Here is an 89447-nt window from a genome sequence, read left to right as displayed (position 1 = left end):
CCCGACCTATTAACAACCACCCAACACGCTTACAGCCACAAGGCCAAACCCCCAACATAAACAACGCGTTTAGTTCCTATAGCCCGGTTTCTTTAATATTGCATGATCCATCAAGCAATGCCCCCCCCCCCCTGTATCAAATGCTCCTGGTTGTGGCAAATACGAGTAGTGGTAAATACGAGTATTGGGATGCCCAATCGATTAAATCGTGTTTAACTCTCCCGACTCGAGGCCTGGTGCTGCCGGTCTGTTTCGAATATTCCCATCCCTTGTGCGAGGTGGGATGATTACGCGGTTTTTCGTTCTGTGCCAGGAGGCACCTTCTGAGATTGCAGGAGGCGACAGACGGGTGCCTTGTCGAAGACACAAGGTTGTACTATTCAAATGGCCTATAGTTATAGGGTCGGCGAGAACCATAGACAACAGAGTCAGAACGAAGGAGTTAGACAGTGACGCGAAGGCAGCTAAATCACAGCGGCAGGGCAGAGTTCAGGGTGGATGAGGAGCAGGAGTCCACGCCCATTGACGATCGCCTCTTCGGATCCTTCGTGGAGCACCTGGGCAGGGGCATCTACTCTGGCATCTATGAGCCGGGGCATCCTACAGCAGACGAGCAGGGTTTCCGCCGGGACGTCATGGATCTGGTCAAGGAATTGGGCGTGACCACCATCCGATACCCGGGTGGCAACTTCGTCTCGGGCTACCGCTGGGAGGATGGCGTGGGACCGCGCGAAAGCCGTCCTCGTCGTCTCGACCTGGCCTGGCATTCCGGCGAAAGCAACGAGTTCGGCTTGCACGAGATGAGCGAATGGCTGGACAAGCTGGGCGGCAACGAGCTCATGGAGGCCGTCAACCTGGGCACCAGGGGCTTGCAGGAGGCCCTGGATCTGCTCGAATACTGCAATGTGCCATCGGGTACCGAGCTGTCTGAACGGCGGCGTGCCAACGGCCATGATCGCCCCTTCAACATCAGGATGTGGTGTCTGGGCAACGAGATGGACGGCGACTGGCAAATCGGCCACAAGAGTGCACAGGAATATGCGGATCTGGCCAACCGGACGGCTGTGGCCATGCGGATGATCGATCCGGACTTGGATCTGGTTGTATGCGGATCCTCTTCGCATACCATGCCCACTTTCGGTCTCTGGGAGCGTACCGTCCTGGAGCGTTGCTTCGAAAATGTGAACTTTCTCTCATGCCATGCCTATTACGCGCCCCGGGATGGAGATATGGCCAGCTTTCTGGCTTCTGGCGTGGACATGGACAGTTTCATCACCGATGTGGCGGCCATCATCGCCGCCTCGCGTGCCCGGCTGGGCAGTGACCATCAGGTTTACATCTCCTTCGACGAGTGGAATGTCTGGTACCAGGCTGCAGAGGCCAGCAGATCGCCCGAAGGCATCGACAATTGGCCTATAGGCGCGCCGCTCTTGGAGGATGTCTATTCGGTGGCAGATGCCGTGGTGGTGGGCGACCTGCTGATCACCCTGCTCCGGCATGCCGACGTCGTTCATGCGGCCAGCCTGGCCCAGCTGGTCAACGTCATTGCCCCCATCATGACTGAACCCGGCGGCCCGGCCTGGAGGCAGACCATTTTCTATCCCTTCGCCCTGACCGCCCGTTATGCACGAGGCGCCAGTGTACTCAAGAGCCTGCAAAGCGGAGATACCTATGAGACCTCGCGCTATGGCCAGGTGCCCATGACGGATTCAGTGGCCGTCAGAGGTGCCGACGGCTCCCTCAGTGTTTTCGCGGTCAACCGCAGCCTCGACAGTTCTGTTGATTTCAAAATCGCCCTGCCTGAACAGGATCGACATCGACAGGCCACGGTCAGCACCCTGCATGAGGACGACCCCTCGGCACGCAACACTCTTGAAGACCAGGAGCGGGTCGTCATGCATGCCCGGACAGATTTCAAGATGGATGAGGATGCCTTGAGCCTTCAGCTGCCTCCCGTCTCCTGGACGGTCATTCATCTGGCTTAAAAGGCCGCCAAAGGCATCTTGGCTCGGAACCCTATCCGCGGATTCTCAGGTAGGGTGCCTTTACGGTCTATCTGGATGTGGACGATTGCGTATTCGACCACATGCCTCCTTCCGTCTCGCGTGACTTTAGCCCCCGATCCATCATGATGATGGACGCTCAATCGGGCATCCACGATGACGGAATGAAGGTGCGACCATGGCCTCTGCGCGTGACCATAAGAACAAGGGCATCAGGCGGGTTACCGGCCGGATGCCCAACATGCCTTCCGGCTGCCGCCCCCCTTGGTTTCCCGGGACGCTGCTGGTGCTGATGCTGGCCCTGGGCCTGTCGGCTGCAGGGCCCACAGTGACCGTCACGGCTCAGCCTGCGCCGACCCTGCCTTCGGCTGCAGCTCCGGCGCAGAACGGTCGACTTACCTCATCGACCACAGCCTGCCGCCGGGGCTGGCTGTGGCCCCTTGAACCAAAGCCTGGAGGTAAGGCTGTCCCTCAGGCCATGCGTCTATTTGATCCTCCTGATCGTCCATGGCTGAGCGGGCATCGCGGGATAGATTTGGCGGCGGGGCAAGGCAGTGATATCCGTGCTCCGGCAGATGGCGTCATCGTCTTTGCAGGTTCCGTGGGAGGCAAGGATGTGGTCTCCATTCGTCACGGAAACCTGGTCTCCACTTACGAGCCTGCGCAGAGCTCTTTGCCGGTGGGAACCCGACTTCAGGCCGGCACAGTCTGGGGAAAGGTAGAGGGAGTCTCTGACCACTGTGCCCAGGAGTGTCTGCACTGGGGACTGAAAGACGATCAAGGCCTGTACCTGGATCCAGGCGCTAAAGTCGGAAATCATCGGATTCGTCTCAAACCTTTATAGAAGTGCCAGGGTCGTTCAGATGACGCGCGCGTCTGCAGATCGGGTATATCGCCAGCCCGGGGGAGCGGTTAGAATCGTTAAACATAACGCCGTTTCAGCAGGGAGTGGTCATGCAGAACATGCAGCAAGAATTCACGCGTCCGCTTGAGGAGCCAATAGATGCTGATGCAAGCGTCTTCTCACTGCTTGAGGACAGGGTGGAGCGCCTGGGCGACGATCCCTTGCTCGAGTACCGTAGCGGACGTGAGTGGAGCACCATCACGGCCCGTGAGTTCCGCGACCGTGTCGTCGCATTGGCCAAGGGGCTTATGGCCCGGGGGATAGGTCGGGGGGACTCGGTGGCCATCGTCTCGCACACCCGCTGGGAGTGGACTGCCTTGGACATGGCCATCCTGGCCATCGGAGCGGTGACGGTGCCGGTCTACGAGACGGACTCTCCCGACCAGATCCGGCGTATCTTCAACGACTCCCATGTGGGCTTGGCCTTTCTGGAGGATGACGACATGAGGGCCCGGGTGGACGCGGTTCGTTCCCAGTGCGCCTATCTGAACGACCTGTATGTGATCACCAGGGGAGCGCTGACCACCATGACCGCCTATGGACGGACGGTGGACCAGGCGGACTTCCAGGCCCGGGCCGACTCGGTGCAAGGTTCCGACCTGGCCACCATCGTCTACACTTCAGGCTCTACGGGCAAGCCCAAGGGCATAGAGCTCAGCCACAGCAACATCATCTTCACTGTGCGTTCAGGTGCCCAGGCGGTTCCTGACATCTGCCTGGGCGAGGGCAGGCGGCTTCTGCTCTGTCTGCCTCTGGCCCACGCCTTTGCCCGCTGTCTGCAGTTCTTCGCCATCGCCACGGATCTCACCCTGGGGCTTACCGGGTCCATCCGCAATCTGCTGCAGGACATGCAGACCTTCAAGCCCACCTTCATCCTGGCTGTGCCGCGAATCTTCGAGAAAATCTACAACGCCGCCTCCCAGCGGGCCGGAACAGGTGCCAGGGGCAGGATTTTCCTGGATGCTGCAGGAGTGGCCAGGCAGTGGTCCCGTCACCAGCAGACCGGAAGCCGGGTTCCCATGTCGCTGAGGACCAAGCACCTCATGTACACAGGTACCGTCTACGACCCCATCCTGGAGGCCTTGGGCGGCCGGGTCAAGTATGCCATTTCGGGCGGAGCTCCGCTTGACAGGGACATTGCGGACTTCTTCAATGGCATCGGCCTGCCTCTTCTGGAGGGCTATGGCATGACCGAGACCATGGGCCCGGTGACGGTCAACCCCACCAAGGGCTATCGGCTGGGCACCATCGGCCTGCCCATGCCCGGCATCACCGTGGGCATCGACCAGGAGGGCCAGCTGTGCGTCAAAGGCCCCGATGTCTGCATGGGGTATCACAACCATCCGGAAATCACCACGAGGCAGATTCGCGACGGCTGGCTGCTGACCGGCGATCTGGGCAGTCTGGACGAGGACGGGTTCGTTCGGTTGACCGGTCGACGCAAGGAGATCATCATCACTGCAGGAGGTAAGAACATCTCGCCCTCGCTGCTGGAAACAGCCGTTGAACGTTCGCCCATCATCAGCCACTGCATGGTCATCGGGGACCGCAGACCATTCATCTCGGCCCTGATTACCCTCAATCCCGAGGAAGTCGACCGCTGGCTGAGCGATCAGGGTGCTGAACCCCTGGAAGATATTGCTTCGGCCGGGGAGAACCCCATCATCCGCACTGAGGTCGACCATGCAGTGGACGCGGCCAACAGCCAGGTATCCCGGGCTGAAGGCATCCGCCGCTATCTGATTCTGGACCAGGACTTCACTCGTGAAAACGGTCTGCTCACCGCCTCATACAAGCCCCGCCGTCAGGAGGTTCTCAAGCGGTATGAGGACCGAATCGAGCAGGAGATCTATGCTCAAAGGCCCGCGTCGGCCGGCTTGATGTAGTCTGTATCAATCAGCGCCGCCTTGAGGTTGGAGGCCGAAACCGCAACCAAGGGTCTTGACAGGCGGCGCAGTTGCTTCCCGTCCTGGTTGACGGTCTGGATCGTATCCATGGCCGGCACCTTGCCCTGGCTGTTGAGGCCGACGCAGGCCTTGGCAATATCAGCCGCAAGCCCCAGCCTGTCCTCCAGCCCAGTCATCCACTGTCGTCCGTCAACGATTTGTGGGATGTTATCCACGTAGGCACCATATCCGCTGATGATTGGCCAGGCGGCGCGGTCGTCCGGGTGCGTGGATCCCTGGGTCTTGCCCGGGACCTGCTGTGAAGGGTTCGCCTCCGACCCTGTTTGATTTTGGGTTGTAGGGCTCTGGGCGGGTTTAGGCACGCGCTGCCGATGCAGATCCTTGCGGCCGGCCATTGATCCCACGATGCCGGATATGGAGATCTCCGGGTTGACATCCGCTGATGAACCCCTATATCCAAGATCACCAAGCTCTGAGACCACCCCGGAAACGATGAAATCGTTCATAGCCAAAATGCCGTCCACCTCGGTATGGGTCTTTGAGCCATCGTTCATGGCCAGGCGGGTCGCCAGCTCTTTGCCGGTAGCCGAAGCATCCTTGCCTGGGTCGAAGGCGACCGCCTGCCAGTCCTGCTCGGTGCTGTCTGCCTTCAGGAGTCCCGAGGGGCTGATAGCCCTCCCATCCTTGAAGTATGGCCCCAGCACCTGCCAGATTCCGGCAAAGGCCTGGGCAGGAAAGGAATTCTGCTCCTCTTGCTTGTCCCGTTCAGCCTGGCCGGCTTCAGTGTCCGTGTCATCAGAGGACTCATCAGAGGATGCATCGGCCGGGCGGTTCGGCAGCAGAATCTCGATGCGGCAGGGGTTGTCCTTGCTGGCCTTGTTCAGCTCCAGCTTGCTGGCCAGCTTGTCCGCCTGCATTTGACCAATGGCCCGTGCATCAGACAACTGTACGAACAGATCCGGCTGAATGCCCGGTACCTGGTTGGCCAGGAGCACCACATGCATGCCTGCTCCGGTGGCCAGACGCAGAGACGAAACCAGACGTGTGCGCGCCTTGTCTTTGGCATCGGCATCCAGTGATTTGCTGATATAGTCGCCATACTGGCGGGTAATGGAGTCCGGCGAGGTCATGGGCGCTACCACCAGCGTGGTCGGCGCTGAGGTCTTCCCGGCCTTGCGCTCCGAGAGGCGGTTGACCACGTAATCCTGCAGTTCCTTGCTTTGATCCTCCAGATTCCCGCTGGTATAGGTATCGATGCGCTTTCCGGAAAGATGCTCCTTGGTCAGTGCCGCCTTGATCTCAGGAACCAGGGCGGCCCACTTGTTGATGGGTGTGTGCTGGGAGAGGGTGATGCCGTCAGAAGGTGTGAAAATGGCTACCTGACCAGGTACCTCTGCAGCTGCCGTGGAGGTCGCCTGACTCTGCGGGGCGCTCGGGGACGGTTCCCCCTTGCCCAGTGCCGGACCGCAGGCACCAGTCGATGCCACCATGACCAGGCACGCCAGTAAAGCCAGCAAGCCGGACAAATGCCGTGCAAAGCCGGTCTTCTTCACATTCGCTCCTTCGTTCCGACAGAGCCCGACTCCGGTCGGGTCCCGACCAACCATTGTATTGGCTCTCGGTCAGGAGCGTACAGAACTTCCTTGCTTTTGCGCACAAGGTTCTCGCCAAGGGGCAGACGGTCAAGGCTGATCTGAGCAGAATGACCGCCTGTAATGGAAGGCGATGATGTCTTGTCTTGTTCTGCTAGTCTGCCTTGGCAGCAGCTGAAGCCATACGCTCGGCAAGGGCTTGGTCCAGGGCATCCATGAACCCTTCGGTGTCCAGCCAGGGCTGATCGGGACCAACCAGGCTGGCCAGGTCCTTGGTCATACGGCCGGAGCGCACGGTCTCGATGACCACAGACTCCAAAGTTTGTGCGAACCGGGCTACCTTGGGCGTGCCATCCAGCCGTGCCCGCTGCTTGAGTCCGCCGGTCCAGGCGAAAATAGATGCGACCGGGTTGGTGGAGGTGGTCTCGCCCTTGAGCCAGCGCCGGTAATGCCTGGTCACGGTCCCATGGGCGGCCTCGGCCTCTACCGTCTGCCCGTCTGCCGTCATCAGCATGGAGGTCATGAGGCCAAGGGAACCGAACCCTTGAGCTATTGCATCGGACTGGACATCGCCATCGTAGTTCTTGCAGGCCCAGACATAGCCGCCCTGCCACTTGAGCGAGGAGGCCACCATATCGTCAATCAGACGATGCTGGTAGGTCAGCCCCTCTTCCTCGAACCGACCCTGGTACTCCTGCTCGTAGACCTGGGCGAAAATATCCTTGAACCGTCCGTCGTAGGCCTTGAGGATGGTGTTCTTGGTGCTTAGGTAGACCGGATAGTGCCTCTGCAGGGCATAGTTGAAGCATGATCGGGCGAAGTCGCGGATGGAGTCGTCGAGGTTGAACTGAACCTGGGCCACGCCTGGTCCTGGGTAGGTGGTCACCTCTCGGGTCACCGGGTCGCTCCCGTCCTCAGGAGTAAAGACGACACTCAGCTTTCCAGGCTTGGGAACGGTGAAATCAGTGGCCTGGTATTGGTCACCGAAGGCGTGGCGGGCCACCACAATGGGCTTGGACCATCCTGGAACCAGTCGGGGGATGTTATCGATGACGATGGGCTCGCGGAAGATGGTTCCTCCAAGAATGTTGCGGATGGTGCCGTTGGGCGACTTCCACATGCGCTTAAGACCGAATTCCTTCACCCGGGCCTCGTCAGGGGTAATAGTGGCGCACTTGACACCCACATGCTCGCGCTGTATGGCTTGGGCCGCCTGTACGGTGACCTTGTCGTCGGTGGCGTCCCTGTTGCGGATGCCCAGGTCGTAATAGTCCAGGTCCACGTCCAGATAGGGCAGAATCAGCCGTTCCTTGATCATTTTCCAGATGACCCGGGTCATCTCGTCACCGTCGAGCTCGACGATGCGTCCCTTCACGGTGACTTTCTCCATGGCGGCCTCCTATCGGTCGGCGGGTCGGGGCCCGATCCTGCCCCGGTGCCGCAGTTGCGCTCGCGAACAGTTCTATCCCAAGTTTGTTACCCTCTGTTCCTATGCTCGTAACCCGCTCGTAGCACGCCAGAGCGTCATCATGAGGCGCTAGGCTGGCAGACATGACACAGGAAATCGAAATCGGCCTCGGCAAAAAGGCCACGGTGGCCTACACGCTCGATGATGTCTCCATACTCCCATCAAGAAGGACCAGGGATCCCCAGGATGTCTCCACGGCCTGGCAGGTGGATGCCTACGAGTTCGACCTGCCCCTACTGGCAGCGCCCATGGACTCGGTGACCAGCCCCGAGACGGCCATCGCCCTAGGACGGTTAGGCGGTTTGGGTGTGCTGGATTTGGAGGGACTGTGGACCCGATACGAGGATCCGCGTCCGCAGCTGGATCGGATAGCCAATGCCTCGCCGGAGCAGGCCACTGCGGTCATTCAGGAGGCCTACCGGGAGCCGGTCAAGGCGGAGTTGATCACCCGCCGTCTGCAGGAGATTCGCAAGGCCGGTGTCACGGTGGCTGGAGCCCTTTCCCCTCAGCGTACGCAGGAGTTCTACACCACGGTGGTCGATGCAGGTGTGGATCTCTTTGTGATCCGCGGCACGGCGGTGTCGGCTGAGCATGTCTCCACCAGACATGAGCCCCTGGATTTGAAGAAGTTCATCTACGACTTGGACGTTCCGGTCATCGTTGGCGGGGCCGCCACCTACCAGGCCGCCCTGCATCTGATGCGCACGGGGGCCGCCGGGGTGCTGGTCGGGTTCGGCGGGGGAGCATCCTCTACCGACTCCGCCACCATCGGAATTCAGGCCCCCATGGCCACGGCCATCTCGGATGTGGCCGAGGCGCGTCGTGACTACCTGGACGAGTCCGGTGGACGCTACGTTCAGGTCATCGCCGACGGTGAGACCGGCACCTCGGGTTCCTTTGTCAAGGCCTTGGCCATGGGGGCCGACGCTGTCATGCTGGGTACGCCACTGGCAAAGGCCACAGAGGCTCCCGGCCAGGGCATGCACTGGGGGGCCGAGGCCCATCATCCTGATCTGCCCAGGGGTCGCAGGGTCCAGGTCGGCCAGGTTGGAAGCCTTGAGCGCATACTCTTCGGCCCCAGCGATCGCACCGATGGCAGTCTGAATCTGATTGGGGCCCTGCGCCGGGCCATGGCTTCCACCGGCTACGTGGATGTCAAGAACTTCCAGAAGTGCCGTGTGGCAGTGACTCCTGCTCCTCGCTGCTAAACAAGACAGGGCATTCACAGTCCATTTATCCACAATCCGCATCAAGGCCGGTTCAGGTTGACCACATTCCCGAACCGGCCTTTACAATGCCTCAGCGCATTCATACTCTGGACGTAATCGTTGTCGTTGCGTCGTTTGCCCAGTGCACCTCGCCGGCATGGGAGGGGGAACAAGCACATAGAAGTGCGAGGTGAGAAGTATGACGGAGTATATGGATCTGACGCCGACTTGGGATCGGGATCGGACAATCGAGGATTCGACAGGGCAGGGGTTTGGCGGCTGGTGGCCGTCTACCTGTATGCAGGTGCCGCTGGGTCTTGGAAACATCAATTTGACAGTGCGAACCGTCAACTTCGTTCGGCCGGCGGATGCTGCTGGTCATAAGGGTCTGTCGGGGGATTTGAAGCGAATTCTTGTCAATCTGTGTGCGCTGGCATCCAGGGTCTTCGATGTGTTGCGGGGCCGCCTGCCGATGAAGAGCCTGGACCGTGTGCTCAACCGCGTTTGCATGGAACGGCTGGCTGTACTGGCCAGACTGATGCGTGATCAACATCTGGGTATGGTCCGCACGGCGGATCATGTCGGTATGGCCTACCTGCCGCTGATTCCTAAACTGGTCGAGCTCTACTGTGTGGACCGTGACCGGTACGAAACCACCATCGGATTCCTGGTCGGCGAGCGTACTGTGCTGACCAACCTGATCGTTGCAAGAAGCGGTTCGCGCTGGGTCTGTGTGCGCTTCGACATGGGCTAGGCGGCGGCTTTGGCGGGGTCGCCCATATGATGGTGGGTATGTTGCGTGAATATACGGTCGAGCTTCAACACCCGACGACGGACAAGGACACCATCTATTCGCTCCTGGCAAAACGCACCGCCCGCGATCCTGAGGAGCTGGTTGCCCAGTGGCAGGATCCCATGACCAGAAACTGGCACGATGTCAAGGCCGGGCAGATGTCCGCACGGGTTCGGGCTGTGGCCAAGGGCATGATGGCCCTGGGTGTGGAAAAAGGCAGCACCGTAGTCATCTACGCCTCCACCAGCTATGACTGGGGGGTCACGGACTTCGCCTGTGCCGCCATCGGAGCGGTTTCGGTGCCCATCTATGAGACCGACTCGCCCAGCCAGGCACAGAAGATCGTCCAGGACGTGGACTGTGTCCTGGCTTTCGCCGGAGATTCGGAGCATGCGCAGATTCTGGAGCAGGTCCGGGGGTCATCGCCAAAGCTCAAGTATGTCTTCAACTTCGAAGCAGGGGGCCTGAACGCAGTCAGCGAATTCGGCCAGGGGATCGACGACGAGCGCCTGGATGGGGCCATCGCCCAGGTCAAGGCTGACGACCTGGCCACCATCGTCTACACTTCGGGCTCCACCGGGGAGCCCAAGGGCGCCATGCTCTCCAACCGGAACTTCGTCCATATCGTCTTCGTGGGCTGGGACGTGCTCTACCACATGCTGGCAGCGCCCTCCCGCCTGATGCTCTTCCTGCCCCTGGCCCACTGCTTTGCCCGCTACATCCAGTACGTGGCCATCGGCGCCCAGGGCGTGGTCGGGTATGTTTCCAATGCCAAGCACCTGCTGACCGATCTGCGCACCTTCCGTCCCACCTATCTGTTGGGCGTGCCCCGTGTATTCGAGAAGGTCTATAACGCCGCCTCGCAGAAGGCCGGTACCGGCATGGCCGGCAAGGTCTTCGCCAAGGCCACCAGGCATTTCGTCAAGTGGTCCAAGGACGAGCAGGAAGGGCGTGGCCATTCGCCTCTGACCCGCCTGGCCCACGCCTTCTATACCAAGACCGTCGGCAACACGATCGAGTCCGCCCTGGGCTCCAACCTGAGCTACCTGGCCTGCGGCGGCGCGCCCATGAATGCCGACCTGGCCCACTTCTTCAACGGAATCGACGGGATCACCTTCATCCAGGGCTATGGGATGACCGAGACGGCGGCCCCATGCATCGTCAACTTCGAGGATGCCAACGAGGTGGGGTCGGTCGGCCGCCCAGGCTCGGGCATCACGGTCAGGTTGAGCGACGATGACGAGCTTCTGGTCAAGGGCCCCAGCGTTTTTATGGGCTATTACCATCAACCTGAGCTGGATGCCACCGTTCTCGATAAAGACGGCTGGCTGCACACCGGAGATCTGGCCCAGATCGACGACCAGGGCTTCGTCTTCATCACCGGCCGCAAGAAGGACGTCATCATCACCGCCGGCGGCAAGAACGTCAGCCCGGCGCCTTTGGAGGATGTCATCAGCACCTGCCCGATAGTCTCCCAGGCCGTTGTCGTGGGCGACGGCAGGCCGTTCGTGGGCGCCCTGGTCACCCTGGATGCCGGCATGTTGAAGTCCTGGCTGACCTCCCAGGGTCTGGACGCTGACATGAGCATGGAGCAGGCCAGTCATAACGAGGCCATCCATGCCTTCATCCAGCAGTATGTGGACAAGGCCAACTGCAATGTCTCGCGGGCCGAGTCAGTGCGCAAGTTCCTGGTGCTGGACAAGGACTTCAGCCAGGAGGACGGTACCCTGACCCCCAGCCTGAAGGTGGTGCGCCCCGAGGTGCTCCGCCAGTATGCCGAACTTGTGGACAAGGTCCTCTATGCGCCCAGGACGCCAGCCAAGCCGGCCGCCAAGGAGAACGACATCGTCAGCAGGGCACGGACCACCATGAGCGATTCCCTGGCCAGCATGACCGGACGCAAGCGGGATGGCCGCCAAGAGGAGGAAGCAGCCCCGGAGGACGAGAAGGACGGCCGCGACGGCCGGGATAACGAGGAGTAAGCAGTGGCGATTCGTACAATCAGAGTGGTTCCCGATCCGGTTTTGCGCACCCCCTGCGATCCTGTGACCAGCATCACCCCGGCTGTGCGCAGTCTGGTCCGTGACCTGGTCGACACCGTCGACGACCCTGGCAGGGCCGGCCTGTCGGCCAATCAAATAGGCGTGGGCCTGCGTGTTTTCTCGTACAACATCGGCGGCAAGGTGGGCTACATCATCAATCCGGTCATCGACAAGACCTCCGGCGAACAGTATGGCGAGGAGGGGTGCCTTTCCCTGCCCAACCTTTGGTATCCGACAAGGCGGGCCGACTACGCCCGAGCCCACGGGATCGACCTGGACGGCAAGACGGTGACTCTGGAAGGCCATGGCATCATGGGTCGGATGATTCAGCACGAGTGCGATCACCTGGACGGCCATGTCTATGTGGATCGGCTGGAGAGCGATGTCCGCCGCAAGGCCATGCAGCAGCTGAGATCAGCCAGGTAGGCAGAGGGCGAACACGGTACCCGAGGTCATTGGCCTCGGGTATCATAATAATCCGGCGTGTCAATGCGCAGGTCCGCTGTCACGGGTGGGCAGGCGCGCCAAGAGTATTCCCGAACACACGCCGCAAATTCGCGCCATGTCCGCGACGTCCTGTGTCGGTCGGCTCCCCGGAGTTGCACGCAGGTGCACATGGCCAGGCAATAACCGACAATGAAAGGTACGGACATGGCACAGATCACCATGAGCGAAATGCTGAAGGCCGGCGTCCACTTCGGACACCAGACCCGTCGTTGGAACCCCAAGATGAAGCAGTACATCCTGATGGAGCGCAACGGCATCCACATCATCAACCTCTTCAAGTCGCTCGGTCTGATCGACCAGGCCTATGACTTCATCAAGCAGACCGTGGCCCACAACGGCACCGTGCTCTTCGTGGGGACCAAAAAGCAGGCCCAGGAGGCCATCAAGGCACAGGCCACCCGGGTGAACATGCCCTACGTCTCCGAGCGCTGGCTGGGCGGCATGCTGACCAACTTCCAGACCGTGACCAAGCGGGTCGGCCGCTTGAAGGAGCTGGAGGAGATGGACTTCGACGACGTGCACGGCTCGGGGCTGACCAAGAAGGAGCTCCTGCTCCTGCGTCGCGAGAAGGACAAGCTGGAGCGTCAGCTGGGCGGCATCCGCAACATGAGCCGTACCCCTTCGGCCCTGTTCGTGGTCGACATCAACAAGGAGGCCCTGGCCGTCTCCGAGGCCAACAAGCTGGGTATCCCGGTCGTTGCCCTGGTGGACACCAACACGGATCCCGAGCTCGTCACCTACCCTATTCCCGCCAACGACGATGCCATTCGCGGCGTCGAGCTGCTGACCAGGCTGATGGCCGATGCCGTGGCCGACGGTCTGCTGGAGCGCTCCGGCAAGGCCGCCAAGACCGAGGAGGCCTCCGACCAGCCCATGGCCGAGTGGGAGAAGAACCTGCTGGAGAACAAGGATGGACAGCCGCAGGAGCAGGCCCAGGAGACCGCCCAGGCTCCCCAGGCCGAGCAGCCTGCGCAAGAGCAGCAGGAGACCCCCGCTGCCAATCAGGCCGCCTGAAATCTGGCGTCTAGATAGGAGAGTTTCATGGCAAAAATCACCGCTGCACTGATCAAGGAGCTACGTGATCAGACCGGCGCCGGCATGATGGACGTCAAGAAGGCCCTGACCGAGGCCGAGGGCGACATGGCCCGCGCCAAGGAGATCATCCGCGCCACCGGCATCCAGGCCGCAGGCGCCCGTGAGGGCCGCAAGGCTCAGGAGGGCCTGATCGCCTCCACCGTCGTCGAGGGTGGACAGGGCCAGATCGGCTATGCCGTCGAGCTCAACTCCGAGACCGACTTCGTGGCCAAGACCCCTCAGTTCGTCGAGTTCGGCCAGGAGGTCATCGACGACGTGGCCAAGGCTGATGCCTCCAACGCCGAGCAGGTCGATGCCGCCCCATCCAAGTCCGGCACCGTCAAGGAGACCGTTGAGGAGGCCGGCGCGCTCTTCCATGAGCACGTCAAGGTCGGCCAGGTGGCCCGGGTCGAAGGTCCCCGTGTGGAGATCTACGCACACCGCAAGTCCGTGGAGATGCCCCCATCCATCGTGGCCATGATCGCCACTGATGAGGCCGGCGCCCAGGTCGCTCATGAGGTGGCCCTCCAGATCTCCGCCATGAGCCCCAAGTGGCTCAGCCGCGAGGATGTGCCGGCCGACGTGGTGGAGTCCGAGCGTCGCGTGGCCACCGAGAAGTCCCAGGCTGAAGGCAAGCCCGAGAAGATCATTCCCAAGATCGTCGAGGGGCGTCTGAACGCCTTCTTCAAGGAGACCGTCCTGCTGGAGCAGCAGTACGTCAAGGACACATCCAAGACCATCGGTGACCTCTTCAAGCAGGCTGGCGGCAAGGCTCTGGCCTTCGCCCGTCTTGAGGTCGGCAAGGGCGACGAGGAGTAGTTGGCAGCCCAGAAATGCCCGTTGTCGTCACGCCTGATCCCACCTGAGGAATAGGCAGACGATTGGCATTGATGGTAGGGGAGCGGCTTTCGTGGCCGCTCCCCTTCTTTCCTCCCAGGCCGATCGCCTGAGTCTCTTTCCTTCGCCTATTCGGGAAGGGGTTGTCGCCCAGCCCGGATACCCTGTTAGCGGCGTATTCCGCCCCGTCATCATGTCTGGAGAAAGGGCTTTTATGACCGGATCCGATTCAGCGCAAAACCCAGCATCGCCTCGTCGTGTGCTGCTCAAGCTCTCCGGAGAGGCCTTCGGGGGAGGCGAGGTCGGCATCGACGTGCAGGTGGTCAAGCGTGTGGCCAAGGAGATCGTCCAGGCGGTACAGAGCGGCGTTCAGGTGGCCATCGTGGTGGGCGGCGGCAACTTCTTCCGTGGAGCAGAGCTCAGCCAGGCCGGCATTGAACGCTCGCGCGGCGACTACATGGGCATGCTGGGCACAGTCATGAACTGCCTGGCCTTGCAGGACTTCCTGGAGCAGGACGGTCAGGCCACCAGGGTGCAGACAGCCATCACCATGGGCCAGGTGGCCGAACCTTATATTCCTCTCAAGGCCATCCGTCACCTGGAGAAGGGGCGCGTGGTCATCTTCGGCGCCGGATCAGGCATGCCCTACTTTTCCACCGACACCGTCTCAATTCAGCGGGCCCTGGAGATCCACTGCGTCGAGGTTCTCATGGGCAAGAACGGGGTGGACGGTGTATACACGGCCGATCCGCACAAGCAGGCTTCTGCGCGCATGTTCACCAATCTGAGTTACCAGCGGGCCCTGGTGGACAACCTGGCCGTCATGGATGCAGCGGCGCTGTCCATGGCCCGGGACAATGACATGCCCATCCGTGTCTTCGGGCTTGAAGGCGAAGGCAACGTGACCGGAGCACTCAAAGGCCAGCGTCTGGGCACCCTGGTCCACGGTGGTCCTGATCGTACCCTGTAGCCGGATGCTGGCACACCCCGTGCCGCTTGGCCCCGTGGCCCCCTGGCCGTAGAGTATAAGAATGACGGACCTCGCGCGCACAGGCGGATGGTCCATACAGCAAGGAGCAGATCATGACCACAGTGGTGGACCAGGCCGGAAGGCAGATGGACAAGAGCATCGAGGCGACCAAGGAGAACTTCTCGGGAATCAGGACCGGGCGTGCCAATCCCTCCTTCCTCAACGACATCATGGTGGAGTACTACGGCACTCCCACGCCCATCAAGTCGTTGGCATCCATTGGCGTGCCGGAGCCCCGCACCCTGGCAGTCACCCCCTTCGACCCCTCCCAGGCGGGAGCGGTCGAGAAGGCCATCCGCGACTCCGACCTGGGCGTCAACCCCAGCCGTGACGGCAACGTCATCAGGGTCACCATGCCCGAACTGACCGAGGAGCGCCGTCGGGACTACGTCAAGCTGGCCAAGAACAAGGCCGAGGAGGGCAAGGTGGCCGTCCGCAACATCCGACGCAAGGTCAAGGAGGACCTGGAGGCCAAGGTCAAGGATGGCGACCTGGGCGAGGATGAAGGCAACCGGCTGCAGAAGGAGCTGGAGACCGTCACCAAGCAGAAGAACGATATGATCGACCAGCTCCTGGATGCCAAGGAGAAGGAGATCCTCGAGGTCTGATCCGCTTGGGGAGGGTCCACACTTCATGAGTACCAAGGAAAGCTCCGCCGAGAAGGCCGGTCAGGATGCCGTCGCAACTCTGAACAGGCGAACCGGGCGCAACATGCCACAGGCGGTGGCTACCGGCGCGCTTCTGGTGGTCATCATCCTGGCCTGCATCCTGGTGCGCATCGACGCATTCATCTACCTGATCGTGATTTTCATGACCCTGGGGCTCTGGGAGCTCAGGGTGGACTTTGCCACGGCTGGGCTGCATATACCGGTTGTCGAGCTCTGGATCTGCTCGGCGGCCACCATGCTGGCCTCCTTCTACGCGCCGGACCATGTTGCGGTCATGACTGCAGGTGTTCTGGTCACTGCCTTGGTCGGAGCCCTTTCTGCCACCCGCAATCATCGCCTGGGTGGCCGTCTGCTCAAGGCGGTAAACGCCAAGCTGTCGGGCAAGGATGCGCAGACCATGGCCGACGCCTCCTACGGCACCGCAGATGGGGAGGTTCGGTCAAGCAGCCTGGCCAATGTGGGTGTCACCCTCCTGACTGTTGTCTACATCACCCTCCTGGCCTGTCTGATAACCCTGCCCACCACTTTCGGCGGGCACCCTGCCGCACATGCCTTCATGGTGATTTTCCTGCCCGCCTTGAGCGACATCGGTGGACTACTCTTCGGCTCGCTCTTTGGCAGGCACAAGATCGCGCCCCGCATCTCGCCCGGCAAGTCGCTGGAAGGACTGGCAGGCTCCATGCTCTGCTGCCTGGTTGGCGCTTTGGTCATCTTCGCGGCCACCTATCCCATGGCGGATTGGGGACGGATCTGGTGGATCGCCCTGCTCATGGGCATCATGGTCGGAGCCACAGGCACCCTGGGCGACCTGAGTGCATCCTTGATCAAACGCGACCTGGGGATCAAGGACATGGGCCACCTGCTCAAGGGCCATGGCGGGGTGCTGGACAGGGTTGATTCCATCCTCATGTCCGCACCATTCATCACACTGGTCCTTTTGGTCACTGGCCTGTGACCGGAATTGATGGCCCAATGCCCAGAGGGGCTGTCGGTTGGCTGATACAGGATGAGGTAGAGGTATGACAGATGTCGATATGACCGGTGCCGAGCCTGAAACAGGCATCACCCCAGGAGGCAAGGATGGGGCCTTCAGGGACGTTCTGGCTGCCGACCATGCCCGGCGAGGCAAGCCGCCGCGCCACTTTACGGACATGGACCAGCAGGAGCGGCAGGAGGTCTGCGCCCAACTGGGCCTGCCGAAATTCCGTGTCTCGCAGCTGGCCAACCATTACTTCAACCATCTGTCCACCAACCCGGACGATTTCACGGACTTCCCCGCGGCCAACCGCCAGGAGGCCGCACACCGTTTCTTCCCTGAACTGATAACCCCGGTCACCGTTCAGAAGGCGGATCAGGGGACCACCATCAAGACCCTCTGGGAGCTCTTCGACGGGTCCAGGATCGAGTCCGTGCTCATGCGCTATCCCTCCAGGGCCACCCTCTGTATCTCCAGCCAGGTCGGCTGCGGTATGGGTTGCCCCTTCTGCGCCACAGGTCAGCTCGGATTGACCCGGAACATGTCGACCGGAGAGATTCTGGAACAGGTCAGGACCGCCTCCCAGATGATGAGGTCCGGACAGGTGGCGGGCGGCCCGGGTCGTCTGAGCAACATCGTCTTCATGGGGATGGGCGAGCCCATGGGCAACTACCGGGCCGTGCTTTCCGCAGTCAGGCAGATCAGCGCCCTGCCACCCAAGGGATTCGGCATCTCGGCCAGGAATATCACTGTGTCCACGGTCGGCGTGGTCCCCGGCATCCGCAAGCTGACCAAGGAGGGAATCCCGGTCCGTCTGGCCGTCTCCCTCCATGCCCCTAGCGACAAGTTGCGCGACGAGCTTGTGCCCATGAACAGGCGCTTCAACACCACCCAGGTTCTGGATGCAGCCCATGACTACTACCTGGCCAGCGGCAGACGGGTCAGCATCGAGTACGCCCTGATGCGTGGCATCAACGACCAGGCTGAGCATGCCCGCCTTCTGGCCAAGCGCCTCAACCACTACGGGGACGACTGGGCGCATGTCAACCCCATACCTCTGAATCCGATTGAAGGGTCTCGTTGGACGGCCTCCAAGCCTGAGGATGAGCAGCGGTTCCTGGACATTCTTCACAAGGCCGGCATCACTGCGACCATGAGGGACACCCGCGGATCGGACATCGACGGCGCCTGTGGTCAGCTGGCTGCCAAGGCCGTCAAGCTTCAGGCCTGATTCGGCCTTTTGCAGTGTGGCCATGCCATAGTGTGGACATACGGTAGTCTTCCGACACTGCAGGGGCTAGTGTCGTGACTCAAACAATTCGGTTCAGGCAGGAAGGCAGGTCGCATGACGGTAGCGGTTCGTGTCATTCCCTGCCTTGATGTCGACCAGGGTCGTGTGGTCAAAGGCGTCCACTTCAAGAATCTGCGAGATGCGGGTGACCCGGTCGAACTGGCTTCCGCCTACTACCAACAGGGAGCCGATGAACTGACCTTTTTGGATGTGACTGCTTCTGGCAGCGGGCGAGCCACCATGGTGGACCTGGTCAAAAGCACCGCCGACCAGATTTTCATCCCGCTGACCGTCGGCGGAGGCGTGCGCACCCCGCAGGATGTCGACACTCTTCTGCGGTCCGGGGCTGACAAAGTCGGCATCAACACAGCAGCCATTGCCAACCCGCAGGTCATCGGCGACATCGCCCACCGCTTCGGTCGCCAGGTTCTGGTGCTCTCGGTCGATGCCCGCCGATCCGATGCACAGGGCATTACCTCGGGATATGAGGTGACCACCATGGGCGGACACCAGTCCACCGGCATCGATGCCATCGACTGGGTCAAGCAGGCCCAGGAACTCGGAGCCGGTGAGATCCTCCTCAACTCCATGGATGCGGACGGGACCCGTCAGGGATTCGATCTGGAGATGATCGCCGACGTGCGCAAGGCGGTATCCCTTCCGCTCATCGCCAGCGGCGGGGCAGGCAAGGCCGCCGATTTTCCTCCCGCTGTCAAGGCCGGGGCCGATGCGGTCCTGGCGGCTTCCGTCTTCCATTTTGGACAGGTGTCCATCAAGGACGTCAAGCAGGCGCTCCATGCGGCCGGGTATCCGGTTCGATGGCAGGCCTGAACCAATCCCGCAGAGAATTTCGGCACCATGCGCTGCATGGCATTTGCAGGTCCTATTGGCAGCAATCGGGAAACCATACCCAATACCATAAAAAGCGACCGACAAGGATATGTCGGACAAACCGGCTGAATCAATCAGCTGAATCATCAAGGAGAACGAGGATCAATGTCACAGTCTTCGAAGGACCAGGAAGCACGTTTGGACCCGAGCATAGCGGCCAGGCTCAAGAAGGACGCCAAGGGACTTGTGGCCGCAGTGGTACAGCAGTATGACAGCCGCCAGGTTCTTATGGTCGGTTACATGGACGAGGAAGCCCTTAGACGGACCCTGACAACAGGAAGAGTCACATTCTGGTCCCGCTCCAGGCAGGAATACTGGCGCAAGGGGGACACCTCCGGGCATGTCCAATACGTCAAGGCAGTCAGCATCGACTGTGACGGGGACGCGCTGCTTATCGAAGTGGACCAGGTGGGGGCCGCCTGCCATACCGGGACCAGGTCGTGTTTCGAAGCCGGCGGACCGCTTCCGGCGGTACAGGGTAATCGCACTCAGGCGGAAATGCAGAGCCAGGAAGGGCCATCCAGTGCAGAAAGACGCTAAGGTTGTGGCAGGGAATACACAGGAAACTGGAGGGAAGGGCTCTATGACCGTCTTGGATGAACTGGTGGCCGGCGCCGTGGAAGATGCTAGGGGCCGGGTACAGAAGATTCCCTTGGAAAGCCTCAAGCAACAGGTCAGGAGCATGAAGCGCACACCCCTGGATGCCGCCCGACTGCTCAGAGAGAGCGTCGGCATTCCGATCATCGCAGAGATCAAGCGCGCCTCGCCCTCCAAGGGGTATCTTGCCGACATCAAAAATCCCGCCGCTCTGGCCCGGCAGTATGCCAACGGGGGCGCCTCGGCCATATCCGTCCTGACCGAGGGCAGGCGCTTCCTGGGGTCCTTGGAGGATCTGCGGCAGGTCAGGCAGGCCGTGGGCATTCCCGTGCTTAACAAGAATTTCATCGTCTCCGACTACCAGGTCTGGGAGTCCAGGGCCAATGGCGCCGATATGATCCTGCTGATTGTCGCGGCCTTGGATGATACCCGCCTCAAGCACCTGCTAGCCCTGGCCGGGAGCCTGGGCATGACCGCCCTGGTCGAGACTCATGATCGTCAGGAGATCGAGCGGGCCATAGCGGCCGGTGCCAGGGTAATCGGCATTAACGCCCGGAACCTGAAGGACCTGAGCGTTGACGTTGACCAGTATGCCCGGCTGGCTTCCAACCTGCCCAAGGACGTGGTCAAGGTGGCCGAGTCCGGAGTGTTCGGGACGGTCGAGCTGGAGCAGTACGCCCGGGCAGGGGCCGATGCGGTCCTGATAGGGGAGGGTCTGGTCACCTCCCAGGACCAGGAGGGTACGGTCCGCTTGCTGGTCCAGGCCGGTCACCGCTTCAAGGCCGCCGAGGCCAGGCCCCTCTCGACACATGACGGTCCCTATTTCGGACCCTATGGCGGACGTTTCGTCCCCGAGGCCCTGGTGGGCGCCCTTGACGAGCTGGAGCGTGTCTACAAGGAGGCCAAGGCTGATCCGGCCTTCAGCGAGGAGCTGAACAGACTCAACCGGGTCTATGTGGGGCGTCCTTCGGCCCTGACCCCGGCTCCTCGCTTCGCCAAGCTGATCAGCGATCGGGTCGGCGGCCAGGTCAGGGTCTTCCTGAAGAGGGAGGACCTTAACCACACGGGCGCCCATAAAATCAACAATGCCCTGGGCCAAGGGCTCCTGGTCAAGCGCATGGGCAAGAGCCGTGTCATAGCGGAGACCGGCGCCGGGCAGCACGGCGTGGCAACCGCTACGGTCTGTGCCCTCCTGGGCTTCAAGTGCCGGATCTACATGGGGCAGATCGACGCGCGCAGGCAGGCCCTGAACGTGGCCAGGATGCGAATGTTGGGAGCTGAAGTCGTCGAGGTGACCACCGGGACCAGGATCCTCAAGGATGCCATCAACGAGGCCCTGCGCGACTGGGTGACCAACGTGGAGTCCACCCACTACCTGCTGGGTACGGTGGCCGGCCCCCACCCCTTCCCGACCATCGTCAGGGACTTTCAGAAGATCATCGGCGAAGAGGCCTCCGCTCAACTGTCTGCATATGGCATCGACCATCCTGACGGGGTTGTCGCCTGCGTCGGTGGAGGCTCCAACGCCATAGGCATCATGAACACCTTCCTGGACGATCCCCGGGTCTCCCTTTACGCTTACGAGGCCGGCGGGAACGGGCCCGAGTCGGGCGAGCACGCCATTCGCCTGTCGCCGGGTACAGGCCAGGTCGGCGTCTTCCAGGGAACCAAGTCCTATCTGTTGGAGGACGACCAGGGCCAGACCATGGACACCTACTCCATCTCCGCTGGCCTGGACTACGCCTCCGTGGGACCTGAACACGCCTGGCTGCACGACATGGGCCGGGTCAAGTACGACTATGCGACCGACAAGGAGGCCATGCAGGCTTTCAGCGACCTCTGCCGGACCGAGGGCATCATCCCTGCCCTGGAGTCCTCGCACGCCTTGGCCGGAGCCAGCAAGGCGGCCGCCGACCTTTTGCGCAAGGGAATCAGGAATCCTGTCATTCTGATCAACATCTCGGGCAGGGGCGACAAGGATGTGGCCACGGCGGGCAGACGGTTCGGTTACCTGTCCGAGCAGGAGGCCAGCGCTCTGGAAGCCCAGGCCGGGCACGGAAAGAGCGGTCAAACAGAAGAGGAGGCCCGCTGATGGTCAACCAGCAATGGCAATGGCAGAAAGCCCCCGCCCAGCCCGTCCAGCCCAAGGGGTTCAGCTCTGCGGCCAGCCCGGTGGCATCCACGCTGCAGGCCCTCCGCCAGCAAGGCAGACCCGCTTTCATCGGCTACTTCCCCTATGGATTCCCCGACGTGCCCACATCCCTGGAGGCCATGCGGGTCATGGTGAAAAACGGGGTCGACATCGTCGAGATCGGACTGCCCTACAGCGACCCGGTCATGGATGGCCCGGTCATCCAGGCGGCCAGCAAGTGCGCCATCGACAATGGTGTCAAGGTCGAAGGCGTCTTCGATGCGGTCCGACAGGTCCAGGCGGACGGTGCAAGGGCTCTGGTCATGAGCTACTGGAATCTGATTCTGCACCATGGGGTAGCGGACTTTGCTCAACGCATGGCCGAAGCCGGAGGATCCGGGCTGGTCACCCCGGATCTGATCGTCGACGAATCCGGGGAATGGATAGAGCAGTCGGACCGCTATGGCCTCGACCGGGTCTATCTGGTCTCGCCCGACTCCACCGATGCACGTCTGCAGCTCACCTCCCGAGCTGCCAGAGGCTTCGTCTACGCGACATCCCGGATGGGTGTGACCGGAGAGCGAACCAGCATGTCCAACTCGGCCCAGAACCTGGTGGCGAGAGTCAGGCATGCGGGCGCTCCTTATGTGTGCGTGGGCATCGGGGTTTCGACCGCCCAGCAGGCCTCCCAGGTCGGCGCATACGCGGACGGGGTCATCGTCGGATCGGCCCTGGTTCACTGTCTTCTGGATGACGAGGGCAGGCCGCGGAAGGACCGCAGAAAGGCACTGGAGGCCTTGGCTGAGGTTTGCTCTGATCTGCGTTGGGGCATCTCCCAGGCCAGGAAGTGAGTAGGGCTGTAAGGCCCAGAGGCTAGATTGGGGCTTTATGACGCTTGCCTACATTCCATCGCCGGGAATATCCAGCTTCCAACTGGGGCCGGTCACCATCAGGTTCTATGCCCTGACCATGCTTCTGGCCATCATCGTGGCTGCCTGGATTACGGCCAGACGCTGGAAGAAGGAAGGTGGCCGGACCGATCAGATTCTGGACATCGCCATCTGCGCGGTACCGGCCGGCATCGTCGGCGCAAGGCTCTATCACGTCATCACCACACCCGAGCGGTATTTCGGGGCTGATGGCAACCCAGCGGACATTCTGCGCATCTGGCGTGGAGGCCTGGGCATCTGGGGTGCGGTCCTCCTGGGAGCCCTGGCGGCCTGGGCCTGGTGCCGCCACAAGAATTACCCGACCGCCCTGCTGGCAGACAGCGTGGCTCCTGCCCTCCTGGTGGCACAGGCCATCGGGCGGCTGGGCAACTGGTTCAATCAGGAGCTCTACGGAGCTCCCACCACACTGCCTTGGGGACTGAAGATCGATGCCGCAGGTTCCGCCATCGGCAGCAGCGAACAGTGCTATGACGGGGCCACCTGCCCGACCGGCACCCTCTTCCAACCCACATTCCTGTATGAGATGATCTGGAACCTGATTGGCGCGGCCCTTCTGGTCTGGATCGGCCACAAGGCGGTGAACATCCTCAAGGCCGGGTCCCTCTTCGCCCTCTATGTCATGTGGTACACCTTGGGGCGCACCTGGATCGAGGCCCTTCGTATCGACTTCGCCCACGAATTCCTGGGTGTCAGGATCAATGTCTGGGTGTCCATGACTGTCTTCTTCCTGGCGGCCGCGGCCTTCGTACTCATAGCGCGCAAGGGCAAGCCGACCTCCCTGCTGTCCGAAAAGCTGAGGACCATCACCGAGCTCGAGGTACGTCAGGAATCCGAGGCCCGGAGCAAGTAGGACAGGGGTCGGTTGCCCGAGGGTCGGGACCTGTGCAATTGAGCCACAAACCGGTGCCGCCCGTCTTCCGTTCAACATAGAATAATCTCCATGAGCATTCAGATAGCACCCAGCATTCTTTCCGCCGATTTCGCCAACTTGGAGCGGGATCTCAAGGCTATTGCCAATGCCGATATGGTCCACGTGGATGTGATGGATCATCATTTTGTTCCCAACCTGACGCTTGGCGAGCCCGTGGTGGAGCGCATCTGCCAGGTGACCGATCTGCCGGTGGACGTGCATCTGATGATTGAGGACCCCGACCGCTGGGCCCCCGAATTCGCCAAGCTGGGTGTCGCCTCAGTCACCTTCCACACCGGAGCCGTCCATGCCCCGGTCCGTCTGGCCCGCCAGCTGCACGACATGGGGGTCAAGGCCTGCCTGGCTGTGCGCCCTGCCGAACCAGTGGAGCCCATCTTCGATATTCTCGATGAGTTTGACATGATTCTGGTCATGACCGTGGAGCCAGGCTTCGGCGGCCAGAAGTTCCTGGACAATCAGATGCCCAAGACCCGCCACCTGCGTGATCAGATCACCGCCCGTGGTCTTAAGACCCACATCCAGGTGGATGGCGGGGTAAGCCCCACTACGGCTCCCATCGTGGCAGAGGCTGGAGCCGATGTTCTGGTTGCGGGCTCCGCCGTCTATGGCGCTGATGACCCGGCCAAGGCCATTGACCGGATCAGACAGGCCGCGCAGGTAAGCTACAAGGACTGACAGGTTTTGCAGGAAGAATGGAGATAGCCAGATGAAGACCTTCGATGGGTTGTTTGAGGAGCTCACGGCCAAGGCCAAGGAGCGCCCAGAAGGGTCCTTGACAGTGGACGAACTGGACAAGGGCACGCATTTCATCGGCAAGAAAATAAATGAAGAGGCCGGGGAAACCTGGATTGCCGCCGAGTATGAGGGCAAGGAGCGGACGGCTGAGGAGATGAGCCAGCTCCTGTATCACATCCAGGTCATGATGATCGATCGGGGCATCACCCTGGAGGATGTCTACAGGTACCTGTGACCCCCAATCCCATTCCGCTGTAGATTCGCTTCCGCAATTAGGAGGTTGCCGTGTTGAAGGTCGCGGTGCCCAATAAAGGCATGTTGTCCCAGCCCGCATGGAGGCTGCTGTCAGAGTCTGGCTATCGTCTGCGTTCCAACGATCGGCAGCTGGTGGTCGATGACCTTGACAACGGCATCCAGCTCTTTTACTTAAGACCCAACGACATAGCGGTTTATGTCGGTCTGGGAACCATCGATCTGGGCATCACCGGGCGCGATCTTCTGCTGAACTCGGGCACCGGGGCTGTCGAGGTCACCCAGCTGGGATTCGGCGCATCCACCTTCAGGTTCGCCGCTCCCGAATCCAGCAGTATCAGGAATCTACAGGATGTGGACGGCAAGCGGATCGCCACCACCTTCGACCGGCTTCTTGGTGATTACCTGGCCGGCAAGGGACTCAAGGCCGAATTGATCCACCTGGATGGGGCAGTGGAGTCCTCAGTCCAGCTCGGTGTGGCAGACCTGATCGCTGATGTGGTCTCCACCGGCACCACCTTGCGCAATGCCGGGCTCCGCGTCTTCGGCGATCCCATCCTGGAATCCGAGGGGATTCTCATCAGATCGCCACACCTGGATCCGAATGATGAGCGTCTGGCAGTCATGTCCCGCAGGCTGGAGGGTGTGCTGACAGCCCGCCGTTATGTGTTGATGGATTACGACATCCCGGTCGAGCGCGTTGCCATGGCTGTAGGCATCACGCCCGGTTATGAGTCGCCGACGGTCTCCTCCCTGCACGACAAGCAGTGGGCGGCCGTCAGGGCCATGGTGCCCAGGGACCAGGTGAACAACCTGATGGACAGACTCTATGAGATTGGTGCGCGCGCCATCCTTGTAACAGCCCTCCAAGCTTCTAGAATGTAGTCGGATGGCACTGATCGATCGAATTTCACGCAGCAGGTACAGCCCTGAGCCGAGGTCGGTGATTCTCACCGTACCGAATATCATCAGCCTGCTTCGTATCCTGTCCATACCCCTTATTGCCTACCTGGTGGCCAACCGACATCTGATCATTTCCCTGGTGGTCATGCTGATTTCGGCCTTGTCAGACGGTGTGGATGGGATTATTGCCCGCAGATTCAACCAGGTCAGCAAGCTGGGCCAGATTCTGGACCCGGTGGCCGATCGCCTGCTTATTCTCTGCTCCGTCCTGGCTCTGAGCATCGCCTCCATTCTGCCCTGGTGGCTTCTGGCCCTGGTCGGGGCCCGGGATGTGCTCATGGGCCTGCTGGTTCTGGCATTGGCCCAGCACGACTATGGTCCTCTGCCGGTCCACTTCGCGGGCAAGACCGGGACGGCTGTGCTCATGCTGGCCATACCTGCACTGATTTTTGCAGACGTGGGTACCTCGACCTTCTTCCGCTTCTTCCATCTGGTGGCTCTTGCGGCTGTCATCTGGGGTGTGGCGCTCTACTGGCTGGCAGGGCTGATTTACGCACGTCAAGGCATCGGGTTGCTTCGTCAGGACCGTCAGGACCGCCACCATGACTGAACCGCAGATGACGCCTGAATCCTTCCCCGTGCCGCCCGACCGTGCCCTTATTCACCGGCGGGCGGCTTTTTCGCATTCCAGTGCTGGCCTTGAACGCCACTATGTGGATGAGGAGAGCTCTGAGCCCTCCCAGGAGTCCATCCGGCGGCGCATGGCCGATGAGTCCCTGAGGCTGATTGATGATCTGACCAACCGTCCCATGGATCCCATGTTCGAGGATGCCCGCCTGTTGCCTGCCGAACGCAGATCACCGCTGAGCATCTGGGTGAACAGGATCCTGGTCTTCGTCATCTGCGTGCTGGTCGGCTTGGCTGGCACGGGAATAGTGCAGGTACTGCACAGGGACCCGCGTCAGAAGGTGCGTGAAAAGCTGATATCCCAGGTGGAGGCGGTCAGTAAGCGTGCCAACGACCTTAACGGGCAGATCTCGGACCTCAACGGCAATATCGACACGCTTTCGGGTCAAGTGGGTGGCCAAGGCCAGAACAGCACGCAAATCGCAGACGATTTGACCAACGGCACCAGCAAGGTGCAGGGCCAGGGTATCGTCATCACCCTGGCCAACCCTATTGCGTCCAAGGATGTCCGGGACAATGCTGATAAGATTAAACTGGTCACCGACCAGGACCTGCAGTGGTTTCTGACCAAGCTTTGGTCTGCGGGAGCCGAGGCTATTGCCATCAACGGCAATAGAATAGGGACACAGACTTCAGTGCGCACAGCCGGTCAGACCATCCTGGTGGGGACCGCCTCCATCGAGGCACCCTACAAGATTGAGGCCATAGGCGACCAGAGTGCTCTCTCTGATCTGATGTCTCGCAGCGATCTGCAGAATCGTCTGCACGATCTGAAGAATGCGAACATCACCGTCAATGTGAGCAAGCAACGGCGTCTGAATCTGAATGCCGTCGGTCTGCCCAATCTGTCATATGCCGGAAGGAGTCATTGACATGTCGGCAATTCTCGGCCTGATCCTGGGCGTGGTTGCGGGTATCTTCCTCAAGCCCGACATTCCCATCGTGCTGCAGCCCTACCTGCCCATCATGGTGGTGGCCGCCCTTGATGCATTGATGGGCGCGGTCCGTTCATACTTCGAGCGCAGCTTCTCGGACCGGGTCTTCGTGGTCTCCTTCATCTCCAATGTAATCACGGCCACCCTTCTGGTCTTCCTGGGCAACCAGCTGGGTGTGGGCTCGCAGCTGTCCACAGCCGTCATCGTGGTTCTGGGCATCCGCATCTTCTCCAACGTCTCCGCTATTCGGCGCTTCATTTTCAAGGGGTGAGCATATGAGACACACCTTCAGGAAGAAGCGCGATGAACAGATGCCCAAGAGCATTCCGCCAAGACGGCCTGGACGGGTCAGAGCTCCATCCGACGATACGCAGACCGGAGCTTTCCCGGTGGTTCGCCGGCGGCCTCTACGCACGCTCAACTCGAACGCCACCAGGGTCAGGCTGGTCACCAGCGTCCTGGTGGCCCTTATGTGCGCCCTGCTGGGCTTCGGGTACGCCGTCCAGGTGCGCAATAATCAGTCCTCCTACCAGAGCCTATCCGAGGAAGAACTGGTGCGGGTGCTGGACGAGACCAGCAACCAGGTCGACAAGCTGGAGGAGCGCAAGAGCCAGCTCAACCAGCAGCTGACCTCCATCAAGTCCGCTGCCGACAAGCAAAAGGAAGCCGCCCGCATCGCCCAGCAGAACGAGCAGAGCAGCGGCATCCTGTCCGGACGGCTGCCGGCCCAGGGCAGGGGAGTGGTGGTGACGGTCACCGAGGACAGCGACCGTGTGGATGCCTCCACCATGTTCAACCTGATCGAGGAGCTACGCAATGCAGGGGCCGAGGTCATATCCTTCAACGATGTCCGGGTGGTCACCAATACCTATCTGTTGGATACCCGAACCGGCCTGCAGTGCGACCACACCAAGTTGCAGAGTCCCTACGTCGTGAAGGCCATCGGGGATCCGGACAGCCTGCAGAACGCCATACAGATCGCTGGGGGAGTGGGCTCGCGGATCAAGGTGCAATTCCATGCATCCGTTTCCGTGGAGCAGTCCGATAGTGTCAAAATCGACCAGGTTCGACGCATGCAGGACTACCAGTATGCAAAGCCTGTAGAATAGGCAATTATGACAGAACCTATTCCCACTGCGGGCGAGACGACCATCATCGGCATGCCGGCCCTGAACATTCCAGTCACCTCCAACGGTGACCGTCCACTGACCAAGGACGACCTGGAGACCATGGCCCGATTGCCTGAGGGTACAGCCCTGCTGATCTCCACCAGGGGAGCGGTGTCGGGATCCCGCTATCTGCTGGACGAGGACCAGGTCAGCGTGGGCCGCGATCCGAAGGCGGATATTCTGTTGGACGACTCAACGGTCTCCCGAGCGCACGCCATATTCGTACGGACTGATCATGGCTTCCGTGTCGAGGACACGGGCAGCCTCAACGGCACCTACGTCAACCGTGAACGTGTGGATCAGGCCGATCTGCACAACGGTGACGAGATCATGATCGGCAAATTCCGGTTGGTCTACTTCGATAATCGGGCAGTCATCGCCAAAAACTGACAGGGGGCTTGACATGGCCGAAGAGGTGCCGACGCTGGTGCAAGGGGAACTCTTTTCACCTGAGCAGGCCGAAGGCACGACCCGTGGCTACAGGGGATCGGTCGCGGCCAAGGTGGCGGGCATCACCTATCGGCAGCTGGATTATTGGGCCCGCAAGCGGATTGTGGAACCGTCAATCAAGGCCTCGCATGGCTCGGGCTCTCGCAGGCTCTATTCCTTCAAGGATGTGGTCATCCTGGCTGTCCTCAAGCGCCTCCTGGATGCCGGCGTCAACCTGGTCAACGCAACGAGCACCGTGGCTTATCTTGAGCGTCGGACTGTCGGTCAGCTTGAGCATGTGACCGTGGTTTGCGACGGTGATCAGGTCACCGAATGCTCAGGCCCGGATCAGGTATTCGCACTGATGCAGTCCGGGCGTGCCGTTTTTGCTATCTCTGTGGGCGCAATCTGGCATCGCATGGATCTGGAATTGCAGACCTGCGATCATGTGGATTTGACTACTGGACAGCTGACACCAGGTCTGCCTGAGCGGCCCATCGATGAGCTGACTGCCATGCGTCTGCGCCAGCGTCTGGAGCACCAGCACGAGCAGCGTCAGCGGGCCGCATGATCGATGAGTACAACATTGTACGGAAGCCATGTGCGGCTCAAATAGGGGAGAAAAACAATAAGTAATTTGACATAACGTACATTATCGGCTTACTAGGTCATGATTACGATTTGCCATTTTCCAGCGATTCATGGTCAATCTATTGTGGTCAAATTTGGTGAAGTTTCACTAGCATCACTCACAGATGGCAAAGGGCCACCCTGGTAATCTCGGGTGGCCCTAGGCGGTCCCTAAAAGGCAGGATACAGTTCTGGTCGACTCAGTGCTGAGTCTGGTCTTTGTCGAAGTAATCCTCGGCGGCCTGGAACAACTGGTCGACTTGGTCGATGACACGGTAGCAGCCGTGGGACTCAAGTTCTCCGGGCTCGGCATAGCCCCAGCCGCATCCCAGACAGTCCAGACCGGTTTCCTGCGCACCATCGGCATCAGTCCAGCGATCGCCGACCATAAGGGCCCGATCGCCGTGTTCGGCATCGAAACCAAGCTGCTCCAGCGCATAGGTGATGACCTGATCCTTGGTGACCCTTGTGGAGTCCTTACTGGCGCCATAGACTCCATCTACCAGTGGCCTCAATCCGAAGTGATCACAGACGGGCAGGGCCTGATACTCAGGCTTGCAGGTGGCCACGGCCAACGTCAGACCACGCTCGTGCATACGATTCAGCTGCTCTGGGATGCCGTCGAAAACGGTGGCGAGCAGGCGTCCAGGGATGTGTTGCCCAGGATGCTCCGGATCCTCGAATGATGCCATCTCGCTGTAATAGCGTCGGTATATCTGTACGCCCCTGTCGAGGTCTTCCTCCCTGACGCCGTTGCGGCGCAACGATACTTTCACGGCCGGTCCGATGAATCTGCGAAGCTCGCTATCATTGGGCACGGGATAACCAAGATCCTTAAAAGTTTGCACTACGGAAGCGATAATGCCTGGATGTGAGGCGGTCAGGGTGCCGTCGAGGTCCAGAAGAACCAGACGGCGCGGTGATTTACTCATAGTCAGGGAACCATCCTTCGCGATGCATTTTCAGGCGCTTGTCCAAAACGGCCTTGAGCTCGTCCTCGGATCGACGCTCCAGCAGCATGTCCCAGTGGGTCCTGGTCGGTTTGCCGGTCTTGCCGGACTCCTCCTCGTCATGCCCCTCAAGATGAGCGATCTGCCCACAGCGACACTCCCACTCCTGTGGCACCTCAGCGCCCTCGGCCAGGGGCAGGATGGTCCGATGGCCCTTTGGGCAGATGTAGGCGACCTCGCTGCGTGCCGCAAAGTCCACATTCTGATCGGATTCCAGGGACTTCGCCCCAATACTCATGCCGCGAAGACTGCGCTCTGCCATGATTCCTCCATACTCGTGTCCGTCACTGCTTCCAAGCTACAGAACAGTGTTGACCTGAAACTTATTCCCTATATACGGCCGTGTTCACTCCACGCCCGTATAAGCCACAATGCCTCGGTTGACCTGGTCGGCGGCGATGCTGGCAGTCCTGGCCAGGTGATGCCCTCCCCTTCCCAGGTAGGGTTCCACCTGAACGATCTGGGTGAGCACATCGGACAGGCGCTTGGCGTTGCGCACGAAGTCCCCCGCCGTCAGATCGCTGTCACGCAGAATCGCGGTCAGCGAGTCGCCGCAGGCCCAGTCATAGATGGTTGGCCCCAAGCCAAAGTCGAGTTCCGGGGGCAGCTCCAATCCGGCCTGATCACAGCGTTCCTGCACCTGGGACCACTGACGCTTCATATCCTCCATGGCCTCGACCAGCCTGTGAGCTCTGTATCCGGCCCTCTCCCCCGGCTGCTCCCCTACCCCACGTCGGGATTCGTAGACCAGTCCGGAAACGGCGGCCGCCAGTTCTGCGGGCTCCAGATCGTTGAGGATGCCCCGGTCCAGGATCTCGGCGAGGCTCAGATCCTGCTCGCTGTAAATGCGCCGGAGCAGCTGGCCCTTCCTGGTCAGTCGGCAGTCGTCAGGATCCACGGGACGGGTGTAGTGCAGGTCTGCCAGAATCTGGCAGATCCTGTCGAACTGGCGCGAGACTGACCCGGTTTTGGACTCGTACTGTTCACGGGTGCGTTGCAGCTCCTTGTCCATGCGGATCCACCGGTTCCCCCAGCGCAGGTGCTTGGGCAGGTCCGGGCACTGGCGGCAGGGATGGTTGCGCTCCTGCTCGCGCAGCTGGTCGATGTGCCGATCAAGGTCGCGGAAGGCCCGGTCGCGGGCTTTTTCACTGGTGAACCTTTGACGCTTCAAGCGGCGGCGATCATTCTTCTGGGCCGAAGAGAGAGCCGCACGGATGCGCATGAACTCAATCAGATCGCCACGGCTGCACCGGGCTGCCTTTCGGTAGTCCTCCAGGCCGCTGGTCAGGGTTTCGATGCGTTCCTCCAGCTCCGAGGCTGATCGGTTGGCCTCCCACTGTGCAAAGGAGTGATCCAGGGTATCCCGGGCACGCCCGTAGCTGGATGAGTTGAGCAGGTTGACGGCCATGTTGAAGGTGGGCCGGAAGCTGGAGTGCAGCGGGTAGACCCTCCTGCTGGACAAGGCGGCCATGGTCTTGGGGCTGAAGTCCCGATGGTCGACCACCACCACATGGCCGATGTCGTCGATTCCGCGCCGGCCGGCCCGACCGGTCAACTGGGTGAACTCACCGGGTGTCAGGGCTACATGGCCGGTGCCGTCGAACTTCTCCAGCTTCTCGACTACCACGCAGCGGGCAGGCATGTTGATGCCCAGGGCCAGGGTTTCGGTGGCAAAGACCACCTTGAGTAGTCCCAGTTCGAACAGATGTTCGACTATTTGCCGGAAGAGGGTGACCACGCCGGCGTGGTGGGCGGCGAAGCCCTGCTCCAAAGCGAAGCGGAACTGGGAGAATCCCAGGGCCTTGAGATCCTCCTTGCTGAGCTGGCCGGCTGCCATGGAGTCCACTATGTGCCGTATGCGGCGGGCCTCCTCATCAGTGGTCAGCTGCAGCCCCGCCCGGATGCATTGCTGGACGGCCTGGTCGCAGCCGGTTCGGGAGAAGATGAAGTAGATACCGGGCAGCATATCCATGAAGTCAAGCTCATCGACCACATCGGCCCGGCTTGGACGGTACCGCTCCCCCATTCGTCGCTCCGGCCTGCCGCCGCGGCCATGACGGTGGTGGTGCCCCTGGTCGCGGGCCTGGGCACGTTCCTGTCCGGTCTTGTCCAGCTGAGCCAGCCGGGAGACCAGACGCGGGTTGATCTTTGGGGTCTGTCGTCCTGAGCCGTCGTGCCGATATAGGTCCAGGATTTCGGGCTCGGTATGCCTGTCGGCCTGGACCAGGACATGCTGTTCCAGCGGCACGGGCCTGCGCTCGGAGACCACCAGATGTGTGCGCCCACGCACCGAAGAGATCCAGTCGGAGAATTCCTCCACGTTGGACACGGTTGCCGACAGCCCCACAATTCGGATGGAAGCCGGAAGATGGATGATGACCTCCTCCCAGACTGGCCCCCGGAAGCGGTCGGCCAGATAGTGGACCTCATCCAGAATTACGTACTTCAGGGCCGTCAGGGTGGAGGACTGCTCGTAGAGCATGTTGCGCAGGACCTCGGTGGTCATGACCACGATGTCCGCCTCGGAGTTGATGGAGGTGTCGCCGGTCAGCAGCCCCACCCGGTCCTCGCCATAGCGGTCGACCAGGTCATGGTATTTCTGATTGCTCAGGGCCTTGATGGGGGTGGTGTAGAAGGTCTTGACGTTCTGCTCCTGGGCCAAAAATACGGCGAAGTCCGCCACAATGGTCTTGCCGGCGCCGGTCGGAGCGGCCACCAGGACGTTGTCGCCATCCTCAAGGGCGGTGATGGCCTCCAACTGGAAGTCGTCCAGAGGGAAGGGCAACTTGGACTGAAAACGTGCGGGCGCTCCGGTCATGCGTTTGCGATTGCGACTGAAACGGGCGTAGCGTTCCGCCGGCCCCGGTTCGGATGCTGATGAATCCTGTCCGTGGTGACGATGACCTGACATGTTCCTCCAAGAACTACCTATTGAACTGCTTCCACCGCCGCCAGATACGGCTGTGGTTCCTTCTGCGCTGCTCCTTGCGTTGCAGGACCAGGGCATGGGCCTGACTGTATCGCTCGGTTGACTGTGACAGGGGCAGGGCGAAGGCCGGACCTTTTGTCCTATCCGTTGCCTGGGACTGCCCTGCTGCCGGGGGTTGTGGCATGTGGCGGTTCAGATCATCCGAGACCCGCCTGATTGAGCGGCCGGCTGCCATGGCGTGGCGGATGGCATAGACGGCTCCGCCAATCAGCATGGCCAGCATGAAGATTACCAGAAGAATCCAGATCCATCCAGGCATGGCACTCCTCTCCGACCGGGACTAGTGCCGGTCCTGCTCCTTGTCGTGAGCGTCGCTGATGGTGATCTCGCGCTGGGCACGGGCCAGGATCATGGTGCGCAGGGTCTTGGGCGCCACTGCGGTGATGTGCTTGGCGTGGGCGATGCAGAAAGCTACGAACCAGGAGTCCGAGGAGACGGTCAGGTGGATCTTCTGCCCGGGTCCGCAAGGCTCCACCGAGGCGCCCGGCAGGGACTTGATGTAGGGCAGGTCCGGCCGGTCGGTGATGAAGACCGCAGCCGTGCCGTTGTCGAAGGACCACTTGCGCAGTTCGCTGACCGGTACATCCGGGAACTCCACCTTGTGGTTGGGCTTGACGATGGTCGCATGCTCGATTCTGGCGATTCGCAGAACCTGCCACTGTCGGTTGCGTCCGGTGCCCTGCTTGAGGTGGCGGCTGGAGTCCGAGGGGGCGTCCGCAGCCTCAGTGCCCTCTGCGGCATCACCGATGTCGGTCCAGGCGGCGACATAGTAGACACCCTCATCCACGAAGATCTTGGCTGGGGCCACAACCTTGCGGCGGGTCCGACCGGCGGCGTCCGTGTACTCCATGTCCAACAGGGACTCGGTCTTGATGGCCCGGCGTACCACCGAGAAACTCTTGGGTTCGGTCTCGTACCCGGTCAGGGAGAGCCAGGGTGTCTCACCCGGCCCAACATGCGTGCGCAGGCGCTGGTAGAGGGACTCGGCCTGGCTGCGGGACTCTTCGGGCAGCAGGGGTGAATGGGCCAGGTAGTTGAGCGAGGCGGTCAGCATGCTCAGGTACTGGGGCGAGATGCCGGCCAGTCGCTCCAGCCCCAGCGAGTTGGTGGCCGAGACGATGCCGCTGTCGTCCAACAGGGACCAGTCGATGTCGAAGAACTGGCTGCCGGCCATCTCCCCGTCGTCCGAGACCGTCGTCAGGGTGTTGATGTCCTTGTGGATGGTATTGACGTACTTGCGAAGCTCTTCCTTGCTGTTGGGGTGGCCGATGAAGCGATCGGCCAGCTCAGCCAGGGAGAACTCCTCGCCCAGGTGTGCGGACAGGAAAAGCATAAGCCGCAGGCGGCGGTCCACCTCGGATCCGGTCTGGAAGGAGGATGCACTGGCTCGGCGGGCGTGCCGAAGGTCCGTGTCGTCGTCGCTTAGGTCAGTGGCGAAATGCTCGACGCTGGTCCGGGCAATCTCCGGGGAGATGACCGTTGCTGCGCCGGGGCTCTGCGATTCGTCGGCCAGCTTGAAACGGGCGGCTGCATCCAGGCGCCGCCGGAATGCGTCTGCCGCCTCCTGAGGACTGACGATGGAGGCATCGGGGTGCTCCAGGACGAACATGGCCAGATCGTCCGAGTCGGCATAGGCCACGTTCAGGTTCTCCCCGTCCACGTCCACGGTGGCGGCGAAGCGGCGGGAATCGATGACCTTGACCAGATCGTCGGGAATGCGCTGGGTGCCCAGTCCCGGGGCTATGGAGTCCAGGCCCAGACCGGGGATGGGCACCTGCGGCACTCTGGGTGTGGTGCGCGAAACCGGTCGGGTCGGCTCCTCGCTGGCCTCCTGGGACATGGCTATGGATCGCGCAAGGTAGTTGGCTGCGGCCAGCACCGGCATGTCCTCCTGGTTGAAGTGCATGCGGATGCGGGGCTCGTCCCCCAGCTGTAGACGGTAGGAGGCGAAATCCTGCCCCTCGGACTTGGAGGAATACTCGGGCTGACGGGATTCGATGGCTATGCCCATGGCCGCCAGCTTGGCGCGGTCACGCTGGAACTGTTTGGCGAAGGCGGCCTTGGCGGCCTGGTCAGCCAGTTCGCCGTAGGAATCGGCATAGGCCTTGACCCGTTGCGCTATTTGCCGTGATGTAAGCCATTGCGGGAAAGCGGACGATAAGACGGCCAGGACATCAAGTTCGTGCTTGCCCCATTTATCCGAGAAACGCCGTCTTCCGTTCGTGCCTTCTGCCATCAGTCCTCGCGTATCGTTAAAATTTTGTATATCAGTGCGCCTAACGCACGCTTATCTATCATAGATTGATTTTCAGGACCGTGGGAGTCAAACACCCAAATACGGTACCTTTTCTTGACAGGCTGAACCCTGTTGCGCCTGGCTCTAGACCCACTCGTCCGGTTCGATCCCCTGGGGTCCCACATACTGACCGTTGGGCACGTATGAGGAGCGTCCCTGGTCGCTCAGGTGGGCGTCTGCATACAGGGTCACATCCCTGCCGAAGGTCCAGTCCCCCTCGATGGTGACCGAGTTGGCAGCCGCCAGGCTGGGAACCCCGTAGGGGAAGCGTTCGTCGAAGTCGGCGATGTACTTGTAGTAGCGCTCATCCAGCTGCACGTTGGGGAAATCGTAGTTGCCATCCTCCATCTCGTAGGAGTCGGTCAGATGGAAGCGGTCGGAGCGCATGATGAACAGGTCGTCGGTGGTCTTGACGGGCAGGAAGCGCATACGGTCCACCTGGACGCAGATGGCCCCGTCGAAGAGCGAAGCGGCTGAGCCCATGGCTGTCTCCAGTTGCACTACGGGAGGAGTGGAAGGATCGGTGGGATCGACGGTCTTCCGGTTCTCGATGATGGGAAGGGGCAGCACGCCGTCATATTGGGCCAGCTTGTCGCGCAGGGCATCGACCCTGACCCAGATGCTGTTGGTGTTGAAGTAGGGATGCTTGCGTATGGACATGGCCGAGCTGCGGTCATGCGGGTCCACTTGCGACATCTCCCGTAGGATGAGGCGTCCGCTAGCCTTGTCGATGACGATGTGGCCGCCCTTGCGGTCAGCCTCGGTCCGCTTGGCCACCTCGATCATGAAGGGCGCTCCGGACTGTGCGAAATAGCCGGCCAAGGTCCTTGAAGGCCTGGCGCCAAGGTTGTCGGAGTTGGAGATGAACAGGTAGTCGATTCCCTGTTTCTTGAGCGTGTCCAGCAGACCGGTCTCCCAGATGGTCGAGAAGATGTCGCCGTGGCCGGGAGGGCACCATTCCAGGTCGGGATTGGTCGGGAAATCGACAGGACGGCCGGTGTCGGCATCGATCTTGGGTTCGATGTGCTGAATGATCTCCATGGGCACGTCGTTCTGGACGAAGCGGCGGTCTTGCTTGACCACACGCATGGTGTCGCGCGAGGTGCGGAAGGAATTCATGAAGATCAGCGGCAGGGGTACTCCCAGACGCTTGCGTGCAGTCAGCACCTGGCCCATGATGATGTCCAGGAAGCGCATCCGACGGGCCTTGTGTCGGCGGATGGGCAGCAGGGACTTGGCCTTCTCCAAACCCATGGAGGTGCCCAGCCCTCCGTTGAGTTTGATGAAGGCGGTGCGGGAGAATGCGTCCAGTGCCATGTCCATGTCCATGGCGTCGTGGATGTCCTTGGTGCGGGGCACGTCCTTGAGCGGGGTGACGTCCTTCTCGCGCACGCAGGCCTTGGCATCTCCCCGTTCCCAGGTTTCGTAGAGGTGCTTGAACTGGTTGATGGAGACTTCGCTCATGCCCTTGTTTCGCATCTTCGCGGCCGAAAGGTCGAAAACGTCTGTGCTCATGGAACCCCTTCCGGGCTGGGACGACTTGCGGCCGACGCGGGTTGCGCCGACCGTCCAGAATCATGATAGCAAGTTGAGTATGGGACTTGGCCTGCCTGGTCTAGTCTGCAAGGACTCGCCGGACCGTTGTCGGCCCCGCTACGCTGTGCTATTATCTCTACTCGGTGCTGATGCACCGTCGGGCCGTAGCGCAGTTTGGTAGCGCACTTGACTGGGGGTCAAGGGGTCGCGGGTTCAAATCCCGCCGGCCCGACACAGGTATATATATACGAGTTGCCAAGGTTCTCGGAATTCGTTGTCCTATTTATTCTGCTACAGGGACATATGGGATAAATGACATTTCAGATTACTCGCCTCTCCGATGGTGCAAATTATGTGTTTAATGACTGGCATGCGCCTCGCTTTTTTACCACAGGTACGTACTCAACCAGAGTAGAGCAATGTACGCAATGCAAGTAAGCTACCATGATTTTTTTTTTGAATGCGTTAGGCTTAGTCAAGGTATCAACTCGGCAACCTTAACTCAAGTGTATTAGCAGACAGGGAGACTCTCATACAAGCTCTTCGCGTGCTGAAAACGGCGATTGAGCAAATCAAAAACGCGGAAAGCACATAAACCATTCTGCTTCTCCAGATATAGAGCCTTTGACAAAACACCTCTCAACTCACAATTATGAGGATCTTTCTGCTATCCCAGCAGGTCAGGAGCGCTTGCTCTCGAACATTCCGGCTTTTAATCCTGCCGCGGACAAGGTCGATGGGGGGCAAAGCCTACAATCATTTCCACATCAGGGAGAGCTTGTATATCAGCTTGGTTATTACTGTCTAATTTGGAAATGTTGTGATCTTGGTAGTGCGTGGCTGCAATGTATGAAGCACCCTTATTTAAATAACTGATAGCTACTATTGCTATCGCAATAGCCAGGAGTCACCAAACTCATTCCCTCCTCCCCCTCCCCCCTCCACAAATAGGGTTAGCGGTCACATTGTTCAATCTGTCAGGTTATTTATGCTTCATTTACATCTGAACATCTATTGAATATGTTCAGCTCCTCCCATTATCGAAAGAATCATAATATAATACAAGAAAGTATGAAGCTACAAAAATATGCGAAACCAAGGGATGTTATGGAAACGAGTAACAAGAATAAGATTCTCAGTGATTTAATAACTCAAAATGCACAGTTATCTGACAATGTTCTAGATATCACTAGAGGTATCCTTGATTGTGGAAAAGTGGTACCCGACGAAGCCAGTCGTGATAACCCGTTTCTGTATGGTTTCATACGTTTGAATGGACCCAAAAGAGAAGCTTTCTCTTTATTGCTGAAAAACTTAGAGTCCTCAAAACAATCGATTAATAGTTTATCTGAGGGATTTAAGAATGATGAATATAACCAACCATATATTCAACATAGCATAGGCAGAATACAAAGTCTTAACAAATTGCTTGAACAGTTTCAGGAACGAGCTGAAAAATATACTAAGGCTGATGAAGAGCAAGAAGCCGAATCAGCTTTTATGGAAACAACTGATTGTTTGAATCAAAACTTAAATCCCAATCTTGATGATCTCTTTGAGCATTTCAAGTATGGTAATAAAAACTATATTATTTTTGGGAAAAACGGATCTGGTAAGACTTCACTTCTGCGAAAGATTACGACCGACATCATAACAGAGAATATCGTTATTATCCCAGCAAATAGGATAGTGAATGTAGATAACAACAGATTTATTCAATTTGATTTACAATCCAATTTAAATGATAAACTAGCAGATTCCAATTCGATGCGTTACTTGGTTGATGCATTAGACTCTGAGCAGCTTAAAGACTATCGACAACAAAAAAGCTTCCAGGACAGCATATATCTTCAATTTACGAGGATATTTAGCGCATTAGGTCTTGAGCGTGATGTGTCTATAAAAGATAAAGTAATAAAACTGAACTTGCCCGGAAAGACAGGTGATAAAGATAAATATCCGTTATCTCAAGCCAGTGACGGAGAACGAACAGTAGTTTATATGATTTTAGCAGTTCTTTTGGCACCCCCAAACGCGTTTATATTCATTGACGAGCCTGAGAACCATCTCAATGGATCTTTGATGCGCAAGCTGTTTGACGCTCTTGAATGTGCGAGAAAAGATGCTCGTTTTGTATATTTAACGCATAAAACGGATTTTATCGAATCACGTACCAATTACCAACTTATTTATTTGCAGAAAACTGATGAACCAGATAATTGGGAATATAAGGATATATCGAACTATGCTGACATCAGCCTTAGTGTAATTCTAGATATTGAGGGTTCACTAGATAATATTATTTTCTGTGAAGGTACTCTATCATCTATAGATGGCAATATATTGACTGCATTATATCCAAACTATACAGTAAGGCCATCAGGTTCGTGCGTCGAGGTTAGAAAAAATACAGAAGCTATTAATTCACAATCCTCACTCTTTCGCCGGCGCGCTATTGGAGTCGTAGATGGTGATTTTCAGATAGATGAAGAAATAAGAAGCCTAAAAGAGAAGAAAGTTATGACTCTCGCTTATAACGAGTGGGAATCTTTGCTGCTTGATAAAGACCTTCTCACTTTTATCTGTGAACAAATTCTCTCAGTTAAAATTTCTCAAGTAGAAGATGAATTAATTAATAGCATTGAAGCTAAAAAAACTGATATCCTAAATGATTATTTAACTAAACGCTATTCAGCTATTATCAGCAAAAGTAAAATAAGTGTAAAAAGCTTCAAAGAACTGGAAAATAGAGTTGATGAACTTAATAAAGAAAATAAAGATAGCTTACTTGAAATGTATAATCAATTCGCAAATCGGTTAAACCATCTAATTCGAAAAAGGGATTATTCGGAGCTTATCAAAACAATTCCAGGGAAAATGTTGTTGGATGTTGCAGCTAGAGCCGCTGGTCTTAGAAATGGTCAGATCTATGTAAGTAGCGTATTGCATCAAATAAATACAAATATTAAGTTCAGGGACAAAATAAAGGAAAAAATAGGATTGGATGTTTTCTATAATGAATGTTTTTGCACTAGTACAAAGAAGTAGGGGATCCATACTTATATGCAGAATATAGTAAATACCCGCAATAGATGATACATAACGATGATGCTACGTTAGGATATCATATAACTTGAATTTTCAGCAATTCAAGCTTTAAAATATTTTGGATAGTTACAATGCAATAATGATTCTATAAATCTATATGCTCAGCATGTAGTTCTGGGTGTCAGGATGGTTGTAAAATTCACAGAATTTATTTCTGAGGAGTAATGAGAATGAAACATTTTCTTTGCGGTTTTCACACAAACAGAATCAAGAGATCGCTACTTTTGCGTCGATAAAGGTAAAAAGAGGGCAAACAAAAGAAGGAAAGTAGGTTCGGTTATGACATTATCATTGCGTCTGGTAGGGTCTTAGGCTTCTATTTTAAGACTGTGAGTGTGTATATATATTTAATATTCGAATTTTAGAAGGTTCAGAGCTAATAACTGTCGGATTGAAACCACCCGGCAGTTTTGTATTTAGGCGGTTCAAACCTGTATCCGAACTGTCTGTAATATTGCAACCTGAATTATGTTGTTCAATCGAGTTTCGGGACTGGATTAGTTGCAAGGCCGGAATATGTCCTCGATGGTTGAATCGAATACTTCGGCCAGACGGAATGCTAGTGGAAGTGAAGGATCGAAATGGCCTTTTTCGATCGAAATTATCGTTTGTCGACTCACTCCCAGCTTTTTTGATAGCTGCTCCTGAGACCAGCCGCGCTCCTTTCGCATTTTTGCCAGGCGGTTATTCATGATGGGCGAACCTCACAAATGCATACGACAGGCAAGGATCAAGAGCATCGCTATCAGAACGCACACCAGCATGAGGGCCCATTGATCGGCTCCCATCAAACTGGTCAGCAGGCAACCGACCGACACCAAACCGATGAAAATACGGTATGAAAGTTGCTCGGCCCTTCCGTACCAGTGGCTCTCTATGTTCTCTTCTGCATGCGAATTAGCGCCAGGCAGGGTATTGGGATCCACCAAAATGACCCATCAAAGACTCACGGATACGGGAGAAAATACTATAGTCGCTATTAGAGCCTTGATAAGCCACGGGATGGTCTGTGGCATGAAGCCAGCCAGAATGACTCCCATAGTGATGCTGCTTACCAGGCCTGGAATCAAGGCGGCTGCGAGCGCTGGCATCGAATGGGAACCGAAACGAACAGTGCCAAACGATCTGGGTTGCACATCGACAGTTGATTCATTGCTCTTCTTGTCCTTCATGGCTTCTCCTTTGCAGAACTCAATTAAGGATCTGACGCCTGAATGAGGACCAGGACAATGTAAAGCAAACTTTACGTCAAGTGAATTTTACATCCTTTATCTTTATGTTGTTTACCTAACGTCTATTACCGCGACATTGGAAGTGGGGCTTGAGGTTATTTTCGGTCTTACGGCCGCTATGAAACCAGGCTTTTGAGAGAAAGCCATTCACGGATATCGGCAAAAGATCTTTCTATCAACTTGTTGCGCAGAAAGCTTGACTGTAATTATTAGACCGAGTATTGCCAAATTCGCAGTTTTGTCATGGTAATAACGCAGGTGTTTATTGTATGACAGCATGTTCATCGTGTTGTTCGGGATGCTTCTGTTGTATGTATAATTCGCCTTGTATATTTTCTCTGAACTTGAGTGCCCATTGAGGACATTTGTCGTCTTTTGTATCAGCAGAGGAAGCCTGATTGCGTTTGAACCCAGTTGCCATTGAGGCACACTTGGGACAATCGACAACCCATATCGCTGTTTGCGGTTTCTGCAGGACTTGATCTAGGCGTACTAAACAGACAAATCCAAGAATGCTCAACTATGGGATGCGTTGCTCATATGAGCATTGCTTCATTATTCTTTATGCTATAGATGTAGGTTAATTGTGCATGACCATGGCCGCTGCCCAAATGCAATTCAGCGATTATTCTTAGTTCAATCCCTGCAACAAACTAAGCAAAACTATGCTGATCGGTATCAACAAACGATATTGATTGCTGCCATTTGGTACAGCTATTTCAGCAAACATTGAGAAATCCTCATGATTTTTTTTTTAAGCAGTCCAATCAGTTTATAAAGACAAGTTCGAGGAATACCCCAAGAAGTCGCTGTTTACTATGAGTCGTGAACACAGCGAACATTCTCGAAAGAAACACCAGCGAGCAGCACTATGTGTCTGACAGGCGCCCTTCTGGCAACAGGCAAATCCCAATGGGTGAGGTTGATTCGCCTATCTTTTACGGCAGTCCAGAACCGGTCGACGCCGATATTATCATTCCCATATACAACGAGGAGGTTCAGCTGGCTGACTCCGTATCCACTTTATGCAGCTTTCTGGATCGTCACTCCAGAGATCTGACACCCTTCAGCTGGAATATCGTGATTGCGGACAACGCCAGCACTGATGCCAGTTGGCAGATAGCCATGTCCTTGTGTGACTGGTGTCCCAATCAGGTACGCGCCTTGCACCTCGCGAGAAAAGGTCGCGGGTACGCCCTGAAACAGGCCTGGCTCAGCTCCAGGGCGGCAGTCGTCGCATATATGGATGTGGATCTATCCACCGACAGCGGTCTCCTTTCATGATGCCCAGTGCGGTTTCAAGGCCATTACTGCCCAGGCTGCGCATGCCCTGCTGCCTCAGGTGAAAGATGACGAGTGGTTCTTCGATAACGAGCTGCTTGTGCGCGCCCTGCAGGCCGGAATGACCATGCTGGAGCTTCCTGTCCGCTGGGTGGAGGATGCCGGATCGACGGTCGACATTCCCGACACGGTGAAGAAGGATCTGGAAGGCATGCACCGGGTCAGGGAGGGTATGGAGGCCCGAACGGTCGAGGAGCTCCGTATTGACCTGGACTCCCCTGCCGTCTGGGATCAGATCCGCCAGTATGAGCTGCGCGGATCCCTCTTGCCTGCCAAAGAGGAGGGTTCGCATTCACGTATGCAGAATCCAGGCAAAGAAACTGCCGCTTGTTGAGCGGCTGACAGCAAACGAAATCTCGTACAGAAAGAGCAAACTTCACTTATCATGAACGCTTCTTTGGCTTCTCACAGCAGCTATGGCTTCTCCCAGCATTCGCGGACTTTCAATCCGCCACGATCAACAAGCGCAGATGCAGTCGCTGATGAGCACTCTTCCCGCGCGTATATTCTGCCCCGACGGACTCGTAAAGACTGGGTGACACTGGGTGTCATGCTGCTTGCAGCCTGAGCAATATTCTTCATCAACCTCACGGCCTCCGGGTACGCCAACGAGTTTTATTCAGCTGCGGCCCAGGCAGGCTCGGTCAGCTGGAGAGCCTCTCTCTGGGGGTCCCTGGACTCAGGGAACGCCATCACCGTGGACAAGCCGCCGGCAGCTCTCTGGCTGATGGCGCTTTCCGTGCGCATCTTTGGCCTGAATTCCTTTGCCATCCTCGTGCCGGAAGCGCTGATGGGGGTGGCGACCACCTATCTGCTCTATGCCACCGTGCGTCGATACTGGGGCAACTGGGCGGGCATCGTCACCGGTTTCATCTTCATGCTCACTCCGGTAGCCGCGCTCATGTTCCGCTTCAACAACCCCGATGCCTTGCTGGTGTTATTATTGATGACCGGTGCCACTCATGCACTCCTCAGATCCCTGGAGTATGCCAACCATCCTTCTGGCAATCGAAAGCGCACCTGGTGGATGGTCCTGGCCGGTGCTCTGGTCGGATTCGGCTTTCTTACCAAGCAACTGCAGGTGCTGCTCGTACTGCCTGGTTTTGCCCTGGCTTTTCTTCTGGCCTCGCCGACAGGCATGGTTCGTCGCATCCTGGATTCACTGGCTGCCATTGCTTCCATGATCGTCGCCGCCGGCTGGTGGGTTCTGCTGACGGTCGTCGTGCCTGCCGGCGACAGACCCTATATAGGCGGTTCCCAGCGCAATTCCTTCCTTGAGCTCACTTTTGGCTACAACGGTTTCGGACGCTTGACCGGCAGCGAAGAAGGATCGGTCATACCCGGCCACGGCCATAAAGGTGGCGGCATGCCGGCTGGTGGCGGTCGCGGTGGTGGCATGTGGGGCCAGACTGGCCTCAATCGGCTGTTCAGCGGCGAGTTCGGTACGCAGATTTCCTGGCTGGCTCCCTTGGCTTTCGCAGGCATTGTCATCAGCTTGCTGGTTATCGGCAGAGCTGTCCGTACTGACGTGTGCAGGGCCAGCGTCATTGCTTTCGGAGGTTGGTTGATTGTCACCTGGCTTGTTTTCAGCTTTATGGCTGGCATTTTCCACCAGCATTACACCGTAGCTCTGGCCCCTGCCCTGGCTGCGATGGTGGCAATGGGCGCATTCATTCTGTGGATCGCCCGGGACAAGCTCTGGGCCAGGATCGTCACGCCGATTCTTATCGTTTTCACGGCCTTCTGGGATTTCAGCCTGGCTGGTCGCTCCCAGTGGCTTCCCTGGCTCAAGTGGGCCATTCTCATAATCGGTCTCATGGGCGCCCTCGGTTTTGCCCTGGCTGGACTCTTGCGAATACGACGACTCGCTCTTGTAGCCCTCATTGTCTCAGTCATAGGGCTTATGGCTGGCCCTGCTTCATGGGCGCTGCACACCGTATCCCAAGGACACATGGGATCGATCGTTTTAGCCGGACCCAGCCTTAGCTCAGGGAGGATGGGCGGTGGCCCCGGTGGCATGCCAGGTGGTGCTCCCAGTGGCGGTCAGCCCGGTAATGGTCAGCCTGGCGGTGGCCAGGCAGGCGGCATGGCACCTGGCAATATGCAAAAGCAAGGCATACCTGGTGGTGGCGGCGGTCCCATGGGCCAGGATTCCTCGGGGTCACAAGAGGAATCCAGCACTTCGGGTGCGCCCTCTATGCCATCACAGCGCAGAGGCAAATCTGGATTCCATGGTGGACCAGAAGGAGGAAGGGTGAAAGGAGGAGGTCTGCTTGGTGGAGGCCGGTCCAGTTCCAAGATCGTCGCCAAGCTGGAAAACTCATCCGATTCCTATCGCTGGGCTGCTGCCACCACGGGATCCCAGCAGGCGGCGGGCTATCAGCTGGCTTCTCAAAAGCCGGTCATGGCCATTGGCGGGTTCAATGGTTCCGACCCCTACCCCAGCTTGGAACAGTTCAAGCAGTACGTGAAGGATAAGCAGATTCATTACTACATAGCTGGTGAGATGTGTGGCCATCAGATGGGCGGTCATCAGATGGGAGGTTCCGATACGGCCACACAAATCTCGCAGTGGGTGGCCAAGCACTATACCGCAACCACGGTTGACGGCGTCACTGTGTATGATCTGAGCCAGCAGCAGGCCAGTTGAGCGCAAAGAGGGCCGAACTATCCAAAAGCTACTCCCTCCGTTTGCGGTTACAGGATAAAGACGAGACGAGCTACTGACTTCTAATCTGTCGGTTGCGAGTAGTTTCCTCGTTTGCGCGTTGAAAAAGTGCAAAGCAGTTAAGAGCTAAGCAGTGAGTGGATTGGAACTATCCCAGCCCGCTCATTTCTTATTGATCAATACAGGATGGTATTTGTGTCCGATTAGAGCAAGACTAGTTATTGCAGACCAAGGCACTTCAGGTCAAACTCAATAGCGTTATTGATTTTATTACGCTGGTCTGCGTTGCATTGGTTTGCATTGCACGGTGGTAGATAATCCATACAAATGGAACCATTCTCAAACAATCATCGGCTAATAAGATTCTGACTACATCTGCCATATGAATAGGAGGACAAATACTTACAAACAGCCGATTACGGCATTGCGATACCGATTAGTTGGCCTGGCTTCATAGCTGTAAAGTTTATAGTTATACAAACAGACAATGGGGTGCCGATCAGGGAGTGAAATGTCCGAAAAACCGGGCGGGACAAAGCCCAAAAGCAATTGGAGGCGGGTCCTTCTTGCCCTGGCAATAGTACTTGTTCTTGTCATGGTTATCATTCTGCCGGGGGCTTCCATTTTGGTCTATGAGGACACCTTCGGAAAACGGTATAACACTCCCGGATGGATGCCTTATGCGCTCGCAGACTTCCCCCGCTTGCGCATGAAGCGGTGCGTCTTCCGGTCCAAGGACAATAAGAAACTGGCGGGATATGAGTATTCAAGAGAGAATCCGAACCAGCCTGGGGACAAGGCTGAGGGTCTGGTGGTCATTGCTCATGGTTTCGGCGGCGGCGGACAGAATACCTACATGGATGTTGCCAACTACTTCACCGCCCAGGGCTTCCTGGTCTTCGCCTATGATGCCACCGGCAACGATGAAAGCGCCGGCAAGTCCGTCAGGGGGCTTCCTCAAGGAGTCGAGGATCTAGACCAAGCCCTTCGTTTCGTGGAGGGTGAGCAATCATATAAGGGCCTCCCTCTTTTCCTGTTCGGACAGAGCTGGGGAGGTTATGCGGTCGGCGCTGTTCTCAACCTTCACCCAGAGGTCAAGGCTGCAGTCATGGTTTCTGGATTCAATCGTTCGATCGATATGATGCGTCAGCCCGGCAGAAAAATCGCTGGCCCTGCCGTCTCGCTTATCCTGCCCTGCCTGGGCTTGTATGAGCATATAAAGTTCGGGAAGTTTGCGGGCTATACCGCCTTGGATGGCTTGAAGAAATCCAAGGCGGGAATTTTCATCACTCAGAGCCGGGACGATCAGGTGGTACCGGTCAGATATAGTTATGACCTCTTCCGTGAGGAATTTCAGTCCAACCCACGATTCCGGTTCCGTGAATACCAGGATCGCGGGCACGCCTATGTCTACTATTCCCAGGACTCGGTGCGATACCGAAAGCAATTCGACCAGGAATACAAGGAACACATGAGACAACTGGGTCAAAAGCCTTCTAACGAAAGCTATAACGCATATTCGGCCAAGCATTTCGACAAGTCGAAGGGCTTCGAGCTGGATGTGCCGTTGATGAACCAAATGGCGGACTTCTATCGCCAATATAAGAGTTAAAGAGTTAAGACGTAGAAATTCCAGTCAGAGGCGGTTCTTTTCCATCCACGGATGAGCGAGACCGCATTCAGTGCTACTTAGTGGTTTGCCATGTTGGCCTGATACCAGAGAACGGCAATGTTGATCCGGTCCCTGACCTTGATCTTTGCCAGTATGCGGCTGACTGTCTTTTTGACCGAGTCGGGCTGCAGCTGGAGGCGCTCGGCAATCTCCGCATTCGTAAGGCCTTGGCTGACCAGCGAAGCGACCTCAAGCTCGCGTTTGCCCAGCTGGGCGAATTTTTCGCGAGCCTTAGACTCATCACTGGCTCTTGTCTTTGGGACTCCTCTCCTGATCACTTCGGCCGTGATGCGCGGCGTAAGAATGGCATCGCCTGCATGCACCGCATGGATGGCTCTATTCAGATCGGCTGTCTTGACATCCTTGAGCAAGAAGCCGGAGGCGCCTGCCCCTAAGGCTGTGAAGGCATAGTCGTCCTCGTCGTAGGTGGTCAGAATGAGAATGCTTATTTCAGGATGGAGCTTTTTGATACGGCTGGTGGCATCCAGCCCGTCCATGACCGGCATTCGCACATCCATCAGAATCACATCAGGCAGGGGTTGCTGATTTTCGGTGGCTGTGGCCAGTTTTTCCAAAGCTTCTTGGCCGTTGGCCGCCTGTGCTACGACATGCAAGGTTGGATCCTTGGCGACCATGAGTGCCAGTCCCATGCGGGTCGGGCGCTGGTCGTCGACGATCATGACACGGATCATGCACTTTCCTCCTTACCCGTGTTGTCAGCTGCCGTAGCAGCTAGCGAGGGTATACGAGCCTGCAAGATCCAACCGTCAGGACCAGGACCAGAATGGAAGCTGCCCCCATGAGCTTGCACTTCAACCTTTAACCTGGCAAGGCCTGTACCGTTGCTACCGTTGTTGTCAGTATCGTTGTTCAAAAGTTGGCCATCATCACGAACGGTAATGTTTGTGCCCCCCTGGCTGTCGTGATCCCAGGAAACCACAATACGATCGACTCCTTGTCCGTGGCGGAGAGCGTTGGTGATCGCCTCCCTGGTCACAGTGAAAGCAAGATTGGCCTGCCTGGGATCTTGTGGTCGACGGCCTGTCTCTGTCAGGGCAGTGCTGATGCCGGCATGACGGACGTGGTCGAGGATAGGTTTGATGTCATTCCAGCCATGCTCCTCCCCTATGGACTGCGCTGGGTCGTTTTCAGGTCCTGCCTTTGATTGCAGGGTTTTTACAGCTGTTCTGGTATCGTCCAATCCCTGTCGTGCCAGGTCGTTGATCATCGAGATGGCCTCATCAATTTCCGGCTTACCGCTGGCATGATCCATCCCCTCGGATAGGGCGATGATGGCGGTCAAGTCGTGACCCAGGCTGTCGTGCAAATCGGCGGCGACCTTGGACTGATACATGGCTTGGTCCCGCTCGCGGGCCAGGGTCTGGGCATGCGAGCGCTCCTCCTTCAGCGCCTGCTCCGACATGCGTGACTGCCTCGCTGAGCGTGAGAAAAAGGCGGCTGTCAGACACAGGGCGAATGCCAGACCAGTCGGATATAGAAGGTCAGTGAAGTGGACATCATGATGCCAGTTGGTAGAGAGTGCAATGCTGAGCAGACCCAGAATGGTGGAACTACACAGTCCAGCTGCCAATGATGCCATGCTTTTGGCTTCTACAGCGCAGGCGTAGAGGTTGACGAGCCAGGGAATGATCAGGTAGGTGCATCCCGAGCCATAGATTGCGGCAGTCAGGGCAAGCAAGCCACTGAAAACCAGTAGGGTCGCCATAGGATATAGGCGGCGCAGGCATAGGGTGACAAGTGCGACAAAAATAATGACCACGAACAGGGGCAAGCCCCAGCTGTCAGACTTCAAAATCTGGTAAAGGGTTCGATTGGCACTGCCCGGGGCGAGAATCAGCCTGGTCAGCATCATCGTCTCGTAGATGGCGCAGAGAAAGACTGCCACGAAGGCCGTGTATGGCCGGTTCCATAACTGAATCCAACCTTGAGTCTTCTTGTCTGCCCTCATCGACGAGCCTCTTCCTGGTAACTGCTGGTAGTCCATTATGCTGTCAGACACTGAAATATGCGACCTTACGAGTGCTGCATCCTCTCTTCATTGACTCTGCATCAAAATTAGACTGCTCTGCGGGCCTCGTGCCGGAATATAAGGAGGCTGATCAGCACCCAGAGGATTGCCGTCATGCACGAGGCCGCCATGGAGGCCGTAGACGCGATATTGCCCATGTCACGGGCTGCGGATGCAGTGGTGATCAGGGCCAGCGGATAAGGCAGTGCCAAAGCCGGTGCGGCAACCGACAGAGCACAGCCTGCAAGGGTGAGCAGAAACATGATGCTCATGGTTGAGGCAAAGGATTCGGCTCTGGCAGCTATAGCCTGGGTCAGAGTCATAATGGTCCACACTGCCAACGTCATCGGTACGCCACGCATAAGATAGGGACCGAGTTCCGCAGGGTCGAAGCCTCCTACCAGAACGCCCACGAGTATGAATTCGGATTCGAAGATGGCGACGGTAAGGAGGGATGCCAGCAGTCCGTGCAGCATTTTCCCGACTATGGCGGTCCCGACCATGCCGGAGGCGTTAAGGCGCTGCCAGTTGCGTCCCTTGTGCTCGTTGGCTTCAACCTGGGCTGCAAAGGCTGCGACCAGGACTGGTATGAAGACCATGCTTGGCAGAAGGATCGCCTGCCCCCAGACCGCAGCCCAGGTCACTCCTTGAGCCTGGAAGTCCGGTCTGTAGCTCTGGTACTGGTCCCAACCGTTGAATATTCCTATGGCGTCGAAGAGCACTGTGGCCAGCCAGTACCAAGTATTGCCGGCCTTGCGGATCTCCCATCTGAAGGCGGCAGTGATCGATGGCCTAGGGCGATTCATCGGGCTAATGGTTATGGTGTTTGTCGAGTACTGTCTGTTCATCGGTCTGACTCCTTGACCTTGATGACGAATGCTGATATTCCCGACCAGATAATGCAGACCAGAAGGCTGGTCAGGACCTTCATCCAGGGGTTGGTGACCAAGGTCATTCTGGCAAAACCATCAGAGCTGGCTGAAAACAGGAACGGGCTGGCCGCGGAACTGATGCCGGCCGGGAAGAACCAGCCCAGAGCCGGCATATTCATCGGGCCCAGTCCAGTCCCGATCAGACCGGCTATCACACCCAGTCCCAGGCCTATGGCCTGCCTTTCGATAGTCAGGGAGAGGGCGAGTTGTATGGTCGTGACAGCCATGGATGAGAAGCAGGCAATCAGTGTCGGAAGGAGTATGTATTCGGCCAGACTGCCCTCGAGATGGAACCCTTGTGCTGAAGCCGTCAACGGTATCCAAGTCAGAGGAATTACGAAGCAAAGTGTAAGCGCGCACCCCGCAACTACGAGCTTGGCAAGAAACATCCCTATCGGGCTCTGGCCCAAGGAGAGCCATTTGAGATCCATGCGCTCGCTGCTCTCCATGACGGCAAGCCGGCTGGTCAGCAGGGCCGCGAGGATTGGTGCCAGCAGGCCTACGGTCTGGAAGATCTCACCTTGTGCAAGGGCTACGGTACGAGTGGCGGGGTTCGAAGATTCAGCTCGTTTCATGAACGCCAAGCCCGACCATGACGAAACCAGAACAATCATGCCCAAGGCCATCCACCAGAATGAGGAGCCTTTCAACTTGCGAAGCTCCATGGAAAGCAGAACAGGTAGCCCTCCTGGATGGGATGGGCGTGGCGGTTTTCCCAATCGAAATTCTTCGGACCGCATGGAGATAGATTCGACAGAGCTCATCGTGTGCTCCTCCGTTTAAGACCGGACGGCTTCATACCACTCTGCGCTACATGGTTCTGTAAGACATAGTTTTGTGAAATATGGTTCTTCGGGTTTTCCACTAGTTCGAGGAAGGCCTCTTCCAGGCTTTTGCGTTCGGAAGCGACACGGTATACCTGCAGACCATGCGAAACCAGTCGAGTTACCAGCGATCCGATTTGTGGATCTGGTATCTCGGGAATGCGCAGGGTTGCGCTCTTCCTGATATATTCGTGGTGAATGCCTTGAGCTTCGAGCATCTCTGATGCGAGCCCAGGATCGGACACCCGTAGATCGATATGACCCTCTTCGCGCAGATTTTCCAATGTCCCCTGGTAGAGCAAATGACCATCGGCAATGATGCCAACCACCGGAGCCATCTTTTCAATCTCCGACAGGATATGGCTGCTGATGATGACAGTGACCCCCTCCGAGGCGGCCAGGTCCATGATCATCTGTCGCACCTCGACCACTGCCTCGGCATCCAAGCCATTGGTGGGCTCATCCAAAAGCAGGAGCTCTGGCTGCGAGATCAGCGCCATGGCGATGCCCAGCCGCTGCTTCATCCCCAGGGAGTAGGCGCCCGCCTTCCTCTTCTCGTATCCCCGCAATCCAACCTTGGTGAGCACTTCTGAGGAAGCCGAAACTGGCAGACCCAGATAATCGACTACCATGCGGCAGTTATCGAGACCTGATAAGCCTGGGTAGAAGCTGGGTCCTTCAATCATGGAGCCCACACGGCCCGGCTGGATCCTGCTCTTCTTCCCGACCTGCTGTCCAAGCAGCCACATGCTTCCAGCAGTCGGTTTTGTCAATCCCAGAAGGAGTTTCATAGTGGTCGATTTTCCGGCTCCGTTTGGTCCCAGCAGTCCGTAGACCCCGCCTGCCGGCACCCGTAGATTCAGTCCATCCACGGCTTTGAATCCGCCATAGGCCTTGACCAACCCCTGTGTGGACACAGCCAGTTGCGGGTCGTTGTTTCCGTCCGTATATGCCATTGCGCATCCCCTTCCAATCGGAATTCAACTAATTTCTATGCAAGTTCGGCGGGCGCAATCCTTCAACGTGGGAAAAGAAACTGTCCCCTGCAGGGGACACGTCACTGCTGACGAGGCTAATTTGCACTTATGGGAAAGGAGTCACGCTGGATTTAGTCGTCTTCATAATTGGAGGGGGGAATACTTCGCAAACAAGCAGGATCAAAAGCTGCCTCCTCAAGAACCTGTTATTGGGGCGTTTGGGGCCGGTGTGTGAATGCACTGCCTCATCCATCCCCAGGAAACAATTGATTTGACCTTGACATGATGGCAGGGTTTAGGGTCAAGGCATGACACGTGAGAGCGAATTCAGTGGCGAAGGCAGCAAGAGCGGCTTGAGCATCGGTCAGATGTCTGAACTTACAGGGGTCAGTAGGAGAATGCTGCGCCACTGGGAAGAGGAAGGACTGATCTATCCCATTCGTGGACTGTCGAATTACCGGCAATATATGCAGGATGACGTCGCACGGCTGGAGCGAATTGTGACCTACAGGGAGATGGGATTCAATGCCAGACAAATGAAGGCATTGCTCGATTGCAAGACACCGCTTGCTTTGGACGAGTTGCAGGGACAGCGCTCACGTATTGAGGAGAAAATCCAGCTTTTTAGGAAAGCTGCGGATCGTCTGGACCGACTCATAGCCCTTGCCGAGGGAAGGTCAGGTAATGATTCAGCTCCTACGAAGATCGATCAGGAGGACCGGTACTTTTCGGAAGCATACGAACGCTGGGGTGCTAGCAGGCAGTGGCTTGAGTATGCGGAGCGAAAAGCTTCCCGCTCCGAGCAAGAACAGAAAAAGGATATGGCCCGGCTTAAAGACGTGGAAAGTGAGCTTGCACAAGCCAAACGAAAAGGTCTGGCTCCGACATCAGATAAGGTTCTCGAACTGATTGACGAACATCGGCATGCTTTGTCATGGTTCCATGTGACGCCGTCCATGCACGTCATTCTGGGGAGGATGTATGTGGCCGACCCGCGTTTTAGGCGCCATTACGAACAACTGGAACCTGGATTGGCGAAATGGATGCTGGTTGCAATCGAAACTGCAGCGCGTGCAAACGGGATAGATCCGGCAACCGTCAAATGGGAGTGATGCAGTCAGTATCTTCCGTCTACGTATCACGTTTTCTGTTTGACTACCCAATTCAAAACACTTCAACTAAGGAACGAGGTAGCCATGGACAACCATGACCAGCCCAAAGCTACTGCTTATGCAGGTGCAGGCATAAGTCCCGTGCCGGAGCCGGGGAAGGATGCGGAACCGCCGGAGCCTTATAGGGGCATCTATCTCATGCCCATGTTCATGTGCCTGTATAGCGACGATCTAGATGAATCAGAGGTTTTCTGGACGCAGGGATTGGGCTTTATCAATTTATACACCATGCCGGGCATGATGATTCACTTGAGGCGCTGGGCCTTTCAGGATGTGCTGATTCGTAAAAGTGGTTCCAATACTGGCGACTCTGATACGGATATGGAGTCCATAGGAAGCCTGAGCGTAGCAGTCACGGAAAAGCAGATCAGCAAGATTGTGGACGCATGCGAGCGCCTTCGTCCTGGCTCCACTTCAGCTCCATTACGTAAGCCGTGGAACTCACTCGAAGCCAGGATTCACACTCCGGAAGGCCTGATTCTTATTCTAACAGCCGCTTTGGCTGTCGACAAACAGAAGGCTCAAGTTTATCTGAACTCGCACGGTCAATGAACAAAGATGAAGTACCTCCCCTACTCGTGATTTGATTGAAGGCGCAACGATTAGATGTCTCGAACGGCCGAATGAAAAATATATAAGACTTATAACGTTTGTTCTTGTATAAAGCCGGTTCTTGCCCCTGGATTCGAAAGAGGCTTTCGCTTAAGGGGCTATCGGTTAGCGGGCTATTGGTTATTGAAGTTAGTCCAGTTATGGAAGTTAGGCCAGCAGGTTTACTGCTCGGATTTCAAGCCTAGAGTTTCGATGGCTTCCGCTACTGCAGCCGTGCGATCGCTGACCTCCAATTTGGCGAAGATCCGACTGAAGTATGTTTTCACTGTTGCCTCGCTGATGTATAAGTGTTCTGCGATTTGCCGATTGGTCATGCCTTTGGCGGCCTCGCGCAGCACACGTGTCTCTTGTTCGGACAGTGCTGGTCTGGTCGCAGGGCGCAGCGCCTTGCTGACTGCTTCCGCGGCGGTCGGATTCAGGACAGTGGACCCTGCAACAGTGTCACGGATGGCTTGGGCCAAGACATGAGGTTCTACGTCTTTCAGCAGATAGCCATTGGCTCCGGCCTCTATGGCCGGCAGAATATCGTGGTCGGAATCGTAAGTGGTAAGGATCAATACCTTGGTTTTGGGATAAGAAGCCAGCACTTTCCGGGTGACTTCAGGACCGTTCATATCAGGCATCCGCAGATCGAGTAGCAACAAATCCGGACGTGTTTTCGCCACAGCCTCTATGGCCTGGGCGCCATTACATGCTTCGGCAACCACTTCAAGGTCTGCATGGCGTTTCAGCATGCTGCGTATGCCCTCCCGAACCATGGGGTGGTCGTCGGCCATGACAAGTCGGATCATCTTTCCTCCTTATCTGGTCGAGTAGTGTTACTTGGTCTTTCGACAGGAATATTTACAGTTATGGAGGTGCCTTGCCCGGGAACGGAGGTTACCGTACAGCGCCCACCCGCGTCTTGAGCTCGTTTGGCCATATCTCGCAGACCATAGCCATGACCAGCCTTTTCCATCTCCTGGAAATCCAAGTTCTGAATATCAAAACCACGACCATCATCCTTGATCTGAAGTTCCAGGAGTTCCGGCCTTTTTAAAAGCAAGCTCACCTGTACATGCTTGGCATTGGCATGCTTGGAAATATTAGTCAGGGATTCCTGGACTATACGTAGCAGGTTGACCTCGGTCTGCTTAGGCAAGGGCGGCAAGGTTTGTTGAATCTGGCACTGTGATTGAAAACCTGTCTTTGCTGCGGCGGCATGCACTGTCCGCTCCAGGGCCGTCTTCAGGTCCCTGCCATCCAGATCAGCCGGTGCCGAATCCGCAATCATTCTTCTGGTGTCATCCAAAGAACCCTTCGACGTGCTGGCGATCATTTCCAAATGTTTCTGAGCCGCAGGTATGTCGTCGATCAGTTCTTCATGAGCTACCCTGGCCAAGGCCAGAATGGAAGTCAAAGACTGGGCGATCGTGTCATGCATTTCGTTGGCCACACGTTCACGCTCGATGGACGCTCCTTCGGCTCTGCTGAGTCTGCGGATCGTCTCTTGTTGAGACTCCATTTTGTCCAGCAGCATTTGATTATGTCCGTTGGTCAAAGCCAGGACATTGAAGGACTTTCCAATCATTGCGGAGAATACCACTACGAGAATCATGAGCATAAGATTGCCGGATAGATCTGTACTCAAGAACCTTTTTCCAGCCAAAGCCATGGCCAAATAGGCTATATTCAGGACTCCTACCAATCCCAGGGCAGGAAGGTAGGCAAAAGCGATAAAGAGTTGTGGCACGATAAACAGCTGAGCCAGAATGGCGGTACCATCCAACCAGGCGCCCATGGGCAGGCAGACCAGCGTCAGCAGAGCGAAAATCCAACCATATGCTCCTGTTTTGCTTACCGGCTGATCTGCCGTTTGCCGATCAAACCTTTCAGACTTGTCATATACCTTAGGCAGAACCACGATCATGAAGAATAGGCAGGGCAATAGGTTGAGAAAGCTTGAAACAAGTTTATAGGTCATGGATGCAGTCGAGAAGAAGCAATCGGCTCCTGTTACGCAGCCTGCTTCCACAATGAAATACCAGTTCCAGGTGTTATGAAGACGTCGACGCTGGGCATCGGTTCTTGCGGTCGCGTCAAGTTGACCGTCACTGCAATGACCATCCAGATTCATCGAGAGCCGGTCTTGCTGTTGGCCTTCTCGATTGGTTTCCTCAGTGATCTTCACTCATGTCTCCCATGACTTGCACACTTATTCACCCTACTGCCAAAATGCCTGTAGAGATTGTCCGGTTTTCTTGTTTCCAAGCTCCGAAACCGGGATCTTCATTGGCTATCGATCGTCTTCTCAGTGAAAATTTGCTTGCCTTTTCGGGGATACAAGAGAGCCAAGGGAATGAATAGCAAGGACAGACAACCCATTACTAGGAAGACCTTGCTGCTGCCGCTGGCATAGGAGGCCCTGATCAGAGGCATGATCATATTCCGCATGGATCGGGGCATACTGGCGAATTGTGATTGAGCACCTGCCGAAGTTCCGGATCCAATAGTATCTGCGATGGCTTGTGCTCGGGATGCACTTACTCCGTACTTGCCCAAGGCTTTATGAATATCCAGGGCAAAATAATGGGTGCACAATGGTCCAAGCATTGCCATGCCCAAGGCGCCGCCGAAGTTTTTGAAGGTCTGATTGATGGCAGTGACTTCGCCATAAGAGGCGTTGATGGCCCGATTGACCGCATCAGTGGATGATGGCGAGAACATGAATCCGATACCTGCACCCGCAACCACCATGGAAAGTGACAGCCAGACGGTATTGGAGGGCAGTCCTTTATCAAGTGAACCGGCTGTAAGCGACATGGGGGAGAAACCCGTTGCGGCTATCAAGCCGGCAATCAGCAATACCGGTTTCATGCCATGTCTGTTGAAGAGTTGGGCGCCTAACAAGGCGGAAACCAGGAAACCTAAGAAAAAGTAGAGGATGAATAGGCTGGTCATCAGTGTTGATCGGTTGAGTGCAAGGAGGCCATAGACGCTGAGGAAGTACATGATGGGTTGGAAGATCACGGCGGCTACCAACATGGCGAGCTGGGAAATGTCGAATGGTGGGTTGAGGAAGATTCGGAGTTTAATGATTGGATTGTCAACGTGCGAATCCCAGAAGCCGAACACCAGGAATAGCACAAGGCTGGCACCAAAACTGGCAATAATGCGCCAATCCGACCAGCCAACGGTGCTGCCCTGTTGAATCGGCACGATCAGATCTATCATGGCGAGTCCTACGGCCAGGCCGCCAGCCCAGTCAATATGCTGACTACCGGGTTCGGTTGTGGGTGAGTCCCTCGGAATCATCGAGACGATCATGGCGATTGCCGCCAGAGCCAGAGGCAGATTGATAAAGAAGATGTCGCGCCAGGAGTATTGAATCAGCCAAGAGCCCAGAATGGGGCCCAAACATGTCATGGCTCCTGTGATGGCGAAGAACAGAGCCATGTTTCCGGCCCTCTTGTTTTCGGCCGAGTAGGAGAACAGAATACCGATAGCGGCCGGGAACATCATGGCTGAACCAATGCCTTGGAGCGCTCGGGAGAAGATCATCAGCATCAGCGAGAGTGAATTTGCAGGAACAAGTCCGCAACATAAACTGCCCATTCCAAAAAGGAATGTACCTGAAAGCATGATGCGCTTGTAGCCCGCTAGATCAGACAGATGCCCGCAGATGGGGAAAGTGGCGGCCGCAGCCAGCATGTAGGCGTTGACAATCCACTGTATGCCGCTTGCGGTCAGACCCAGACCTGATTGGACTGCCTGACTCGATAAGGAGACGATTGTCGAATCTATGTTGGTCATAGAGACGGCGACAATAAGTCCAATCATGATCAGGCTGAGTTTTTTGTGAGTGATCGGAGGTTGTGAAGCCCCGATCACTGGCAAGGGGTCTTCTTGTCTCTTGACTTCGCGATCTTGCATGCTGTCTCTCTTTCGTGTTTGCGCAACTGGTATCGCCGTAATCGGCTTTGGAAGCGCTACACCATGAGAGTAAAAAGATATTCTCGCTTCTTATGTCATCCCAGTCGCTATATCTCTGTCCCCCATTCGGATGACATGTTGACTGCTGTGTCAGAGCTGGGACTAGAAGATCAGCAATACAACTGTTTGCGGAAATCGAAAATTGGACTGTGTGAGTTATAGGGCCGTCTGGTACTGGCAAAAGCGCTGTCTTGCAGTTTATCGAGCGATTTTATGAGCCAATTGGTGGGGGGGGGATCGATAGTTATGGCAGGCAGATTACCCAGAAGACCCGTGAGCAACTGCTCTCTCCACTGGCCAATGTGAGCGGGATTCGCCTGACGCTATGAATGAGCAACATCAGCGACAGACAATGCAATGTGAGGATATTCTCCACACGGTCAACCTGGTTGACCTGTCGTCATTGTTGCCCACCATTTGGCTATCTGTTGGGGCCCGTAAATTGGTTTATTTTGGGACGTCACAGACCGAGAAGGCGAAACTCATCAGAGTTCCTACTGACTTACTCTTATCTGATTTTAATGTTTCAATGCTTTTGAGATGCTCATTGTCTTGTACCTGGTTCAGTGCGTACTGTTCGTCATCTGAGGTGGTAAAGCGGAGGATGGGGTCTCCCTGCTTGCTGAGCTTACATGACACGGTGCCTTTATCTACCTTCAGAGGCCAGGTGTGTCCCAGTTCTTCTTTTGAAATTGCTTGCGGGTTACTGGTGGCTGCAACCTTATTGCTTCCATCGGTGGAATATTCTTCAGGGTGCCTCATGCCATCAGTGCAGCCGACAACCCCTACTGTCAGCATAATTGTGGCGCATATCAGGAAAAGGGTTCTGAGGCTCTGCTTGATTCGTTTCATAATTATCGACGTTCTTTCATACTTGGGGACGGTTTCTAGCGCTCGCTGGCCAAAGCCATATATCCGTCCTCGAGGTTGGGCGCAATTTCGACAGAGCCCGCGGGCGGGGTATCCGTAACTATGCGATACATTGTCCCCTGTGGCGTAGGTTCCGCGTTGATGATTGTGGCATTATCCGGTGGGGCTGCGATGGGGGGCGTGACCCAGGTGTGACCGGCAGCTTCATGGATCAGCCCCTCTGTCGGCCCGTCATACTGGTTGCGTCCGCAACGTAATACGCACACCCAAGGGCAGGTTTGTGCAACATCATCGAGTATGTGGGTGGAGAGGATAACGGTTCGATCCTGTCCCAGTTGGGCAAGGAGTGTGCGGAACCGCATGCGCTCTTCGGGATCCAACCCCGCTGTGGGCTCGTCGACTACCAGCAGCTGGGGGTCGCCCATAAGGGCCTGTGCGATGCCAACCCTGCGCCTCATACCCCCGGATAGGCTCCGGATAGGTAGGTTCATCACGTCTTCCAATCCCACCTGTTCCAGGAGGGTATGTGCTTGCTCCTGCCGTGCACGTTTATTCTCGATCATTTTCAAGATGCCGATATAGTCAAGGAATTCAAGTGGCGTCAGGTTGTCGTAGGGGGTGATGTGCTGAGGAAGATAACCCAGGTGTCGTTTTAAATTTCGCCTATTGGCCGGCGATGACAGGTCTTGCCCATCAATAAAAATTTTACCTTTAGTCGGTTTGATTATTCCGGTGAGAATGCGCATGAGGGTTGTTTTACCGGCACCATTTGGACCAATAAGCCCTATCATGCCCTGTGGAAGATCAACGGTCAGATCGTTCAAAGCGGCCGGTCTCCCCCGAAAATCCTTGGTCAGATGGTCAATAGAGATAAACATGTGAGTAATTCCTTTCAAAGTCAGTGGATAGTCAGACCCGAACTTTCATGTGGTTGGAGGCTATGTTTGCGCCAGTGAAGAGAAGGAGGATAATACACGCCTGCCAGAGCAAGGATATGACTCCCGATTGGACGGTAAAGGGGCCGTTCGCCGGTACGTACATAGGATCTGTATGGAACCATCCTTGAGCAATGGGATCGCCAATGACGGCCAGCGGGCCACCATTGAGCGTTGGAAGTGGTAAGAGGGGGGTATAGAAAGCCAGCCAGGCCCATACAAGGACGGCAAGAATTCGGGCTACGATCGTGGGCAACAGGGCTCCTAGCAGGGCGGATATCCCCATAGCGATCAGTATCGATGGCGAGAGTATGACAAGTGCTACTGCCAGGGCCACGAGTATTGCCTTACCGTTGCCGTGGATGGATTGATGGACCGCGATCAATACAAGGAAAAGCAGGGAAGACGATATGCAGATAACCCAGGCTCCCAAGACGTGAGCTGAGCGAATGGCAGCCATTGGCAAGGGGGATGTGGATTCAAGCTCGTCCATACCTGTTCGCCTGCCGGCAGTCATAAGGTCGCTAAAGGATGCTGCGTATGCCAACGGGGTGAACATAGCAAGAACCTGTCCGGTAAAGACAAGACCATCTATGTTGCTGAATCCAGGTGACATAGGAGAGGCATAGGCCAAAAAGAGGGCGAAGATCGCCAGCGGTATGCTGGCTATCCATAAGGCTTTGCGCCGATAAAACATCAGTAGCGTGATGCGTACAAGACTCAGTATCCTCATAGGGCTGCCACCTTTACAACATTGCGCTCTGTATCACTGCAGATTTTCCATCCGAAGATTGCGCCTGCCGCTGCAATAATCATTGGGAGAAGTCGTTGCCGGACCGGATCGGTTATGTATGGATCCCATATAAAACATAAAAACAGCCAAATAGCCATGGAAGCAAGCGACGACGTTGGCATAGACATGGTGAGTACGGCTATAAGGAAAACCAGACAGTTGACAATGAATATACTGCCAACCGGGGTAATGATGCTCACCCATCCCTGGTCGCGTGGCCAAAGTCGCATCATATGCAAGCCGATAAAAAGAAGGCCTGCGGCAGCAAGAAATGCTCCGGTAATGATAAGCAGCCTGGTCACTTGAACTTTCCGCCATCCAGTTGGAGTTGACTCAGTAAGTTCAACGATTGGGTCACCATTGAGCACAAAAGTTGTAGATAGGCCAGCAGCAATTACTGGCACCTGAGTAAGAACCATCATAAACGGCCGTATGCGGCTCAATGACCAGATGCCCTCCAGTACGAAGCCCGCAAGAAGAATACCTGCGGTCAGTATGAATGGCAGTAATACCAGCCTATAAAGCCTCTTGAGCTGTATACCTACGAAAGCCAACCTCGTCCACCTTCCTCATATCTGGTTTTGGCCTCGGCTGCTGCCAGACATTGCTCGCTAGTCGTTCCGTTTGCTTAGTTAGTAGCGAGAGAGGATGGAAAGGTTCATTAATTTTTATCTCCATTGGCGAGTCGAGCATGCCAGGCAAGAGGGGCTGAAAGGATAACAGCAGATAGGAGTCCCACTGTCAGTAGGATGGTCCCTGCCCAGGCTGCAGTTGTAGTGGGTGCCGAATTGACCCATGCCGGTAGGAAAAATGATGACCTAAAGTTCTGCAAAGTTCTCAATAGTGGTGCAAGTACTCCTAGGAGCAGTGCAATCCAAGAGCATTGCCATATGCATAAGAGGGCCACGATATTCGCCAGGAGTGTTATGGGGGCTATCGTTTGGGCAATAACCGGCAGGGGTCTTATTCCAGGGTTGATTGCAGTGACAATCAATAAGGCTACTCCCCCGACGACAATATTGGAGATGAAGGCCAGCAATAGCCTAGAAGCTACTACAACTTGAGGTCCCAGGGGCATACTGAGCATTAATTCACGATCATCTTTAATGGAAAAGACCAGGATCATGGTCAGTGCCATGTTGAGCATGAGTATATTTGAAAAGATATGCGTACCGAGACTGCCGTAACGTGCACCTTGCATAAGGTTGCTAATTAAAACGGAGCACGCTGCTATCGCAATTTCCACCAGTAAGATATATCGCGGTATGAGGCGGAATTGGGCCAGAACAAGCGGGCCAAAGGAACGTACTCGACGCATGAATGGTATCGGTTGATCCGTTGCCAGTGACGGCTTCTGTTGGATGGCCTTGAGTACGCTATTAAAAGCTGGAACTGCCGGCTGAGCATTTTGCTCTTTCTCTCTAAGCGCCTCTTGAACTTCACCCCGGTATTCTTCGGTGACTGGGCCTGTGCTGTCTGGGCTTGTGCTCTTATATCGGTCTGCCATAATCACCCCTTCAATTATCTCTGGCTCTGCAGTTTTGGGTTTTGACTGGAGCGAGGTCGTTCAACTGCGGGCGCAGGATCTGTCTTGCCCGGGCAATGCGAGATTTCACAGTCCCGACCGGAACGTCGAGCAGGGAGGCTATTTCCGGATAGGGTAACTCGTGAAGCCATGCCAGCGTCACCGTGTATGTCATTTCTGCTGGGAGTGCATCAATCCTTTGCCGTATTATTTCCATCGTCAGATCTTTACTGACCAGTTCTACAGGCTCCAGCTGATCATCGGTTATCGAGTCAAGTTCCACCTGATCCATTTGGTCAGGTGGTTTCGGTTTGCGACGTTTCATATAGATTTGCCGCCGGGCAATGCTGAGTATCCAGGTAAGCACCTTGCTGTCTGCACGGAAGGTTTTTGAGGAACGCCAGCAGCCCAGCCATGTGTCAGCAAAAACTTCACTGGCATCCTGATCGTCGGATATTCGCAGGGAAATAAAGGTTTGGACGGTATGCGCATACTTATTGTAAAGTGCTTCAAAAGCCGATTCATTTCCGTCAGCCACCATCTTGATCAGCCTTATATCATCAGTATCTGGATCAATGCGAGATCGTTTCACTGATGATGTCCTTTCGATGATGTCCCTTCGCCATTATGGGGATATGCGTCCTTCGCCGTTGTGCATACTGCTATGCAAGCGGTTGTCGCGGTTATGCTCCATTGCTATTACGAATATGCTGAGATGCTGCTTTTAGGATCGCCCATCCTGTGAATCCCATCGCATGGCAACCCATTATTGACTGTGTATAAAGCCGCTGCTTTTGGGTGTTCTGTCGCTTATTTGCGCCCCTTCAAGTACTTCCGTATCTTCTTCAGGGCCCAGTCGTAATGGCTGGAGGTTGAAGAGATGAAGGCAGAGCCCAAGGTAGAGTTGCCTGTCCATGGGAGGGCGCCTTTGGTGAACAGCTGCTCGTTGGTGAACGATTGCGCCAGGGCCATGACCTTCTTATGGGATTCAATGAACAGGTTCAAGGCCTGATCGTAGGTGGTGTCATCATGCTTGTCCCGCAGCTTCACATTCATCTCGCCGTAATTGCGCCAGTTGTAGCCGTCCGGAAGAAAGTCGTGGGTCCTGCCCTCCTGGTTGTCCTCCACCCAGTTCAACAGCAGCTGATGCCACTCGTAGAGATGGACGAGCACATCCTTGATGTTCCTGTCGCGTGCCCAATGAGCCCCCTTCTCCTTGCTCAGGTCGAAGGAAAAGCGGCCATTGCGTTCTTCGGGTGTCAGTGGCTCAAGCAGCGCCATGATTTTGTCGAAGCCATCATCAGCGGCCTTGATGAGTTCTTCCTTGGTGGTCGGTCGCGCCATGACGGTCCTCCATTTGTCTGTTGTTGACAAGATTTGACTGGTTCATCGTCACCTGTCACGGTTTGTCATTGACTGTACCCTATATGAGCCTTGCAAATGCTCGCGTGTAGGAAATCGTCGCATACTCCTGTGTTTACCTGTATTGGTGGAAAGCCATCAAGTGCCCACAGTTGCACCTACCAATTGAATTCATCAAGCCGAGCGCTGCATATACCGACTTAATTTATTTAACAAGAGACATGGAGGAATGACAGAGGTCGGCAGGCTCGCTGTGGCTCAAATATGTATTCGCGTGTATGCGGCGAGGCTTTATTACTCGCCGATGGCATGCGATATGACACTGACAGAGTTCTCGAATCTGGTGGTCAGGGCTTGGATTCCTGTGGCTGCGGCACCAAGCAGGGATGCGATGAGCACCACTATAATCCAAGCGCCCCATTGCACGCTCATCTGTGCTTTGCCCATGAAGCGTGAGAGCATGAAAGTCAGGGATGAGGTGCAGAGCAAGGTGATGACCAGGGAGAACAGTGTGCTGGTAATCATAGTGATGATGCCGTCAAGCGCGCCCAATACTCTGAGCTGGCCGATTCCAGCACCTGATACGTAGGTCAACGCCAGATCAAGTCCTCTGCCTTTGGAAGTGATCAAGGTGCCTGCAATTGCACCTGTTATCGCGATGATCATTGGCGGTCCAGTGAGCGCCGAGAGACTCGCAAACATGTCTGTGGTCGCCGGAACAGTGCTGCCTGGTGTGTGGGGAAAAGCGACTAGCAAGGTGGTGATCATTGTGCTCAACCCTCCGCCGACGGTCATCAGCAATGATAGACCCGCAGTCATCGGGATTATCGTCGCTCCCTGGCGCTGTATGCTGCCGACAGCCTGCTGGCCTGCCAGCCTCCAGGTTCTGGATGGCAACGCCACAATACGTGTCCATATCGCCGTGAAGCCGGGCAAGAGGTATGGCGCGAAAGCTGCCAGCGAGAATATCAGGAGGAACATGCCGCCCATGGCGAAGGCGAGAAATACCGTCATCCGATCCGCAGCGGCATCGCTGCTCATCTGACTGGCACGAGGGTTAGTTGCAAGTGCAAAAGCTGGAATCAGCAACATGCAGCCAGCGCCAATCAAGCATACGATTCCCAGGAGGACGCGGAAGACGCCTATCCGCTTTGGCGGATTCTGGGATTGCCTGAGGGCTTCCATTGGTCGTATTTTCGAGAGCGAACGGATAGTCAACAAGGTGCTTATGAAGATGGGCGCAGCGCTGAAAGCGAGGCCTTTGCCCGGCGAATCGAACAGGTGGCTGCCGGCATAGGTCAAATGCAAATCTAATGGATTTGTCACCATGGCGAAGGTCAAGGGCGTAATCACCGGCAGCAAAAGGCAGGTGGCTGCAACAGACAGGATGAATAATCCAATGACTATCAGCAGATTCCAGGCCAGCAATTGCCAAGGCAGAGCGCCTTGCAAAACCATGAGCGCCAGTTGATGCCGTCGTTGATTCAGTGCTGAGTTCATGACCCATAGCAGCACAGCTACGGTGATGATCACGCTGAATGCCAAGGCGGGACCAGTGTATGTGGATCCAAGTTCCTGCTCCGGACCCTGATGGTCCTGATCAATGATCGTGGCGACCGTTATGAGGGAGCAGATGACGGTCTGGGATACGACCATGGCCAGCAAGACGGCGCTCCAGACCATGGGCGCTGCTTTGAGTTCGGACAGAGCGCCTCTCATGCCATGGGCGCTTTCGCAGAGAATGATTGGCTGATACGGCCATCGCGCACGGCAAACAGCCGATCGCACTGACCCGCCACCTCATTGTTATGGGTCACCAGTACGATGGTTTTCTTTTCGTGGTTGGCGAGTTCCTTCAGCACCGATATGACCTTTTCTCCGGATTCCTGATCCAGGGCGCCAGTCGGCTCGTCTGCGAATACCACGTCTGCGTCGGACAACAAGACGCGGGCCAGGGCAACACGTTGCTGCTCGCCGCCAGACAGCAGGGTGACGCTTTTCTTTTTCTGATCGATCAGGCCAAAGTACTTCAAGAGGGAATCCGCCGTCTTTCTGGGAAAGCGGGATCCGCGAAGGGTGAATGGCAGAGCCAGATTCTGTTCGACTGTCATGCTGGTGATCAGGTTGTAGGACTGGAATACGAAGCCTAGATGCTGGCGTCTGAACTTGGTCATGGCCGAAAGCCCCAGACGGGTTATGTCTTTGCCCAGCAGAAGCACAGTGCCGCTAGTGGCCTTCTCCAACCCAGCCAGGCAGTACAGCAGCGTCGATTTTCCGCTACCTGACGGCCCGATGATGCCGGTCATCTCCCCCGGATAGGCAGTGAATGCGATGTCATTGAGAATGGTCAGTGAATCGCCGCGGCGCGGGGAGACCACCATGGACAACCCCGTAGCTTCAATCGTTGGTGTCGGGCCTCTGCTTTCGCTTACGTTGGGGTTATTCATAGTTGCATCTTTCCCTTGGATGATCATCGACGACCTTCCAGACCGAGGCATCTACGCCCAGTAATGCTGATTCGCCTCGCAGATGTCATGCGTCCTCATTCGTCGCTTGCCCCTGTATGACGGTCATCCTTGTCGTCATCAGTCAATTTCATTAATATCAGAGCAAGAAGGGATGAAATACCCTGATTTACCCTGAATTATCCCTGACTCGGCCCTGATTTTTTCGAAATAACGGACATGTTCGAGCAGCCATGCTTACGCGCCGCCACTGGCAAAGTCAGTAGCGGCGGGAATCAGCTGATTACTGCTGCAGCCTCATTCGCTGACAAGCAGTAGGGACTTAATAGCTGTGCGCTGGTCCATGGCCTCATAGGCCTCTTGGATGTGATTCAAGGCAAAGCGCTTGGTGAAGACCTTGCCTGGCTGGATGCTGCCCTTGAGCACCTGGTCAAGCAACAGATGCCTGTCATATGTGGTGACTGCGGCCGTGCCGCCTCGCAGACCGACATTGCGCCAGAACAGCTGAGAGGTGTCCATGGTGGCCTGCTGCGGCACACCCACCCTGCCGACCACTGCGCCGGGCCGGGCCACCCTGACAGCGGTGTCGGTGGACAGTTCGGTGCCCACGCATTCCAGGACGGCATCGGCTCCGGCTCCGTCGGTGAGGGCCATGACCTGTTCCACAGCAGCGTCGCCGCGTTCAGCCACGATGTCAGTGGCACCGAATTCACTAGCCAACCTTTGGCGGTCCTCATGCCGGCTCATGGCGATGATGCGTTCGGCCCCACGCAGCTTGGCTGCTATGACTCCGCACAGACCCACCGCTCCATCGCCCATGACCACGACCGTGTCGCCTTCTTTGACCTGGGCTGTTGCGGCTGCATGATAACCGGTTGCCATCACGTCGGAGAGGGTCAGCAGAGAGTTGAGCATATCGTCGCTGTAGTCCTCAGGTCGGCCTGGAATCTGCACCAGCGCCCAATCCGCATTGGTGAATCGCAGATACTCACTCTGGTAGCCGCCGCTCCCCCGCCTGTCCGGATCAAGGCAGTCACCGTCGAAGCCGGCCCTGCAGGCCGCGCAGTGTCCGCAGCCATGAGTGAAGGGTGCTATGACGAAGTCACCAGGTTTGACATGAGAGACATCCGAGCCCACCTTTTCAACCAGGCCGATGGCTTCGTGCCCTACGTGACTGCCTGAGGGCATTGAGGAAATCCCCCGGTACCACCACAGGTCGGATCCGCACACGCAGGCTCGGGCGATCCGAATCACGGCATCTTTAGGCTTTTCGATGGTCGGCATCGGTGCTTCCTCCAGCTCGATGCGGCCTGGCTTCACAAACTTTGCTGCCTTCATGCTTATGCTCCCCATTCTTCACTACCTGGCATATATGTCTGCCAAGTATGCGGATGAAACATAGTCTACGGAGTTCAATCCGCTTGAAGTCAAGTCAAATCCTTATTGTGCGCGATTCACAGAGGTGCGGACAAGATTGTCACACGGGAATACGGTCATAAGATGCAGCCATATATATGTGCTGTATATGGGTGCCGTATAAGGGTTGCTATGTAGAGGTGGCGTATTGAGGTATCGTCATAGGTCTTGTGATAAATCGTATGCATCCTTGCATGCACGTCATAGGCCGAACCTCAACGATTCAACTCATTTGGAGGAGCTTTGTGGGCTGCCAAGTTCCGTAAGGAAGGAAGCATAGGCCTGGGGGTTGCGATGGTTTTTACCTGCTTGGACAATCAGCCCGTGATATTCACGCAGATCGTTTAGTGGCCATTGATCAACCCGAATAAAATCCGCCTCGTACTCTTCGCCCTCCTGGTATGACCTTAAGGAGGCCCACCCCAGACCGTCCAGCATCCGGCGTGCATAGGCGTCCCAGATGAAGCAGCGCTGGCCGAAGGCATAGAGCCGTATGACATCCGCCGTTTCGCGTCCGACTCCGGCAATGGTGAGCAGGTCGTCACGCAGGCCTTCATCTGCGCAGTCCTCGACATCGGCCGTGCGGATGCCGTGAGCCAGCAGCCACTGAGCCAGGGCTTTGCAGGTGCGTGCCTTGGCCTTCATGAAGCCGCTTGATCTGATCAGGTTCGTCAGTCTTGCCAGGTCGACGTCGGCCATGTTGCAGGGGTTGAGCAGATCGGCCGTGCGGAGCTGCTCGATGGACATGGCTGCGTTCCCCCAGGCTGTATGCTGGACCAGCACCGCTCCTATCATCATTTCGAAGTCAGTCTCTGCCGGCCACCAATTCTGCAATCCCAGACGAGCGAGCAAACGTGAGTACAGCCACTTTGAGCAATCGGCATTTATTCTGCCTGAATTGCCCATAACACCTCCACCAAACACTTGACGCTTTCATGGTAACAGCCGGCTCCAGCCGGTGCGGAGCGAGTCAGAGAATGGCAGGCGCCTGGGCGAAGTCAGTGATAGCGCCATCGGCCTCAGAGCGGATGGAATCCCATTCCTTGGCCGAAGACTGGTCGTACATGGCCCAGACCTTCATTCCAGCGCGCTTGGCCGAATCGACGGCGACCAGAAGATCCTCGAATACCGTGCAACGGTCAGGTGGTACGCCCAGCATCCGCGAAGCCAACAGATAGATTTCCGGCTCCTCCTTGCCAATGCTTTTGGCATCATCCACGCTACAGACCTGGTCGAAACAATCGGTCATCCTAGCGTGCTTCAGAGCAGCCTGTCTCAGGCGGGGAGGGAGGCTGGTTGCCACAGCCAGGGCGGCTCCGCTGGCTTTTAGCGCTTGCAGGTAATCGAGTGCGTGTGGCTTGGGTTGTACAGCCGTGGCGTAGAGCAGGAGTGCGTCCTTGTTCCACTCCTCCACAAGATCTGCTGGGCGCTCGTCAAGGTGGAAGCGGTTGATGGTGTATCTGGCAATGGCACCGGTCTGCATGGAGGCTACTACAGATGCGTAATCGTCCGGCATGGGGATGTTGCGGCGAGCAAAGAATCGTTGGTCGATTTCCTTCCAGACTCCCATGGAATCCAGAAGTGTGCCGTCGAGGTCGAAGATGGCGGCCTTGCCAATGTTGACTTTTATTTCATTTTCGCCCATGCCGCAAATTCTCCTATTCGCCGAAGTTATTCATAGTAGCATGACCTCAGATCGGGTCTGGCTCACCGGTTTTGAGCCAATGTTCTTGCCAATCAGCCTTGGCTTCAGAAAAGTAGGTATGTTCAACAGTTTAATGTTGCTACACAAGTCATTAATCCGAGCGATTGTCAAATATTTTGCGCTCAGTGAGTGAAAAGCAGATAAAAGTTGAAGAAGATATACAATATTGGTTGAAACAATGTTAGCATGCAAATACTAGAGAAAATCATCGAAAAAGGAGTCTTATGGCTATTCAGGAAACAACAGCGGCTCTGGCTGATCCACTGCGTCGTCGTGTGCTGGATCTTTTGGAGCAGGGTGGCATGGAGGCTGGACGCCTGGCCGAAAAGCTGGGAATGACGCCATCCAAGCTGTCCTATCATCTGAGGAAGTTGAAAGAAGCAGACCTGATTGTCGGCCACAAGCAGGGCACCAGGGTCATCTACGAACTCAATCTGAGTGTGCTGGACAGCACCATTCAGTGGCTCTACCGCCTGCGGACAAGCGCCAGCGACAAGAGAAGTCTGCCCGAGCCGCAGACTGTGAGCAAGGGAACTGGTTCGACGGCGGTTTCGGAGTCCTAAGGGGACTTTCATGGCAGATGGCGGCAAAGCGGGTCGGTTCGTCCCGACCCTGGTCGTGGCTCAGTGGTTGCCGGGGATGATCATGCTGGGCGTAACCCGCATAGTGGTTAATCGTCTGCCGAATAAAAAGGTTCCGCTTCATTGGAATGCAAAGAACCAGGTGGATCGCTGGGGCTCTCCCCAGGAGCTGGTTTGGATGCCATGCATCTGTCTGATCATTGCGCTGATCTGGACCATCATGATGTTCGTCCTGCGCGCATATTTGATTAAACGTGGTGATGAAGCGGGACATACCTTAACCGTTTTTCTGCTGGGTGGGCTATACATGCAGATTGTTTTCGCGGTTATAGATACGTTCTCCATAGCCGCTGCCGATCCTCATTTGAACTGGTGGCCGACGGATTTCGGCATTGATAAGGTCGTCATTCTCTTGACCGGTCTGGCTCTCATAGTCATCGGCAATTTTGCTCCTAAAATCAGACCCAATGGCATCAGCGGTTTTCGGGTGCCAGGTGCCTACTCCAGCCGCGAGGCTTGGCGCCGTTGTCAGCAGTTTGGCGGTGTGCTCTTCATGATTCTGGGCGTGGTCATGATCCTGTCTGCCCTGGCTTATAGCGGAGTCAGGTTCTATTGGATCTGTGGAACCGCTCTGGCAATCGTCCTTGTACTCATATTTGCCTATGGTTCATACGCTGGCAGAAAGTATGCCGGGCAGGGAGGACCTATCTACCACCGTTAGTTCCTGTATGCAATGCGTGAGCTAAAAGAGACTGTAAATGACAGCTCAGGATACAAGTAAGAACTTCCTGAATCCGTTGAAGGACTCAAAGATGATTTAAATCAAATCAAGCACCCGCCAACACGGTCCTTCATCATCAGTATCATTTCACGAGCTAAGCTGCAACAGTCTGGACAGGCAATCTGCTCTCACCCTAGAAACTGGAATAACAGACACCGCACAAACCCTGTATTTCATGGCAACATGGTTGAATGCACTCGAAATGAGGACGAAAGCAGTGCGCTCCTATCGGGGATTGTTGGAGATGTAAGAGCTTTAACATCACCTTTCTCATCTAATTAACCCAATAACGACCGTCTATACACCCGGCGATCTTCTGCGTGCATGCTATAAAATTCGTTTAGCCATTTAGTCAGTTTAGATCTCAGGGAAGTTCGTACGTCCTATTACCGATCCATAGTCTTGCTTAAATTAAGGAATTCATATAGGCCATCGTTCGATTTTTGCATATTAGAACCCGTTATTTTAAATCCTGCGCCCTGATAAACTTTAATTGCACGTTTATTGAAGCTGGCTACTGAAAGAACAATAATTCTATAATTAAAATTATTCTGTATGAATTCTTCGATTCCTTTGACGAAATTTAATCCCAACCCGTGTCCAGTCAAATCCGGTCTCAATCCTAAACCAACTTCTACTTTTTCCTCTGATAGCCTTTCCAGGCAAAAATAACCAACCAGTTCATCTTGATCATCCACAACCTGGTAATACTTATCTCCACGCAACTTCGGAGTGATTATCTCTTCAAGATCCTCTAGATCATTTTCCATATCATAAAAGCTGTATTGGCCACCATAGTGCCATTTTCTAGCGATCTGGTCTGCATTTGCCTGAGTTAAGTGTGCTATTTTCTTAAATATCATATTTACTCCTTACTCAATGTGCAGACTCCGAATTAATATCGGTAGTAATAGTCAAGAGATCTTGTTTAAGTGACCCAAAGGTTAATCAATAAAACCCGAACTGGGGGACAGACACAAATACTGTCAGCCAAGTTTGCATTGCGAGGCTATTGGAGTGAGATGATCGATGTGCTGCGCCCGATCTGCAGGGGTATGGAAAGGTCCCTAGGCTGACTTAAGAGCCGGGCTAGGGACCTTCTACCATCTTTATTTGCGCTTCTTTTTCTCGCGGATATGCACGGAGATCTGGATGGGAGTGCCCTCGAAGCCGAACTCCTCGCGCAGGCAGCGTTCCAGATAGCGGCGGTAGCCGTGTTCCAGGAAGCCGGTGGCGAAGATCACGAAACGCGGCGGCCTGGTGGAGGCTTGGGTGGCGAAGAGGATCCTCGGCTGCTTGCCGCCCCGCAGTGGATGCGGGTGTGCAGCCTGAACCTTGCCCAGGAAGGAGTTGAGCTTGCCGGTCGGTATGCGCTTGTCCCATGATTCCAGAGCGGTGCGCATGGCCTTGGCCAGCCGGTTGGTGTGCCAGCCGGTCTTGGCGGAAAGGTTGACCCGCTCGGCCCAGGTGACCCGGTCGAATTCGGTCTGCCAGAGCCGCTCAAGACGCTGACGGCCGAAGTCGTCCAACAGATCCCACTTGTTGAAGACCAGGACGATGGCCCGACCAGCATCCACGGCCTGGCTCATGACCTTCAAGTCCTGATCGGCGATGGGCTGGGAGGCATCGAAGAGGATCAACGCCAGTTCCGAGCGTTCGATGGCCGCCTGGGTGCGCAGGCTGGAGTAGTATTCGGCACCCGAGATCTTGTGTAGGCGGCGCTTGATGCCGGCGGTGTCGATGAAGAGCCAATCCTCGCCGTCCACCTGGACCACCTCGTCGACCGGGTCTCTGGTGGTGCCGGCCACATCGTGGACCACGGCCCGCTCCTCGTGTGCCAGCTGGTTGAGCAGGGAGGACTTGCCCACGTTGGGTCGGCCGACCAGGGCCACCCGGCGCAGGCCCTCAGGGGTGAGGAATCCTGAGGTCTTCTCGGCCTTGCTGAGCTGTTCCAGCGCGGCGTCCAGCAGATCGCCTATCCCCCTGCCGTGCATGGCGGAGATTGCATAGGGTTCGCCCAGACCCAGCTTCCAGAATTCGGATGCGGTGTAGTCGGCCATCCGGTCATCCAGCTTGTTGACAGCCAGGACGACCGGCTTGCCCGCGGCCCGCAGCATGGTGACGATCCGTTCGTCGCTGGCGGTCAGCCCCACCTGGCCATCCACGACCAGAATGACGGCATCTGCCAGGGATACGGCGACTTGTGCCTGGGAGGCGATGGCGGATTCGATGCCCTCCACATCGCTCTCCCATCCACCGGTGTCCACCAGCTTGAATTGGGTGCCGGCCCACTCGGCCTCGTAGCTGACACGATCCCGGGTCACGCCAGGGGTGTCTTCGACTACGGCAGCACGGCGGCCGAGAATCCTGTTGACCAGGGTGGACTTGCCCACGTTGGGCCTTCCCACCACGGCCAGCACGCCCACGGCCTTGGGGCCATGGTCCTGGTCATCCTGGTTCTCGGAGCCGCCCTCCAGCAGAGCACGGTCCTCCTCGTCCAGCTCATAGTCGTCCAGGTTCCGGGCGTACTCGTCGTAGGAGTCCTCCTCCATGGCCGATGAGACCAGATCGATCAGAACCTGTAGCGTTTGCTCGAAGGTCAGATCGGAGTTGTCCACGGTGGTCACCCCGTCCGCGGCGCTCATGAAAGAGGTGACCTTGGAGTCCCGGGCATCCCGGGCAGCCAAATCCTCGGCGCCTGCTGATCCAGCCTGGGCCTGGCCGCTGCGACGGGCCTGGCGGACCTCTTCACGGGCTGTCAGGAGTACACGGACCTGGGCATCCGGGGCCACCACGGTGGTGATGTCCCGTCCCTCGGCCACCACGCCACGATCCTGGTCAGCCATGATGGCCCGCTGGGCGGCTATGAGGACATGGCGCACAGCCGGAATCGAAGAGACTACGGAGACATGCTCGGAGACCCTGGTAGAGCGTATCTCTTCATCCATGTCACGACCGTCCAGGCTGACAGTGGGATGTTCGGGGTCGAGTCCCATGACCAGGTGGCCGCCGGTGATGGATTCGGCCACGGCCTCGGTGATCGCCTCCTGGTCGGGCTGGTCCGCGTCCAGGTCCAGCCCGCGGTCCATGCACCATAGGGCGACCGCCCGGTACATGGCGCCCGTATCCAGGTAAGCCAGGCCGAAATGCTTGGCCAGGGCCCGCGAGGTGGAGGACTTTCCCACTCCCGCAGGGCCATCGATGGCGACGGTGATCACAGTCCGACTTCCTTATCCAGAGCCTTGATCTCGGCGGCGGAGAGCACCCGATAGGAGCCAGGACGAATCTCGCCCAGTCGGATGGGGCCGATCTGGGTGCGCACCAGCCGGGTCACCGGGTAGCCGATGGCGCCGAAGATGCGCCGGACTATCCGGTTCTTGCCCGAATGCAGGACCACCTTGACGATGGTGTGCTCGCGGTTGTGGTCGATGATGGCGCAATGATCCAGACGGATCAGGCCGTCATCCAGCTCCACACCCTGGGTGACCAACCTCCGGCAGACGTTGCCGCCAATGTGGCCGCTGAGCGTGGCAATATAGGACTTCTCCACCTCGTAACGCGGATGCATGACGTGCTGGGCCAGCTCCCCGTCGTCGGTCATGAGGATCAGGCCCTCTGAGTCATAGTCCAGCCTGCCCATGTGGAAGACCCGCTCGTAGCGGTCTCCGATGATGTCGCGCAGGGTGAACCGGCCCTTGGGGTCGTCCATGGTCGAAAGGACCTTGCGGGGCTTGTTCAGGGCCAGTGTGACATGCTTGTCGTTCAGATGGATGCGGGATCCATCCACCCGGATCTGCTGGCGGGACGGGTCCACCCGGCTGCCAAGCGTGGTGACCAGCTCGCCGTCGACCTCGACCCTGCCCTGGGTGATGATCTGTTCGCATTTGCGACGAGAGCCGAATCCGGCCTGGGCCAGCACCTTCTGGAGGCGGATGCCCTCCTCCCCCTGTTCGCGCGCTCTGATCGCCTGTGTGTATGGATGTGGCATCGTTCTCCCAACGTGGCCTGATAGATATGTAACGGATACCGTTCTGGACGACTGCAGCCGCCGAAAGGTCATATCATACTATATCGGAGCCTAGGGAAGTGTTGTTGGCTTGCTCTAAGCTGGAAACTGTTATTGTTCATTGTCGTCGAAGGGATTGCAAGGTGGGGAACATGACTATGGAAGCAAGTGCTGAGCCGGTCCTCGAACAGGCCGACGGGCAGGTTGCCGCAAAGCCCGTCCGCAGGCGGATCAGGCCCCGTGATGTTCGTTGGATTCGTGCCGCCGCCGAGCTGGCGGGCACCTTCCTGATCTGCGCGGTCATCTACCTGTCTTACAGCTTTGGCCAGCTGGTCATGGGCCAGCCCAGTGTGGTGCTGCCGGTTCTGGGAACCGCCCTGACCTACCTGGTCGTGACGGCCATGCTGGGCGGCGTCTCCGGCGGACACTTCAACCCTGCTGTGACCGTGGCCGCCATGTTCACCTCGCAGATCAGCATGGTGGACGGGCTGATCTACATCGTCGCCCAGGTGATCGGCGCTATCGGCGCCGGTGCACTCGCCGTTGCCCTTGTGCCGGTCAGCAAGTCCGTGCCGGACAGGACCTGGCTCATGTTCTCGGTGAACGGTTTTTCCGGCGGCTCGCCCGCTGCGGCCACTCTGGGTCAGCAGCATATCGCCTTCGGGGCGCCCATGGCCATCGTGGTCGAGCTCATCGGCTGCATGATCGTGGTGGCTGCAGCCATCACCACCCTGCGCTCTGACGGCCGTGCCCGCCGCAACCATGCTCTCTATACCGGGCTGGCCTACGGCGTCGGCGTGCTGGTCACCTACCCCATCACCTGCTCGGGACTGAACCCGGCTCGTTCCACCGGCATCGCCATCTTCGCCCAGTCCAAGCACATGGCCGTCAGCCCGATCTCGCAGCTCTGGCTCTTCTGGATCTGCCCCCTGCTGGCTGCCTCTCTGGTCGCCCTGGTCATCATCGTGACCAGCATCATCACCGACAACATGGCCATGCGCGCCATGGGTGCCGCCACAGATGCCCAGCCGGAAGCACAAGCTGATGCTTTTGTCACCGGTATCCAGACTTATGCCTATGCTCCCACAGGTGTCCAGGCTCAGGATCAATCGACCCAGACATCTCCTGCTCCAGTTCAAAACGCTCCTGCAGACACCACGGCTCAGACTGTCGATGTATCGGCTCTCTCCGATGTCGATGCTGGACAGGATGCCGATCCAGGCAAGAATGCCGATACCAGCCAGGATGATGTCACCCCTGCCGAGGCAGGAACCATTCCCGATCTGCAGGTCGAGCCCCTTCACACTGCATCCGAAACAGAAGACGGTGACGAGGAACACAAAAACAAGCCCACTGAAGACTGAACCACCGAGGATCGAAAAACCTGAAAGGGGTCACAGCAGCAGCTGAATGCTGAAGTAGGTGACCAGAAGGCCGATGCCCAGGCCGATGCTGATGAAGACATCGAAGGGCACTGACCGCACCTTCCAAGGGCTGCGATCCTTGAGCGTCAGACGCAGAGTACCGCAAACCAGGGCCGCGACGGACACGAGTCCAGTCGCGGCCCAGGTGTATCCGAGGAAGGCAACAAGCGCGGCGATCAGCACTACCAGGAAGATGATGCCCTCGCAGATAGGACGACCCTCTTGAGCCTCCGAGACGAAGGGATGGCGATCTGCCGCCCTGGCCGACTGCGGGGGCTTGGGGTCCGGATTCTCGTCCTCATCTGCGTCTGTCATGCTTCCCAATTCCTGCATTCCCGACGACCTCCATTTGCTGCTGCACTTGCTTTGCCGGTTCGAGCCTACCAGCGCTCTTGATACAAAGCGACCGTGCCGCCATCGCCCCGGACGATGATGGCACGGTCGCTGTTTCAACAAGGAGTGGGAGCAGGTGGATCAGTTCTTGTGCTGGAAGATCAGATGCTCGTTGGCGAAGGTGTCGAAGCCCAGGCTGTAGAGCTCGCGGCCATAGCCGGAGTTCTTGACGCCACCGAAGGGCAGCTCAGGCATGGTCACCCAGCTGCCGTTGATGAAGGTCATGCCGGTCTCGATACGACGGGCCAGGGCATCCGCATGATCGGTATCCGAGGAGAAGACCACACCGCCCAGGCCATAGCTGGAGTCGTTGGCCAGTTCAATGGCCTCATCCTCATTGGCCACCTTGTAGATGGAGGCCACGGGGCCGAACATCTCCTGGTTGTAGACGGGGTTGTCACGATCGATGTCCGTCAGAACCGTCGGGGTGAAGAAGGCCCCCGGCGAATCGTAGGGCTTGTTGCCGTAGGCGACCTTGGCTCCACCGGCCACAGCCTTTTCGACCTGCTTGGCCAGGTTGTCGCGGGCGGAGACCATGCACATAGGGGCCAGCGTGGTTTCGGGGTTGCTGGGATCGCCCAGAACCGCGTGCGAGAAGGCATCGACGATGAGCGAGACGAAGTCGTCGTAGAGGTTCTCCGTGACGATGAAGCGCTTGGAGGAGGTGCAGACCTGGCCTGCGTTCATCAGCCTGGCACTCGGGGCCACCTTCTTGAGCAGATCCCAGTCAGCGTCATCCAGGACGATGAAGACGTCGTTGCCGCCCAGCTCCATGGAGGACTTCTTCAGGTTGGCTCCAGCCGACTTTGCTACGGAAGCACCGCCGCGTTCCGACCCGGTCAGGGCCACGCCTGAGACGCGGGGATCGGCGATGGCACGGTCCACCTGGTCATAGTTGACAAAGAGGTTGGTCAGGCTTCCCTCGGGGGCTCCTGCCTCGGTCACCGTCTCCTCGAAGGCCACAGCCGAGCCTGGCACGTTGGAGGCGTGCTTGAGGATCATTGGGTTGCCCAGAATGAAGTTGGGGGCGAACACACGCATGATCTGGTAGTAGGGGAAGTTCCAAGGCTCGACCATGAACACGATGCCGGTGGCCTGCTTGATGTAGTAGGCCTTGCCAGCGGGGTTGTCCAGAGGGACGGGAGCCAGCAGCTCCTCGGCGTGGTCGGCGAAGTAGTCGGCGATGTCTGCGCACAGCTCCACCTCGGCGTGGGCCTCGCCGACCAGCTTGCCCATGTCCAGTGTCAGGTTGGCTGCCAGGGCGTCCTCGTTCTGACGGAAGAGCTTGGCGACCTGGCGCAGTTGCGCGGGACGGTCTCCGGGCCCTTCTTGCTTGCGCCAGGTCTTGTAGAGGTCATGGCCACGGGCCAGGGCATTCTCCAGATCCTCGTCGGTGGCATCCGGATAGGTCTTGATCAGTTGGTTGTTAAAGGGATTGACAGTCTGATAGGTCACAATTTCTCCTTCGAATGATTGATAACCAGTCAGCATCTTCGCTGGTCAGTTCATTCAGCATAGCACCGCATTGGACCCCGCGGTCAATGATTTTGTCGCAGGGCGACATTCGGCCGCGGGGTCCAGTTTCATCAGTGGAAGAAGTGGCGAGTCCCGGTCAGATACATGGTCAGATCAGCGTCCTGGGCGGCCTTGATCACCTCAGGATCACGGATCGATCCTCCAGGCTGCACCACGGCTCTGATCCCGGCTTGGATCAGATATTCCAGACCGTCTGCGAAGGGGAAGAAGGCGTCGGATGCGGCCACCGAACCCTTGGCGCGATTACGGCCCTCGTCCAGGGTGTTGGCCCGCTCCACGGCCAGGTGGCTGGAGTCAACCCTGTTGACCTGGCCCATGCCGATGCCCACGGTGGCTCCCTGGTTGGCCAGGAGCACGGCGTTGGACTTGACCGAGCGGATGGCCCGCCAGGCGAAGGTCAGGTCATCCATGGTCGCCTGGTCGGCAGGGCTGCCGGAGACCAGACGCCAGGTGGAGGGATTGTCCCCCGGGGCATCGATCAGGTCGGGCGTCTGCACCAGGGCTCCCCCGTCGATGGGACGGATGACCGGGCGCAGACGCGGGCGGCGTTCCACAGACAGGATGCGCAGGTTCTTCTTGGTCCGCAGCAGGTCCAGGGCCTTGGGCTCATAGCCCGGTGCCACAATCACCTCGGTGAAGACCGGCTTGATCTGCTGGGCCATGGTCAGTGTGACCGTGCGGTTGGCGGCGATGACCCCGCCATAGGCGCTCATGGGGTCGCAGGCGTGGGCGCGGCGGTGGGCCTGGGCGATGTCCTCCCCCACGGCCAGACCACAGGGGTTGGAGTGCTTGACAACGGCCACTGCGGGCAGGTCGGGGAAGTCCCAGACCGAGCGCCATGCTGCATCCGCATCCACGTAGTTGTTGTAGCTCATTTCCTTGGCGCCGCCCAGGTGCTCTGCTGCGGCGAACCCGTCCCGGTCCAGCGGGTCCAGGTAGAGGGCGGCCTTCTGGTGGGGGTTCTCCCCGTAGCGCAACTGGCTGGCCAGGCGCCAGGTGCGAGTCAACGCCTGAGCTGGGCCCTGATCATTGGCCTTGTTCTGCTTGTCGTCGACCCATGTGCGCGCTGTCCACTCGGCTATGGCCGCGTCGTAGGAGGCGGTCAGGGCGAAGGCTTTTGCAGCCAGACGTCCACGCTCGGCCAGGCTGAAACCGGTGCCGGAGGCGATGCGCTCGGCGGCCAGGGCATAGTCGTCCGGGTCGGTGATCACAGCCACGCTGGCATGGTTTTTGGCGGCGGCGCGGATCATGGCGGGACCGCCGATGTCGATGCGCTCCAGGCACTGGTCCGAGTCGGCGCCCTCGAGGACGGTCTGCTCGAAGGGGTAAAGGTTGACCACCACCAGGTCGAATGGGGCTATGCCCAGGTCTTTGAGTTGCTGGACATGGTCAGGGTTGGTCATGTCGGCCAGCAATCCTGCGTGGATGTGCGGATCCAGGGTTTTGACCCGGCCGTCTAGACTCTCGGGAAAACCGGTGACCTTTTCCACCGGGGTGACCTGGACGCCCAGATCCTGCAGCTTTTTTGCGGTGCTGCCGGTGGAGACGACCTCGGTGCCTGCCTGGCGGAAAGCCGATGCCAGGGCCTCAAGCCCCTGCTTGTGGTAGACCGAGACCAGCGCTCGGTTGATGGTTCGATTCGTGGTGACCATGGAAACTCCTACTCCTATGCTTGAATGCCGAGGCGCCCCGCCACCTTCGGACCTACTTTCCCGGTCTGCGGGTGGACGAGACCTGTCGTGGTGTGTCTGCTCGGTCGGTTGCCTTGGGCTCCTTTCCCTCCTGACCGCGTGATTGGTTGTGTTTTTCCTCGTTTTCCGCCTTGGCGGAAGTCTTTTTGTCGCCTGACTGACGCAGGTAGACGATCAGGGCGTCCTTGATGACGATCAGGGCAGCGATGATGAGTGCCAGCAGCCATACTCCCAGTAGACCGACCCCCAGGGAGGTCCCGATCATGTGCAGGGAGGAGGCTATGGGCACGCCCACCCCGGCCAGTCGCTGACGGCCCAGGGCCCCGTTGGAGAGCTGGAAAAGCAGTGCAAGACCGAACAGGGTGACCAGCCAGGCCAGGGCCATGGTCAGGGTTGCCATCAGGAAGCAGACGCCGGTATCTCGGGACTTCAGTCCTGCTTGACGCACGGCGGCGTGAATTCTGACCCCCCATGGCCCGGTCAGCAACAGAATGCCGACAACCAGGCCGGCCAGCAGGGGCAGGTTGAGCAGGATCAGACGAACCTCCTGCCGGGAAACCGGCTCTGGGAAAAGTCCAAAGAGGGGCAACGAGGGCAGACTGGAGGCGTGGCCTGACCAGAGGGTGAAGGTCGCCAGACTGCCGATGTTGAAACCATTTCCGAAGAGCCAGGAGACAGCCCAGATGATCAGGTTGGGCAGCCAGGCCAGGGAAGCCAGACTGGTCGTCACGGCCGAGGAAGTGCCCATACGTGTCAGTTTGAACAGGCGTCCCACATCTGTGTGATAGAGGGCGATCCAGACGATAAGGGCAATCAGACCAGCGACCAGCATAGCAGCCAGGAGGATTAAACCGGCAGTGAGCCCAAGCCGGATGGTTCTGCGGACCTGGACTGGCAAGGCCTCTTTGATCCGCTTGGCAAAAGCCTGTCGGAATGGTTCATAGCGGACCCAGGCCCAGCCGTAACCCAGCAGGAAGACCAGGCTGGTCCGCAGAAGAATGACCGGGGTGCTGTCGACCTGGATGGTCTGGCTGCCCTGCATGAGGATGAGGTTGCACAGCATCCAGACGACCAGGCCGGCAATGCAGCCACCGAAGGACATGCCCAGTCGACCGACTAGTGCGCGGATCACCCAGATCAGCAGAACCGTCAGCAGCAAGGGAATGATGGTCAAGGTCAGAGCTCCAGCTCTGAACCCGCAACCCTGGGTGAGCAGGGTGATGGTTTCTGTCAGGGCAACGGTGGCCATGGACAGGGAGGGCCCGCCCTCCTCAATGGAGATGATGAGCAGGAGCAGTGCCATGCAGGCGCCGAGGGCGATGGTGTAGATAAGCATGGCCAGGAAGGCCTCAAGACCCCCTCTGAGCCATGCCTTCACCATGTCGGTCATATGATGGCATGCTCCCGCAACAGGTCACGGGTCAGCCGGGCGGTTTCTCCGGGTGTGGTGCCCACCTTGATACCGACGGACTCAAGCACTTCTTTCTTGTCGGCGGCCGTACCCTTGCCACCCGAGATGATGGCTCCGGCGTGGCCCATCTGCTTGCCCTCCGGAGCGGTGAAACCGGCGATGTAGGCCACGATGGGTTTGGTCATGTGGGTGGAGGCCCAGTGGGCAGCCTCCTGTTCGGCCGAACCGCCGATTTCTCCGATCATGACGCAGGCCTTGGTGTCAGGATCGCGGTTGAAGGCTTGCAGAGCCTCCAGCATGGTGGTGCCCACGATGGGGTCGCCGCCGATGCCCAGGCAGGCGGTGAAACCGATGGAGGACAACTCCCCCATGAGCTGATAGGTCAGGGTGCCGGACTTGGAAACCAGTCCAAGCGGGCCTCGACCGGCGATACCCTGCGGGATGATACCAAGGTCCACGCCGGTGCCGTTTGGCCGGTCGGACATGGTCATCAGTCCCGGGCAGTTGGGGCCGACGATGCGGCAGCCGTGTTCCCTGGCCAGGGCCACGCAGTATGCAGTATCGGCCACTGGAATGCCCTCGGTGATGACCACGATCAGGGTGATGCCGGCCTCGATGGCCTCGACCATGGCATCCTTGGCGAACCTGGGTGGAACGAAGACCACGGAGGTCCGGGCTCCGGTTGCCTGACGGGCGGTTGCGCAATCGGCGTATACGGGCACATGACGGGTCTGATCGTCTGGACCGGCGAAGTCGACCGTCATTCCGGCCTTGCGGGCGTTGACACCAGCCAGGATATTGGTGCCTGCCGCCATCATGCGGGCCGTGTGGACCATGCCCTGGTGACCGGTCATGCCCTGGACCATGACGGGGGCGTCGTCTTCGATGAAGAGGGTCATCGGCCCGTCTCCTTTCCCACTCGAGCGGCCAGGGCCACAGCCTGGTCTGCCGCCTCCTCCATGGTCCGGGCCACCCTGAGCCGAGGCTGTTGGGCCTTGGCCAGCAGGTCCAGCCCTTCGGCGGCCTCATTGCCGTCGAAGCGGACCACGATGGGCCGGTCGTCGTTCTGGTCTTGCTCTCCCGCAGCGTTCACGGCGGCCAGGATGCCCTGGGCCACCTGCTGGCAGGAGGTGATGCCTCCATAGACATTGACCATGACCGAACGGACCTTGGGGTCAGAAAGGACCACGTCCAGACTGGTGCGCATGACCTCGGGCGAGGCTCCGCCGCCGATGTCCAGGAAGTTGGCCGGTCCCACGGGCACGCCCTGTCGTCGTCCCGACCCGGCGACCGCATCCAAGGAGCTCATGACCAGTCCTGCGCCGTTACCGATGACGCCCACCTGGCCGTCCAAGTGAACGTAATGCAGGCCCGCGGCCTTGGCCTTGGCTTCCAGCGGGTCCAACTGAGCCGGGTCCGCGAACCGCTTCCAGCCGTCGTGCCGGAAGGCCGCGTTCCCGTCCAGGGAGATCTTGGCATCAAGGGCATCCAGGTGCTTGGTGGCCTCGTCGTCCGGATCACCCACCTTGGCCAGGGGGTTGATTTCGACCAGGGTTGCATCGCTGTCCTGGAAGGTGTGCCACATTCCCAGAAGAATCTGCGCGGCCTGCTCCAGGTCTGCGTGGTAGAAGCCGATGCGCTCGGCCATGGTGCGGGCGGCCTGCCTGTCGAAATCCTCCAAGGGGCCTATGTGCAGGCGCCGGACCGATTCGGGGTGTTCTCGGGCAATGGTCTCGACCTCGGTGCCGCCGCTGGCCGTGGCCAAAACGTCATAGTCCCGTGAGGTGCGGTCCACAGAAATGGACAGGTAGTATTCGTGCAGGATGTTGCGGGCCTCGGTGATCAGAATACCGCTGACCGGATGGCCGTCGATGTTCATGGGCAGAATGGCCTCGGCCAAGGCTACGGCCTGATCATGATTCTCGGCTCGTTTGACGGCTCCCGCCTGTCCCCTGTGACCGATGGTGGCCTGGCCCTTGATCATACAGGGATAACCGATGACGTCGGCTGCCTGGCCGGCCTCTTCTGCGGTTGAGGCATAGACGGCCCTGGGTTGGGAGATGCCATGTTCAGCGAGCAGCTGCCTGGCCTGGTATTCGTACAAATCCATGGTGATGGTCCCCCAATCGTGCTCAGGCGGGCATGTTCATCAGGCAGGTGACCGGGTAGGCCCCCAAGGCCTTGCGGCCATCCAGCCCATTGAGCTCCATGACGAAGCTGAAACCGGCCACCTGGCCTCCGGCCTGCTCCACCAGACGTGCAGCTGCCTGGGCGGATCCTCCAGTGGCGATCAGGTCGTCAACTATCAGGACTCGCTGGCCTGGTTGCAGACAGCCCTGCTCGATCTCGATGCGGGCGTTGCCGTATTCAAGGGCATATTCCTGGCTGTAGGTGGGGTCAGGGAGCTTGCCTGCCTTGCGCATGGGCAGGAAGCCCTTGCCCAGGTCGCTGGCCAGCTGTGGGCCTATCAGAAAGCCGCGTGCCTCAAGGCCGGCGACCAGGTCGAAGTCCTCTGGCTTCACGGGCAGGGTGCGCTTCATGGCGTCTAGGATGATGGCCAATCCCCTGGGATCCGACATGGCCGGGATGAAGTCCCTGAAAAGGATCCCCTTCTTGGGAAAGTCCGGAATGGTACGGATCAATGAGATCAGATAAGCGGCGTCGTCATCGCCCACCTGCTTAAGTTCCCCAACCTTGATATCGTCCGATTGAGCCATGATCTTCTTTCTGTCTTGCTCCTAGGAAGTGGTTGCCGGGGCCATCATACGCGCGCCGCGTTTCCGTTCAGAGTCAACCTGGCGGAAGGTGTGGCGCGCGTATAAGGTTCAGGACTTGGCGGAAGTCGAATCCGAAGTCTCGGACTCTTTGGATTCGTCGGAATCCTTGGATGCATCCGCGTCGGCAGCGTCTTCGGACTTCTCAGCAGTCTTGGCCTTGTCTGATTCGTTTTCAGGCTCCGACTGGGATTCGGCCTCACCCTTGTCCTCGGAAGCGGCAAAGTTCTGCGTGGCAGTATCGTCGGCAGCGGTTTCTTCACCATCGGCATTGTCGCTGGCATTGTCGTCGTCTTCAGCGGCGGTGACCTCTGCTGGGGCATCCGCGTCCTCGGATTGGCCTTCGACCTGCTCGGGCAGGGGGTTGCCGTTTTCGTCAACCTCGTCGTCGTGGACATAGGCGGGGACGATCGGCGGCCTGGTGATGGCCTGGATGCGCCAGCGGGACTGGGAACCCTCGGAGTCGATGACTACCTGCTCCTTCTCCAGGTCCACGGAGACGACCTTACCCAGAAGACCGGTGGTGGTGGCGACCTCGTCACCAGGCTGCAGAGACTCACGGAAGTCCTGGACGGCGGCCTGCTGCTGCTTACTTTTGCGGGAGCTTCCCCACATCATGGCGATCATCAGGGCGATGATGACGATCATGAAAATCATGGATCCCATGGTTGTTTCCACTCCTTGTTTCTTCGGATATCAAACGGCGATGCGCATTGCTGCGAAGACCCCAGTCTAGAACAGCTTCATGACATCCTCAGGTGGTTTGCGGCCCAGGTGCTCCCAGGCCTTGGAGGTGGCTACACGCCCTTTGGGTGTGCGTACCAGGAAGCCCTCGCGCACCAGGTAGGGCTCACAGACCGTCTCGACGGTTTCAGCCTCCTCGCCTACCATGGCGGCCAGGTTGTTCAGGCCCACGGGACCGCCGTCGAAACTGTTGACGATGGCCTTGAGAACGGCCAGATCCAGGCGGTCCAGCCCCTCGGAGTCAATCTGGTAGAGGGCCAGGGCCTGCTTGACGTCATCAGGACCAACCTGGGGAAGATCGTGGACTATGGCCCAGTCGCGTACACGGCGCAGCAAGCGGTTGGCAATCCTGGGCGTGCCACGGGAGCGCAGGGCCAGCTGATGAGCGGCATCATCCTGCAGGACGATACCCAGGACCCTGGCCGACCGCTCGACCAGCTTCTCCAGCTCCTCCTGCGGGTAGAAGTCCAGGTGTGCGGTGAAGCCGAAGCGGGCCCGCAGGGGCGAGGGCAGCATGCCCTCACGGGTGGTGGCGCCGATGACCGTGAACCTGGGCAGGGTCAGCGGAATGGAGGAGGCTCCGGGGCCCTTGCCCACCATGACATCCACCCGGAAGTCCTCCATGGCGATGTAGAGCAGCTCCTCGGCGGCCCTGGGCAGACGGTGGATCTCGTCGATGAAGAGCACCTCGCCGGCCTCCAGGGAGCTCAGGATGGAGGCCAGGTCGCCGGCATGCTGGACGGCTGGGCCCGAGGTGACACGGATGGGCACATCCAGCTCGTGGGCAACAATCATGGCCAGGGTTGTCTTGCCCAGGCCAGGAGGGCCCGCCAGGAGGATGTGATCGGGTGCCACGTCCCGTTTTTTGGCAGCCTCCAGGAAGAGCCCCAGCTGGGCCTTGAGCCTGGGCTGGCCGATGAATCCGTCCAGGTTTTCCGGTCTCAGCTCCTCGTCGCTGACCGGTTCGCCCTCGATGGGCCTGGCCGAGACCATCCGCAGGGATTCCTCCTGGGCGTCGCCATTCTGGGAATCGATGTAACCCGTGGTCATCTGCTTGTCAGCCATGGTCAGCGCCCCCTGTCCAGCCGGGTCAGAGCCTGCTTGAGCACCTTGGGAATGTCGGCCGACTGCAGGGGCAGGGTGTAGTCGCCCTCTTTGCAGGTCTGCTCCACGGCCTGTTCGGCATCGCGCTGCAGCCAGCCCAGGGAAATCAGTCCCTCAACCACCTGGTGGGCGCCGTCGTCCGTCTGGGCGGGTCCCTGTCGGCCTTTGCCAGCATCCAGATCCAGCTTGCCGGAGAGTTCGAGTATGATTTTCTGAGCGCCTTTCTTGCCTAGACCCGGCGCCCGGGACAGGACCGCAGCATCGCCGTCAGCCACGGCCTGGGCCAGCTGGTCCGAGTTCAGGGTAGAGAGGATGGACAGGGCCACTCGAGGTCCGATGCCGCTGACCTTCTGCAACTGGGCGAAGAGGGATTTGGATGTGCGGCTGAGAAACCCGTAGAGGGTCAGCGCATCCTGGGTCAGGGACAGGACTGTGTAGACGGTGACTGTGGATTCGGCCCGCATGGAGGCCAAGTCCGACTGGGGCATACGCACCTCGAAACCCACTCCCGAAACATCGATGACAGCAGAGCCCGTTTCGATGGCGGCCACCCGCCCAGTCAGCATTGCCAGCACTTGATCACCCCTCGATGAAATCGAACGTCTGTTCGAATCAGCTTACATGTCTCGCTGGACTCCCCGGTGCCTGCCGTATTTGGCAGAGGCTTGGGCCCACTGACGCTGGGCCTGGGTCAGATGTTCCTCGCGTTCCCCGCCCTGGATGGCACCGGCGGGCCGTAAGGCGTGGCAGATGGCCTGGGCCAGAGCATCTGCCGCATCGGCGGGTTTGGGCAGTTGGTTGAGCCCGAGGATGCGGGCCACCATTCGCTGCACCTGAATCTTGTCAGCCTGCCCGTTGCCCGTCACGGCCATCTTGGCTTCGGTGGGTGTGTGCAGGGCCACGGGAATCCCCCGCTGCGCCGCTCCCAGCATGGCAAGCCCGGCTGCCTGGGCCGTGCCCAGCACGGTGTTGTGATTTGATTGGGCGAAGACCCGCTCGATGGATACCACATCGGGGCTGAAACGGTCCAGGGCGGCCGTCAGCCCCTGGTAGATGGCCAGCAGGCGAAGATCCTGGCTCTGTTCGGGGTCTGAGCGCACGACGTCCACATGAACAAAGGAAAGCCGGCGCGATGCACCGGCTTCAATGACGCCAACGCCGCATCGGGTGAGCCCCGGGTCGACGCCGAGAACAATCATAGGGTCACTCGTCGTCCAACTGGGCCATGACCTCGTCAGGGGCGGTCCAGTTGCTGTAGATCTCCTGCACGTCGTCCAGGTCGTCCAGGTTGTCAATCAGCTTGGATACCTTGCGGGCGGAGTCCAGGTCCAGGGTGACCTCGCTCTTGGGGTTGAGGATCAGGTCGGCGGAGTCGTAATCCATACCGGCATCCTGCAGGGCCTTACGGACGGTGACCATGTCGCCGGGGGCAGTCAGCACGGTGTAGCTGTCGCCGTTGTCCTGCACGTCCTCGGCACCGGCCTCGGCGGCCTTCTCGAAGACCGTATCGTAATCCAGGCCCTCCGAGGGGACGATGATCTGGCCCTTGCGTTCGAAGTTGAAGCTGACCGATCCGTTCTGGGCCAGGGAGCCGCCGCCCTTGGTCAGGGTGGAACGGACCTCGGCGGCCGCGCGGTTACGGTTGTCGGTAAGGCACTCGATGATGATGCCCACGCCGGCAGGAGCGTAGCCCTCGTAGACGATGGTCTCGTAGTTGGCCGCTCCGGCCTCCTCGCCCGAGCCGCGCTTGACGGCCCTGGTGATGTTGTCCGCGGGCACGGAGGACTTCTTGGCCTTGACGATGGCGTCGTAGAGGGTGGGGTTGCCGTCGGGGTCACCGCCGCCGGTGCGGGCAGCGATCTCGATGTTCTTGATCAGCTTGGCGAAGAGCTTGCCACGCTTGGCGTCGATGGCTGCTTTCTTGTGCTTGGTGGTCGCCCACTTCGAATGCCCTGACATATGTCTCCTGACGGTACGAATGCGTAAACGAATGGAATTCTAGTTCCGCTCTTCGACAATTTTACGGGTTTTCAGGCCCGTTCGTGGGGGCTTCATCGTAAGGAGAACCAGCCTTCCGGCCCACCAGTCTGCCCAGCAGGCCACGGCGATGATCGGGCCGGGCCGCCAGGGCACGGGCATAGACATCCAGAACCTGGTCGGTGACCCGCTCCCAGTCGTAGTCGCTGGCCCGACGCATTCCGCACGAGGCCAGGTTCAGCCGTGCGGGTCGGTCATCCAGCAGGCTCAGGATCACCCGGGTGCAGTCCTGGGGGTCCCCGATGGCGAACAGACGCGCGCTGTGGCCCTTCTGGGAGACATCCTCGAAGGCCGGCAGGTCCGAGGCCACCACCGGGCAGCCAGCAGCCATGGCCTCGACCAGCACGATGCCAAAGCTCTCCCCCCCGGTCTGCGGGGCCACATACAGATTCAGGCTGTGATAGAAGGAGGCCTTGTCCTCGTCGCTGATCCGACCCAGGAAGGTGAAGTGTCGGGCCAGTCCGGGATCGACGGCTTCAAGTATTTTCCGTGCCTCCGCCTGGCCGTCCCCAGCGCACAGGAAGCGGGCTCCGGGCACGCGCTGCAGAATGGCAGGTGCGGCCTGGGCCAGAATCCTGAACCCCTTGCGCTCCTCCTTCATCCGTCCCAGGAATCCGATGGTGGGCTCCCGCTCGCTCCCCTGCCATTCTGGTCGCGGCCGGGCATTGCGCAGGGCTCGGGTCTCGATGCCGTTGGGGATGATCTGGCTGGGTATGCCCGGTTCCAGTAGATTCTTGGCGTTCTGCATGGCCGAGGGACTGACGAAGATGGCGTGGCTGATGTTGGCCAGATATCGGCGCAGGTAGCGCCTGGTCAGTCTCAGTGCCAGCGGCGTCGAATCGAAGGCCGCATGGAAGGTGGCCACATAGGGGCAGGGAATGAATCCGGGCCTCAGAGGCTTGTGGCTCAGGGAGGGGACCTCGGGCTCGTGCAGGTGCAGGATGTCGAAGTGGCCCTGTCTGACCCACTGCCTGGTCTTGTGGCCGGCCACGCCAAAGTAGCTCAGGTTGGCCACGGATCCGTTGTAGGGAATGGAGAAGGAGGAACCGGTGGTCTGCACCCAGAGAGGCATGTCCTGTGTGCGTCGGCCCGGGGCCAGGACCTGCACCTGGTGGCCACGGTCCATAAGATGCCTGGCGAAGTCGCGGATGTGCAGTTGGACGCCGCCCGGGGTTTCGAAGGAGTAGGGCGAGATGATCCCCACCCGCAGGGGCGCCTTGATGGCGGCCCGCTCCGGCTCCTGCTCAGGCCTTTGCTCGGGTGCCTTCATGCCCGTCACCTCCCTTGTTCTTGGATGCCTGGGCCAGGATGAAGTCCGGCAGGTCGTGCATCCGGGAAAGATCCAGATCCTCAAGGAAAATCGGCTGGAGCATGTGCCAGTCCTCGGGATGTTCGCGAATGCCCTGGGCCCACTGGTCCACCCATGCCTGGGTCAGGTCGTTGATGGCCTGCTCCCGGGGCATGTCCAGGTAGGGCTCGATGGCGATGGGCCCATCCACCTGGCAGACATAACCATAGGGGGCCTTGGCCTGCCGGCGGCGCTCCCCCGTCAGCCTTTCCCTGTGCATGTTCACGGTATACAGGGGCAGATGGGCATCCAAGGCGATGACGGCAGGACCTGCGGCCACACGAATCCAGGAGTCGAAGGCCTTGACGAAGACGCCTCGGCGGCTCAGATCACGGTCGGCCAGCAGGGGCACCACCTGGTCAGGCTTCCGCAGCAGGGTCGTCAGACGGCCGGTGATGTCCGGCTCGCCGGTCAGCAGGATGTTCATGCCCAGACGGCGACGGATGTCCGCAAAGGTGTTGAGCATGCCTTGGTCCCTCAGCCGCTCCGCGACCGTGGTGACCTGGCCGACCGTGGAGCAGGCCCAGAAGCCCGCGTAGTCCCAGTTGCCCTGATGGCCCATGCCGATGGGCAGGGAGCGCAGGCCGATGTCGGTCTTGGCCGGTGTCGGGTAGGCGTTGCCGCCACCGTGTATAC

83 protein-coding genes, 1 tRNA gene and 2 pseudogenes (1 of these 86 only partly in view) are annotated in these 89447 nt (G+C 57.8%); 38 read left to right on the top strand and 48 right to left on the bottom strand.

Annotated elements, in window-relative coordinates; all coding sequences use genetic code 11:
* Positions 1 to 449: 449 nt before the first annotated feature.
* From arfA to H3T89_RS02740, 3 genes are all read left to right on the top strand, one after another.
* The gene (gene arfA / locus H3T89_RS02750) at positions 450 to 1985 is read left to right on the top strand and encodes an arabinosylfuranosidase ArfA (protein WP_415873459.1); all 1536 of its coding nucleotides are present in this window, start codon (positions 450 to 452) and stop codon (positions 1983 to 1985) included.
* A 196-nt stretch (positions 1986 to 2181) separates the two neighbouring features.
* The gene (locus tag H3T89_RS02745; protein ID WP_198216165.1) at positions 2182 to 2847 is read left to right on the top strand and encodes a M23 family metallopeptidase; all 666 of its coding nucleotides are present in this window, start codon (positions 2182 to 2184) and stop codon (positions 2845 to 2847) included.
* A gap of 119 nt (positions 2848 to 2966) precedes the next feature.
* Positions 2967 to 4793: an AMP-dependent synthetase/ligase gene (locus H3T89_RS02740; RefSeq protein ID WP_198216194.1), complete on the top strand. Its 1827-nt coding sequence runs from the start codon at positions 2967 to 2969 to the stop codon at positions 4791 to 4793.
* Here H3T89_RS02740 and H3T89_RS02735 read toward each other — a convergent pair.
* Both H3T89_RS02735 and H3T89_RS02730 read right to left on the bottom strand, forming a co-directional pair.
* A complete protein-coding gene (locus H3T89_RS02735; RefSeq protein WP_198216195.1) occupies positions 4763 to 6304 on the bottom strand; it encodes a hypothetical protein in 1542 nt (513 codons plus the stop codon). The genes H3T89_RS02740 and H3T89_RS02735 overlap by 31 nt on opposite strands.
* Before the next feature lie 256 nt (positions 6305 to 6560).
* Positions 6561 to 7796 (bottom strand): NADP-dependent isocitrate dehydrogenase, encoded by a 1236-nt coding sequence (locus H3T89_RS02730; RefSeq protein WP_198216164.1) that lies wholly within the window; start codon positions 7794 to 7796, stop codon positions 6561 to 6563.
* Between the two features lie 161 nt (positions 7797 to 7957).
* Here H3T89_RS02730 and H3T89_RS02725 point away from each other — a divergent pair, with 161 nt between their 5' ends.
* The 24 genes from H3T89_RS02725 to H3T89_RS02610 all read left to right on the top strand — a co-directional run bounded on the left by H3T89_RS02725 (position 7958) and on the right by H3T89_RS02610 (position 29481).
* Positions 7958 to 9082: a GuaB3 family IMP dehydrogenase-related protein gene (locus H3T89_RS02725; protein WP_110417148.1), complete on the top strand. Its 1125-nt coding sequence runs from the start codon at positions 7958 to 7960 to the stop codon at positions 9080 to 9082.
* A gap of 199 nt (positions 9083 to 9281) precedes the next feature.
* Entirely contained in the window at positions 9282 to 9836 is a 555-nt protein-coding gene (locus H3T89_RS02720) for a hypothetical protein (protein ID WP_015021745.1), read from the top strand.
* A gap of 38 nt (positions 9837 to 9874) precedes the next feature.
* Positions 9875 to 11857, top strand: coding sequence for an AMP-dependent synthetase/ligase (locus tag H3T89_RS02715; protein ID WP_198216163.1), 1983 nt, complete (start codon positions 9875 to 9877; stop codon positions 11855 to 11857).
* A 3-nt stretch (positions 11858 to 11860) separates the two neighbouring features.
* Positions 11861 to 12343: a peptide deformylase gene (locus H3T89_RS02710; protein WP_015021747.1), complete on the top strand. Its 483-nt coding sequence runs from the start codon at positions 11861 to 11863 to the stop codon at positions 12341 to 12343.
* A 225-nt stretch (positions 12344 to 12568) separates the two neighbouring features.
* Complete coding sequence (gene rpsB / locus H3T89_RS02705) at positions 12569 to 13438, top strand: 30S ribosomal protein S2 (protein WP_198216162.1); 870 nt, start codon at positions 12569 to 12571, stop codon at positions 13436 to 13438.
* 27 nt (positions 13439 to 13465) lie between these two features.
* Positions 13466 to 14317: a translation elongation factor Ts gene (tsf, locus tag H3T89_RS02700; RefSeq protein WP_015021749.1), complete on the top strand. Its 852-nt coding sequence runs from the start codon at positions 13466 to 13468 to the stop codon at positions 14315 to 14317.
* A gap of 232 nt (positions 14318 to 14549) precedes the next feature.
* Positions 14550 to 15305 (top strand): UMP kinase, encoded by a 756-nt coding sequence (pyrH, locus tag H3T89_RS02695; RefSeq protein ID WP_015021750.1) that lies wholly within the window; start codon positions 14550 to 14552, stop codon positions 15303 to 15305.
* A 113-nt stretch (positions 15306 to 15418) separates the two neighbouring features.
* On the top strand, positions 15419 to 15973 hold the full coding sequence (frr, locus tag H3T89_RS02690; RefSeq protein WP_198216161.1) for a ribosome recycling factor: 555 nt from the start codon (positions 15419 to 15421) through the stop codon (positions 15971 to 15973).
* A 25-nt stretch (positions 15974 to 15998) separates the two neighbouring features.
* Entirely contained in the window at positions 15999 to 16988 is a 990-nt protein-coding gene (locus H3T89_RS02685) for a phosphatidate cytidylyltransferase (protein WP_198216160.1), read from the top strand.
* A gap of 64 nt (positions 16989 to 17052) precedes the next feature.
* On the top strand, positions 17053 to 18240 hold the full coding sequence (gene rlmN / locus H3T89_RS02680; protein WP_415873460.1) for a 23S rRNA (adenine(2503)-C(2))-methyltransferase RlmN: 1188 nt from the start codon (positions 17053 to 17055) through the stop codon (positions 18238 to 18240).
* A gap of 114 nt (positions 18241 to 18354) precedes the next feature.
* Positions 18355 to 19131 (top strand): imidazole glycerol phosphate synthase subunit HisF, encoded by a 777-nt coding sequence (gene hisF / locus H3T89_RS02675; RefSeq protein WP_198204037.1) that lies wholly within the window; start codon positions 18355 to 18357, stop codon positions 19129 to 19131.
* Between the two features lie 165 nt (positions 19132 to 19296).
* Entirely contained in the window at positions 19297 to 19731 is a 435-nt protein-coding gene (gene hisI / locus H3T89_RS02670; protein WP_110417151.1) for a phosphoribosyl-AMP cyclohydrolase, read from the top strand.
* Between the two features lie 43 nt (positions 19732 to 19774).
* Positions 19775 to 21880, top strand: a complete 2106-nt coding sequence (trpB, locus tag H3T89_RS02665) for a tryptophan synthase subunit beta (RefSeq protein ID WP_015021756.1) — start codon at positions 19775 to 19777, stop codon at positions 21878 to 21880.
* A complete protein-coding gene (trpA, locus tag H3T89_RS02660) occupies positions 21880 to 22770 on the top strand; it encodes a tryptophan synthase subunit alpha (RefSeq protein ID WP_015021757.1) in 891 nt (296 codons plus the stop codon). The genes trpB and trpA overlap by 1 nt, the downstream gene beginning before the upstream one ends.
* A gap of 37 nt (positions 22771 to 22807) precedes the next feature.
* A complete protein-coding gene (gene lgt, locus H3T89_RS02655; protein ID WP_015021758.1) occupies positions 22808 to 23719 on the top strand; it encodes a prolipoprotein diacylglyceryl transferase in 912 nt (303 codons plus the stop codon).
* Positions 23720 to 23809: 90 nt separating this feature from the next.
* Positions 23810 to 24475, top strand: coding sequence for a ribulose-phosphate 3-epimerase (gene rpe / locus H3T89_RS02650; protein WP_015021759.1), 666 nt, complete (start codon positions 23810 to 23812; stop codon positions 24473 to 24475).
* Between the two features lie 31 nt (positions 24476 to 24506).
* The gene (locus H3T89_RS02645; protein ID WP_015021760.1) at positions 24507 to 24770 is read left to right on the top strand and encodes a phosphoribosyl-ATP diphosphatase; all 264 of its coding nucleotides are present in this window, start codon (positions 24507 to 24509) and stop codon (positions 24768 to 24770) included.
* Between the two features lie 50 nt (positions 24771 to 24820).
* The gene (hisG, locus tag H3T89_RS02640; RefSeq protein WP_015021761.1) at positions 24821 to 25672 is read left to right on the top strand and encodes an ATP phosphoribosyltransferase; all 852 of its coding nucleotides are present in this window, start codon (positions 24821 to 24823) and stop codon (positions 25670 to 25672) included.
* A gap of 4 nt (positions 25673 to 25676) precedes the next feature.
* On the top strand, positions 25677 to 26300 hold the full coding sequence (locus H3T89_RS02635) for a CDP-alcohol phosphatidyltransferase family protein (protein WP_198216159.1): 624 nt from the start codon (positions 25677 to 25679) through the stop codon (positions 26298 to 26300).
* A complete protein-coding gene (locus H3T89_RS02630; RefSeq protein WP_198216158.1) occupies positions 26293 to 27249 on the top strand; it encodes a DUF881 domain-containing protein in 957 nt (318 codons plus the stop codon). The genes H3T89_RS02635 and H3T89_RS02630 overlap by 8 nt, the downstream gene beginning before the upstream one ends.
* Position 27250: 1 nt before the next feature.
* Positions 27251 to 27583 carry a small basic family protein gene (locus H3T89_RS02625; protein WP_015021764.1) on the top strand — a complete coding sequence of 111 codons (333 nt, stop codon included), beginning with the start codon at positions 27251 to 27253 and terminating at the stop codon, positions 27581 to 27583.
* Positions 27584 to 27587: 4 nt separating this feature from the next.
* Complete coding sequence (locus tag H3T89_RS02620) at positions 27588 to 28421, top strand: DUF881 domain-containing protein (RefSeq protein WP_015021765.1); 834 nt, start codon at positions 27588 to 27590, stop codon at positions 28419 to 28421.
* Between the two features lie 6 nt (positions 28422 to 28427).
* Complete coding sequence (locus H3T89_RS02615) at positions 28428 to 28871, top strand: FHA domain-containing protein (RefSeq protein WP_110417160.1); 444 nt, start codon at positions 28428 to 28430, stop codon at positions 28869 to 28871.
* Between the two features lie 13 nt (positions 28872 to 28884).
* Positions 28885 to 29481 carry a MerR family transcriptional regulator gene (locus tag H3T89_RS02610; protein WP_015021767.1) on the top strand — a complete coding sequence of 199 codons (597 nt, stop codon included), beginning with the start codon at positions 28885 to 28887 and terminating at the stop codon, positions 29479 to 29481.
* A gap of 259 nt (positions 29482 to 29740) precedes the next feature.
* On the opposite strand, the gene H3T89_RS02605 is transcribed toward H3T89_RS02610, so the two are convergent.
* From H3T89_RS02605 to H3T89_RS02580, 7 genes and pseudogenes are all read right to left on the bottom strand, one after another.
* The gene (locus H3T89_RS02605; protein ID WP_198216157.1) at positions 29741 to 30472 is read right to left on the bottom strand and encodes an HAD hydrolase-like protein; all 732 of its coding nucleotides are present in this window, start codon (positions 30470 to 30472) and stop codon (positions 29741 to 29743) included.
* Positions 30465 to 30812 (bottom strand): RNA polymerase-binding protein RbpA, encoded by a 348-nt coding sequence (locus H3T89_RS02600; RefSeq protein WP_015021769.1) that lies wholly within the window; start codon positions 30810 to 30812, stop codon positions 30465 to 30467. Before H3T89_RS02600 ends, H3T89_RS02605 begins: the two co-directional genes overlap by 8 nt.
* Before the next feature lie 84 nt (positions 30813 to 30896).
* Positions 30897 to 33461: a DEAD/DEAH box helicase gene (locus tag H3T89_RS02595; RefSeq protein ID WP_015021770.1), complete on the bottom strand. Its 2565-nt coding sequence runs from the start codon at positions 33459 to 33461 to the stop codon at positions 30897 to 30899.
* A gap of 13 nt (positions 33462 to 33474) precedes the next feature.
* Positions 33475 to 33798 carry a hypothetical protein gene (locus H3T89_RS02590; RefSeq protein ID WP_198216156.1) on the bottom strand — a complete coding sequence of 108 codons (324 nt, stop codon included), beginning with the start codon at positions 33796 to 33798 and terminating at the stop codon, positions 33475 to 33477.
* A 21-nt stretch (positions 33799 to 33819) separates the two neighbouring features.
* Positions 33820 to 34917 (bottom strand): annotated as a pseudogene (locus tag H3T89_RS09175) (helix-turn-helix transcriptional regulator); the annotation flags it as partial.
* A 74-nt stretch (positions 34918 to 34991) separates the two neighbouring features.
* A pseudogene (locus H3T89_RS09170) lies at positions 34992 to 35775 on the bottom strand (helix-turn-helix transcriptional regulator); the annotation flags it as partial.
* A gap of 144 nt (positions 35776 to 35919) precedes the next feature.
* Positions 35920 to 37350, bottom strand: a complete 1431-nt coding sequence (locus H3T89_RS02580) for a UTP--glucose-1-phosphate uridylyltransferase (protein WP_198204026.1) — start codon at positions 37348 to 37350, stop codon at positions 35920 to 35922.
* Positions 37351 to 37529: 179 nt separating this feature from the next.
* Between H3T89_RS02580 and H3T89_RS02575 the strand changes: the two genes are divergently transcribed.
* Positions 37530 to 37603, top strand: a tRNA-Pro gene (locus H3T89_RS02575).
* A gap of 839 nt (positions 37604 to 38442) precedes the next feature.
* Positions 38443 to 40419, top strand: a complete 1977-nt coding sequence (locus H3T89_RS02570) for an AAA family ATPase (RefSeq protein WP_198216155.1) — start codon at positions 38443 to 38445, stop codon at positions 40417 to 40419.
* 557 nt (positions 40420 to 40976) lie between these two features.
* On the opposite strand, the gene H3T89_RS02565 is transcribed toward H3T89_RS02570, so the two are convergent.
* Positions 40977 to 41171, bottom strand: a complete 195-nt coding sequence (locus H3T89_RS02565) for a helix-turn-helix transcriptional regulator (RefSeq protein ID WP_198216154.1) — start codon at positions 41169 to 41171, stop codon at positions 40977 to 40979.
* A gap of 246 nt (positions 41172 to 41417) precedes the next feature.
* Positions 41418 to 41651 carry a hypothetical protein gene (locus H3T89_RS02560; protein WP_198216153.1) on the bottom strand — a complete coding sequence of 78 codons (234 nt, stop codon included), beginning with the start codon at positions 41649 to 41651 and terminating at the stop codon, positions 41418 to 41420.
* Positions 41652 to 42623: 972 nt separating this feature from the next.
* Here H3T89_RS02560 and H3T89_RS02555 point away from each other — a divergent pair.
* The 4 genes from H3T89_RS02555 (at position 42624) to H3T89_RS02540 (ending at position 47332) form a co-directional block, all read left to right on the top strand.
* Positions 42624 to 42995: a glycosyltransferase gene (locus tag H3T89_RS02555; RefSeq protein WP_198216152.1), complete on the top strand. Its 372-nt coding sequence runs from the start codon at positions 42624 to 42626 to the stop codon at positions 42993 to 42995.
* A complete protein-coding gene (locus H3T89_RS02550; protein ID WP_198216151.1) occupies positions 42958 to 43386 on the top strand; it encodes a hypothetical protein in 429 nt (142 codons plus the stop codon). Before H3T89_RS02555 ends, H3T89_RS02550 begins: the two co-directional genes overlap by 38 nt.
* Before the next feature lie 363 nt (positions 43387 to 43749).
* Positions 43750 to 45702, top strand: coding sequence for a glycosyltransferase family 39 protein (locus H3T89_RS09085; protein WP_332461033.1), 1953 nt, complete (start codon positions 43750 to 43752; stop codon positions 45700 to 45702).
* Between the two features lie 643 nt (positions 45703 to 46345).
* On the top strand, positions 46346 to 47332 hold the full coding sequence (locus tag H3T89_RS02540) for an alpha/beta hydrolase (RefSeq protein WP_198216150.1): 987 nt from the start codon (positions 46346 to 46348) through the stop codon (positions 47330 to 47332).
* Positions 47333 to 47409: 77 nt separating this feature from the next.
* Here H3T89_RS02540 and H3T89_RS02535 read toward each other — a convergent pair whose 3' ends face one another.
* The 5 genes from H3T89_RS02535 to H3T89_RS02515 form a co-directional block, all read right to left on the bottom strand.
* On the bottom strand, positions 47410 to 48084 hold the full coding sequence (locus tag H3T89_RS02535) for a response regulator transcription factor (protein WP_198216149.1): 675 nt from the start codon (positions 48082 to 48084) through the stop codon (positions 47410 to 47412).
* A complete protein-coding gene (locus H3T89_RS02530) occupies positions 48081 to 49361 on the bottom strand; it encodes a sensor histidine kinase (RefSeq protein ID WP_198216148.1) in 1281 nt (426 codons plus the stop codon). Before H3T89_RS02530 ends, H3T89_RS02535 begins: the two co-directional genes overlap by 4 nt.
* 107 nt (positions 49362 to 49468) lie before the next feature.
* Positions 49469 to 50269 carry an ABC transporter permease gene (locus H3T89_RS02525; RefSeq protein ID WP_198216147.1) on the bottom strand — a complete coding sequence of 267 codons (801 nt, stop codon included), beginning with the start codon at positions 50267 to 50269 and terminating at the stop codon, positions 49469 to 49471.
* Positions 50266 to 51018: an ABC transporter permease gene (locus H3T89_RS02520; RefSeq protein WP_269749196.1), complete on the bottom strand. Its 753-nt coding sequence runs from the start codon at positions 51016 to 51018 to the stop codon at positions 50266 to 50268. The genes H3T89_RS02525 and H3T89_RS02520 overlap by 4 nt, the downstream gene beginning before the upstream one ends.
* Before the next feature lie 95 nt (positions 51019 to 51113).
* Positions 51114 to 52049, bottom strand: coding sequence for an ABC transporter ATP-binding protein (locus H3T89_RS02515; RefSeq protein WP_332461034.1), 936 nt, complete (start codon positions 52047 to 52049; stop codon positions 51114 to 51116).
* Positions 52050 to 52462: 413 nt separating this feature from the next.
* Here H3T89_RS02515 and H3T89_RS02510 point away from each other — a divergent pair, with 413 nt between their 5' ends.
* Positions 52463 to 53266, top strand: a complete 804-nt coding sequence (locus H3T89_RS02510; RefSeq protein ID WP_198216144.1) for a MerR family transcriptional regulator — start codon at positions 52463 to 52465, stop codon at positions 53264 to 53266.
* An 84-nt stretch (positions 53267 to 53350) separates the two neighbouring features.
* Positions 53351 to 53878 (top strand): VOC family protein, encoded by a 528-nt coding sequence (locus H3T89_RS02505; RefSeq protein WP_198216143.1) that lies wholly within the window; start codon positions 53351 to 53353, stop codon positions 53876 to 53878.
* A gap of 221 nt (positions 53879 to 54099) precedes the next feature.
* Here the strand turns inward: H3T89_RS02505 and H3T89_RS02500 are convergent, their stop codons facing one another.
* The 15 genes from H3T89_RS02500 to H3T89_RS02430 form a co-directional block, all read right to left on the bottom strand.
* The gene (locus H3T89_RS02500; protein ID WP_046322876.1) at positions 54100 to 54729 is read right to left on the bottom strand and encodes a response regulator; all 630 of its coding nucleotides are present in this window, start codon (positions 54727 to 54729) and stop codon (positions 54100 to 54102) included.
* A complete protein-coding gene (locus tag H3T89_RS09105) occupies positions 54726 to 56108 on the bottom strand; it encodes a sensor histidine kinase (protein WP_198216142.1) in 1383 nt (460 codons plus the stop codon). The genes H3T89_RS02500 and H3T89_RS09105 overlap by 4 nt, the downstream gene beginning before the upstream one ends.
* 98 nt (positions 56109 to 56206) lie before the next feature.
* On the bottom strand, positions 56207 to 57850 hold the full coding sequence (locus tag H3T89_RS02490; protein WP_198216141.1) for an MFS transporter: 1644 nt from the start codon (positions 57848 to 57850) through the stop codon (positions 56207 to 56209).
* Between the two features lie 507 nt (positions 57851 to 58357).
* On the bottom strand, positions 58358 to 58762 hold the full coding sequence (locus H3T89_RS02485) for a DUF2511 domain-containing protein (protein WP_198216140.1): 405 nt from the start codon (positions 58760 to 58762) through the stop codon (positions 58358 to 58360).
* A gap of 35 nt (positions 58763 to 58797) precedes the next feature.
* A complete protein-coding gene (locus H3T89_RS02480; protein ID WP_198216139.1) occupies positions 58798 to 59658 on the bottom strand; it encodes an ABC transporter ATP-binding protein in 861 nt (286 codons plus the stop codon).
* Between the two features lie 31 nt (positions 59659 to 59689).
* Positions 59690 to 60448, bottom strand: a complete 759-nt coding sequence (locus H3T89_RS02475) for a murein hydrolase transporter LrgB (protein WP_198216138.1) — start codon at positions 60446 to 60448, stop codon at positions 59690 to 59692.
* Positions 60445 to 61062 (bottom strand): hypothetical protein, encoded by a 618-nt coding sequence (locus H3T89_RS02470; RefSeq protein WP_198216137.1) that lies wholly within the window; start codon positions 61060 to 61062, stop codon positions 60445 to 60447. Before H3T89_RS02470 ends, H3T89_RS02475 begins: the two co-directional genes overlap by 4 nt.
* Before the next feature lie 107 nt (positions 61063 to 61169).
* Positions 61170 to 62015, bottom strand: a complete 846-nt coding sequence (locus tag H3T89_RS02465) for a hypothetical protein (RefSeq protein ID WP_198216136.1) — start codon at positions 62013 to 62015, stop codon at positions 61170 to 61172.
* A 10-nt stretch (positions 62016 to 62025) separates the two neighbouring features.
* Entirely contained in the window at positions 62026 to 62625 is a 600-nt protein-coding gene (locus H3T89_RS02460) for an RNA polymerase sigma factor (protein ID WP_198216135.1), read from the bottom strand.
* Positions 62626 to 62843: 218 nt separating this feature from the next.
* Positions 62844 to 63377 carry a ClbS/DfsB family four-helix bundle protein gene (locus tag H3T89_RS02455; RefSeq protein ID WP_198204003.1) on the bottom strand — a complete coding sequence of 178 codons (534 nt, stop codon included), beginning with the start codon at positions 63375 to 63377 and terminating at the stop codon, positions 62844 to 62846.
* 312 nt (positions 63378 to 63689) lie between these two features.
* Complete coding sequence (locus H3T89_RS02450; protein ID WP_198216134.1) at positions 63690 to 65078, bottom strand: hypothetical protein; 1389 nt, start codon at positions 65076 to 65078, stop codon at positions 63690 to 63692.
* Between the two features lie 32 nt (positions 65079 to 65110).
* Positions 65111 to 65842 carry an ABC transporter ATP-binding protein gene (locus tag H3T89_RS02445; RefSeq protein WP_232348386.1) on the bottom strand — a complete coding sequence of 244 codons (732 nt, stop codon included), beginning with the start codon at positions 65840 to 65842 and terminating at the stop codon, positions 65111 to 65113.
* A 315-nt stretch (positions 65843 to 66157) separates the two neighbouring features.
* Complete coding sequence (locus tag H3T89_RS02440; RefSeq protein ID WP_198216132.1) at positions 66158 to 67198, bottom strand: zinc-dependent alcohol dehydrogenase family protein; 1041 nt, start codon at positions 67196 to 67198, stop codon at positions 66158 to 66160.
* A gap of 306 nt (positions 67199 to 67504) precedes the next feature.
* A complete protein-coding gene (locus H3T89_RS02435) occupies positions 67505 to 68059 on the bottom strand; it encodes a DNA repair protein (protein ID WP_198216131.1) in 555 nt (184 codons plus the stop codon).
* A gap of 187 nt (positions 68060 to 68246) precedes the next feature.
* Positions 68247 to 68921 carry an HAD family hydrolase gene (locus tag H3T89_RS02430; protein ID WP_198216130.1) on the bottom strand — a complete coding sequence of 225 codons (675 nt, stop codon included), beginning with the start codon at positions 68919 to 68921 and terminating at the stop codon, positions 68247 to 68249.
* Positions 68922 to 69205: 284 nt separating this feature from the next.
* On the opposite strand from H3T89_RS02430, the gene H3T89_RS02425 reads away from it, so the two are divergent.
* Positions 69206 to 69544: a metalloregulator ArsR/SmtB family transcription factor gene (locus H3T89_RS02425; RefSeq protein WP_110417199.1), complete on the top strand. Its 339-nt coding sequence runs from the start codon at positions 69206 to 69208 to the stop codon at positions 69542 to 69544.
* 10 nt (positions 69545 to 69554) lie between these two features.
* On the top strand, positions 69555 to 70283 hold the full coding sequence (locus H3T89_RS02420) for an SdpI family protein (RefSeq protein WP_198216129.1): 729 nt from the start codon (positions 69555 to 69557) through the stop codon (positions 70281 to 70283).
* Positions 70284 to 70729: 446 nt separating this feature from the next.
* Here the strand turns inward: H3T89_RS02420 and H3T89_RS02415 are convergent, their stop codons facing one another.
* The 3 genes from H3T89_RS02415 to H3T89_RS02405 all read right to left on the bottom strand — a co-directional run bounded on the left by H3T89_RS02415 (position 70730) and on the right by H3T89_RS02405 (position 74331).
* Positions 70730 to 71206, bottom strand: coding sequence for a GNAT family N-acetyltransferase (locus H3T89_RS02415; RefSeq protein WP_198216128.1), 477 nt, complete (start codon positions 71204 to 71206; stop codon positions 70730 to 70732).
* Positions 71207 to 71452: 246 nt separating this feature from the next.
* The gene (gene der, locus H3T89_RS02410) at positions 71453 to 73561 is read right to left on the bottom strand and encodes a bifunctional cytidylate kinase/GTPase Der (protein ID WP_198216127.1); all 2109 of its coding nucleotides are present in this window, start codon (positions 73559 to 73561) and stop codon (positions 71453 to 71455) included.
* Positions 73558 to 74331, bottom strand: a complete 774-nt coding sequence (locus H3T89_RS02405) for a pseudouridine synthase (protein WP_198216126.1) — start codon at positions 74329 to 74331, stop codon at positions 73558 to 73560. The genes der and H3T89_RS02405 overlap by 4 nt, the downstream gene beginning before the upstream one ends.
* A 170-nt stretch (positions 74332 to 74501) precedes the next feature.
* Here H3T89_RS02405 and H3T89_RS02400 point away from each other — a divergent pair, with 170 nt between their 5' ends.
* Positions 74502 to 75713 carry an aquaporin gene (locus H3T89_RS02400; protein ID WP_198216125.1) on the top strand — a complete coding sequence of 404 codons (1212 nt, stop codon included), beginning with the start codon at positions 74502 to 74504 and terminating at the stop codon, positions 75711 to 75713.
* Positions 75714 to 75743: 30 nt separating this feature from the next.
* Here the strand turns inward: H3T89_RS02400 and H3T89_RS02395 are convergent, their stop codons facing one another.
* From H3T89_RS02395 to H3T89_RS02330, 14 genes are all read right to left on the bottom strand, one after another.
* On the bottom strand, positions 75744 to 76088 hold the full coding sequence (locus H3T89_RS02395) for a DUF3017 domain-containing protein (RefSeq protein WP_232348385.1): 345 nt from the start codon (positions 76086 to 76088) through the stop codon (positions 75744 to 75746).
* Between the two features lie 159 nt (positions 76089 to 76247).
* Positions 76248 to 77621: an NAD-dependent succinate-semialdehyde dehydrogenase gene (locus tag H3T89_RS02390; protein ID WP_198216124.1), complete on the bottom strand. Its 1374-nt coding sequence runs from the start codon at positions 77619 to 77621 to the stop codon at positions 76248 to 76250.
* 131 nt (positions 77622 to 77752) lie between these two features.
* A complete protein-coding gene (gene purH, locus H3T89_RS02385) occupies positions 77753 to 79354 on the bottom strand; it encodes a bifunctional phosphoribosylaminoimidazolecarboxamide formyltransferase/IMP cyclohydrolase (protein WP_198216123.1) in 1602 nt (533 codons plus the stop codon).
* A 52-nt stretch (positions 79355 to 79406) separates the two neighbouring features.
* Entirely contained in the window at positions 79407 to 80783 is a 1377-nt protein-coding gene (locus H3T89_RS02380) for a cell division protein PerM (RefSeq protein WP_198216122.1), read from the bottom strand.
* Entirely contained in the window at positions 80780 to 81703 is a 924-nt protein-coding gene (sucD, locus tag H3T89_RS02375; RefSeq protein ID WP_198216121.1) for a succinate--CoA ligase subunit alpha, read from the bottom strand. Before sucD ends, H3T89_RS02380 begins: the two co-directional genes overlap by 4 nt.
* Positions 81700 to 82914, bottom strand: a complete 1215-nt coding sequence (gene sucC, locus H3T89_RS02370; protein ID WP_198216120.1) for an ADP-forming succinate--CoA ligase subunit beta — start codon at positions 82912 to 82914, stop codon at positions 81700 to 81702. Before sucC ends, sucD begins: the two co-directional genes overlap by 4 nt.
* A 22-nt stretch (positions 82915 to 82936) precedes the next feature.
* A complete protein-coding gene (locus H3T89_RS02365; protein WP_015021813.1) occupies positions 82937 to 83521 on the bottom strand; it encodes an adenine phosphoribosyltransferase in 585 nt (194 codons plus the stop codon).
* Positions 83522 to 83629: 108 nt separating this feature from the next.
* The gene (locus tag H3T89_RS02360) at positions 83630 to 84244 is read right to left on the bottom strand and encodes a preprotein translocase subunit YajC (protein ID WP_198216119.1); all 615 of its coding nucleotides are present in this window, start codon (positions 84242 to 84244) and stop codon (positions 83630 to 83632) included.
* 66 nt (positions 84245 to 84310) lie between these two features.
* Positions 84311 to 85387 (bottom strand): Holliday junction branch migration DNA helicase RuvB, encoded by a 1077-nt coding sequence (gene ruvB, locus H3T89_RS02355; protein WP_232348383.1) that lies wholly within the window; start codon positions 85385 to 85387, stop codon positions 84311 to 84313.
* A 2-nt stretch (positions 85388 to 85389) separates the two neighbouring features.
* Complete coding sequence (gene ruvA, locus H3T89_RS02350; protein WP_198203985.1) at positions 85390 to 86001, bottom strand: Holliday junction branch migration protein RuvA; 612 nt, start codon at positions 85999 to 86001, stop codon at positions 85390 to 85392.
* Between the two features lie 42 nt (positions 86002 to 86043).
* Positions 86044 to 86625: a crossover junction endodeoxyribonuclease RuvC gene (gene ruvC, locus H3T89_RS02345; protein WP_015021817.1), complete on the bottom strand. Its 582-nt coding sequence runs from the start codon at positions 86623 to 86625 to the stop codon at positions 86044 to 86046.
* A gap of 4 nt (positions 86626 to 86629) precedes the next feature.
* Positions 86630 to 87385: a YebC/PmpR family DNA-binding transcriptional regulator gene (locus H3T89_RS02340; protein WP_198203984.1), complete on the bottom strand. Its 756-nt coding sequence runs from the start codon at positions 87383 to 87385 to the stop codon at positions 86630 to 86632.
* Between the two features lie 61 nt (positions 87386 to 87446).
* Positions 87447 to 88733 carry a glycosyltransferase family 4 protein gene (locus H3T89_RS02335; protein WP_198216118.1) on the bottom strand — a complete coding sequence of 429 codons (1287 nt, stop codon included), beginning with the start codon at positions 88731 to 88733 and terminating at the stop codon, positions 87447 to 87449.
* Positions 88708 to 89447, bottom strand: partial view of a phosphatidylinositol mannoside acyltransferase gene (locus tag H3T89_RS02330; protein WP_198216117.1) — the 3' portion only. The gene runs 271 nt beyond the window's last position; the window shows 740 of its 1011 coding nt (coding positions 272–1011); the start codon falls outside the window, past its right edge; the stop codon is at positions 88708 to 88710. Before H3T89_RS02330 ends, H3T89_RS02335 begins: the two co-directional genes overlap by 26 nt.

The organism is Bifidobacterium sp. W8114 (assembly GCF_016101165.1).
GTDB lineage: Bacteria > Actinomycetota > Actinomycetes > Actinomycetales > Bifidobacteriaceae > Bombiscardovia > Bombiscardovia asteroides.
The sequence above is the reverse complement of the archived record's forward strand: the minus strand, read 5'-3'. Positions and strand labels throughout refer to the sequence as shown.

What these genes read in the sequence shown, in the direction of transcription:
- H3T89_RS02745 (WP_198216165.1), top strand. Translation starts at nt 2,182, where the DNA reads ATGGCCTCTGCGCGTGACCATAAGAACAAGGGCATCAGGCGGGTTACC.
- H3T89_RS02740 (WP_198216194.1), top strand. Translation starts at nt 2,967, where the DNA reads ATGCAGCAAGAATTCACGCGTCCGCTTGAGGAGCCAATAGATGCTGAT.
- H3T89_RS02735 (WP_198216195.1), bottom strand. Translation starts at nt 6,304, where the DNA reads ATGGTGGCATCGACTGGTGCCTGCGGTCCGGCACTGGGCAAGGGGGAA.
- H3T89_RS02730 (WP_198216164.1), bottom strand. Translation starts at nt 7,796, where the DNA reads ATGGAGAAAGTCACCGTGAAGGGACGCATCGTCGAGCTCGACGGTGAC.
- H3T89_RS02725 (WP_110417148.1), top strand. Translation starts at nt 7,958, where the DNA reads ATGACACAGGAAATCGAAATCGGCCTCGGCAAAAAGGCCACGGTGGCC.
- H3T89_RS02720 (WP_015021745.1), top strand. Translation starts at nt 9,282, where the DNA reads ATGACGGAGTATATGGATCTGACGCCGACTTGGGATCGGGATCGGACA.
- H3T89_RS02715 (WP_198216163.1), top strand. Translation starts at nt 9,875, where the DNA reads ATGTTGCGTGAATATACGGTCGAGCTTCAACACCCGACGACGGACAAG.
- rpsB (WP_198216162.1), top strand. Translation starts at nt 12,569, where the DNA reads ATGGCACAGATCACCATGAGCGAAATGCTGAAGGCCGGCGTCCACTTC.
- tsf (WP_015021749.1), top strand. Translation starts at nt 13,466, where the DNA reads ATGGCAAAAATCACCGCTGCACTGATCAAGGAGCTACGTGATCAGACC.
- pyrH (WP_015021750.1), top strand. Translation starts at nt 14,550, where the DNA reads ATGACCGGATCCGATTCAGCGCAAAACCCAGCATCGCCTCGTCGTGTG.
- frr (WP_198216161.1), top strand. Translation starts at nt 15,419, where the DNA reads ATGACCACAGTGGTGGACCAGGCCGGAAGGCAGATGGACAAGAGCATC.
- H3T89_RS02685 (WP_198216160.1), top strand. Translation starts at nt 15,999, where the DNA reads ATGAGTACCAAGGAAAGCTCCGCCGAGAAGGCCGGTCAGGATGCCGTC.
- rlmN (WP_415873460.1), top strand. Translation starts at nt 17,053, where the DNA reads ATGACAGATGTCGATATGACCGGTGCCGAGCCTGAAACAGGCATCACC.
- hisF (WP_198204037.1), top strand. Translation starts at nt 18,355, where the DNA reads ATGACGGTAGCGGTTCGTGTCATTCCCTGCCTTGATGTCGACCAGGGT.
- hisI (WP_110417151.1), top strand. Translation starts at nt 19,297, where the DNA reads ATGTCACAGTCTTCGAAGGACCAGGAAGCACGTTTGGACCCGAGCATA.
- trpB (WP_015021756.1), top strand. Translation starts at nt 19,775, where the DNA reads ATGACCGTCTTGGATGAACTGGTGGCCGGCGCCGTGGAAGATGCTAGG.
- trpA (WP_015021757.1), top strand. Translation starts at nt 21,880, where the DNA reads ATGGTCAACCAGCAATGGCAATGGCAGAAAGCCCCCGCCCAGCCCGTC.
- lgt (WP_015021758.1), top strand. Translation starts at nt 22,808, where the DNA reads ATGACGCTTGCCTACATTCCATCGCCGGGAATATCCAGCTTCCAACTG.
- rpe (WP_015021759.1), top strand. Translation starts at nt 23,810, where the DNA reads ATGAGCATTCAGATAGCACCCAGCATTCTTTCCGCCGATTTCGCCAAC.
- H3T89_RS02645 (WP_015021760.1), top strand. Translation starts at nt 24,507, where the DNA reads ATGAAGACCTTCGATGGGTTGTTTGAGGAGCTCACGGCCAAGGCCAAG.
- H3T89_RS02635 (WP_198216159.1), top strand. Translation starts at nt 25,677, where the DNA reads ATGGCACTGATCGATCGAATTTCACGCAGCAGGTACAGCCCTGAGCCG.
- H3T89_RS02630 (WP_198216158.1), top strand. Translation starts at nt 26,293, where the DNA reads ATGACTGAACCGCAGATGACGCCTGAATCCTTCCCCGTGCCGCCCGAC.
- H3T89_RS02625 (WP_015021764.1), top strand. Translation starts at nt 27,251, where the DNA reads ATGTCGGCAATTCTCGGCCTGATCCTGGGCGTGGTTGCGGGTATCTTC.
- H3T89_RS02620 (WP_015021765.1), top strand. Translation starts at nt 27,588, where the DNA reads ATGAGACACACCTTCAGGAAGAAGCGCGATGAACAGATGCCCAAGAGC.
- H3T89_RS02615 (WP_110417160.1), top strand. Translation starts at nt 28,428, where the DNA reads ATGACAGAACCTATTCCCACTGCGGGCGAGACGACCATCATCGGCATG.
- H3T89_RS02610 (WP_015021767.1), top strand. Translation starts at nt 28,885, where the DNA reads ATGGCCGAAGAGGTGCCGACGCTGGTGCAAGGGGAACTCTTTTCACCT.
- H3T89_RS02605 (WP_198216157.1), bottom strand. Translation starts at nt 30,472, where the DNA reads ATGAGTAAATCACCGCGCCGTCTGGTTCTTCTGGACCTCGACGGCACC.
- H3T89_RS02600 (WP_015021769.1), bottom strand. Translation starts at nt 30,812, where the DNA reads ATGGCAGAGCGCAGTCTTCGCGGCATGAGTATTGGGGCGAAGTCCCTG.
- H3T89_RS02595 (WP_015021770.1), bottom strand. Translation starts at nt 33,461, where the DNA reads ATGTCAGGTCATCGTCACCACGGACAGGATTCATCAGCATCCGAACCG.
- H3T89_RS02590 (WP_198216156.1), bottom strand. Translation starts at nt 33,798, where the DNA reads ATGCCTGGATGGATCTGGATTCTTCTGGTAATCTTCATGCTGGCCATG.
- H3T89_RS02580 (WP_198204026.1), bottom strand. Translation starts at nt 37,350, where the DNA reads ATGAGCACAGACGTTTTCGACCTTTCGGCCGCGAAGATGCGAAACAAG.
- H3T89_RS02570 (WP_198216155.1), top strand. Translation starts at nt 38,443, where the DNA reads ATGAAGCTACAAAAATATGCGAAACCAAGGGATGTTATGGAAACGAGT.
- H3T89_RS02565 (WP_198216154.1), bottom strand. Translation starts at nt 41,171, where the DNA reads ATGAATAACCGCCTGGCAAAAATGCGAAAGGAGCGCGGCTGGTCTCAG.
- H3T89_RS02560 (WP_198216153.1), bottom strand. Translation starts at nt 41,651, where the DNA reads ATGAAGGACAAGAAGAGCAATGAATCAACTGTCGATGTGCAACCCAGA.
- H3T89_RS02555 (WP_198216152.1), top strand. Translation starts at nt 42,624, where the DNA reads ATGGGTGAGGTTGATTCGCCTATCTTTTACGGCAGTCCAGAACCGGTC.
- H3T89_RS02550 (WP_198216151.1), top strand. Translation starts at nt 42,958, where the DNA reads ATGTGGATCTATCCACCGACAGCGGTCTCCTTTCATGATGCCCAGTGC.
- H3T89_RS02535 (WP_198216149.1), bottom strand. Translation starts at nt 48,084, where the DNA reads ATGATCCGTGTCATGATCGTCGACGACCAGCGCCCGACCCGCATGGGA.
- H3T89_RS02530 (WP_198216148.1), bottom strand. Translation starts at nt 49,361, where the DNA reads ATGAGGGCAGACAAGAAGACTCAAGGTTGGATTCAGTTATGGAACCGG.
- H3T89_RS02525 (WP_198216147.1), bottom strand. Translation starts at nt 50,269, where the DNA reads ATGAACAGACAGTACTCGACAAACACCATAACCATTAGCCCGATGAAT.
- H3T89_RS02520 (WP_269749196.1), bottom strand. Translation starts at nt 51,018, where the DNA reads ATGGAGCTTCGCAAGTTGAAAGGCTCCTCATTCTGGTGGATGGCCTTG.
- H3T89_RS02510 (WP_198216144.1), top strand. Translation starts at nt 52,463, where the DNA reads ATGACACGTGAGAGCGAATTCAGTGGCGAAGGCAGCAAGAGCGGCTTG.
- H3T89_RS02505 (WP_198216143.1), top strand. Translation starts at nt 53,351, where the DNA reads ATGGACAACCATGACCAGCCCAAAGCTACTGCTTATGCAGGTGCAGGC.
- H3T89_RS02500 (WP_046322876.1), bottom strand. Translation starts at nt 54,729, where the DNA reads ATGATCCGACTTGTCATGGCCGACGACCACCCCATGGTTCGGGAGGGC.
- H3T89_RS02490 (WP_198216141.1), bottom strand. Translation starts at nt 57,850, where the DNA reads ATGCAAGATCGCGAAGTCAAGAGACAAGAAGACCCCTTGCCAGTGATC.
- H3T89_RS02485 (WP_198216140.1), bottom strand. Translation starts at nt 58,762, where the DNA reads ATGAAACGAATCAAGCAGAGCCTCAGAACCCTTTTCCTGATATGCGCC.
- H3T89_RS02480 (WP_198216139.1), bottom strand. Translation starts at nt 59,658, where the DNA reads ATGTTTATCTCTATTGACCATCTGACCAAGGATTTTCGGGGGAGACCG.
- H3T89_RS02475 (WP_198216138.1), bottom strand. Translation starts at nt 60,448, where the DNA reads ATGAGGATACTGAGTCTTGTACGCATCACGCTACTGATGTTTTATCGG.
- H3T89_RS02465 (WP_198216136.1), bottom strand. Translation starts at nt 62,015, where the DNA reads ATGGCAGACCGATATAAGAGCACAAGCCCAGACAGCACAGGCCCAGTC.
- H3T89_RS02455 (WP_198204003.1), bottom strand. Translation starts at nt 63,377, where the DNA reads ATGGCGCGACCGACCACCAAGGAAGAACTCATCAAGGCCGCTGATGAT.
- H3T89_RS02450 (WP_198216134.1), bottom strand. Translation starts at nt 65,078, where the DNA reads ATGGTCTGGAGCGCCGTCTTGCTGGCCATGGTCGTATCCCAGACCGTC.
- H3T89_RS02445 (WP_232348386.1), bottom strand. Translation starts at nt 65,842, where the DNA reads ATGAATAACCCCAACGTAAGCGAAAGCAGAGGCCCGACACCAACGATT.
- H3T89_RS02440 (WP_198216132.1), bottom strand. Translation starts at nt 67,198, where the DNA reads ATGAAGGCAGCAAAGTTTGTGAAGCCAGGCCGCATCGAGCTGGAGGAA.
- H3T89_RS02430 (WP_198216130.1), bottom strand. Translation starts at nt 68,921, where the DNA reads ATGGGCGAAAATGAAATAAAAGTCAACATTGGCAAGGCCGCCATCTTC.
- H3T89_RS02425 (WP_110417199.1), top strand. Translation starts at nt 69,206, where the DNA reads ATGGCTATTCAGGAAACAACAGCGGCTCTGGCTGATCCACTGCGTCGT.
- H3T89_RS02420 (WP_198216129.1), top strand. Translation starts at nt 69,555, where the DNA reads ATGGCAGATGGCGGCAAAGCGGGTCGGTTCGTCCCGACCCTGGTCGTG.
- H3T89_RS02415 (WP_198216128.1), bottom strand. Translation starts at nt 71,206, where the DNA reads ATGATATTTAAGAAAATAGCACACTTAACTCAGGCAAATGCAGACCAG.
- H3T89_RS02405 (WP_198216126.1), bottom strand. Translation starts at nt 74,331, where the DNA reads ATGCCACATCCATACACACAGGCGATCAGAGCGCGCGAACAGGGGGAG.
- H3T89_RS02400 (WP_198216125.1), top strand. Translation starts at nt 74,502, where the DNA reads ATGACTATGGAAGCAAGTGCTGAGCCGGTCCTCGAACAGGCCGACGGG.
- H3T89_RS02395 (WP_232348385.1), bottom strand. Translation starts at nt 76,088, where the DNA reads ATGACAGACGCAGATGAGGACGAGAATCCGGACCCCAAGCCCCCGCAG.
- purH (WP_198216123.1), bottom strand. Translation starts at nt 79,354, where the DNA reads ATGGTCACCACGAATCGAACCATCAACCGAGCGCTGGTCTCGGTCTAC.
- H3T89_RS02380 (WP_198216122.1), bottom strand. Translation starts at nt 80,783, where the DNA reads ATGACCGACATGGTGAAGGCATGGCTCAGAGGGGGTCTTGAGGCCTTC.
- sucD (WP_198216121.1), bottom strand. Translation starts at nt 81,703, where the DNA reads ATGACCCTCTTCATCGAAGACGACGCCCCCGTCATGGTCCAGGGCATG.
- sucC (WP_198216120.1), bottom strand. Translation starts at nt 82,914, where the DNA reads ATGGATTTGTACGAATACCAGGCCAGGCAGCTGCTCGCTGAACATGGC.
- H3T89_RS02365 (WP_015021813.1), bottom strand. Translation starts at nt 83,521, where the DNA reads ATGGCTCAATCGGACGATATCAAGGTTGGGGAACTTAAGCAGGTGGGC.
- H3T89_RS02360 (WP_198216119.1), bottom strand. Translation starts at nt 84,244, where the DNA reads ATGGGATCCATGATTTTCATGATCGTCATCATCGCCCTGATGATCGCC.
- ruvB (WP_232348383.1), bottom strand. Translation starts at nt 85,387, where the DNA reads ATGGCTGACAAGCAGATGACCACGGGTTACATCGATTCCCAGAATGGC.
- ruvC (WP_015021817.1), bottom strand. Translation starts at nt 86,625, where the DNA reads ATGATTGTTCTCGGCGTCGACCCGGGGCTCACCCGATGCGGCGTTGGC.
- H3T89_RS02340 (WP_198203984.1), bottom strand. Translation starts at nt 87,385, where the DNA reads ATGTCAGGGCATTCGAAGTGGGCGACCACCAAGCACAAGAAAGCAGCC.
- H3T89_RS02335 (WP_198216118.1), bottom strand. Translation starts at nt 88,733, where the DNA reads ATGAAGGCACCCGAGCAAAGGCCTGAGCAGGAGCCGGAGCGGGCCGCC.